Source organism: Xanthobacter dioxanivorans (assembly GCF_016807805.1).
Classification (GTDB): domain Bacteria; phylum Pseudomonadota; class Alphaproteobacteria; order Rhizobiales; family Xanthobacteraceae; genus Xanthobacter; species Xanthobacter dioxanivorans.
The window spans coordinates 3,062,479-3,177,821 of sequence record NZ_CP063362.1 but is presented as its reverse complement, the minus strand read 5'-3'; the positions used below and the strand labels follow the sequence as shown (position 1 = coordinate 3,177,821).

Here is a 115,343-nt window from a genome sequence, read left to right as displayed (position 1 = left end):
TCGAATGCCATCCTGTTCTACCTGGCCGACGGCACGCCCTTCCTGCCCGAAGACCCGTTCGAGCGGGCGGAGACCCTGCGCTGGATGTTCTTCGAGCAGAACAGCCACGAGCCGGGGATCGCCACCGCCCGCTTCTGGCTCCGCCAGGTGCGCGGCGGGCGGGACCTGCGGACCCACGACGTGGACCGCTGGATGGAGGAAGGCTACGCCGCCCTGCGCGTCATGGAGCGGCACCTGGAGGGACGGCGCTTCTTCGTGGGCGACCGCCCGACCATCGCGGACATCGCGCTCTATGCCCATACCCACGTGGCCGAGGAAGGCGACTTCTCCCTCGCGGCCCTGCCCCATGTGCGCGCCTGGCTGGCGCGCGTGGCTGCGGAGCCCGGCCACGTGGACATGGACTGGCGCCCCGCGGCGGCGGCGGCATAGGCCGGGTCTTGCCGACGCGTGCGGCCCGAACGCGCCCCCGGCGGAGCGGAACCGCGGGCAAAACAGCGGGGACGACTCGCATTTCCGTGAGCGGCTGACATCATCTTGCCATCTTCGCCTCGGGCCAAGCCGCTGTCTGGCCACGATTCTTCGGCACGTTTGCGGGCATGGGCGGAACTGATTCGCGCCCCTTGACGTTACGAAGTCACGTTCATCCCGAGCGAGATCATCATGTCCGGACACAGTGCCGTGGAAATGGGACACTTCACCCTGGGCCGCCTGGACGACCCGGGCGCAACGCGCTCCTCCGCCGATCCGGACGTGCTGGCGCGCGCGGTGCGTGCCCACAAGCTCGGCGACGCCGTCGCCCAGGCCGCCCTCACCTTCGCCCTCATGCTCGCCATCGGCGCTGTCGCCTTCGTCCTCAGCGCCGAGCACGCCGCCGCCGCGAGCCAGCTCATCGTCAACGGCGTCATGGACAATTCCGCGGTGCTGCTGGCGCTGGCGGCCATCGGCACGGCCCTGCTCGTTGCCCGGCGGGCGGCCGTGCGCGTGGCCCGGGCCCGCATCGCCCGCGGCGACGCCGCCGGGACTCATGCGACGCGCATCCGGTCCCGCTGAGCCGGCGGCGCGGCTGCGCCCGGTTCCCCTCAATCGCATCGTCCCGCCGGGTGTCGCGTCCGCGCGCATCCGTCGGGACCACAGGACCGCCGCCCCGCCGTCCCGCCTCGGTCGCCGCGCCCGAATCACCACCCTCGCTTTGCTGCTCGCCCTCCTTGCGCTGATCGCCGTCTGGGCCGTTTCCGCAGCGGCGCAGGCGCAGGAAACCCGGAGCTTCGCCGGCGAAACCATCCGCGTGGTGCCGTTTGCTGCCGGGCTGGAGCATCCCTGGAGCCTCGCCTTCCTGCCCGACCGCCGTATCCTCGTGACCGAGCGGGCGGGACGGCTGCGGGTGGTGGACGCGGCCGGCCGTATCGGCCCGCCCGTGGCGGGCGTGCCGCAGGTGGCGGCGCGCGGACAGGGCGGCCTCCTCGACGTGATCCTGGATCCGAATTTCACCACCAACCGCCTCATCTATCTCAGCTTCGCGGAACCGCGCCCGGATGGCGCGGCGACCGCCGTCGCCCGCGCCCGCCTCTCGGAGGACGCCGCGCGCCTCGCCGACCTCACGGTCATCTTCCGCCAGCAGCCGGCCCATTCGGGCGGCAACCATTTCGGCTCACGCCTCGTCTTCGCGCCGGACGGCACGCTGTTCGTCACCCTGGGCGAGCGCTTCGACCTCATGGACAAGGCGCAGGACCTGTCCACCACCCTCGGCAAGGTGGTGCGCATCGCGCCGGATGGTGGCATTCCGGCGGACAACCCCTTCCGCGACCGCCCCGGCGCGCGGCCGGAGATCTTCAGCTATGGCCATCGCAACGTGCAGGCCGCCGTCATCGAGCCCGCCACCGGCCGGCTGTGGACGGTGGAGCACGGCCCGCGCGGCGGCGACGAAGTGAACCGGCCGGAGGCAGGAAAGAACTACGGCTGGCCCGTCATCGGCTACGGCCGGCACTATTCCGGAGCGAAGATCGGTGTGGGACCCAGCAAGGAGGGCATGGAGCAGCCCCTGTTCTACTGGGACCCCTCCATCGCCCCCTCCGGGGCCGCCTTCTATTCGGCCGACCTCCTGCCGGCCTTCAAGGGCCAGCTCTTCGTGGGAGCGCTGGCCGGGCAGGCGCTGCTGGAGGTGAAGGTGCGCGACGGCGCGGTCATCGGCGAGGAACGCCTGCCCCTCGGCAAGCGCATCCGCGACGTGCGGCAGGGGCCTGACGGAGCCCTGTGGCTCGCCACCGACGACACCGGCGAGATCCTGCGCGTGGTGCCGGCCCGCGCCCGGGACTGAGCCTTCCACAAGCGCGCTTTTCTTCGCCGGGCCGCCCCTTAAGATCGCCGGCGGACGCCATGAACCGCAGCCGTGCTGCGGCCGCCCGCCGGAGTTGCCATGCCCGCCACCCTCCTCGCCAGGAATGCCCTCGTGCTCGTCACCATGGACGGGGAGCGGCGGGAGATCCCCGGCGGCGGCCTCTATGCCGAGAACGGGCGGATCGTGGCGGTAGGCCGCGACGCCGAGCTGCCGCAAGGCGCCGACACCGTCATCGACCTGTCGGGCCACGTGGTGCTGCCCGGCCTCGTCAACACCCACCACCACATGGTGCAGAGCCTGACCCGGGCCGTGCCCGCGGCGCAGGACGGGGAGCTCTTCACCTGGCTGCGCACCCTCTACCCGCTGTGGGCCGGCCTGACCCCGGCGATGGTGGAGACCTCCACCCTCACCGCCATGGCCGAGCTGATCCTGTCCGGCTGCACCACCACGTCCGATCACCTCTACATCTATCCGAACGGCTGCCGGCTCGACGATTCGATCCGCGCCGCACGGCAGATCGGCATGCGCTTCCACGCCGCCCGCGGCTCCATGAGCGTCGGCGAGAGCAAGGGCGGCCTGCCACCGGACCGGGTGGTGGAGGACGAGGGCTTCGTGATGCGGGATGCCGAGCGCCTCATCGGCGCCTATCACGACCCCGCCCGCTTCTCCATGCTGCGGATCGTTCTCGCCCCGTGCTCGCCGTTCACCGTGAGCCGGGACCTCATGCGCGAGACCGCGCGCCTCGCCCGCAGCCACGACCTGACGCTGCACACCCATCTCGCCGAGAACGATTCGGACGTCCTGTTCTCCCACCAGACCCTGGGCATGAGCCCGACGGACTACGTGCGGGAGCTCGACTGGGTGGGGCCGGACGTGTGGCACGCCCACTGCGTGAAGCTGGACGAGCCGGGCATCTCCCTGTTCGCCCGCACCGGCACGGGCATCGCCCATTGCCCGTGCTCCAACATGCGCCTTGGCTCCGGCATCGCCCCGGTCCATCGCTTCCGCGCCGAGGGGATCCGGGTCGGCCTCGGCGTGGACGGCTCCGCCTCCAACGACGGGGGCCACCTGCTGGGGGAGGCCCGGCAGGCCATGCTGCTCCAGCGCGTGGCCAACGGGCCCGATGCCATGAGCGCGCGCGGCGCCCTCGAAATGGCCACCCTCGGCGGCGCGCGGGTGTTGCGGCGCGACGACATCGGCGCCCTCGCGCCCGACATGGCGGCGGACTTCGTCGCCTTCGACATGTCCGCCCTGCCCTATGCCGGCGCGCTGCACGACCCGGTGGCGGCGCTGCTGTTCTGCCAGCCGCAGCAGGTGGCCCTGAGCGTCATCAACGGAGAGGTGGTGGTGCGGGACGGCCGGCTTCTGACCATCGATGTTGCCGCGACGGTGGCGCGGCACAACGCCATGGCCGCCGAACTGGCGCGCCAAGCCGGCGCTTGATAAGACACGCCCGCGCGGAACGGTCTGGCTTCCGGCGACCCGGATGCGAGGGGCGCGCCGGAACGGGCGCCGCCGGCACCGCGGGGGCGTAACGGAGTGGACCATGGGTAAACGCATCGTCGCGGTGCGACACAGCCCCGACTGGCTGGCCCTGACCGAGGACGACACCCGGCGCTTCCTCAGGCGCCATGGCATCGACGAAAACCTGCTGGTGGACTTCATTGCCTTGTGGGACCGCGCCTTGAAGGTGGACTACCGCACCTTCCGCCACGAGATCGCCGCGCTCTCCCGTGCCAGCTTCTCCGCCGTGCGCGGCGCCGAAGTGATGTCGCACGTGGCCCTGCGCGCCACGACGCCGGCGAAGGACGACCTCGTCGTCTTCGTGGACGACGACGACTGGCTGGCGCCAAGCCTGTTCGAGGAACTGGCCGCCGCCTGCCCGCGGCCGCTGAACGGCATCTGGTGGGGGTCGATCCTAGTGGGCCCGCAGCTTACCACCTACGAAGCCTCGCAGTACGATCCGATCATCGAGCTGCGCCCGCTCGAGCGTGTGATCTACACCAACAACTACGCCGTGACCGGCCGCGCCCTGAACTGGCACGGCTACGGCCGGCTATTCGAGCACTATCACGCCGACCGGCGCTTCGGGAAATTCTGGTGGCCGCCGAAGAAGGTGCCGAAATATCTCTCGGCCGCCTCCAAGCATCCCTGCTCGACCGTGTCGGTGCAGTTCTTCATGGCGCAGCCGCAGTTCCGCGCCGATCCGCGGCGTCACGTGGGGCGCTTCGCCGAGCAGTTGGCGGAAGCACAGATCCCCGCGGGCTACGACTGGCTGAAGGCGCCGGTGGGCCAGGTGGAGGCGCTGGTGCGCCGGGCGCTCGGGGAATAGACCCTCAGAATTTGTGGAAGATGAAGAAGGCGCCGCCGGCGATGAAGGCGAAGCCCACGAGGTGATTCCAGCCCAGCGGCTCCTTCAGGTAGAGCACGGAGAAACCGGCAAAGACAAGCAGGGTGATGACCTCCTGCATCGTCTTGAGCTGCGCCGTGGAATAGACTTCCGAGCCGAAGCGGTTGGCCGGAACGGCGAGGCAATACTCGAAAAATGCAATGCCCCAGCTTGCCACGATGGCGATGAGCAGTGGTGACGACTTGTGCTTGAGGTGGCCGTACCAGGCGAACGTCATGAAGACGTTCGAGGCGACCAGCATGACGATGGGCAGGATCTGCGGTGGCAGGAGAGACGTCAGGGAGGGCATGGGGCAGCTTCAGGACGATTAACCGGCCTGCATGATGGACCATCAGGGTCGTTGCGACCATGCGGGCCGTCCCTGTTGCTTCTCCCATGCACGCGTTTCCCCGGCGGCGTCCGTGCGGCGATCGCCACTCATGGATGCAAATTTATCACACACAATCAAAGAGGGAGATGAGCCCCCGTCTCGCGTTGACCGTGCGCGCGAATCTGTCACAACTAAAAGTTGAAATCATTGATTGGGGGCAATCATGAATAAATATCCTTTGATGGCGGCTCTTGGACTCGGCTTCGGCCTCGCCGGGTGCGCCGGCGGCGTTCCCTTCGGTGCCCGCGCCGTCTCCCCTCCGGAAACCGGAATTCGGGCCGCCTATCTCTACACGTCCTACGATCGGGCGGGATCGAACGGTCAGGGACCGGTGTCGATCGCGCTCTTGTGCGACATGCCGGCGAGCCTCTTGAAGGGCATTTCGTATCAGGATGAAAGCACCGTCGCCGACATCGACCTGCTCTCGACGTTTTCGGTCAGCGGCGGCGTATCGGGCCTCAAATTGTCGGTGGTGTCGGCGGAATTGCAGGGCTCCCTTTCGGACTATTACGAACTCAAATTGACCCGGGTCGTGAAGCGCTATGTATCTCAGGAACAGGCCAACGCCGTCTTCAGCCAGCTCGTGTCCCGGCGGGGCTGCGCCGCAGCCTATATGAGCGAACGCTCCGCCCGCGCGGTCTACCAGATCCGCGCGGTTTACCTGGGAGACGTGCATTTCGGGGTGAAGCGGGACGCGGGCTTCTCCGCCGACCTTGCGATCAAGCTGAAAGCCCTGGAGCCGAAGATCAAGGCTCAGCTCAAGCGCGCCTACAACCTCTCGTTTGACGGCAAGCAGATGGTCGGCGCCGTGGAAACGATCCCGCGGTAGGTGCACGGCGTTGCGAGCCGGGGTGGCGCGGCCCATATTCCCCCCATGGCCAAAGCATCCCGTCCCGGCAAGCTCGGAGAGCGCTCCCAGCGTCACTTCGAGCCGGCGCCCCAGCAGGCGCTTGATCCCGCGCTCGCCCAGTCCCTCGGGCTCGAGCCGGGAGCGCTCTCGCTCGATTTCGAATCGGCGGGAGCATCCGCCACCGTGCAGGCGCTCTCGCGGCTGATCGAGGAGGGACGGCCCGAGGTCAACGGCCAGACCTGGATGCCCCATCGCCCGCCCCGCCCGGAAAAGTCCGAGGGCGGCGTCCACTTCACCATGAAGAGCGACTTCGAGCCCGCCGGCGACCAGCCCCAGGCCATCGCCGAGCTGTGCGCGCAGGCTGAGGCCGGCGAGCGCGACCAGGTGCTGCTCGGCGTCACCGGCTCGGGCAAGACCTTCACCATGGCCAAGGTGATCGAGCAGCTCCAGCGCCCGGCCATCGTGCTCGCCCCCAACAAGACGCTGGCGGCGCAGCTCTACGGCGAGTTCAAGAGCTTTTTCCCCGACAATGCGGTGGAATATTTCGTCTCCTACTACGACTACTACCAGCCGGAAGCCTACGTTCCGCGCACCGATACCTATATCGAGAAGGAATCTTCCATCAACGAGCAGATCGACCGCATGCGCCATGCGGCCACCCGCTCGCTGCTGGAGCGCGACGACGTGATCATCGTCGCCTCGGTGTCGTGCATCTACGGCATCGGCTCGGTCGAGACCTATTCGGCCATGACCTTCGACATCAAGGTGGGCGAGCGCATCGACCAGCGCGCCCTCCTCGCCGACCTCGTGGCCCTGCAATACAAGCGCATTCAGTCCGATTTCGCCCGCGGCACCTTCCGGGTGCGCGGCGACAGCGTGGAGATCTTCCCCGCCCACTACGAGGACCGCGCCTGGCGCGTCTCCCTGTTCGGCGACGAGGTGGAGAGCATCGCCGAGTTCGATCCACTCACCGGGCACAAGAGCGGCGACATGAAGAGCGTGCGCGTCTACGCCGCCTCCCACTATGTCACCCCGCGCCCGACGCTGATCCAGGCCATTTCCGGCATCAAGGCCGAGCTGAAAATGCGCCTCGACGAGCTCTACAAGATGGGCCGCCTGCTGGAAGCCCAGCGGCTGGAGCAGCGCACCCGCTACGACCTGGAGATGATGGAGGCGACGGGCAGCTGCGCCGGCATCGAGAACTATTCCCGCTGGCTCACCGGCAGGAAGCCCGGCGAGCCGCCGCCCACCCTGTTCGAGTACGTGCCGGACAACGCCCTCGTCTTCATCGACGAGAGCCACGTCACCATCCCGCAGATCGGCGCCATGTATCGCGGCGACTTCCGCCGCAAGGCGACGCTGGCCGAATACGGCTTCCGCCTGCCCAGCTGCATGGACAACCGGCCGCTGCGCTTCGAGGAATGGGAGGCCATGCGGCCGCAGACCGTGCACGTCTCCGCCACCCCCGGCACCTGGGAGATGGAGAAGACCGGTGGCGTGTTCGTGGAGCAGGTCATCCGTCCCACCGGCCTCATCGACCCGCCGGTGGAGGTGCGCCCGGCGCGTACCCAGGTGGACGACCTCCTCGGCGAGGTCCGCGCCGTGGCGGCCAAGGGCTACCGCACGCTGGTCACGGTGCTCACCAAGCGCATGGCCGAGGACCTCACCGAATACCTGCACGAGAACGGCATCCGCGTGCGCTACATGCATTCGGACATCGACACCATCGAGCGCATCGAGATCATCCGCGACCTGCGCCTCGGGGCGTTCGACGTGCTCATCGGCATCAACCTGCTGCGCGAGGGCCTCGACATCCCCGAATGCGGGCTGGTGGCCATCCTCGACGCGGACAAGGAAGGCTTCCTGCGCTCCGAGACCTCGCTGGTGCAGACCATCGGCCGCGCCGCCCGCAACGTGGACGGGCGGGTGATCCTCTATGCCGACCGCGTCACCGGCTCCATGGAGCGGGCCATGGCGGAGACCTCCCGCCGGCGCGAGAAGCAGGTGGCCTACAATACCGAGCACGGCATCACGCCGGAGAGCGTGAAGAAGGCCATCGGCGACATCCTCAACTCGGTCTACGAGCGCGACCACGTGCAGGTGGATGCGGGCCTTGCCGAGGACGGCGCGGCCTTCGGGCACAATCTCAAGGCGGTCATGGCGGACCTGGAGAAGCGCATGCGCGCCGCCGCCGCCGACCTCGACTTCGAGACCGCCGCGCGCCTGCGCGACGAGATCCGCCGGCTGGAGGCCACCGAGCTTGCGGTGGCGGACGATCCCCTCGCCCGGCAGGAAGCGGTGGACGACAAGACCGGGGGCTACAGGGGCGCCCGCAAATACGGCAAGGCAGCCAACCTGCCGCCGAAGGAAGGCGCCGCCGCCCTGTTGCCGCGCGGCCGCGGCGGGGCCAAGGGCAAGTCCCGCGGCTCCGAGCCGGAGGGCATGGGCGAGGCGCAGGCGCCCTATGCGCCGCCCGAGACACGCGCCCACAAGCCCTCCCTCGACGACATGGGCCCCGGCTCCGACCGCGTCGTCCCGCTCGCGGAGGACAGCTTCCGCCCGGGTCCCCGGCCGGATCCCGGAACCAAGGGCTACCGGAAAGGCGGCCGCCGCTCGAAGTGAGGCAGCGGCGTGCGGCGCCTTGTTTCATCGAGGCGGTGAAATCAGCAGCGACCGATCAAAGAGGGCGGCGAGGCGGTGACACCGCTTCGCCGCCGGCGGCCCTTTCCATCCGGCCCACCACCAGTTCGTCGATCTCCAGGCGGACGATGCGTGCCCGTCCGATGCGCAGGCGGCCGATGGCGAGCGCGCCGATCGCCAGGGCGCCGACCGTCAGCGCCCCAACCACCAATGCGCCGACAGCCACCGCTCCGACGGCACCGGCACCGGCCGAGCCGGCGCCGAGCGCTCCCTTGCGCAGGACGACGTGGCGACGCCGTTGCGCCAGCCCGCCTCTTGCGGCCGGCGCGCCTTCGGCCGCGGTTCCGGAAGCATGGGCGCGAGGCTGCGGCTGTCCTGTCATGGCGACGGTCCTCATCTCGGTTGGCAAGGCGTGCCTGGGCGCTCGCGTCCTCCTGCCCATCCTCTCCGCCTGCGGCCGGGCGGGAAAACGCGTGGTGAAGCTTAGCCCCGCGCGCACCGGGCGGAACAGCGGAATCGCGGTTGCCGGGCACGCCGCCGGCGCGGTCCCCTTGCGGTCGCCGCAAAAATGGAGGAATTTGCGCGCCTCACTCGCGGGGAATGCATCAATTCACATGAATTAATCGTTCTACACCTCGCGGATGGGTCGGGTTTGACGACGGCACGCCGCGCGCGAGGATGAGGGCGACGGTTCGCGCCGGGAACAGCGAGACGGACGGGTCGATGAGTTCTGAACGGATGACGCATCTGAAGCGTCTGGAAGCCGAATCCATCTTCATCATGCGCGAGGTGGCGGCGGAGTTCCGCAACCCGGTGATGCTGTATTCCATCGGCAAGGATTCCGCCGTGATGCTGCATCTCGCGGTGAAGGCGTTCTATCCCTCGCGCCCGCCGTTTCCGCTCATGCACATCGACACCACCTGGAAATTCCAGGAGATGATCGCCTTCCGCGACGAGATGGCGAGGCGCCTCGGCTTCGACCTCATCGTCCACAAGAACGAGGACGGCCTCGCCCGGGGCATCAACCCGTTCGACCACGGCTCCTCCCTCTACACCCACGTGATGAAGACCGAGGCGCTCAAGGAGGCGCTGACGTTGCACGGCTTCGACGCGGCCTTCGGCGGCGCCCGCCGCGACGAGGAGAAGAGCCGCGCCAAGGAGCGCATCTTCTCCTTCCGTACCGCCAGTCACGGCTGGGACCCGAAGAACCAGCGGCCCGAGCTGTGGAACCTCTACAACGCCCGCGTCCGGCCGGGGGAGAGCATCCGGGTGTTCCCGCTGTCCAACTGGACCGAGCTCGACATCTGGCAATACATCCTGGCGGAGAACATCCCCATCGTGCCGCTCTATTTTGCCGCCGAGCGGCCGGTGGTGGAGCGCGACGGCCAGCTGATCATGGTGGACGACGAGCGCCTGCCGCTGAAGCCGGGCGAAACCCCCGAGCAGCGCCGGGTGCGCTTCCGCACGCTGGGCTGCTACCCGCTCACCGCCGCCATCGACAGCGACGCGGACACCCTGGAGGCCATCGTGCGGGAGATGCTGCTCGCCCGCACGTCGGAGCGCGCCGGCCGCCTCATCGACCATGACGAGGCCGCCTCCATGGAGAAGAAGAAGCGCGAGGGATATTTCTGATGAACGAGGCCCCCGCGCACAGCGCCTTCGCCGACTACCTCGCCGCCCACGAGCAGAAGAGCCTTTTGCGCTTCCTCACCTGTGGCAGCGTCGACGACGGCAAGTCCACCCTCATCGGCCGCCTGCTCTACGACACCAAGCTGCTGTTCGAGGACCAGCTGGCGACGCTGGCCTCCGATTCCCGCAAGCACGGCACCGCGGGGGAAGACCTCGACTTCGCGCTGCTGGTGGACGGCCTCGCCGCCGAGCGCGAGCAGGGCATCACCATCGACGTCGCCTACCGCTTCTTCGCCACCGACAGGCGCAAGTTCATCGTCGCCGACACCCCCGGCCACGAGCAGTACACGCGCAACATGGCGACGGGCGCCTCCAATTCTGATCTCGCCGTGATCCTGGTGGACGCGCGCAAGGGCATCCTCACCCAGACGCGCCGCCACTCCTTCATCGTCTCCCTGCTCGGGCTGAAGCACGTGGTGCTGGCGGTGAACAAGATCGACCTCGTCGACTATTCGCAGCAGGTGTTCGAGGAGATCGTCGCGGCCTACAGGAACTTCGCCAGCGACTTCGGCTTCGAGACGCTGGTTCCCATCCCGCTGTCGGCCCGCCACGGCGACAACGTGATCGAGAAGAGCACCAACACGGCGTGGTACGAGGGCCCGTCCCTGCTGCAGCACCTCGACACCGTGGAGGTGGAGAGCGAGGCGCGCGCGCGCCCGTTCCGCCTGCCGGTGCAGTGGGTGAACCGGCCGGACCTCAATTTCCGCGGCTTCTCGGGCACCATCGCCTCCGGCGTGGTGCGGGTGGGCGATGCCGTGGTGGTCGCCGGCTCCGGCGCCACGTCCGAGATCGCCTCCATCGTCACGCAGGATGGGCTCCTTGCGGAAGCCGGCGCCGGCGAGGCCGTCACGGTGACGCTGAGGGACGAGATCGACGCCTCCCGCGGCGACGTCATCGCGGCCGCCGACGCGCGTCCGGAGGTGTCGGACCAGTTCGCCGCCCATCTCATCTGGATGCACGAGGAGCCCCTGCTCCCGGGACGGCCCTATCTCATGAAGATCGGCAGCCGCACGGTCGGCGTGTCGGTGACCGAGATCAAGCACCGGGTGGACGTCAACACCTTCCAGAAGCTCGCCGCCAAGACGCTGGCGCTGAACGACGTGGCGGTGGTGAACATCGCCACCCACGATCCCATCGCCTTCGACCCCTATGCGAAGGTGCCGCAGACCGGTGCCTTCATCGTCATCGACCGCATGACCAACCAGACGGTCGGCGCTGGCATGGTGGATTTCGGCCTCAGGCGCGCCACCAACGTGCACTGGCAGGCCCTCGACGTCTCCAAGGACAGCCGCGCGGCGCTGAAGCGCCAGCGCCCGGTGGTGCTGTGGTTCACCGGCCTGTCGGGGGCGGGCAAGTCCACCATCGCCAACCTCCTGGAAAAACGCCTCAACGCGCTGGGCCGGCACACCTATCTGCTGGACGGCGACAATGTGCGGCACGGCCTCAACAAGGACCTCGGCTTCACCGACGCCGACCGGGTGGAGAACATCCGCCGCGTCGCCGAGGTGTCGCGTCTGTTCGTGGATGCCGGGCTGATCGTGCTGGTCTCCTTCATCTCCCCGTTCCGGGCGGAGCGGCAGATGGCGCGCGAGCTGATGGGCGACGGCGAGTTCGTCGAGATCTTCGTCGACACGCCGCTGGAGGTCGCCGAAGGTCGCGACGTCAAGGGCCTCTACAAGCGGGCCCGTGCCGGCCAGATCAAGAACTTCACCGGCATCGACAGTCCCTATGAGGCGCCCCTCGGTGCGGAGATCACCATCGCCGGCGGGGCGCTCTCCCCGGAGGCCGGTGCCGAGGAGGTGCTGGCCTTCCTGCTGGAGCGCGGCTACCTGACCTGACGGCCTGGGGCCGATGCCGGCACGGTGCCACCCCGTTAGGACGCAGGGACGGCTCCCCGCTCAGAGGGGAGGGGCGCCGGCTCGACCGCCTCGAAGTCCTCTGCCTCGCTGTCGGCGATGACGGGCAGATGGGCAAGGACATCCTGCCAGCGCGTGCCCGGCTTCTGTTCGAGATCCCCGAGGAATTGCACGAAGGACCGGACCGCCGGGCGCGGCGACCGGAACCAGGCGGCGCCCAGGTGGCGGGCGCAATGCTCCGAGAAGGCCTGCAGCGCCGCGTCGGGCACGAGGTGTTTCTGGGCGTCGCCGCAGGCGAATACGTCGCGCACGTGGACGAGCAGCGCCCGCAGGTCTTCCGGCGTGAGGCCATCGAGCCGCAGGACGGTGCCGGACAGCTCCGCGATGGGGCTCCCCGGCAGACCCGCGCGCAGCGCCGGGACCCCGGCGAGGCCGCGGTGCGTGTCATAGAAGACTTCCGGCGTTCCGCCAAAGGCGATGCCGAGCCCGATCGCCGGGCGCGTCTGGTGACCCGCGTCTTGATCCGGGCGCATGTCTTCGAGCATGCGCAGGATCTGCCCGTAATTCTCGTCGCGTGCCTGCGCATCCCCCAGACCGTAGAGGCTCTCCATGTCGTCGAAGACGGCGAAAAGCCCGCCATAGCCGGCAAGCCGGACAAACGAGGCCAGGAGCTTCAGGGCGTCGGCGATGCCGCCGTCGTCGACAAGGGTGTGCGCACCCACCGCCTGCCGGGTCTGCGGCCGGGTGGAATAGCCGCCGCGCAGCCAGCGCAGCGCGGCGGCCGTGAGGAGCCCGTTCCCGTCCTCGCTGCCCTGCCAATAGGCCTTGAGGACGACCGCATAGTCATCAATGGCCGCGGGGTCCTCCACCTGTGCCCGCAACGAGGTCAGCCGCTCGTCGATCACGCGGTCCACCGTCCCGCCCTGAGCCTCGGCCTGCCTGACGCAGGCGATGAGGAAACGCTCGACCACGCTCGCAAGGGCCCCGCCCTCCGGCCGGGTGCGTGTCGCCATGTTGCGGACCGCCTGCGCAAAGAAGCGGCGGGCCTGCCCGCCGCCGGGCTGGAGGCGGCGGTCGGGCGCCAGATCGGCGTGGATGGTCACCAACCCGCGTTCTAGGGCGGCGAGACGAACGAGGTTGAGGAGGAAGGTCTTGCCGGCGCCACGTTCACCGACGACGAAGCGCAGCGCCGCGCCGCCGCCGGCGACCCGATCGATATCCGCCAGCACCAGCGATGCCTCGGCGGCGCGCCCCGCCTGAATGTGGCGCAGCCCGAGACGCGGGACCAGGCCCGACGCCAGCGCCCGCAGGATCGCCTCCCGCTCGCGCAGGGTGAGCGGAGGCGACGGGCTCATGCCGCATGCTCCGGAATGTCCAGCTGCATGCGTGCCGGATCGAGCACGCGGATCGGGTCCTCGCCGTCGATGACGGCTTCGCCCAACGCCGCGAGCCCCCACGCGTTGATGATCTCGCAAGCTCCGTCGGGCAGCAGCCGGAGGCTGCGGGCGAGCGCCTCCACGTCCTCGCGGGGCATGCTGCCTTCGGCCAGCAGCGCCGCTAGGAACTGGCCGTGCCGACGGTCGAGCCCGGCATACGGCGGCGCGCCGTCGCCGCCGGGATCGGATGCACAGGATGCCCCGGCCGGGACCGCCTCCGCAGCGAACAGCCCGGCGAGCAGCTGCGACACCTCCACGGCATCCTGGCGGTGGCGCGCGGCGGCCTGCGGATCGTCGCTCCCGCCGGAGCGCGCCTGGGCGGCGCCGGCCATGGTCGAACCGTTCGGTGCCGGGTCTTCCGCAGCGGTGACGCCGGCATACGGGTCGGCGGATGCGCCGACCGGCAGGTGCAGCGCCGCGTGGATCTGCCCGATGAGCATTTCCCCCGCGACTGACGCTTGCCCATTCGGCAGAAGCGCGCCGGTCGCCGAACGGGCCACCTGCAGCCGCAGGTTTTCCGGCAGGCTGGACAGTTTGCTCCTCGCCGCCGCCCAGCGCGGCGCATCGGCGAAAAGAAAGCCGAGATAGACAAGGAGACGCATGCGCTCCGCGGTATCCAGGCCGCTGACGTGCCGCAGCTCCGCGCTGACCGCCGCATAGGCCTCGCCGGCGGGGGGCCGCCGGCCGGCGCGGCGAGCACCACCACCTCGCACATGCATTTCGCCGACCGGTAGGCCGGCTTTTCCCACTCCACCGGCGCCCCGCCTTCGGCCCGAAACAGGAGGACGCGTCCCTCGCCCACCGGCGCGCCGGACCCATAGCGCGGGTCCGGCTCGAAGCCGATGTCGAGGAGATCGAGCAACGTCGAGATCTGGCTGCGCTGCGCGCTCCCCAGCACGCCGTGGCCGGGGACGGGCAGTGCAAGGATGTCGAACAGCTCTGCCACGCCGAGCTGCGCCACCTTGTGCCCGTTCAGCATGACGCCCAGCCGATCCCTCATCGCCCCAACCACGGCATTCCGGTCCGGTCCCGCGAGCTCGGGCGGCAGAAGCACGACGGCCTCCGGCGTGTCACGCAGCGCAGGATTGCGCGCGAGGAGCCGGGCATAGGGCTCGAGGGCTTCGGTGCAGGCGTCGGCCAGATCGCGCAGCCCGCCGAGCGACGCGCGGACGGCCGCAATATCCGGCACCGGCGCGCCATCGACCAGGATGTCGACCTCCCCGCCGAACGCCCCGCTCGCGGCACGATAGGAGAGCTTGAGGGGGATGGGTGGCGCGGAAACCTTCAGTCCGGCGGGATAGCGCTCGGCGAAGCCGAGCGTCCAGAGGGCGACGAACGCATCAAAGCAGCGAGCGATGGACGGGCGCAGGCGCGTGTCGGGCAGCGCCAGATGCCATGTGAGCGCGTCCCCCGCCGCGAGCGGCTCGCCGTGAGCAAGCTTTCGGCCGAGACGCCGCCGGGCGAGCAGGCTGATGTCGTAGCCCGCAGCAGGCTGCGGCGACAGAGCCGGATGCTGGTCGGTTGCGTGCAGGACATCCAGCGCGTCGAGGAAGCGGCGGGCATGCCCCCTAAAGGCGCCGTGCCGCCCGTGGATTTCGAGCAGGCGCCGCACTTCATCGGCGAGCGCCCGGTGCTCCTGCCGCGCGCCTTCGATGAAGTATCTGCGTTCCAGCCCGTAGAAGAAGAGGAAGACGTAGCCGATGCCGATCTCCGGATCGCACCGCCCGCCCGCCAGCCATTCGAGATAGGTCCTGCGCTCCCGCGGCTGGATGCCGCCGTAGGACGGCCAGGGCGGCATGGCGCCGCCGGGCCGGTCGACATTCTCGCCCAGCGGCAATCGCGGATCGACCACGCAATTGTCAGGATCCCCGTGCATGGCCGTGGAGGCGGCGCCGCCCACATAGATCATGCCCGACGTGATGGTGATGCCGCCGATGCTGACCGCCTCACCCGGCGCGATCCACCGGGCGGGCTCCTTCGCGCTCCTCGCTCTCGCGGCGACCGAACTGCGCGGTTGTGCTTCGGAAGCGGGGGCGGAAACCGGCAGCGGGCGCGCAGACGCTCGGCGCGGCCTGCCCAATTTCACCCACCAGAAGATCAGCCCGGCCGCCGCCAGGCACGCCAGCAACCACCACACCGTCAACTCCCGGAACGCGCACGTTCAACCATGAGCATGACAGGAGTTGCAAAGGATGGCCAGCATCGCCCGGCCCTCGGGCGGTGCTGCGGCGGGAACCATCGCCTCATCCGATGAACGCCGTGCGCGCCTTCCGTGCCAACGCCCGGCGACGGCGGGCGACAACCCGTGGCGGCGCCGCGTCGTTGCACATCTTCGTGACCGATCGAGGCGGCGGCGCCCGACAAGACGCCGCTTTCCCCGGCATCCGGCGGGACCGCGAGGCGATCCCGGCCCCGGCGAGCGCCCTTCCCCCGCTGCGCGGGATCACTCCGCCGGCGGCCGGCGCGCGATGGTCTCCTCCAGCGTGCCGTCGGGCGCGAGATACTCGATGAGCCGCAACGTCCGTTCCCCGGTGCCGGCGAGCTTGGCGACAATGCCGCGCAGCATCTTGAAATCATGTGTCGAAAGCGGCTCGAACAGGGTGTCGTTGGCGGGCACCTGGACCCTTGTCATCTCGCCGAGCCGGCGTTCGGCCTCCTCGGTGACGGCCAGCACCACGCGGCGGCGGTCCTCCGGATTTGTGACCTTGGTGACGAGCCCGGCCGCCACCAGCTTGTTCACCTCGATGGTCACGAACGCGCCGGACAGGTGCAGATGCTCGGCAAGCGTGTTCACGCCCAGTTCCGGCGCGCGAGCGCTGAGGCGGGCGATGGAGGTGAGGATCGTATATTGCGTGCCCGACAGGCCGATGAGCCCGCCGAGCCGGTCGCGCACCTCCTCGATGGCGGCGGCAAAGGCCAGCATGTCGTGCACGAGGTCGCGGAACTCGAGGTCTGAACCGTCGACCAGCAGAGCGGGACGAGAAGTGGTCAAGGGCAATGGCCTTCGGGCTTTCCGGATTTCGGCTTGGGCATCGGATCTGCGCTCCCTGACGCGCGGATTCTGAGCGTTGCGTTGCCCACTCTTATCCTCGCACGGGCCTTGACGTCCATCACCTGCCTATAATAGCTTTGTTGCAAAGCTAATTGCCTTCTGGACATCGCCCCATGTCGTCATCACCGGCAGAAGCCTTCGACGTCGATGCCTTCCGGCGGACTCTCGGCGCATTCGCCACCGGCGTGGCCATCGTCGCCGCCGAGGCGGATGACGGCAGCCTCGTCGGCATGACCATGAGTTCGTTCAACTCGGTCTCCCTCGATCCGCCGCTGGTGCTGTTCTCGGTGGCGCGCTCAGCCCTCTGCCTGCCTGCGCTGAAGTCCGCGCGAGCCTTCGGCATCTCCGTGCTGGCGCAGCACCAGCAGGAGCTTTCCACCCGCTTCTCCCGCGCCCGGGGCGAGAAATGGGCGGGGGTCTCCCACCTGCGCGGCGCGCACGGCGCCCCCCTCGTGATGGACGCGGCCGCCCATCTGGAATGCGTGCCCCACGCCCTCCACGACGGGGGCGATCACGAGATCTTTATCGCCCGCGTCCTCGAACACCGGGCGCAGGCGAGCGACCCCCTCATCTTCCACGCCGGCCGCTACCGCAGCCTTTCGGCCGCGCACTGAACATCCGAAAGGACGAGCCATGATCAAGACCGGTGCCGAGCACGTCGTCAGCCTGAGGGACGGCCGCGAGATCTTCCTCGACGGCCAGAAGGTCGCCGACGCCACCACCCATCCCGCCTTCCGCCGCGCGGTGGCCTCGGTGGGCCGCATGTTCGACTTCCACAGCGCGTCGGAAAACCGCGCGCTGATGACCTTCGAGACCGACACCGGAACGCGGGCCAACCGCATCTGGCAGCTGCCGACGAGCTACGAGGAGCTCAAGATCCGCCGCCACGGGCTCGAGGCCTGGACCGAATTGCACGCCGGCTTCCTCGGCCGCGCGCCGGACCATGTCGCCTCCTGCATCTCCGGCATGTATATGGGCCTCGACCAGTTCGAGCTCTACGACCCCGCCCGGGCCCGCGCGCTCGCCGATTACTACCGCTACGCCCGCGACAACGACCTTTACCTTACCTACGTCATCATCAACCCGCAGGCCGACCGCTCGAAGAATGCGGCCGAGCAGGCCGACCCCTTCCTCTCCGCCGCCATCGTGGACGAGGACACCTCCGGCATCACCGTGCGCGGGGCGAAGATGCTGGCCACCGGCGGCATCATGGCCAACGAGGTGTTCGTCACCTGCATCCAGCCCCTGCAGAAGGGGGAGGAGCCCTATGCCCTCTCCTTCGCCATTCCCATGAATGCCAAGGGGTTGAAGATCCTTTCCCGCAAGTCGTACGAGGCGGGCGCGCCCTCGGTGTTCGACAATCCCCTGTCGAGCCGCTTCGACGAGAACGATGCGGTGCTCTATTTCGACGACGTGAAGGTGCCGTGGGACCGCATCTTCGTCGCCGGCGACATCGCCATGACCGGCAAGCAGTTCCATGCCACGCCCGCCCACGTCTACCAGAACTACCAGGCGCAGATCCGCCTCGCGGTGAAGCTGAAATTCCTGCTCGCCATCGCCCGCCGCATCACCGAGGTGAACGGCACCACGGGCTTTCCCCAGGTGCGCGAGATGCTGGGCCAGCTCGCCGCGGAAGCCGCCATGGTGGATGCCTTCGTTGCCGCCATGGAGGCGAAGGGCACCACCTATGGCCCCTATTTCATCCCCGACCGCCACACCCTCTACGCGGCGCAGACGCTGGCCCAGCAGCTCTACGGCAAGTTCATCACCACCCTGCGCGAGCTCGCCGGCGGCGGCATGATCATGCTGCCGTCCTCGGTGCACGATTTTGAGAATCCGGAGCTTGCCAGGCTCATCGGCAAGACCCAGCAGTCCCCAGCCGCCGGCGCGGAAGAAAAGGTGAAGTTCTACAAGCTCGCCTGGGACGCGGTGGGCTCGGAATTCGCCTCGCGCCACACCCAGTATGAGATGTTCTACGCGGGCGCGAGCTTCGTGGTGAAGGGCCATTCCTTCCGCACCTATGACTGGGCGGGGGCCGAGCGGCTGCTCGACGCCATGCTCTCCTCCTATTCCCTCGCCGACGAGGTCGCGCCGGCTTCCGCGGCCCGTGCGGCGGAGTGATGCACAACCACCCGTCATCCCCCGGCTTGTCCGGGGGATCCACCCGGAGGCTCGCCCTGCACCCGGCGGCCTGCGGCGCGGCGGCGGACGAGTGGATGCCCCGGACAAGCCGGAACATGACGGCGAACAAAAGGGACGAGGTCGTGAATTGAAGCCATGACTCACGGAAGCGTCCGGCAAGACGACATCCTTTTTGAAGAAAGGCACAGCAATGCCCATCAACAAGATTCACGACGAGTTCCACACCCTCGACCTCACCACCGGGTGGGAGGTGCCCCCCGGCTATCCGGAAGGCATCAAGCAGAAGATTCTGTCCGGCGCGCTGGATGAGGCGAACAAGGGCGGCTCGCGCTCGCGCCTCCTGAAGTTCGATCCCGGCGTCTTCACGACGGCCCCGTTCGTGCACGAATACTGGGAAGAGGTGTTCCTCGTCTCCGGCGACCTCACCGTGGGCAATGACGAGAAAGGCGAGGGCGGCGAGAGCTTTCCCCCCTTCACCTATGCCGTGCGTCCCCCGGGCGCGTTCCACGGCCCGTTCAAATCGGATAAAGGCTGCATCCTGTTCGAAATCCACTATTTCGACCCGGCCTGATCCCTCCCCGCCTTTCCGGACCTGCCCCATGCCCCATCCGACCCTTGCCGCCCTCGCCGATGACCTCGCCTCCGGGCGCACCACGGCGCGGGCCCTCGTGGAGGCGTGCCTCGCCCGCATCGACGATCCCGCCGGCGAGGGCGGCCGCGCCTTCACCCGCGTCAATCGCGAGGGCGCGCTGAAGGCGGCGGAGGCGCAGGACGCCCTGCGGCTGGCGGGGGCGGCGCCCTCGCCCTTCGCCGGCATTCCGGTCGGCATCAAGGACCTGTTCGACATGGCCGGCGAGGTGACCACCGCCGGCTCCCGGGTGCTGAAGGACAATCCCCCGGCGCGGACGGATGCCCCGGCCGTCGCCCGCCTGAGGCGCGCCGGCTTCGTCGTCATCGGCCGCAACAGCATGACCGAGTTCGCCTATTCCGGCCTCGGCATGAACCCGCACTACGGTGATCCGCGCGCGCCCTTCGAGCGGGCCTCGGCCCCGCGCGTCTCCGGCGGCTCATCGTCCGGCGGAGCGGTGGCGGTGGCGGACGGCATGGCCCACGCGGCGCTGGGCACCGACACCGGTGGCTCCTGCCGCATCCCCGCCGCCTTCTGCGGCCTCGTGGGCTTCAAGCCCACGGCGCACCGCGTGCCGCGGGCCGGCGCCTTCCCGCTCTCCTTCACCCTCGATTCCATCGGCCCCATGGCCCGCTCCGTGGCCTGCTGCGCCGCCCTCGATGCCATCCTTGCGGGGGCCGATGCCGCGCCCCTCGCGCCGCGCCCGGTGGCGGGACTGCGCCTGCTGGTGCCCACCACCGTGGCTCTCGACGGGCTCGACCCCGAGGTGGCGTCCGCCTTCGAGGCCGCGGTGGACCTTCTGGCCAAGGCCGGTGCGCGCATCACCTCCGCGCCCTTTCCGGAGTTCGGCGAAGTGGCGACCATCAATGCCAAGGGCGGCTTCTCGGCGGCGGAGAGCTATGCCGTCCACCGCAAGCTGCTGGCCGAGAAGCCTGAAGCCTATGACCAGCGGGTGTCCGGGCGCATCAAGCGGGGGGCGGAGCAGTCGGCGGCGGACTATGTGGACCTCATCGCCGCCCGCCGCGCCCTGGTGGAGCGGGCGGCATCGCGCCTTGCCCCGTTCGATGCGCTAGCAATGCCCACCGCCGCCATCCTGCCGCCGAAGATCGCCGACCTCGCCACCGACGACGACGCCTATGGCCGCGCCAACCTGCTGGCGCTGCGCAATCCCACCCTCATCAACATGATCGACGGCTGCGCCATCTCCCTGCCGCTCGCGGGCGCGCCGGTGGGGCTGATGCTGGCCGGCGCGCCCGGCAGCGATGCGGCGCTCCTCGCCATCGCCGCGGGAGTGGAGGCGACGCTGTCGGCCTGACCCGCGGCGCGTGGCCTCTTTTCGGGGCTTCGAGGTGTGGTGACGCGCCGCGGCCGGGGGGCTTCGGTATTAAGGTGCGGCTTGCCCCGCATGGAATGCATTTCTGTATTGTGGAAAATGCGGATTGTGCGATGCAGCAATCACGCTATCTTCAGGTCAGCTAAGCGCACCGAGACCTAGGCCGCCGGCCACACGCGTGCGTCACGAGGCTGACATGAAGAACATCCTCAAGATTGCCGGCGTGGCCGGCCTCCTTGCCACGGCCGCTGTGTCCGTGGCCGCCACCTCCTTCGCCGGCGACACGCGCCCCGCCGAGCGTCAGGCCATCCTGACCAACCTCGGCGGCAAGGCCTCCGCGGTGACCTATTGGGTCAAGGATTCCAAGGGTTACGAGGTGATCACCACCCTCGACGCCGCCGCCGAGGACGGTGCCCGCCCGGCCGTGGTGCGCGTCTCCACCGTCCTCCAGCCCGGCCAGCAGCAGGTCATCTCCCTTCCGGCCCCGGTGGGCCAGCAGGCCGCGACCCTGCGCATCAGCCGCGTCGCCGACCGCATCGAGGTGGAGAAGGTCGGCACGCCCACCTACTGAGGCGCGATGCCGCAGCGCAGCAATCAGATTTTTGCAACTCCCATCATGGCCGGCGCGATGCCGGCCATGACCGTTCTTACGGTGTCGCGACATCGATCCGGAAGGGCCCTCAGAAAGCCCCCGTCCCCTTCTCCCTCAGCTTCGGATCGCCATAGCCGCCGCCGGTGGGCGTGACGATGATCACCGCCTCTCCCGCCTCCAGCACTTTCTGGTCGCAGCCGGCGAGCACCTCGGTTGAGCCGTCGCGGCGGCGCACGAAGCCCTCGCCCAGCGCGCCCGCCTCGCCGCCGTCCACGCCGAAGGGATGCACCCGCCGGTGCGAGGAGAGCAGCGCGCAATCCATCCTTTCGAGGAACCGGATGCGCCGGTAGGTGCCCGCGCCCGCCTGCCAGCGCCCCCGCCCGCCGGAGCCGGCGCGGATGTGGAAGTCCTCCAGCAGCACCGGGAAGCGCGTCTCCAGCACCTCCGGATCGGTGAGGCGGGAATTGGTCATGTGCACGTGCACCGCATCGGTCCCGTCGAAGCCGGGGCCGGCGGGGGAGCCGGAGCAGATGGTCTCGTAATACTGGTAGATGTCGTTGCCGAAGGTGAGGTTGTTCATGGTGCCCTGGGAGGCGGCCATGGCGTTCAGCGCGCCGAACAGGCAGTTGGTGACCGCCTGCGAGGTCTCCACGTTGCCCGCCACCACCGCCGCCGGATAGACGGGCGCCAGCATGGACCCCTCCGGAACCGCGATGCGGATGGGCCGCAGGCATCCCGCATTCATGGGGATCTCGTCCTCCACCATCACCCGGAACACGTAGAGCACGGCGGCGCGGGTGACCGGAGCGGGGGCGTTGAAATTGGTGTCCTGCTGCGGCGAGGTGCCGGTGAAGTCCACCGTCGCCTCGCGCTTCTCCTTGTCCACCGAGATCTTCACCTTGATGAGCGTGCCCTGGTCCATCTCGTAGTGGAAGGAACAGTCGTCGAGGCGGTCGAGCACGCGGCGCACGCTTTCGGCGGCATTGTCCTGCACGTGGCCCATATAGGCCTCGACCACATCCAGGCCGAAGGTGTCGATCATCTTGAGGAGTTCACGCACACCCTTCTCGTTGGCGGCGATCTGCGCCTTGAGGTCGGCGATGTTCTGCACCGGGTTGCGCGCCGGGTAGCGGGCCGTGGTGAGGAGCTCCACCAGCTCGCTCTCGCGGAAGCGGCCCTGATCGACGAGCTTGAAGTTGTCGATATAGACGCCCTCCTCCTCGATATGGGTGGCGAGCGGGCTCATGGAGCCGGGGGCGACGCCGCCCACGTCCGCATGATGGCCGCGCGAGGCCACCCAGAACAGGATCCTTCCCCCCGCCCCGTCGAACACCGGCGTCACCACCGTGATGTCCGGCAGGTGCGTGCCGCCGTTATAGGGGGCATTCAGCGCGAACACGTCGCCGGGGCGGATGGCGCCCTCGTTCTCGCGGATCACCGTCTCCACCGAGCGGTCCATGGAGCCCAGATGCACCGGCATGTGCGGGGCATTGGCCACGAGGTCGCCCTCGGCGGAGAAGACGGCGCAGGAAAAATCGAGCCGTTCCTTGATGTTGACCGAATAAGCGGTGTTCTGCAGCGTCACCCCCATCTGCTCGGCGATGGACATGAACAGGTTGTTGAAGACCTCCAGCATCACCGGGTCCGCGTGGGTGCCCACCGCCTCGGCGCGGGCGAGGGCTTCGGTGCGGGCGAGGATCAGGTGGTTCTTCGCGTTCACCTGCGCCTGCCAGCCTTTCTCCACCACCACGGTCTGGTTGGGCTCGATGACGATGGCGGGCCCTCGCAAGAGCATGCCGGGCCTGAAGTTTTCCCGCAGCACCACCGGCGCCTCGTGCCATTCGCCGCGGGCGAAGAAGCGGGTGCGGCGCGTCTCCTGCGGCGCCGCCTCGGACAGGGGCTGGTCCGGCTCCGCGATGCCGGTGCCGCCGCCGGAGGACATCACCTCGATGGCTTCCGCCACGATGGTCTTTTCCGGCGAGACGAAGCCGAACTGGGCCCGGTGCCGGGCCTCGAACTCCGCCGTCATGTCGGCAGTGTCGGCCAGTGTCACCGGCAGTGCCGTGTCGGTTCCGGCATAGCGCAGGTGCACCCTGGCCTCGGTGGTGGCGACATGCGCCGCGATGCCCTGGCCGGCGAGCTCGCCAAGGGTCTCCTGCGCAAGCTCCTCCTTCAGGGCGCCAAGGCTCAAGGGCAGATCCGGCGACAATTCTTCGCCCACCGCCCGCGTGCGCTGGGCCCGCACCGAGGCGAGGCCCATGCCGTAGGCCGAGAGCAGGCCGGAGAAGGGATGGATGAGCACAGTGGTCATGCCCAGCGCATCGGCGACGAGGCAGGCATGCTGCCCGCCGGCGCCGCCGAAGCAGTTGAGGGCGTAGCGCGTCACGTCGTAGCCGCGCTCCACCGAGATCTTCTTGATGGCGTTGGCCATGTTCTCGACCGCGATGGTGACGAAGCCGTCCGCCACCTGCTCCTGGGTGCGGCCGGCGCCGATCTCCTGCGCCAGGGTGGCGAACTTCGCGCGGACCACTTCCGCGTCCAGCGGCGCATCCTGGGCCGGGCCGAAGATCCGCGGGAAGAAGTCGGGGATCAGCTTGCCCAGCATCACATTGGCGTCGGTCACCGCCAGCGGGCCGCCGCGACGGTAGCAGGCGGGGCCGGGGTTGGCGCCGGCGCTGTCCGGCCCCACCCGGAAGCGGGCGCCGTCGAAATGCAGGATGGAGCCGCCGCCGGCCGCCACCGTGTGGATGCGCATCATGGGCGCGCGGATGCGCACACCGGCCACCTCCGTATCGAAGGCGGTCTCCAGCTCTCCGTCATAGTGGCACACGTCGGTGGAGGTGCCGCCCATGTCGAAGCCGATGATGCGCTCGAACCCGGCGAGCGCCCCGGTCTCCGCCGCCCCCACCACGCCGCCGGCCGGGCCGGAGAGCAGGGCGTCCTTGCCCTGGAACAGGTCCGCGGCGGTCAGCCCGCCCGAGGACATCATGAACATGAGGCGGGCGGCCTCGGCCGCCCCGCCGCCCGAGAGCTCCTCGGCGACCTGCCGCACGTAGCGGCGCAGGATGGGGGAGAGATAGGCATCGGCCACCGTGGTGTCGCCGCGCCCCACCAGCTTGATGAGCGGCGAGACCTCGTGGGAGACCGACACCTGCGGGAAGCCGATCTCGCGGGCCAGCGCCGCCACCTGCCGCTCGTGCTCGGGATAGCGGTAGCCGTGCATGAACACGATGGCCACCGCCACGATGCCCTCGGCCTTGGCGGCTTCAAGTTGGGAACGCACGGCATCGAGATCGGGAGCCTGCTCCACCGTGCCGTCCGCCCGCACCCGCTCGTCCACTTCGGCGACGCGCTCGAACAGCATGTCGGGGAGCACGATCTTCTTGGCGAAGATCTTCGGCCGCGCCTGGTAGCCGATCTTCAGCGCGTCCCTGAAGCCGCGCGTGGTGACGAGCAGGGTGCGATCGCCCTTGCGCTCCAGCAGGGCATTGGTGGCGACCGTGGTGCCCATCTTAACGGCAGAGACGAGGCCGGCGGGGATCGCCGCGCCGGCCGGAAGGCCAAGCAGCTCGCGGATGCCGTGCACCGCCGCGTCGCGATAAGCCTCGGGATTTTCCGAGAGCACCTTGTGGGCGACGAGGCCGCCATTGGGCCTCCTGCCGACGATATCGGTGAAGGTGCCGCCGCGGTCGATCCAGAATTCCCAGGCCGCCGCGCCCGCCGGCGCGTTGCGCTGGGTGTCGTCCCGGTCGCCCTCGATACGCGTCATCTCCCGCTCCTCCGGCCCAGTGCGTGCGACGGCGGCATCGCCTGGATGGTGCAGGCGGCGCGCGCTGGCGTGATGCTTGCTTGGAGCAGGGCAAGCTCCCCGCTCCCACCGCCGCGTCGCATCTAGAAAGGCATGTCGGTGTTTTTTCGTCAACGTATCGTTGACAATTTATCGACGTGTCCCAAGAATGCCATAAAACGCCACAGAGCGGGCGGCGCCAGCCGCGAGAGGGGACAGATGGACATGGTCAGACGCTCGCCCGCGACCGGACGCGCACCGTCGCGCCCGCCCCACGCCGCCCCGCCACCCGCCGCTCCGCCGATCGCGCGGATCACGGGGAGGCGGCCGTGATCCGCCGTGGCCTCGACGGCCTCTATCTCGTCGCCGGCTGGGCCGCCGGCCTGTTCCTGCTCGCCATCTTCGTGCTGATGATGCTGCTCTCCGTGGGCCGCATCGTCGGCTTCAACATTCCCGCCGGCGACGATTTCGTCGCCTGGTGCATGGCGGCGAGCGCCTTCCTCGGCCTCGCCCACACCTTCCGCTCCGGGGAGTTGATCCGCGTCGGCCTGGTCACCGACCATCTGCAAGGCCGGGCGAAGCAGGCGGTGGAGTTCCTCTGCCTCGTCATCGGCGTCGTCTCGGTGGGCTTCTTCGCCTGGAACGCGGTCATCCTCACCTGGGATTCCTTCCGCTTCAACGACATCTCCCAGGGCGTGGTCGCGGTGCCCCTGTGGATCCCGCAGCTCGGCTATTCGGGCGGGCTCGTCATCTTGTTCATCGCCTTCGTGGACGAGTTCGTCCACGCCCTGAGGGGCGGCGCGCCGCGCTACGAGAAGCCGCCGCCGTCGAGCGCCGAGGAAGTGGTCGAGCGCGCCATGCAGAGCGGAGTCTAGCCCCATGGAAATGATCGAGATTTCCGGGCTCCTGCTGCTCCTGCTCATGGCGCTGCTGGCCTGCGGCGTGTGGATCGCCATCGCCCTCCTGGTGGTGGGCTACGTGGGCATGCAGTTCGTCGGCGGCGGCATTCCGGCCGGGGCGGTGCTCGCCACCACCATCTGGGGCAATTCCGCCTCCTGGACGCTGGCGGCCTTGCCGCTGTTCGTGTGGATGGGCGAGATCCTGTTCCGCACCCGCCTGTCGGAGGAGATGTTCCGGGGCCTTGCCCCCTGGCTCAACTGGCTGCCCGGCCGGCTGATGCATGTGAACGTCATCGCCTGCGGCCTGTTCGGCTCGGTGTCCGGCTCCTCCGCCGCCACCTGCGCCACGGTGGCCAAGATCGCCCTGCCGGAGCTGAAGAAGCGGGGCTATGACGAGAACGTCAGCCTCGGCTCGCTGGCGGGGGCCGGCACGCTCGGCATCCTCATTCCGCCGTCCATCACCATGGTGGTCTATGCGGTGGCGGCCAACGTCTCCATCATCCAGGTGTTCCTGGCCGGCTTCCTGCCGGGCTTCCTGGTGATGGCGCTCTATAGCGGCTACATCATCGTCTGGTCGCTGCTGAACCCCGGACGCACCCCGCCCGCCGACCCGCCCCTGCCGTGGCGGGAGAAGCTGCGGGAATCGGCCAACCTCATCCCGGTCAGCCTGCTCATCATCTTCGTGTTCGCCGCTCTGCTGTTCGGCTGGGCGACAGCCACCGAATGCGCCGCCTGGGGGGTGGCCGGCTCGCTCGCCATCGCCTGGTGGCAGGGCTCGCTCACCTGGCCGGCCTTCTGGGCCTCGGTGATGGGGGCGACGCGTCTCACCTGCATGATCATGCTGATCCTCGCCGGCGCCTCCTTCATGTCCACCTCCATGGCCTATACCGGAATTCCGGTGGCCCTCGCCCAATGGGTGGACAGCCTGCATTTGTCGCCCTACGCGCTCATCGCCGCCCTAACCGTCATGTACATCGTGCTCGGCACGGCGCTGGACGGCCTGTCCATGATCGTTTTGACCACCTCGGTGGTGATCCCCATGATCAAGACCGCCGGCTTCGATCCGGTCTGGTTCGGCATCTTCCTGGTGCTGGTGGTGGAAATGGCGGAGGTCTCGCCGCCCGTCGGCTTCAACCTGTTCGTGCTGCAGACCATGTCGGGCAAGGATTCGAACACGGTGGCGCTGGCCTCGCTGCCGTTCTTCTTCCTTCTCGTTGCGGCAGTCGCCATCATCACGGTGTTTCCGCAGATCGTGATGGTGCTGCCCGAGCTTGCCTACGGAAACTGACGAGGACGGCCCGGCCGCCGATGGCGCGGGTCCGAACGTGTGATCAACCCGAAGGAGACGACGAATGTCTGGATTGATGCGCATCCTGGGCCCGGCGCTCGCGCCCGGCGCCCTTGTGTTCGCGGCCGTCGCCCTCGCCGGCCCGGCCATGGCGCAGACCAAGTGGAACCTGCCCTCCGCCTACCCGGCCGACAACCTGCACTCCGAGAACCTCGCCCAGTTCGCCAAGGACGTGGAGGCGGCGAGCGGCGGCAAGCTCGCCATCACGCTCCATCCCAACGCCTCCCTGTTCAAGGCGCCGGAGATCAAGCGCGCGGTGCAGACCGGGCAGGCCCAGGCGGGCGAGGTGCTGATCTCCCTGCACGAGAACGAGGACCCCATCTTCGGCATCGACGTCGTGCCCTTCCTCGCCACCTCCTTCGACGCCTCGAAGAAGCTGTGGGCGGCCTCCCGCCCGGCGGTGGAGAAGAAGCTCGCCACCCAGGGCCTCAAGGTGCTCTATGCCATGCCCTGGCCGCCCCAGGGCCTGTTCTCCAAGACGGCGGTGGAGAAGATCGAGGACCTGAAGGGCGCCAAGTGGCGCGCCTATAACGCCGGCACCTCGCGCATCGGCGAGGCGGTGGGCGCGCAGGCGGTCACCGTGCAGCAGGCCGAGCTCGCCCAGGCGCTGGCCACCGGCACCGTCACCGCCCTCATCACCTCCTCCGCCACCGGCACGGACGTGAAGATCTGGGAGAGCATCCCCTATTTCTACGACATCCAGGCCTGGCTGCCGAAGAACGTCGTGTTCGTGAACCAGGCCGCCTTCGACGCCCTCGACAAGTCCACCCAGGAGGCCGTGCTGAAGGCCGCCGCCGCCGCCGAGGAGCGCGGCTGGGCGCTCTCCGAGACCAAGACCAAGGCGTACATGGACCAGCTCGCCGCCAAGGGCATGAAGCTCGCGCCGCCGAGCCCGGCGCTGAAGGCCGGCTTCGAGAAGATCGGCGTCACCCTCACCGACGCCTGGCTCGCCAAGGCGGGCGCCGACGGCAAGGCGGTGATCGACGCCTACAAGAAGTAGGGTCCCGATAGCGGGGGCGGCGGCTGCCGCCGCCCCGTCTTCCCCCATGAGGATGGCGGGGCCGCGGCCCCTCTCCTGCCCGCCACGAGGCCGACGTGACTGCTCGCGACCCCAGGCATGGAACGGACAAGGCGGGGGCGAAGGCCCCGTCCGCCCCCGCCATCGTCTCGTCCGCCCATCTCGCCGACGGCGCCCTGCCGGCCCTGTCGGAGTTCGAGTTCGGCCTCAACATGCTCACCCACGCCTATGGACGCTGGATGGTGCGGTGCATGGCGGCGGCCGGGGTGCCGGACCTTTCCCCCCTCGACGTGCTGGTGCTGCACCACGTGGTCCATCGCGACCGGCCCAAGACCATCGCCGACCTCTGCCTCGTGCTCGACGTGGAGGACACCCACCTCGTCACCTACGCGGCGAAGAAGCTCCAGGCCCTGGGCCTCGTCACCGCCGGCCGGCGGGGCAAGGAAAAGACGCTCTCGGCCAGCGCCAGGGGCCAGGCGGCCTGCACCCGCTACCGCGAGGTGCGCGAGGCGCTGCTCACCAATGCCGTGGCGGCCACCGGCATCGCGCCGGAGAAGCTGAGCGAGATCGCCGCCCTCATGCGCACCCTCTCCGGCCACTACGACCAGGCCGCGCGCGCCGCCGCCTCCCTCTGAGGACGGGCCCCGCCTTCGGGGCATGGTGTTCGGCGCGCCAGAGCGTCTATGATGGCCCATCGCCCCACGGGGCCCGGGTTCCGAGCCGGCCGTCACGGCCTTCCCGGCCAAGCCCTTCCCCGAACCGAGGATGAGAGACCCTTCCTCCGGCCGGACCGCACCGCGGCCGGGTCGGAAGGGGCTCCGAGGACGGACCGGCACAAAACGGGTCCGCCGAGGACGGATCGCTTTCCATGTGGCTCGATGACCTGCGTCCCATGCGTCGACCCACGGAAGACGGGGGCCTGAGCGAGCACGCGTTCCGCCCGTTCGGCATCGGCCGGGCCGACGCCGGGCCGGGCGAGGTGCGCGACGCGGTGGCGGCGCGCCTGCCCTTCGGCCAGCTGCGCACCTTCTCCCGCCTCGACGCCGCATCCGCGCCCGGGCCGGGCCGGCGGGTGCTGGTGGTGGCGCCCATCGCCGGCGGCTTTCCCTTCCTCATGCGCGACCTCGTGGTCGCCCTCCTCGGCATCGCGGATACCGTCGGCGTCACCGAGTGGCCGGACGCCCGCTACGTGCCGCTCGACGCCGGGCGCTTCGGCTTCGCCGAGAACTGCATGGAAACGGCGCAGATGGCCCGCGCCCTCGGCGACGACGGGGACGAGGCCGGGCGTCAGGGTGTCCACATGGTGGGCGTGTGCCAGGGCGCGCTGCCGGCCTTCGCCGCCGCGTGCCTGCTCGCCGAGGCCGGCGAGCCGCCGGCCAGCCTCTCGCTCATGGGCGGCCCCATCGATCCCGCGCGCAACCCCACGCGGCTGTGGCGGGTGCTTCAGGAGCGCTCGCTGGAGGCGCTGGAGGCGCAGGTGATCGAGACCGTCTCGCAGGCGCTTCCCGGAGCCGGCCGGCGGATCTTCCCGGCCTGGCGGCAGGTGGATACCTTCGCCCTCTATCTGTGGCGGCAGGGCCTGTCCGGAGGGGAGCTGCCGCTGCGCCTCGCCTTCGACGACGGCGACGATCCCCTGCGCTTCCCCCTCGCCCGCCTGTGCTGGAACATGATGGACGTGGACGGCGCCTTCTTCATGGAGAACGTCGCCACCATCTTCCGCCAGAACGCCATCGCCCGCGGCACGCTGGAGGTGGGAGGACGGCCGGCGCGCGGCACCGCGCTCACCCGCACCGCCCTGCTCACCGTGGAGGGCGCGGACGACGACATTTCCGCCCCGACCCAGACCGAGGTGGCGCACGCGCTCTGCCCGAACCTGCCCGCCGGCCTGCGGCGCCGCCTCACATTGCCCGGCGCCGGGCATTTCTCCCTCTTCTACGGCCGGAAGATGCGCAGCATCATCATTCCCGCCTTGGCGGAGGTGATGGCCGCCGGCGCAGCGGCCCATGTGGCGGCCCATGCGGCCGGCGATGCGGACGGTGGAGGCCAGCCGGCGGAATAAGGCCTCAGCGGCCCCGGCCGGGGCCCTGCATGGTGAGATGGCGGTGAAGGGTGCTGCGGTGAATGCCGAGGCGGCGGGCCGCCTCGGAGATGTTGCCGCCGCTCGCCGCCAGGGTCGCCTCGATGGCCGCGCGGGTGACGGCGCCAAGGTCCCCCGCGGCCGCCATGGTCGCTCCGCCCGACCACGCCGGCGACGGGGAAGCGCAGGCACCCGCGGCCGGAGCCGGCCGGATGTCGGCGGGCAAAGCGTCAAGGCCCAGTTCCTCCCCCGGCTCGGCCAGGGCGCGCAGCACCCGCAACACCCCCACCAGCTGGCGGAAATTGCCCGGCCAGTCGTGCCGCGCCAGCGCCGCGAGGCAGTCCGGCGAAAGGCTGGGCGCGGTCGCCTCCCCCGCCGGCGCCAGCTCCCGCCAGATGCGCGCCACCAGCGCCTCGCGGTCGGCGAGGGTGCGCAGGGCGGGCAGCGTCACCGTGTACTGGGCGATGCGGAAATAGAGGTCGGCGCGGAAGGCGCCCTGCTCCACCCGCTGCTTGAGGTCGCGGTGGGAGGCGCAGATGAGGGCGAAGTCCACCTTCATCGGCCGTCCGCCGCCCAGCGGCGTCACCTCCCGCTCCTGGAGCACGCGCAGCAGGCGGCTCTGCAGGGAGAGCGGCATGTCGCCGATCTCGTCGAGGAACAACACGCCGCCGTCCGCCTCGCGGAACAGCCCCTTGAAGCCGGCGCGGCGGGCGCCGGTGAAGGCACCTTCCTCGTAGCCGAACAGCTCCGATTCGATCAGGCCCTCGGGCACCGCCGCGCAGTTCACCGCCGCGAACGGCCGCCCGGAGCGGCTGCTCAAAAGGTGCATCTGATGCGCGAACACCTCCTTGCCGGCGCCGGTCTCGCCCTGGATCAGCACCGGCACGCCGGCCTCCAGCAGGCGCACGGCGCGGCCCAGGTCCTTTTCCGTCTGCGCATCGAAGCGCGGGCCGGCGGGCACCGCGGCCACGCTCTCGCGCCGGGCGGGACGCGCGGCGGCCGGCGCTCCCTGCCGCTCGAGGCGCAGGACGACGTCGCCGCGGGCGGTGCGCGCCCGCCGCTCCTCGCCGGCCTTGCCGAGGCTGCCCTCGAACAGGTCGCCGAAGCGATGCGCCTTGAGCGCATCCCAGCCGAGGCCGAGCAGCGCGAGGCCGGGCCGGTTGGCGGCGACGAGACGGTAATCCTCGAACACGAGGATGCCCTCGCGCGCCGTGCCCAGATAGATCGGGTCGCGATGGAAGCGCACCAGGCTGTGCCCGGGGAACGCCCCCTCGAACAGGCGGTGCTCCACCTGGTCGGCAGCGAGCTGCACCAGCGCCAGCGCATGCAGATGCGGCACGCTCGCCGGTCCGGACAGGTCGAGCAAACCGATCAGCTCGCCGAAGGGATCGTGGATGGGCGCGGCGGCGCAGGTGAGGATGCCGTGAGCCTCGGCGTAATGCTCCGCGCCGCGCACCTCCACCGGCCGGCGCTCCACCAAAGCGGTGCCGATGGCGTTGGTGCCGGTCTCGGCCTCGCTCCAGCTGACACCGGGCCGCAGCGCCACCTGGGCGGCCCGATCGGCAAAGCCGGCGGCGCCCACGGTGTCGAGCACCAGCCCGACCGGATCGGTGAGGATGGCGATGCTGTCGGACGCGCTGGCGGCCGCGTGCAGCGCCTCCAGCTCCGGACGGCAGCGGCGGCGCAGCATCTCGTGGCGCTCGCGCCGGACGGCAAGCTCCGCCTCGGTGAGCGGCTCGGCGCGCAACCGGCCGGCCACCGGCATCCCCCGCTCGGCGCAGCGCGTCCACGATCTCAGGATGGGAACCGCGAGCGCGTCCTCGGTAACCGGCGCGCCGGAAAAGAAGCGGCGCCGGGCCGCAAGAACGGCATCCGGCGGTGGTGCGGGGGCGGCGGCAATCGGCATCTCGTCCCTCGGTTCGCTACGCTCCCCGGCGCACCTGTCGCAATTTGCAACAGGTGTCGCAGCTCTTGTTGTTATGGGCGACAGTCTCGCACGAATATTCGCCCGCCGTCCACCCGACCTTCGGGCACGCCTCGGCAGCGGTGAACAAAATCCTTCACCAACAGCATCTTCCCGCACTGCAATAAAGCCGGCCGCGGGGCGCGCGAGATCTGGCACGCGGGCTGCAGACCTGGAGCACATCAGCAACGGGAGGAAAAAATGAACAAACCCGCATTTCTGTCCAGCCAGCACGTCTCGCCCTTCAAGCCGCGCTACGGCAACTATATCGGTGGCGCCTTCGTCGAGCCGGTGAACGGCCGCTATTTCGAGAACATCTCGCCCATCACCGGCAAGGTGATCTGCGAGGTGGCACGCTCCGACGAGCACGACATCGAGCGCGCGCTGGACGCCGCCCACGCGGCCAAGCGCGCCTGGGGCCGCACCTCGGCCGCCGAGCGCGCCCTCGTGCTCAACAGGATCGCCGACCGCATGGCGGAAAACCTCGACCTGATCGCCCGCGCCGAGACCTGGGACAACGGCAAGCCCATCCGCGAGACCACCGCCGCCGACATCCCGCTCGCCATCGACCATTTCCGCTATTTCGCCGCCTGCGTGCGGGCGCAGGAAGGCGCGCTCTCCGAGATCGACCACGACACCGTCGCCTACCATTATCACGAGCCCCTCGGCGTGGTCGGCCAGATCATCCCGTGGAACTTCCCCATCCTGATGGCGGTGTGGAAGCTCGCCCCGGCCCTCGCCGCCGGCAATTGCGTGGTGCTGAAGCCGGCCGAGCAGACCCCCGCCAGCATCCTTCTGGTGGCCGAACTCATCGGAGACCTCCTGCCGCCCGGCGTGCTCAACATCGTCAATGGCTTCGGCCTCGAGGCCGGCAAGCCGCTGGCCTCCTCCACCCGCATCGCCAAGATCGCCTTCACCGGCGAGACCGGCACGGGCCGCCTCATCATGGGCTATGCCAGCCAGAACCTCATTCCGGTGACGCTGGAACTGGGCGGCAAGTCGCCGAACATCTTCTTCGAGGACGTGGCGGCCCACGACGACGACTTCCTCGACAAGGCGGTGGAGGGCTTCGTCATGTTCGCCCTCAACCAGGGCGAGGTGTGCACCTGCCCGAGCCGGGCGCTGGTGCAGGAGAGCATCTTCGACAAGTTCATGGAGAAGGCGCTGGCCCGCGTCGCCGCCATCACCCAGGGCTCGCCGCTCGATCCCGCGACCATGCTCGGCGCGCAGGCCTCGTCCGAGCAGATGCACAAGATCCTGTCCTACATCGACATCGGCAAGGCCGAGGGCGCGCAGGTGCTGGCCGGCGGCGCGCGCAACATGCTTGAGGGCGAGCTTGCGGATGGCTTCTACGTGAAGCCCACCGTCTTCCTCGGCACCAACAACATGCGCATCTTCCAGGAGGAGATCTTCGGACCCGTGGTGTCGGTGGCCACCTTCAAGGACGAGGAAGAGGCTCTGCACATCGCCAACGACACGCTGTTCGGCCTCGGCGCCGGCGTGTGGACCCGCGACGGCTCGCGCGCCTACCGCATGGGCCGCGAGATCGAGGCAGGGCGGGTGTGGACCAACTGCTACCACGCCTATCCGGCCCATGCGGCGTTCGGCGGCTACAAGCAGTCCGGCATCGGGCGCGAGACCCACAAGATGATGCTCGACCACTACCAGCAGACCAAGAACCTCCTGGTCAGCTATAGCCCGAAGAAGCTCGGCTTCTTCTGATCGCGACCCCCTCCCGGGGCCTCCTCCGGGGGTGGCGGGGCCGCTCCGCCCTGCCCCTCCGGCCTTTCTTCATCCCTGCAAGACGGAGGGCCGACCGCATGCGCGCAGACCGGAGATCCGTTTCCCCCGGATCTCCGGCGTCGGATGGCGGCCGGGACGCGCCTTCATTCGCGGCAGCCAACCGTTCCCCGGACCAGCGACGGCGCAGCCGGAGCGCCGATCCGGGGCCCAGGAGAGGAGTCGGCGAAGCGGGCAATACCTTGCCGGCGGTTGGAAAACGAAGCGCCTTCGGCGACTTTTTTGCGCTAGGCCCCGGCTCTCCTTCCGCTGCGCTACGCACCGTTCCAGTCGGCCGGGATGCGACAGGGCGCAAGTCTGCCTTGGGACGTGAAGAACTGCGTCAGCCCTTCCCCGCCTCCACCAGCGCCAGCAGCCCGGTGAGCACGTCCACCGGCGACGGCGGGCAGCCGGGGATGCGCAAGTCCACCGGCACCACCGCGCCCACACCGTCGGCGCAGGCATAGCTCCCGGCGAAGATCCCCCCGTTGATCGCGCAATCGCCGGCCGCCACCACCCATTTCGGGCCGGGCGTCGCGTCATAGGTGCGCTTCAGCGCCTCCGCCATGTTCTTCGATACCGGCCCGGTCACCAGCAGCACGTCGGCATGGCGTGGCGAGGCGACGAAGCGGATGCCGAACCGGTCGAGGTCGTAGAAGGCGTTGCCGAGCGCATGGATCTCCAGCTCGCAGCCGTTGCACGAGCCGGCATCCACCTCGCGGATGGACAGGCTGCGCCCGAGCCGCGCGCGCGCCGCCCCGTCGAGCTCGGCGGCGAGCCGCGCCACCGCGTCGTCCTCGGGAGCGCGTTCCGTGAGGGGGGCCTTAAAGAGGCCCTGGAGCAGAAGCTTGCGCATGGCGCCCCCTAGAGATCCACGCCCGAGTAGGAGCAGTTGAAGGATTTGTTGCACAAGGGGAAGTCGGCGACGATGTTGCCCTCGATGGCGGTCTCCAGCAGCGGCCACTGGAACCAGGACGGATCGCGCAGGTGGGCGCGCCGCACCCGCCCGCCGGCGCCCAGCGCAACGAAGGCCAGCACGTCGCCGCGGAAGCCTTCCACCACCGCGAGGCCCTCCCCTGCCCGCCCCTCTCCCGTGCCGTTCAGCTCGGCCAGGACCGGCCCGGCCGGCAGGGTGTCGAGCAGGCGGACGATGAGGCCGAGGCTCTCCTCCACCTCGCGGATGCGCACCCACACCCGCGCGTTCACGTCGCCCTCCGTGCGCCCCGCCACCTCGAACGGCAGGCGGTCATAGGGCGGATAGGGCAGGCTGCGCCGGGCATCGAAGGCACGGCCCGAGGCCCGGCCCACATAGCCGCCCGCGCCGAACTGGCGGACATGGTCCGGCCGGGTGAAGCCGGTGCCCACGGTGCGGTCCTGCAGCGAGGCGGTGTTGTCGTAGAGCTCCACCAGCGCCGGGAAGGCGGCGCGCACATGCGCCACCAGCGCCCGCAGCGCGGCGACGCCTTCCGGCGCCAGATCGCACGCCACCCCGCCGGGGACCACCTTGTCCATCATCAGCCGATGGCCGAAGCCGCGGGCCGACGCGCGCAGCACCAGCTCGCGCAGCACCCCGCAATGGGCCAGCATGAGGGCGAAGGCGGCGTCGTTGCAGATGCCGCCGATGTCGCCCAGATGGTTGGCGAGGCGCTCCAGCTCCGCCATCACGGCGCGCAGCGCGTGGGCGCGCTCCGGCACCACGATGCCCCGCGCCGCCTCCACCGCGCGGCAGAAGGCGAGGGCATAGGCCACCGTGCTGTCGCCGCTCTGCCGCCCGGCGAGGCGCGCCGCCTGGGCAATGTCGGCGCCGGCCATGAGGCCCTCGATGCCCTTGTGGACGTAGCCGAGCCGCCCTTCCAGCCGCACCACCGTCTCGCCGTAGCAGGAGAAGCGGAAATGGCCGGGCTCGATGATGCCGGCATGCACCGGCCCCACCGGGATCTGGTGCAGCCCCTCCCCTTCCGCCGCGAGGAAAGGATAGGCATCCGCCGCGAGGACGACGTTGGCATCGCCCGCGGGCTCCGCGCGCACGCTCGTTCCGAGCGGATGGCGCACGCCCCAGCGGCCGTGGTCGAGCCAGGGGCGCGGGTCCGGCGCGCCCTCCGCCACCAGGCCGAACAGGTCGCGCACGGTGCGCTCCAGCCGCGCCGCCGGCGCGTGATGGCGCGCCACCGAGGGAAACGTGCCATCCGGGCAGGGGCAGGTGGCGACGGCGAGGCGGCCGCCGCCCTCTTCCCGCAGCGCCATGTGCACCACGCCCGCATCGCCCCACAGGCCCATCAGCACGAGGTCGCCGGCAACGAGATGACCGGTGAGGGCGGTCCATTCGGCCGCGCTCACCTCGACGCGCGGCCAGGGGCGGCAGGGTCCGTTGCGGCCCTTCTCAAAAAGCTGGGTGAAGGCATCCATGGCGCTTCCCTATCCCAACAGCGCGGCCACGTGCCGGAACCATGCCACCAGAGGCGGCGGCAGATAGAGCCCGGCGAGGAGGACCAGGGCGAGATGCACGCCCAGGGGCACATAGCTCGCCTTCACCTTCGCCGTGCCGGGGCTGGGCGCGCCGAAGGCGATGTCGGACAGCTTCAGCATCAGCGCCCCGAAGGCGATCAGCAGCCCCGCCACCAGCAGCAGCGCCAGCAACGGCATCCTGGCGAAGGCGGAGGTGACGAGCAGGAACTCGCTCATGAACACGCCGGCCGGCGGCAGCCCGGCGATGGCGGCCACCGCCACCACCAGGAACCAGCCGAGCGCCGGGTGGGAGGTGGTGAGCCCGCGGATGTCGGCGAGCTTCTGCGTGCCCTTCACCTGGCACACATGGCCGACCGCGAAGAAGATGGCCGACTTGGTAAGGCTGTGCATGGTCATGTGCAGCAGCCCGGCGAAATTGGCGAGCGGCCCGCCGATGCCGAAGGCAAACGCGATGAGGCCCATATGCTCGATGGAGGAATAGGCGAACAGGCGCTTGATGTCGCGCCGCCGGTACAGCATGAAGCCGGCCAGCAGCAGCGAGGCGAGGCCCATGGCCATCAAGAGCGGCCCCGGCGCCAGCGTGCCGGGATGCGACGCCATCAAAAGCTTGAAGCGCAGCACCGCAAACAGCGCCACGTTGAGCAGCAGGCCCGACAGCACCGCGGAGATGGGGGTCGGGCCTTCCGAGTGGGCATCTGGCAGCCAGGCGTGCAGCGGGGCAAGGCCCACCTTGGTGCCGTAGCCGAGCAGCAGGAAGACGAAGGCCACGTTGAGCAGGCCGGGGTCGAAATCCCGCGCGCGCTTCATCAGCACGCTCCAGATCATGCCGTCCGGACCCTCGCCCACCACCGGCTGGGCCACCATGTAGACGAGGATGGTGCCGAACAGCGCCAGCGCGATGCCCACCGAGCCGAGCATGAAATACTTCCACGCCGCCTCGATGGCCGCCTCGGTGCGATAGAGCCCGACCATGAGCACGGTGGTGAGCGTCGCCACCTCGATGGCCACCCACATCACGCCCAGATTGTTGGAGAGCAGCGCCAGCGTCATGGCCGCCAGCAGCACCTGGTACATGGCATGGTAGAAGCGCAGGTGCAGCGGCGTCAGCCGGCCGGTCTCCAGCTCGTGGGCGATGTAGCTCGCGGAAAACACGCTGGTGGTGAAGGCGACGAAGGTGTTCAGCACCACGAACACGATGTTGAGGTCGTCGACGATGAGGAACGGCCCGGCGATGCGCGGCGCCGCCAGCAGCGCCAGCGCGCACAGGAAGGTGAGGCCGCAGGCGGTGACATTGAGCGCCGCCGACACCCGGTAGGACGGCACGAGCGCCAGCAGCAGCGCCGTGACCGCCGGGATGGCGAGGATGACCGGAGCCGGATCGGAAACGAGGCCGCTCAGGAGGCCGGACACAAGGCTCATGGCCGCCCTCCCCGGAAACGGTCGAGGGCGTCCACGTCCACCGTGTCGAACCGCTCGCGGATGCGGAACAGGAAGATGCCGATGACGATGAAGGCGATGAGCACGGAAAAGGCGACGGAAATCTCCACCACCAGCGGCATGCCCTTGGCGCCGGTGGCGGCGAGGATGAGGCCGTTCTCCAGCGACATGAAACCCACCACCTGGCTCACCGCGTTGCGCCGCGTCACCATCATCAAGAGGCCGAGCAGCACCACGGACAGGGCGAAGGCGAGGTCCTCGCGGGCGAGCGCATCGGCATCGCCGCTGGTGGCCTTCAGCATCACCACCATGGACAGGGCGACCAGCGCGATGCCGGCGAGCATGGTGGGGCCGATGGAGACCACCGTCTCCACCTGCCGGTGGATGCCGAGCCGCGCCACCATGCGGTGCAGCGCCACCGGGATGATCAGCGCCTTGAAGGCCAGCGCGATCACCGCCGTCACGTAGAGGTGCGGCGCGTCCTGCGCATAGGCCTGCCACGCCACCGAGAGCGACAGCACCACCGCCTGCAGCGCGAACACGTTGAGCAGCGCATAGAGGCGGTCCTGGTAGAGCATCAGGAAGCTGATGAGCACCAGGGAGCCGGCGAACAGGTGGGCGACGTCGAAGACGAGATTGGCGGAGATCGCGTGTTCCATGATCACAGGATCCCCGACACGAACAGCAGCAGCGTTCCGAGCAAGCCGAGCATGAGCGCCGCGCCGAGGAAGTCCGGCACGCGGAACACCCGCATCTTGGCGATGGAGGTCTCGAACACGGCGAGCAGCACCGCCCCCGCCCCGAGCTTCAGCGCATAGGTCGCCATGCCCAGCGCGAACCCGCCGATGCCCGCTCCCGCCGGCGCGAGTCCCCACGGCAGGAACACGCAGGCGACGAGGGAGAGGAAGAGGAGCAGCTTGAGCTGGGAGGCAAGCTCGATCAGCCCGAGGTGGCGCCCGGAATATTCCAGCACCATGGCCTCGTGCACCATGGTGAGCTCAAGATGGGTCGCCGGATTGTCCACCGGGATGCGCCCATTCTCCGCCACTGCCACCATCAGCAGCGCCACCAGGGCCAGCGCCAGCGACACCCGCAGCCCGACGCCCGCCAGCATCACCTGGGCGATGGTGGAGAGCTGGGTCGAATGGGCCACCAAAGCGAGGGAGAACACGATCATGATCAGCGCCGGCTCGGCAAGAGAGGAGATCATCACCTCCCGGCTCGACCCGATGCCGCCGAAGCTCGTGCCCACGTCCATGCCGGCCAGCGCCAGGAAGAAGCGGGCCGAGGCGAGCAGCGCGGTGATGGCGATGAGGTCCGCCGACCAGGAGAAGATGAGGCCGGTGGCGAAGGTGGGCACCAGCGCCGCCGCCACCCAGGTGGCGGCGAAGACGAGATAGGGCACGCAGCGGAACAGCCACGAGGCGTTCTGCGCCAGCACCGCCTCCTTGTGCATCAGCCGCGCGAGGTCGCGGTAGGGCTGGAGCACCGGGGCGCCGCGCCGGCGGGTGAGCCGCGCCTTCACCTTGCGCACCACCCCGGTGAGGAGGGGCGCCAAAGCGAGCACGAGCAGCATCTGCGTGCCCTGCACCAGGAAGTTGGCGATCAGGTCCATAGGGCGAGCACCAGGAGCAGCAGCACCAGGGCGGAGAAGACGAGGCCCAGATACTGGCGGATGGTGAGGTACTGGAGATGGTTCGCCCGCTCGGCCACCGCCCCCACCGCCTTGGTCAGCGGCACGAACAGGAAGGCCCAGGCGGGGTCGCGCGCGGTTGCGGTGAAGCGCGCCGGGGTAAGCGCGCCCGGCGGCGGCATCTCCACGCGCTCGCGCGCCGCGAACAGGGAGCGGGCGAAGACGCGGCGGATGGGCTGGGCGAAGGAGGCAGCGGAATACTGGGTCAGCGGGCTGGCATCGGGAAAGCCGCAGTCCCAGGGTGGAGCCCGCCGCACCGCGCCGGAGGCCAGATGATGGATCACATAGGCCGCCGCCAGCGCCGAGAAGGCGGTGAAGAGGAACACCAAGAGGCCGTTATAGGAGCTGCGGCTCTCCGCCACCGGGATGATGGAGAGCCACGCCACCGAGCTCTGCTCCGGCATGCGGTGGCCGATGAGGCCTGATACCGCCGGCTGGAGCGCGTCGATGACGAGGCCCGGCAGCAGCCCGGCGGCGACGCAGACGCCGGCCAGCGCGATCATGGCGGCGCGGGAGAAGGCGTCCACCTCCTGCGCCCCGGCGGCGCTCGGGCTGCGCGGGCGGCCGAGGAAGATGATGCCGTAGAAGCGCACGAAGCACGCCGCCGCCAGCGCCGCGGCCAGCGCCAGCAGCGCGCCGATGGCCGGCACCATCAGCCTGAGGCCCCAGGCCGGCAGGTCCGGGCTGAGCAGCACCGCCTGGAAAATCAGCCATTCGGACACGAAGCCGTTGAGCGGCGGCAAAGCCGAGATGGCGGCGCAGCCGATGAGCGCCACCACGCTCGTCACCGGCATGCGATGGATGAGGCCGCCGAGCTGGTCCATCTGCCGCGTCCCGGTGGCGGTGAGCACCGCCCCGGCGCTGAAGAACAAGAGCCCCTTCATCGCCGCGTGGTTGAGCACGTGGAACAGGGCGGCGGTGAGCGCCAGCGCCGCGGCGGCGGCAAATCCGTTGGCGCGGAAGGCGAGCGCCAGGCCGAGGGCGACGAAGACGAAGCCGATATTCTCGATGGTCGAGTAGGCGAGCGCGCGCTTGGCGTCGCTCTGGAGCAGGGCCTGGAGCACCCCGATCACCGCCGCCACCCCGCCCGCCGCCATCACCGGCAGGCCCCACCACCAGGCCGGCGGGCCGGAGAGGTCGAAGACGATGCGGATGAAGCCGTAGACCGCCACCTTGGTCATCACCCCGCTCATGAGGGCGGAGACGTGGCTGGGCGCCGCCGGGTGGGCCAGCGGCAGCCACACATGCAGCGGCACGAGGCCGGCCTTGGAGCCGGCTCCTAGCATGGCCAGCGCCAGCACCACCGCCGCGGCGACGGCGCCGGGCGGGGCGGCGCGCATGGCGTCGAAGGCATAGCCCTCCGGCGTCCCGGCGGCGAGCAGGCCGAAGGCGAGCATCAGCGCCAGCGTGCCGAACGAGGCCATGATGATGTAGACGAGGCCGGCCCGCACGTTGCCCGGCTCCTTGTCGTGCGCCACCACCAGCGCCCAGGAGGCGAGCGACATGAACTCCCAGCTGAGCAGGAAGCTGTAGGCGTCGGCCGCCAGCAGCACCAGGTTCATGCCGGCGAGGAAGGCGGGAAAGAAGGGCAGCACGCGCTGCGGCGCGTGATCGTGCCGGCCATAGCCGATGCCGTAGAGGCTCGCCGCCGCGCCGCCGAGATTGATCACGCACAGGAAGAAGGCGGAGAGCGCATCGATCCTGAGGTGCGCCCCGATCCAGGGCAGGCCGATCGGCAGGACCAGCCCGGCGGGGCGGACGCCAGGGCGGTGAGCGCCGAGAGGCCAGCCACGCCGCTCGCGGCGAGGGCGCCGCCATAGATCAGGATGCGCCCCGCCGGCCGCCCGGCAAGGGCAACGCCCGCCACCGCGAGCAGCAGCAGGACGCCGACGGCGCCGAGCACCACGAAGAGCTGGAACGAGGCGCCGATCATGGCTGCCCCTCCGCGGCCGCGCGCCGGGCAGTTGCCCGCAGCCGCACACCGCGACCGCCGCTTTCGCTGGCCGTTCCCTCGGCGATGAGTTCCACCCCGGCCGCATCGAGCGCGCCGACGAGCTTCATCAGGGAATCCACGTTGCCACGGATGACCCCGTCGCTCGCCTCCATGCGCTGGATGGTGGGCAGGGAGAGCCCGCTCAGGCCGGCAAGGGCGCGCTGGTCAAGGCCGAGAAGGGCTCGGGCGGCGCGGAGCTGGGCGGCTGTGATCATGGCGGGATCGGTAGCGTCTGGTGCGTGATTTCTCCCCTATACTCTCTGCTTTATGAGATTTCAACATGCAATAGTGATGTTTAAAACATCATTTTGGTATGGACGCGGCGCCGACCCGGGGACCGGTCCGGGAAGACGCAGGGACGACAGCGAGAACAGGGGCAGCCCGAAGCCTTGACCGCCGTCATCGTCCGGCGCGTCCGGGCGATCCACGCCGTGGCGAGGCGGATCTCGGGCCGGTCGCAGCGCTCAAGCGGCCCGGTGGATGCCCCGGACCAGCCGGGGCATGACGAGGGACGCAAGGCCCGGCGCGACTGGGCGAGACCGGGGCGGCGACACGCCCCGCCCTTTGTCCCGCGCTCCAGGCGGCAGCACGCGCCCGCCCGGTTCGAGCCCTCGCCGGCCTCTCAATCCGGCCGCGAGAAGGTGAGGATCTCGCGCTTGCCCGCATGGTTGGCGGGGCCGACGATGCCTTCGGTCTCCATGCGCTCCATGAGGCTCGCCGCCTTGTTGTAGCCCACCTGCAGCCGGCGCTGGATGTAGGAGGTGGAGGCCTTCCTGTCGCGCATCACGATGGCGACCGCCTGCTCGTAGAGATCGCCGCCCACCTCGGCCATGCCGGAGCGGTCGAACACCGCGTCGTCCTCGTCGTCCACCTCGGCGGCCTCGTCGAGGATCACCTCGTCGAGATAGTCGGGCTTGCCCTGGGCCTTGAGGAAGGCCACCACCTTCTCCACCTCGCCGTCGGACACGAACGGGCCGTGCACGCGGGTGATGCGCCCGCCGCCGGCCATGAACAGCATGTCGCCCTGCCCCAGCAGCGTCTCCGCCCCCATCTCGCCGAGGATGGTGCGGCTGTCGATCTTGCTCGTCACCTGGAACGAGATGCGGGTGGGGAAATTGGCCTTGATGGTGCCGGTGATGACGTCCACCGAGGGCCGCTGGGTGGCCATCACCAGGTGGATGCCGGCGGCGCGGGCCATCTGGGCGAGGCGCTGGATGGCGCCCTCGATCTCTTTGCCCGCCACCATCATCAGGTCGGCCATCTCGTCGACGATGACGACGATGTAGGGCAGCGGGGTCAGGTCCATCGCCTGTTCCTCGAACAGGGCCTCCCCGCTCTCCTTGTCGAAGCCGACCTGCACCTGGCGGGTGATCACCTCGCCCTTCTCCGCCGCGTCCTTCACCCGGGCGTTGAAGCCGTCGATGTTGCGCACGGCGAGGCGGCTCATCTTCTTGTAGCGCTCCTCCATCTCCTTCACCGCCCACTTGAGCGCGATGATCGCCTTCTTGGGGTCGGTGACGACGGGGGTAAGCAGATGCGGGATGCCCTCGTAGACCGAGAGCTCCAGCATCTTCGGATCGATCATGATCAGCCGGCAGGCTTCCGGCGTGTGCCGGTAGAGCAGGCTCAGGATCATGGTGTTGATGGCCACCGACTTGCCCGAGCCGGTGGTGCCCGCCACCAGCAGATGCGGCATGCGGGCGAGGTCGGCGATGATCGGCACGCCGCCGATGGTCTTGCCGAGGCACAAGCCGAGCTTGGGATGCGTCTCGGAGAACTCCTGGCTGGCCAGGAGCTCGCGCAGCCACACCGTCTCGCGCCGCCGGTTGGGCAGCTCGATGCCGATGACGTTGCGCCCCTCCACCACCGCGACGCGGGTGGACACCGCGCTCATGGAGCGGGCGATGTCCGGCGACAGGCCGATGACGCGGGAGGACTTCACGCCCGGCGCCGGCTCGAACTCGTAGAGCGTCACCACCGGGCCGGGATTGGCGTCGATCACCTCGCCGCGCACGCCGAAGTCGCGCAGCACCTGCTGGAGCATGGTGGAGGACTGGTCGAGGAACTCCTCGGAGAGCTCGAAGTCGGGCTCCACCACCGGCGGCTCGCGCAGGAGGTCGATGGGCGGAAGCTGATAGCCCTCCGGCGCATCGTCCGCACCGTCCGCGTCCGCCGCATCCACGACGCTCTCATCCACGACGCTCGCGGCGGCGACGGGAAGCGGAACGGCCGGGGCGGCGGGGGTGGCGCTTGCGGCAGCGGCGAGCCCCGGCGCCGCGGCAGCACCGAGGAAGCGCGCGGTGATCATCTGCTGGTAAGGGCGCCAGACGGCGGGCCAGGGATCATGCGACGGACCGTCGGCGGTGGCAGGCGCCGCGTCGGAGGGATCCCCGGACGGGGCGGACGACGCAGCAGCGACGGGCTCCGGCTCGTCCACATCGGAGAGCATGATCGCCTCGCCCTCGCCCTCGTCTTCGTCCTCGTCCTCGTCGTCTTCCGCCTCGTCCAGGGCATCGTCGTCCCCGGAAATCTCGTCGTCTCCGGAAGTTTCTTCGTCGTCCGCCGCGACCAGATCGAGGTCGTCCGCCTCGGCCTCGACGTCCTCCTCCGCGAGGTCGTCGCCGGCTTCGTCCTCGAACCCGGCGTGGTCTTCCACAACCTCGGCGCCGAGGTCGCCGACTTCGGCATCGGCGCCCGTTTCGGTCGTCCCGGTGGCATCATCCGCGCTGGCGTCGGGGAGGATGGCACCCGCCGCACCTGCCGACGCTGCGCTCCCGCAGGCTTGCCGATCCTGATCGGCGGCGGCCTCCGGCGGCGCCGCCGCGGCGCCCAGGAGCAGGAGCCGGCCGACCGCGAGGAGGGTCTCCGGCACATGGTCGGCCGCATCCACGGCCGGCGCCTCTTCCAACGGGGCGGCTTCGGCGGCGGCAAGGTCCGCCTGCGCCGTGGCCGTTTCCGGCTCGCCGGGCGTGATCTCGATCTCGATCAAGGCCGGCGCCGCCGGCGCATCCTCTTCGGGGACGGGAGCATCGGAAACCGGCTCCAACGGGGAATCCAGGTCGGACTCAAGGGCGCTCACGAGGGCCGCAGGGGCATCCGCCGGAGCGGCCGCCGCGCCGTCGAAGACGGCTGCCGGCGTCGCGTCCGGCAGGGAGGCGTCCGGCACGGGGACTTCCGGCGCGGGGGCTTCCACCTGCTCCGCCAGGGCCTCGGTCGCCGCGTCGGGCAGAAGGGCGACACTGGTCACCACGGACGCATCGCCGCCCCAGAGCTCAGCCGCCGCCGGCACGTCGGGCCCGGGCCACATGGCGGGCAGATGCGGCGCGCCGGACACGGCCGCGGCGGCTTCCGCCAGCGTCGCCGAATCGGGAAGCTCGATGATCCCGCTCTCGTCCGATACCTGCGGGGACGCGGTGAGGTCGTCGGCCGGATCGAGCACGAACCGCCAGCCGCGATTGGAGATCTCGCAGCTCAGCGCCGCCACCACCACATCGCGCGGCCGCAGGAAGTGGTCGGGCGTCCGGGTGAAGCGGGTATTGGCGTCGAGGGTGAACGGCCTCAGCCAGCTCGGAACGAGGTCGAGGTTGAGCCAGCTGTGGGTGGGCTCGTCCACCTCGGAGGCGGCGGCGGAGCCGGCGGGCTGGTCGTAGCCGGGCCGATCGTAGCCCGGCCAGTCCTGGCCGTACGACGCTTCCGCGTCCGTCTCCTCCGCCATGTCGGGCGGAAATGCGTAGTGTCTCGGGGGACGGGTGTAGGAAGACATGCTGATCCACGGTCCGCAGCATAGACGCCGAGATCAGAGGCTTAGGCCAGGCACGTTAAGGGGAGGTTTGCGCCGCCGCGCATGCCTCATATGATACCTCCATCTGTGGACAATTCCGCCGGAGGCCCCGCACGCGCCGAAGCCCCGGCGGGCTCAGCCCTCCGGGATGGCGCGGCGTGCCAGAAGGCGCCGCCGGGTATCCACCACCGCGGCGAGGGAAAGGACGGCCGCGAGCGCGAACAGGGTGCCGTAGCCCAGACGGTCCGCGATCGCCCCCGCCGCGAACGAGCCCAGCAGGTAGACCACGAGCTGGGCGCAGGCCAGGATGGTGAAATCGGTGCCCGGCTGGTCCTTCGAGGAGGCGGCCATGAACAGGCTGTAGAGGGCGACGATCTCCATGTAGCGGATCAGCGTCTGGAACGCCGCGGCGCCGAACAGGGCCGGCCAGCCGGTGACGAGGTCGAAGGCGTGGAGCGCGAACAGGGCGAAGCAGAGCGTGCGCAGCCCGCCCAGCAGGGTGAGCACCCGCGCGCCGCCCAGCCGCACCATCAGGTAGGCAGCCACCCCCGAGCCGATCAGTCCGGCGGTGGCCGCCGCCCCGCCGGACAAGTAGCCGACGACGTCGAGCGGCACGCCGCGATCCACGAGGTACGGCCCCTCCATGGCCTTCACCAGCCCCTCGCTCGCCCGGTAGATCAGGGCGATGACCAGCACCTCCCGCGCCTCCGGCCGCGCCCAGAAGGCGCTCAGCGAGGCGCGCGGTGCGCTCGGGGACGGCGCGACGTCGTCCTCGCGCATGGCGAAGGCGGACGCGAGCGGCACCAGGGACAGGACCGCCATGGTCCAGATCATCGGCCCCCACCCGAAATGGTGGTAGATGACGAGGCTGCCGGTGCCGCCGATCACCACGCCCAGCGCCACCGCTCCCCCCTGGATGGCGTTGCCGAACGGCCGGTCGGCGGCGGCGAGGCGGCGGGTGGCGTAGCCGTCCGCGGCGATGTCCTGGGTGGAGATCAACAGCGCCAGCGCCATGCCAAGGGCAAAGAAAGCCCACACGTCGGTCGGCGCGATGAGGGAGAAGGCGGCCACCACCAGCACCGTGCCGCTCTGGGTGATGAGTACCCAACCGGCGCGATGCATGCCGGGGATGGGCCGCACCCGGTCCACCCACGGCGCCCACAGGAACTTCAGCACCAGCGGCAGCATCAGTGCCGAGAGCAGGCCGATGGCGGTGCGCGACACCCCGTTCTCGCGCAGGATGGGCGGAATGGCCGCCACAAGAAGGTAGCTGGGGATGGACTGGGCGAGGTAGAGCCCCGCCAGCACCACGAACAGCCGCGCCCGCCCGCCGCGGGCGGGGACGGGGATAGCCTTGGTATCGCCGAGATCGCTCGCGCTCACGGGGTGCCGGCTCCCTGCGGCGGGCCGGCGACGGCATGGCCGGAGAGGAAGGCCCGCGCCTCCCCCTCGTCCGGCGTTGCGATGAGGGGAAAGGACCACAGGCGGCGGAACACGCGGGCCATCTCCTCCCCCGCATTGGGGCGGACGATGGCGCAGGCCCGGCACAGGCGGTCGAGATGGGCGCGCGTCGCCTTGAACCACAGGGCCTGCCGCCGCTCCCCGGCCCGGCTGAGCGCCGGCCCGCCGCCGAACACCGTCATCAGCAGGAAGGGGCGGCGCAGCGCGCCGACCGCCTCCAGAGCGGCGAGGTAGTCCTCCTCGTCCTGCGCGCCGTAGGGCTTGAGGAAACGCAGCACCATCAGCGCCCCCTCCTCCTCGTCGAGCCGCACCATCAGAAGGTCGTCCGGTAGCCGATGGTGACCGTCCGCCCCCAGGCATTCACCGGCAGGTTGCGCGTGGCGGTGGCCGAGGGGTTCTCGTAGTCCGCATCGAGCAGGTTGCTGACGGAGGCATAAGCCTGCCCGCCGCCGAACGGGTGGCTGATGGCGGCGTTGAAGGTGTAGCCGCTCTGGATCTCGTAGATGCCGGTGCCGTCGAACACGTCGCGCCCGGACCACGCCTCGGCCTCCAGCCGCAGGACCGTGCCGACCTCGAAGCGGTACTCGCCCCACAAGGTTCCGCGCACCGGGGTGGCGATGCGGTTGTTGGGCAGGAAGGCGTCGAGCTCCCCGTCCCCGTCGCTGTCCCAGCGGCCCTCCCGGAAGGTGCCGTTGGCGCCCATCTTGAACTGCGCGGTGAACTGGTACTCGGCCGTCGCCTCCACGCCGTAGATCATCTCCTTCTGCTGGGAGACCTGGTTGGTGGAGGCGATGAAGTTGGTCCCCTCCTCGGAGGTGGAGACGAAGCCCGCCAGCGACCCGCGGAACGCGCCGATGCTGCCGCGGATGCCCAGCTCGTAATTGTTGACGATCTGCGCCTCGATGCCGAGGTCGTCATAGGACAGGGTGCGCTGCTTCGGGCAGGTATAGTTGACCGGCGGCAGCGGGCCGGCGCCCAGATAGCAGCCGTAATAGAGGATCTGCGCCGCGCCCGAGGCGCCGGCCCGGCGGGTGAAGGCGCCGATGTCCGGCAGGGCAAAGCCCTGGCTGAAGCCGCCATAGAGCTCGCTCGTCTCGGTGAGCTTGTAGGTGGCGCCGAGATTGAAGGTGGGCGCGGAATACTGGTACTCGCCGCCGGTCACCGGCAGGTCCGGCAGCACCGCATAGCCAAGGCCCGAGAAGCCCACGAACACCGCCGGGCGGATGAAGTCGTCCACGGTGAGGTCGAGCAGCTCGTAGCGGGCGCCGGCGCGCACCACGAGGCGATCGCCGATGGGCACCTGGAGCTGGCCGAAGCCGGCATAGTTCACCTGGGTCAGGGGGGTGAAGATCTCCTGGCCGTTGGTCAGGGTCTGCCAGGTCTTGTCGTGGCCGACGTCGGCGCCCCAGGTGAAGGTCGCGCCCTCGTAGAAGGAGACCGGCGTGTCGATGGTGAGATTAAGGCCGGTGCGCTCGGAATAAAGCTCGCTCTGGTTGAAGAGCGAGGTGGGATGGCCCAGATTGCCGGAATAATAGACAGCACCGTTGTAGTCGATATCGAAGGCGCTGTAGTTGAAGCGTTTCTTCACATCGTTGTAATAGGCGAGCAGCGTCAGGTTGCCGAGGGCGAAGGCGGTGTCGGTGTATTTCGCGGCGTAGGACTTGGTGTCCTCCAGCACCGGCTGGCCGGTGTAGAAATTACCGAAATCGGGACGGGCATAAGGCAGGGCATAGGTGGTCATCCACTGCGGGTTCTGCTGCAGGTAGACCCAGTTGGCGGAGACCTCGAAGCGCTTGGTCGGATCGAAGTTGTAGCCCAGCTTGGCGAAGAAATTGCCGCGCCCGAAGCGGTCGCCGCCGCCCTGCCCCAGCATGCCGTCGGAGGGCAGCTCGTTGCCGGCCCCGTCATAGGTGCGGTCGGCGAAAGTGCCGGTGCCGGTGAACAGGTAGTCGAAGCCGTTCTGCCCGCCGGTGACCGTGGCCGACACCTCCGGCGCCAGCGAATTGCCGGGGTCGGCGGTGAAGAAGCGCAGGGCGGTGTTGACCGAGACGGTGGGCTTGCCGTCCTGCGGCTTCTTCATGATGAAATTGACCGTGCCGCCGGTGGCTCCCGAGCCGTAGAGGCTGGAGGCGCCGGCCACCACCTCGATGCGCTCCACGGCGTTGAGATCCACCAGCGCGAGCAGGCGCGAGACGTTGCGCAGGGGCGTGTTCTGCGGCACGCCGTCGATCATCACCAGGAGGTCGCGGCCGCGGAAATTTTCCGAGGCGCCGGAGATGGTCTGCGTGGAGGGCGAATAGCCGGGAATGAGCTTCGCCAGCACCGCCGCCGCATTGTTGGTGAGTTCGAGCTGCTCCTGGATCTCCGCCTGGTCGATCACGCGCACGGTCTGCGGCACATCGGAAATGGGCCGGTCGGCGCGGGCGGCGGTGACGGTGATGGTGTCGAGGGTAACCTGGCTCTCCTCCTGCGCCACCGCCGGCGCGGCAAACGCCGCGCCGGCCAGGGACACCCCTGCCAGGGCGGCGACGATGGCCCGGTGGCTGGCCCCCCACGAGGCGGCGGAGACGGCGCGGAAGGCAGACGGACGAACCGGTGTCGAGCAAAACATGGAGGGCCCGCAGTTTTAAGTCGTTCTGAAAAGGGAGCCACACCCTTCTTTACGGAAGCAAAGTCGGAATGCGTGCCTGCTACAGCATTCATTCGGCCCTGGCGCACATCTTGTCTTGGACTGACACGAAGGGAAAATTGGACTATAGCGAATGCGTGGCATTCATCACGCTACTGTCACATAAGCGCAACTTGTTAGAAGCATTCTACTATGCGAGATGCTTTCACCCCCGCCTGGTTCGATGCGCAGAGCGCACCCAGCCTCAGGCGGCCGGCCTTGTTCGCCGAGGCGTTCCGGGCGGCGATGGCCGATCTCGACATCGAGGTGCCGCGGGCGCAGGCCTTCCAGGCCCGCATGCTGTGGGTGGCGCTGCCGGGCGCCCGGCTCGCCTCCTGCTTCGCCACCGGCGCCCGCTTCGTGCGGCGCGGCGGCGAGGACACCCCGGCCGGGGACGACGCGCGCGGCCTCATCCTGCTGCGCCCGGTGGGCGGCTCGCTGCCGGTGGAGCAATGCGGGCGCACGGTGCTGCTGAACGACCGGCAGGGCGCGCTGATCTCGCTGGCCCACCCCTTTTCCTACACCGCCGTGGACACGGTGCGGGTGGATCATCTGCTGATGCCGTCGGGCCTCGCCGGGGCGGAGGGCTGGACGCCCGGCCTCCTGCCGCTGCCCGCGACGGACGAGGCGAGCCTGCTTTTGCTGGTGCATTATGCCGGCGCGGTGCTGCAGGGACTCATTCCGCTGCAGAATGCGCAGCACGCGGCGCTGGCCGGCGGCCACATGCGCGACCTGGCGCGGGTGGTGTTCGGCCTCGGCGCCACGCCGGTTGCGGCCACCGCCTCCCCGGCGACGGCGGGATCAGGCCGCCTCGCCGCCCTGAAGGCGGCCATCGCCCCCCATCTCGGCCGGCGCGACCTCGGCCTCGACATGGCGGCGCGGCTCCTGGGCGTGACGCCGCGCACCGTGCAGAAGCTGTTCGAGGCGGACGGCACAACCTTCTCCGCCCACGTGCTGGCCTGCCGGCTGGAAGCCGCGCGCGCCGCCCTCGAGGCCCGCGACGGGCCCGGCGCCGAGCGGCGTGTGGCCGCCATCGCCTATGAGGCGGGCTTCGGCGACCTGTCCTATTTCAACCGCACCTTCCGCGCCCGCTTCGGCCTCACCCCGTCCGCCTGGCGCCGCCGCGCCGGTGGCATGGCCGGCTGAACCGGCCGCGGGTCACGGCTCGATGTCGTAGTCCGCCGGCAGGTTCACCGGGTGATAATTGCCCCCGGCGATGCGGTCGACGACGCTGTGGTGGACCAGCGGGCGCGGGCGGGTGCGGGTCAGGGCGCGCGGCTCGCCGAGGGGGAAATAGAACGGCCCGCGCGGCGTCCGGGTCTCGGCGAAGCGGCTCGCCCGCGGCAGCAGCTCGAAGAGATGGGAGGCGCCCGTTAGCGCATCGTGCAGCGGCCCCAGCGGATCGGGCTTGGCATAGGCCGCCCCGGCCTCCGGCGGCGCGGTGGCGGTGACATAGCGGGCCACGCGGTCGGGATTGACGGCGAGGCCCTGCGCCTGCGCCTCCCGCAGCATCCACAGCAGCGGGATCTTGGCGAGGCCGGCATCGGCTTCCGGATAGCCGCCGCCCACATCCGAATGGTTGCCGGCGAACCACACCTGCTTCACGTCCTGGAGCGGCGGGGCGTCCAGCGGGGCGTAGGGATTGGGCTGGAAGGGCTGCGGCTCCTCCCAGCGGTTCAGGCGGAACATCACGCGCCGCTCGTCGATGGCGCAGGCGTGGCGCACCACCTCGACGCTGGGATTGACCCGCGTGTAGGGCAGCGTGGCAAGGCCGGGGAAGATGCCGTTGCGGCCCGGCAGGATGACGCTCGACACCGTGTCGAACAGGCCGAGGAAGTGGAGGGTGGCGCGCTTTGCCCCGGCGATGCGGCCGAAGGTGTAGACGCGCTCGAAATCCGCCCAGTCGGCCTTGCCGTTGCGCTCGGAGATTTGCTTGAGGTAGCTCAGGGCATAGCCGGCGAGGTTGAGCTGGTCAGGCGGCAGCACCCCCACCATGTGCAGCAGCGAGGCCACGATCCGCACCGAATAGGCGCCACGGCTGAAGCCGAACAGGTACAGCCGGTCGCCGGGCGCGTAGTTGGCGCAGATGTAGCCGTACATGGCGATAATGTCGCGATCGATGGCATACCCCGACGCCTGCTCGAACAGCGCCTTGCCGGCGCGCAGACGGCGCGACCACCACATGTCGCCGCCCACCGTGCCGACGCCGGAATTGTAGAACGCCCGCTGCGCCTCGCCGCGCCTGAGGCAGCGGAACAGGCGCGCCACGTGGCTGAGGTCGCGGCCGAGATGGTTCGCCGTGCCGTCGCACAGCACGACGAGGTTGCGCCCGGCGGATGCGGCGGCCGCGGTTCTGCCGGGAGCGGCTGCCGGCGCGGCTTCGGCGCCGGGCGGCGTGTTGTCCTGCGTCACCTTCCCCTCCCCGTGCGACCGAGCCCGGATCCAGTCTCAGCCAGACGTGCGGGAAAGTCGATGTCGACGCCGGGACGTCAGGCGCCGTCCCGGCGGATGGCGTCGGCAAGGAAGTCCACGAAGGCGCGGATGCGGGCGGCCAGATGCGCATGCCCCACATAGACGGCGTGGATGGGCTCGATGTCGGCGGCGTTGAAGTCTTCCAGCACGCACGTGAGGGTGCCGGCGGCGATGTCGCCGCCCACGTGGTAGCGGCCAAGCCGCGCCAGCCCCACCCCGTCGAGGGCCAGGTAACGCAGGACCACGCCGCTGTTGCCGTAAGCCGACCCCGCCACCGGCAGCGCGAACGGCTCGCCGCTGGCGGGGTCGCGGAACGGCCATTCGCCCGGTGCCCAGGGGAAATTGAAGCGCAGGCAATTGTGGCGCGCGAGGTCCGCCGGGGTCTTCGGCACGCCATGGCGCTCGAGATAAGCCGGGGACCCGACGATGACGCGCGGATTGTCCATGAGCTTGCGCGCCTTCAGGGGCGAATCCCGCAGCACGCCGGTGCGGATGGCGATGTCGGTCCGCTCGTCCACCAGATCGATGACCGTGTCGGTCAGCGACAGATCGAGCTCCACCTGCGGATAGAGCGCGAGGAATTCCGGAACCCTCGGCAACAGGCACACCTCGCCGAAGGCGACGGATGAATTGACCCGCAGGCGGCCCCGCGGCACCACCCCGGCGCCGGTGGAGATGAGGCGCTCGGTGTCGTCGATCTCGGCAAGGATGCGCCGCGCCCGCTCCAGATAGAGGACCCCCTCTGGCGTGAGCTGGAGGGCGCGGGTGGAGCGCTGGAACAGCGGCGTGCCGAGCCGGTCCTCAAGGCGGGTGACGAGCTTGCTCACCGCGGAGGGCGACAGGCCGAGCTTGCGCCCGGCGGCCGAGAATCCCGCCGCCTCCGCCGACGCCACGAACACCCCCATCTCGCCCGCACGGTTGTCCAAGACACCACCTATGAATTCAATTCAAAGACATTGTTACATAATGCCATCTTCAGGCGAAACACCCCCTGCCCCATCTTGGCTGCGAGCGGCACCCCGCCCGGGGCGCCGGTTTTCACGCGTCCCGCCTTCCGCCGACGCTGCTGTTTCGAAGAAAACGGCCGCGCTTCGCGTGAAGGACGTGCGTCCAGACAAGGCGCCGGAGCGTCGGCGGGCTTCACTGAAGCATGCCGCGCGCCTCCCGCCGGACAGGGGAACAGTCCATGCCCATCGCCCTCTACGCCCTCACGATCGCGGCCTATGCGATCGGCACCACCGAGTTCGTCATCGTCGGCCTCCTGCCGACCGTGGCCAAGGACCTCGGCATCACCCTGCCGCTCGCCGGCCTGATCGTCAGCGTCTACGCGCTCGGCGTCACCTTCGGCGCGCCCATCCTCACCGCCCTTACCGGCAAGGTGGCGCGCAAGCCGCTGCTGCTCGGCCTGATGGCCCTGTTCATCGCCGGAAACACGCTGGCGGCGCTGAGCCCCTCTTACGAGATGCTGCTCGGCGCGCGGGTCATCTCCGCCTTCGCCCACGGTGTCTTCTTCTCGGTGGGCTCCACCATCGCCGCCGACCTGGTGCCGGAGAACCGGCGGGCCTCCGCCATCGCCCTGATGTTCATGGGGTTGACGGTGGCCATCGTGACCGGCGTGCCGCTGGGCACCTTCATCGGCCAGACCTTCGGCTGGCGCGCCACCTTCGCCGGCGTCGCGGTGCTCGGTGTGATCGCCTTCATCGCCATCGCCCTGCTGCTGCCGCGCAACATCCCCAAGGCGCCGGCCGCCTCGCTCCTCGACCAGGTGCGGGTGCTGGGCTCCGGCCGTCTGCTCCTCGCCTTCGGCATGACGGCGCTGGGTTATGGCGGCACCTTCGTCGCCTTCACCTATCTGGCCTCCATCCTGGAGACCATCACCGGCTTCGCCGCCTCGCAGGTCAGCCTCATCCTCGTCCTCTACGGCATCGCCATCGCGGCGGGGAACCTCTCCGGCGGCCGCATCGCCGACCGCGATCCGGTGAAGGCGCTGACGCTGCTGTTCGGCGCCCAGGCCGTCGTCCTCGTCGCCTTCGCCTTCACCGCCCCCTCGCCGCTGGCAACGCTGGTGACGCTGGCCGCCCTCGGCTTCCTGTCGTTCGCCAACGTGCCGGGCCTGCAGATCTATGTGGTGGAGCTTGCCAAGGTGTATCGTCCCAGCGCCGTGGACACCGCGTCCGCCCTCAACATCGCCGCCTTCAACCTGGGCATCGCCATCGGCGCATGGATCGGCGGGCTGGTGGTGGCCTCGCCGCTGGGCCTTGGCGCGACCCCCATCGTGGGCGGCATCATGGTGGCCGGCGCCCTCGGGCTCACCGTGTGGAGCGGCGCCCTCGACGGCCGCAAGAAGGCCGTCCTCTGCGAGATCTGAAGAAGGGAAACGTCATGCACACCGTCACCGCCAACGGGGCCGCCATTCCCGCCATCGGCTTCGGCACCTTCCGCGTCTCCCCCGCCGACACGCTGCGCATGGTGCCGCACGCGCTGAAACTCGGCTTCCGCCACGTGGACACGGCGCAGATCTATGGCAACGAGGCCGAGGTGGGCGCGGCGATCGCCGCCTCCGGCGTGCCGCGCGGCGATATCTTCCTCACCACCAAGGTATGGGTGACCAACTATCCCCGCGCCGCCTTCCTCGCCTCCGTGGACGAGAGCCTGAAGAAGCTCAGGACCGATCACGTGGACCTGCTGCTGCTCCACTGGCCCAACGCCGCCGTGCCGCTGGCCGAGCAGATCGGCGCGCTGAACGAGGTGAAGGACGCCGGGAAGGTGCGCCATATCGGCGTCTCCAACTTCACCACGGCGCTGATGGGAGAGGCGGTGAAGCTCTCGCGGGCGCCGCTGGTCACCAACCAGGTGGAGCTGCACCCCTATATCGACCAGTCGAAGGTGGTCGCCGCCGCCCGCGCCGCCGGCCTTTCCGTCACCGCCTATTTCATCATGGCGGACGGCAAGGTCCTGGCCGATCCGGTGCTCAGGGAGATCGCCGCGGCGCACGGCCGCTCGGTGGCGCAGGTGGTGCTGCGCTGGGTGGTGCAGCAGCCGGGCCTCGTCGCCCTGTCCAAGACGGTGAGCGAGGCGCGGGCGGCGGAGAATTTCGCCATCTTCGATTTCGCCCTGTCCGGGCAGGAAATGGCGGCGGTCTCCGCATTGGCCCGGCCGGACGGGCGCCTGGTGAGCCCCGAGGGCCTCGCGCCGGCCTGGGATTGAGATCAGCGGGGGCGGCCGTGCCGCCCCCGCCGTTCGGATGGCGTCAGACCGCCTCCCGCAGGGCCTCCGCCGGCGGCCGGCGCGCGCTCATGGTGAGCAGCTCGTAGCGCGCTACGGTCTCCCCGTTCTGGTTGAACACCTCCGCGTCCCAGCGCACCTCGCCATATTCCGGCTTGCGGCCCGGCTGCTTGTGCTTGACCGTCAGCCGCACCCGGATCGCATCCCCCGGCGACACCGGCTTCAGGAAGCGCAGGGTGTCGAGCCCGTAATTGGCGAGCAGCGGCCCCGGCGCCGGATCCACGAACAGGCCGGCGGCGAACGACAGGATGAGGTAGCCGTGGGCGACCCGGCCGGGGAAGAATGGATTGGCCTTGGCCGCCGCCTCGTCCATGTGGGCATAAAAGGTGTCGCCGGTGAAATGGGCGAAGTGCTCGATGTCCTCCAGCGAGATGGTGCGCGAGCCCGTCTCCACCGTGTCGCCGATGGAAAGCCCCTCATAGTCCCGCTTGAAGGGGTGCTCGGCGGTCACCGGCGCCGGCGCGCCCGACAGCCAGGTTCCGGTGAGGGCCGAGAGCCGCGCCGGGGAGCCCTCGATGGCCGTGCGCTGGAGATAGTGGAACACGCCCCGCAGGCCGCCCATCTCCTCGCCGCCACCGGCCCGCCCGGGCCCGCCGTGCACGAGGCCCGGCATCGGCGAGCCGTGGCCGGTGGATTCCTTGGCGCAGTCCCGGTCCAGCACCAGCAGGCGGCCGTGATAGGCGGCGATGCCGAACACCAGCTCCCGCGCCACCTCGGGATCGTGGGTGCACACCGAGGCGACGAGGCTGCCCTCGCCCTTGGCCACCAGCGCCACCGCCTCGTCGAGCCCGTCATAGGCCATGACAGTGGCCACCGGCCCGAAGGCCTCCACCCCATGGGGAGCCACCGCCGCAAGCGGCGAAGGGCAGCGCAGCAGCACCGGTGCCATGAAGGCGCCCGCCTGCGCATCCGCGCCGAGGGGCGCGACGACCTCGGGATCGCCGAAGACGATCTCCGCTTCCTTCGCGATCCGCGCCACCGCCGCGCGCGCCGCCGCCCGCTGGGCGAGGCTCGCCAGCGGACCCATGCGCACGTCCTCGCGCCGCGGATCGCCCACGCTCACGCCGGCAAGGCCCGCCTTCAGCGCGGCGATCACCGCGCCTTCCTGCGCGCGGGGCACGAGGATGCGGCGGATGGCGGTGCATTTCTGGCCCGCTTTCACCGTCATCTCGCGCACCGCCTCCTTCACGAAGAGGTCGAACTCGGGCGTGCCCTCCACCGCGTCCGGGCCGAGCACGGCGGCGTTGAGCGAATCGCGCTCGGCGATGAAGCGCACCGCGTTGCGCGAGACCGCCGGATGGTCGCGCAGCGCCTGCGAGGTCTCGGCCGAGCCAGTGAAGGAGAGCACGTCCTGCCCGGCCAGATGGTCGAGGAGGTCGCCGGCGGCGCCGCAGACGAACTGCAGCGCGCCCCTTGGCAGGATGCCCGCGTCGACGATGAGCCGCACCACCGCTTCCGCCACGTAGGAGGTGGCGGTCGCCGGCTTGGTGATGACCGGCACGCCGGCGAGAATGGCGGGAGCGAGCTTCTCCAGCATGCCCCAGCAGGGGAAGTTGAAGGCGTTCACATGCACCGCCACCCCCTGGAGCGGGGTGAGGATGTGCAGGCCGATGAAGGTGCCGCCCTTGGAGAGGCCTTCCGGCCCGCCCTCCACCACGAAGCGCTCGCCCGGCAGCTCCCGCCGCCCGCGCGAGGCATAGGCGTAGAGGGTGCCGATGCCGCCGTCGATGTCGAAGAAATTGTCGCGCTTGGTCGCCCCGGTGTCGGCTGCGAGGGCGTAGAGCGCCTCCTTGTGGGCGGAGAGATGCGCCGCGAGCGCCTTCAGCAGGTCGGCGCGCTGGTGGAAGGTGAGCGCCCGCAGCGCGGGGCCGCCCACCGTCCGGGCGTGGTGCACCATGGCGCCGAGATCGAGCCCCTGCGTGGACGTGCGCGCCACGACGCGGCCGTCGATGGCACTGGGAATGTCCACAAGACCGGCAGCCGGCGCGAACCAGCGGTCGAAGGCGTAGCTGTTGAGGATCCGGGTCATTCTTGTTGTCCTCCCTGATGCCATCCGGCGAAGGTGCCGCCGTGCGTTGCCAGTTCCACGAGCAGGGGTGCGGGCTCGGAGCCGGCGCCTGCGGCCGCATGGGCCGATTCCATTTCCCTGAGGACGGCCTTCAGCCCCATCGCATCGGCGGCCCACATGGGCCCGCCCTTGATGCGCGGGAAGCCGTAGCCGTTGACGAAGGCGAGATCGATGTCGGAGGCGCGAAGCGCGATGCCCTCGGCGAGCACCTTCGCCCCCTCGCTGGCCATGACGGCGAGGAGGCGCCGCTGGATTTGCTCGGCGGTGAAGCTGCGGGGGGTGATGCCCTTCGCCGCGCGGGCCTGCTCGATCACCTGCGTGACGAGGGGATCGGGGGCGCGGTTGCCGGCCGCGTCATAGGCGTACCAGCCGGCGCCGGTCTTGCGGCCGAGCCGGCCCGCCTCCACCAGCCGGTCGGCGATGTCGACATAGCGCTCGCCCGGATCGCGCGTCGCCGCCCGGCGCTTCCTCATGGCATAGGCGATGTCGAGGCCGGACATGTCCGAGACCGCGAAGAGGCCCATGGCGAAGCCGTAGGCCTCCAGCGCCGCGTCCACGTCTTGCGGTGAGGCGCCGTCCTCCACCAGAACTTCCGCGTGGCGGCGGTAGAGCGCATAGATGCGGTTGCCGATGAAGCCGTCGCAATTGCCCGCCACGATCGCCTGCTTGCCCATCTTCTTGCCCAGCGCCAGGGCCGTGGCGAGCACGTCCGGCGCGGTGCGGGCCGCCTTCACCACCTCCAGCAGCTTCATGATGTTGGCCGGGGCGAAGAAGTGCAGGCCCACCACGTCCTGCGGCCGGGCGGTGGCGGCGGCGATGGCGTCGAGGTCGAGATAGGAGGTGTTGGTGGCCAGCACCGCGCCGGGCCGGGCGATGGCGTCGAGGCGGCGGAAGATGTCGGTCTTCACCGCCAGGTCCTCGAACGCGGCCTCGATGACGAGGTCCACGGAAGCGAGCCGGCCCCAGTCGGCGGTGGGGGTGACGCGGGCGAGGCGCTCCGCGCCCTGCGCCGCGCTGATGCGCCCGCTCTTCACCTGCCGCTCGTAGACGGCGCGCACCCGGCCGAGGCCGGCCACTGCCGCCTCGTCGTCCCGCTCCACCAGGGTGACCGCGAGCCCGGCATCGGCCAGGGCCACGGCGATGCCCGCCCCCATGGTGCCGGCGCCGATCACCGCGACCGAAGCCACCGGCCGCGCCGCCACCCCTTCCAGCCCCGGCACCTTGCCGGCCTCGCGCTCGGCGAAGAACAGGTGGCGCAGGGCCTTGGCCTCGGCGCTCTCGCGCAAGGCGAGGAAGGCGGCGCGCTCGGCGGCGAGGCCGGCGGCGAAGTCGCCCGCCTCCGCCGCGCGGATGACCCGGATCGCCTCTTCGATGGCCGGCATGCCCTTCGCTCCCTTGCGGGCGCGGGCGATGGCGGCGGCTTCCGCGTCCTTGTCCCCCGGCGGCACCGGCAGCGCCGAGAGCCGGCGCTTGGCGGTTGCCGGCGCGCGCGCGATGGCGGCGGCGAGGACATCGCCCTCCACCGCGTCGACGAGGCCCAGGGCGAGGGCGTCCCTCGCCTTCAGCACCCGGCCCTCGCAGACCAGGGCGATGGCTTCGGCCACCCCTGTGAGGCGGGGCAGACGCTGGGTGCCGCCGGCGCCGGGGATGAGGCCGAGGCGGGTCTCGGTGAGGCCCACCAGCGCCTTCGGCCCGGCGAGCCTGAGGTCGCAGGCCAGCGCGATCTCGCAGCCGCCGCCCAGCGCGGCGCCGTCGAGCGCCGCCACCACCGGCTTGGCGCAGCCATCGATGGCCGCCACCACGTCGGGCAGCAGGGGCGGGCCCGGCGGCAGGCTCATCTCGCGGATGTCGGCGCCGGCGATGAACCGCCCCGCCCCGCCGCTGATGACCAGCGCCGCCACCTGCGGGTCACCATCAAGGACCCGCACCGCATCCAGCAGGCCCTGCCGCACGCCCGTCGACAGCGCGTTCACCGGCGGATGGTCGATGCCGATCACCGCCACCGCGCCATGGCGGGTCACGGTGACCGGAGAGCTCACGGCGTCCATGGATCAAACCTTCTCAACAAGGGCCGCAATGCCCTGGCCGACACCGATGCACATGGTGGCGACCGCCCGCTTGCCCCCGCGCACCTCCAGCGCGCTGACCGCCGTCATGGCGAGGCGGGCGCCGGACATGCCGAGGGGATGGCCCAGCGCGATGGCCCCGCCATGGGGGTTCACATGCTCGGCGTCGTCCGGCAGGCCGAGCTGGCGCAGCACCGCCAGCGCCTGCGAGGCGAAGGCCTCGTTGAGCTCGAAAAGGTCGATGTCGGAGAGGGAAAGCCCGTTCCTCTCCAGCAGCTTGCGGGTGGCCGGCGCGGGGCCGATGCCCATGATGCGCGGCGGCACCCCCGCCTGCACCACCGACACCAGCCGGGCGCGGGGGGTGAGGCCGTATTTCCGCGCCGCCGCCTCGGAGGCGAGGATCAGCGCGCCCGCCCCGTCATTGACCCCGGAGGCGTTGCCGGCGGTGACCGTGCCGCCGGTCTTGCGGAACGGCGTCTTCAGCGCGGCGAGCTGCTCCAGCGTGGTGTCGGCGCGCGGATGCTCGTCCCTGTCCACGACGCTCACCGCGCCCTTCTTCCCCTTCACCTCCACCGGCGCGATCTCGCGGGCGAAGAAGCCGGCCTCCTGCGCCGCCTTGGCGCGCTGCTGCGAGCGCCAGGCGAACAGGTCCTGGTCGGCGCGGGAGATCCGGAAGTCCTCGGCCACGTTCTCGCCGGTCTCCGGCATGGAATCCACGCCGTACTGCGTCTTCATCAGCGGGTTGACGAAGCGCCAGCCGATGGTGGTGTCGAACACCTCCGCCTGGCGGGAGAAGGCCTCTCCCGCCTTGCCCATCACGAAGGGGGCGCGGGTCATGCTCTCCACCCCGCCCGCGATGATGAGGTCGGCATCCCCCGTCATGATCGCCCGGGCGCCGATGCCCACCGCATCGAGACCGGAGCCGCACAGGCGGTTGACGGTGGTCCCCGGCGCGCTCACCGGCAGGCCGGCCAAGAGCGCCGCCATGCGCGCCACGTCGCGATTGTCCTCGCCCGCCTGGTTGGCGCAGCCAAGGATGACGTCGTCCACCGCCTCCCAGTCCACGCCGGCATTGCGCGCCTTCAGCACGCGGATGGGATGGGCGGCGAGGTCGTCCGCCCGCACGTCCTTGAGGGCGCCGGCATAGCGGCCGATGGGTGTACGCGCGAAGTCGCAGATGAAGGCGTCGGCCATGGTAGTCTCCGGAAGGGCTCGGGTTCAGGCGGCGGCGGGACGGCGCACGCACACCACGCGGAAGCGGCCGGCCACGAAGGCCGCGTCCGTCAGGCAGGCATTGCCGGCGGGGTTGGCGCCGGAGACGTGGTAGTCGCTGAACGCGGCGCTCTGGTTCACGTAGATGCCGCCGGTGAGGTTCACCGAGAGAGCGACGCCGGCCCGCGCATAGGCCGGAATGGCCCGCTCGATTTCGGCGGCGTCGGTGCTGTAGAGGGCGGCGGTGATGGCGCCCTTCTCCCGCGCCGCGCGGGTGGCGCGGGCGACGGCGTCCTGCGCATCCTGCACCGCCACCACGAAGGCGATGGGACCGAAGCGCTCCTCCAGCCAGGCCGCCTCGTCCTCGGCGGCCACGGCCAGCAGCAGCGGCGTCGCGGTGCGCGCGCCCTCCACCTGCAGCGCGGCGCTGTCGCGCACGATGCGGCCGAGGCCGCGCGCCGCATCGATGCGGGCGAGGGTCGCCGGGTTCTGGATGGCGCCGAGCACCGCCGCCGCGCGGGCCGGATCCGACAGCAGGACGTCGATGGCGCTGGCGATGCCGGACCCCACCTCGCCGAAGCTCCTGTGGCCTTCGTCGGTGGCGATGCCGGAGGCCGGCACGAAGATCGTCTGCGGCGCCGTGCACATCTGCCCGCTATAGAGCGACAGCGAGAAGGCGATGTTCTGGCACATGGCCGAGAAGGCATCGGTGGAGGCGATGACGATGGTGTTCACCCCCGCCTCCTCGGTGAAGACGAGCTTGTCCCTCACGTTCGCCCTGAGCCAGCCGCCGAAGGCCGAGGAGCCGGTGAAATCGACGATGCCCACACCCCGATGGGTGGCGAGGTCCTTGGCCAGCGGCGCCTCCGCGGTATCGGGGGCGAGTTGCAGGACATCGGGGTCGAAGCCCTGCTCCGCCAGCACCTGCCGTCCGATCCGCACCGTCACGGCGAGCGGCAGGATCGCCGCCGGGTGCGGCTTCACGATCACTGCATTGCCGGTGGCGAGGTCGGCAAAGAGCGCCGGATAGCTGTTCCAGGTGGGAAAGGTGGCGCAGCCGATGACGAGGCCGACGCCCCGTGGCACCACGTGAAAATCCTTGTCGAGGCGGATGGAGGAACGCCCCATGGGCTTCTCCCAGAGCACCGCCCCGGGCACGCGTGACATCTCCGCATAGGCGTAGGCCACCGCCTCCAGCCCGCGATCCTGCGCGTGCGGGCCGCCGGCCTGGAAGGCCATGGCGGGCGCCTGCCCCGTGGTGTGCTCCACCGCCTTGGCGATGAGGAAGCTCTCGCGGTTGAGCCGGACGAGGATTTCGAGCGCGATGCCCACGCGGCGCTCCACCGGAGCGGCGGCCCAGGCCTGAAGCGCCCGTTCCGCGGCGTCGACGAGATCGTCCGCCGGCCGCGCGGGATAGGTGATGCCGAGCGCCGGGCCGAAGGGCGAGACCTCGGACCCCACTTGCCGCGCCGGCACGTCTGCCGTCCCGCCGAGGTCGAAGGGCCGGTTCACCAGCGCCTCGAACGCCGCCGCGCCGGCCGCCGCGGCGCCCTCGGGATAGGCCTTCGGATTTTCGGGAAAGGCGGACCAGAACCCCCGGTCGCGCGCCGCCGCAACGGCCGCATCCAGGAGCGCGGCGTGCGCCCGGAACAGATCATCCATGGCCTTCTCCCCTGATCCCGTTCCGGCAGCGCCGCCCGCCGGCGCATGGAACGGCTTCTTTTCTTGCCCCTGGAACCGGATTCGCCGCCCGGGCCGGGCGCCCTGGCGGATCCGGCCCTGCCGGCGGAGCGCGCGTCGTCGATGTTGACAAGCCCGCCCTGTCCGCTAAAGATTAACCGATCGACCGGTTAATTCAAGAGGCTCTCAAAGAGCCCCGGCAGGGAGGACGAAGTGGAGCCATCGCTTATCGTGGCTGAGCACGACGGCTGGACGGAGCTGACGCTCAACCGTCCCGACCGGCTCAACGCCTTCAACGAAGACCTGCACCGCGCCCTCGCCGCAGCCCTCGACGCCGCGGCGGACGAGGCCTGCCGGGCGGTGCTCCTCACTGGCGCCGGGCGGGGCTTCTGCGCCGGACAGGATCTCGGCGACCGGGCCAGCGCCGACGGCCCGCCCGACCTCGGCGCGACGATCGAGGCGTTCTACAACCCCCTCATCCGCCGCATCCGCGGGCTGCGCAAGCCGGTGGTCTGCGCGGTGAACGGGGTGGCGGCGGGCGCCGGCGCCAACATCGCCTTCGCCTGCGACATCGTGCTGGCGGCGCGCTCCGCCAAGTTCATCCAGGCCTTCGCCAGGATCGGCCTCGTGCCGGATTCCGGCGGCACCTTCTTCCTGCCCCGCCTCGTCGGCGACGCCCGCGCCCGGGCGCTCATGCTGCTCGCGGAGCCGCTGAGCGCGGAGAAGGCCGAAAGCTGGGGGCTCATCTGGAAGGCGGTGGACGATGCCACGCTCATGGACGAGGCCCGCGCCCTCGCCGCGCACCTCGCCACCCAGCCGACACAGGGGCTCGCCTTGACCAAGGCGGCGCTCAATGCCTCCGCCAGCAACGGGCTCGACACCCAGCTCGACCTCGAGCGCGACCTCCAGCGCGAGGCCGGCCGTACGCCGGACTATCGCGAGGGGGTCTCCGCCTTCGTGGAGAAGCGCCCCGCGCGCTTCTCGGGACGGCGCGCATGAGTGCCGCCCCGCCGGTCCGCTCGCCGCAGGAGACGGCACGCCTGTGCGCCGAGACCATGTGGGCCACCGACCAGGCGAGCCAGGGTCTGGGCATGGAGATCCTGGAGGTGGGGCCGGGCACCGCCACCCTTGCTATGACGCTCACCGAGCGCATGTGCAACGGCTTCGGCATGGCCCATGGCGGCTTCATCTTCGCCCTCGCCGACAGCGCCTTCGCCTTCGCCTGCAACACCTATGACGAGCGCACGGTGGCGGCCCACTGCTCGGTCACCTACCTGCGCCCCGGAACGCGCGGCAAGCAGCTGGTGGCGCGGGCGCGCGAGGTGGCGCGCAACGGCCGCTCCGGCATCTACGACGTGGAAGTGAGCGAGGACGCAGTGGTGATCGCCCAGTTTCGCGGGCACTCTCGCAGCATCGGCGGCGCGCTCATCGCGCAGCCGGAGCGCGCGCCGGAGAGCCGCGAGGAAAAAACCACCGCCTGATTGGAGGAGACGATGAACATGGCCCTGCCCGCAGTTTCCTTTGGCCGCTCCTTCGAGGCCGGCCTCGACCCCGCCGAACGCGCCTCGCGGGACGAGATCATGTCACTCCAGCGCGAGCGCCTCGCCTGGTCGCTCCGCCACGCCTACGAGAACGTGCCCTTCTACCGGCAGAAGTTCGACGCGGCGGGGGTGCACCCCTCCGACCTGCGCGAGCTCTCGGACCTTGCCAAATTCCCCTTCACCGTGAAGACCGACCTGCGCGACAATTACCCCTTCGGCCTGTTCGCGGTACCGCGGGAGAAGCTCCTGCGCGTGCACGGCTCCTCCGGCACCACCGGCAAGCCCATCGTGGTGGGCTACACCCGCGCCGACATCGACATGTGGGCGGACGTGATGGCCCGCTCCATCCGCGCGGCGGGCGTGCGGCCGGGCATGATGGTGCACGTGGCCTACGGCTACGGCCTGTTCACCGGCGGCCTCGGCGCGCATTACGGGGTGGAGCGGCTCGGCTGCACGGTGATTCCCATGTCCGGCGGCATGACCGAGCGCCAGGTGCAGCTCATCCAGGACTTCCGCCCCGACGCCATCATGGTGACGCCGAGCTACATGCTCGCGTTGCTCGACGGCTTCAGCAAGGCCGGGCTCGACCCGCGCGCCTCCTCGCTCAAATACGGCATCTTCGGCGCCGAGCCGTGGACCAACGCCATGCGCGAGGAAATCGAGCGCGACTTCGCCCTCGACGCCACCGACATCTACGGCCTCTCCGAAGTCATCGGGCCGGGGGTGGCGCAGGAATGCGTGGAGACCAAGGACGGCCTGCACATCTGGGAGGACCATTTCTACCCGGAGGTGATCAATCCCGACACCGGCGAGGTGCTGCCGGACGGGGAGAAGGGCGAGCTGGTCTTCACCTCCCTCACCAAGGAAGCCTTCCCCATCATCCGCTACCGCACACGGGACCTCACCCGCCTGCTGGCCGGCACGGCGCGGCCCGGCATGCGGCGCATGGAGAAGGTCACCGGCCGCTCGGACGACATGATCATCCTGCGCGGCGTCAACGTCTTCCCGACCCAGATCGAGGAGATCCTCCTCTCGGTGGAGACCTGCTCGGGCCACTACCAGCTGGAGCTCATCCGCGAGGGCCGCATGGACGAGATGACCGTGCACGCCGAGATCCGCGAGGACGCCTACGGCAGCACCGACCTCGACGCCTGCGCCACCCGCATCCTCGCCCGCATCAAGGACACGGTGGGCATCACCACCCGCATCGAGCTGCACGCGCCCGGCGACATCGAGCGCACCGCCGCCGGCAAGGCCAAACGCGTCATCGATCGCCGCCCGAAGGGGTGAGGAGCGCCTGATCCTCCCGGCGGCGGGAACGCCCGCCGCCATCCCCAACTGAAAAGGTCCGGCGCGCGTGCCGGGCTTTTTTTCGCTATGGACGATGGCCGCCGAAGCGCTTGCGAGGCCCGAGCCCGCGCCGCCCCCCTCCCCTTGCGAGAGAGGGGAGACCGGCGGAACAGGTTCCGTAGAATGGGCCAAGCACCGGTGCACCCCCTCTCCCCTCGCGGGAGAAGGTTGGGGTGAGGGGTGGCAGGATCTCTCCACTTCAGACCCCTGTGCCCGGCGGCACCGGCCCCCCTCACCCGTCTCGCGGCGGAGCCGCGATCCACCCTCTCCCGCGAGGGGAGAGGCGGAGAGGGGCCCGGGGGAACAGCTTCCGGGGCGCTCCGCCCTCCTCACACCTGGTCGAAGTCCACCACCACCCGCGCGCTGGTGGGCCTGGCCTGGCAGGTGAGGACGAAGCCGGCCTGAAGCTCCCACGGCTCCAGCGAATAGTTCACCTCCATCTCGGCCGTGCCTTCCACCACCTTCGCCCGGCAGGTGGAGCACATGCCGCCCTTGCAGGCGAAGGGCAGGTCCATGCCGGCCCGCAGCGCCGCGTCGAGGATGGCCTCGCCCTCGGCCACCGGCACGTCGCGCCGCTTGCCATCCACGATGAGGGAAGCCACATGCGCCGGCGGGGCATCGGGCGCCACTGGCGGCTTGGGGCGCGGCTTGCCACCCAGCGCCGAGACGAAGCGCTCCACATGCACCTTTTCCGGCGGCAGGCCGATATCCTTCAGGGTGGCCTCCAGCTCGTCGATCATGGCGGTGGGGCCGCAGACGAAGGCGTGGTCCACCACCTGCGCCGGCACCATGGCGGTGAGCAGCAGGCGCACCTTCTCGCCGTCCAGGTGGCCGTTGAGGATGGCGAGATCCTGCTCTTCCCGCGACAGCACGTGGAACACGCTGAAGCGGCCGAGGAACAGGTCCTTCAGCTCCTCCAGCTCGGTGCGGAACAGGATGTTGTCGGTGGTGCGATTGCCATAGAACAGGAAGAAGCGGCTTGCGGGCTCGCGCGCCAGCACGCCGCGGGCGATGGAGAGCACCGGGGTGATGCCCGAGCCGGCCGCGAACGCCACATGGACGCGCCCGTCGCCCGGCGCCTGCTCCAGGCCGAAGCGGCCGGTGGGGGTCATCACGTCGAGGGCGTCGCCACTTTTCAGGTTGGCATTCACCCAGGACGAGAACAGGCCGTTCTCCACCTGCTTCACCGCGATGCGCAATTCGCCATCGTCCGGGCCCGAGCAGATGGAATAGGAGCGGCGGATCTCCTCGCCGTCCAGCGTCGTCTTCAGGGTCAGGTATTGGCCCGGCGCAAAGGCGAAATCGGCGGCGAGATCCTGCGGTACATCGAAGGTGACGGAGACCGCATCCGGCGTCTCCCGGCGCACGTCGCGCACCGTGAGCCGGTGGAATCTTGGCGTGGCCGAACCCTTCAGCGCCGCACCGGCCAGAAGCGCCGGGCTCGCGCCGGAAGCGGCACTGGTGTCGAGGGCGGTTCCCGTTGCGGATCCCATGGCGTTTCCTTTGGCGTTTCCCGTCAGTGGCATTTGAAATAGTCGAACGGCTCGCGGCAGGCCCTGCACTGCCACAGCGACTTGCACGAGGTGGAGCCGAAGGGCGCGATCTCGACCGTGTCGGACGAACCGCACTGCGGGCATTCCACCACCTCGACGCCGAACAGGGCGCGGCGGCCGGCCGTCTTCGCCGGCGGCGCGATGCCGTAGTCCTTCAGCTTGCGCCGTCCATCCTCGCTCATGAAATCGGTGGTCCATGCGGGCGAGAGCACCGTCTTCACCGACACCGGGCCGAGGCCGGCCTTGTCGAGCGCCAGTTCGATCTCGAGAGCGATCATGTTCATGGCCGGGCAGCCGGAATAGGTGGGGGTGATCACCACCTCCACCCGCCCGTCGGAGATTGTCACGTCGCGCAGCACGCCGAGATCGGCGATGGAGAGCACCGGAATCTCGGGATCTACGACCGCGCCCGCCACGCGCCAGGCCTCCTCGCGCAGCGCCGCCGCGTCGGACAGCGCCGCGCCGGTCACCAGGTGGCTCCCGGGAAGGTGCGCTGGAGATATTGCAGCTCGGTGAGCAGCGGCCCGAGATGCTCGGAATGGCGCCCCTCGCGCCCGCCCTTCTGCATCCAGCCGTTCGGCGGCAGCGCCAGCGTGGCCTCGGCAAGCACCGCCGACACCGTCTGCATCCAGGCGCCGCGCAGGCTTTCAGGATCCGGCACCACACCTTCGGCAACAAGGCCCTTCTCGTCGGCATCCGCCTCGAACAGTTCGCCGGTGAAGGGCCACAGATGATCCACCGCCGCCTGGGCGCGGGCATGGCTTTCGCGCGTGCCGTCGCCGAGGCGGATCAGCCATTCGGCGCAATGGCGCACGTGGTACGCGCTCTCCTTCTCCGCCTTGGCGGCGATGGCGGAAAGGGTCGCGTCGGGCGAGGCCATCAGCGCCCGCCAGTAGGGATGGATGAAGGCGGAATAGACCAGCTGGCGCGCCATGGTGCGGGCGAAGTCGCCGTTGGGCTGCTCCACCAGCAGCAGGTTGCCGTAGGAGCGCTCGCCGCGCAGGTAGGCGAAATCGTCCTCGCAATGGCCTTCCCCCTCCACCTCGGCGGCGTAGGTGTAGAGCGAGCGGGCCTGGCCGATGAGGTCCAGCCCCATGTTGGCGAGGGCCATCTCCTCCTCCATGGTCGGGGCGTGGCCGCACCATTCGGACAGGCGATGGCCGAGGATCAGCGCGTCGTCGGCCCGCCGCAGCAGGTAGCGGACGAGCGGCGTCTCGCGGACGGTGATGGACGTGGTGGCCATGACAAGGTTTCCTCACCTCGGCCCGCCGTGCGGGCGGTTTTCCTCTTGATGGGGGGCGCCGCGCGCCCCGGTCACATGTGGCCGACTTCCTCCGGCACCTCGTAGAAGGTGGGGTGGCGATAGATCTTCGAGGCGGTGGGCTCGAACATCATGCCCTTGTCGGCGGGATCCGAGGCGGTGATGGCGCTGGACGGCACCACCCACAAGGACAGCCCCTCGCCGCGGCGGGTGTAGAGGTCGCGGGCGGCCTGGAGCGCCAGCGTCGCGTCAGCGGCATGCAGCGAGCCCGCATGCTTGTGGGCAAGGCCGTTGCGGCTGCGGATGAACACTTCCCAGAGCGGGGTGGCGGCGTCGACCATGGTGCGTTTCCTCTGTTCTTCGATTTCAGTTCAGGCCGCAGCGGCGGTCTTGGCGGCGGCGCGCTTCTCGGCGAAGGCGCGGGCAGCCTCGCGCACCCAGGCGCCGTCCTCATGCGCCTTGCGGCGGGTGGCCAGGCGATCGCGGTTGCACGGGCCGTTGCCGGCCACCACCTGCTTGAACTCCTCCCAGTCGATGGTGCCATAGCGCCAATGGCCCGCCGCCTCGTCGAAGACGAGGTCCGGGTCCGGCAGGGTGAGGCCGAGGAAATGCGCCTGCGGCACCGTGGCGTCGACGAACTTCTGCCGCAGCTCGTCATTGGAGAAGCGCTTGATCTTCCAGCACATGGAGGTGTCGGAATGGGCGCTGGCCGCATCCGGCGGGCCGAACATCATCAGGCTCGGCCACCACCAGCGGTTCAGCGCGTCCTGCGCCATCTCCTTCTGCTCCGCCGAGCCCCGCGCCAGGGTGAGCATGATCTCGTAGCCCTGGCGCTGGTGGAAGGATTCCTCCTTGCAAACCCGGATCATGGCCCGCGCATAGGGACCGTAGGAGCAGCGGCAGAGCGGGATCTGGTTCATGATCGCCGCCCCGTCCACCAGCCAGCCGATGGCGCCGATGTCGGCCCAGGTCTGCGTCGGATAGTTGAAGATGGACGAATACTTGGCCTTGCCGGAGAGGAGCTGGTCCACCAGTTCCTCCCGCGACGTGCCCAGGGTCTCGGCGGCGGCATAGAGATAGAGGCCGTGGCCGCACTCGTCCTGCACCTTGGCGAGCAGCGCCGCCTTGCGCCGCAGCGAGGGCGCGCGGGTGATCCAGTTGCCCTCCGGCTGCATGCCGATGATCTCGGAATGGGCGTGCTGGGAGATCTGCCGCGTCAGCGTGCGGCGGTAGGCGGCGGGCATGAAGTCATTGGGCTCGATGCGCGCTTCGTCCGCCACGCGCGCCTCGAAGCGGGCGAGCAGCGCGGCGTCCTCAAGCTGGGGGGCGTCGGCATCCGGATTGGCGTTGAGGGCCTGCGTGTACATGCGGTTTCCTCCCTGGTCCGGATTTTATATATTACAAAAAATAGACATTCAATGTTTTTTCGTAACATATTGCGGCGCGCCACATCCCGGACGCACCGCACGCGACCCCGGACGCACGTGCTTACGCCTTGAAACGCCGCCTGATTTTCACATCCGCCGGCAGCGCGGCCCCGTCCTCGCCCACGGCATTTTCATCGAGCCAGCGCTCGGAAGCGTCGATGAGACGGGCATAGATGCCGGCGCACAGGGCGCGGGCGGCGGCGCCGGGCCAGTCGGCGGGCAGGATGGCGGCGGGCAGGATCGGATCACGCAGCACGATGCGGCGGTATTCGTGGATCAGCAGCACCCGCGCCACCATGGCCTCGAGGTCGGACAGGGCCTCCTCCGTGCCCAGGGCCGCGTCGAGGGGATCGAACACGGCGATGAAGCTGCGGTAGGCGTCCGCCGTCTCCTCCAGCCGCCACGCGCGGGCGGCCAGGGCCTGCTGGGCCTCCTGCGCGCCGGAAACATCGAGCCGCAGGCCGGCCCCCGCCTCCTCGGGCACCGCCGTGCCGGCCGGCGCGATGAACACGCCCGGCAGCGGCACGCCAAAGCCTGCCGCCTCGAGCGCCGCGCGCAAGCCTTCCCGCGCGGAGGGCTCGACGAGCAGCATCTCGAAATGCCCGCGCCATTCCGGCGGCCGGTGGCTGTAGATGTGCTCGGTGGCCCGCGCGAACGTCTCGCGGCCCTTGTCGGCGAGCCGGTAGAAGCTGTTGCGACCGACGCGCGTGCGCGTCAGCCAGCCATCGGCGGCCAGGCGCGACATGGCGGTGCGCACCACGCCGTCGGCGATGTCCAGCCCCCGGAAGAAGGCGAGCAGCGTGCCGAGCCACACCGAGCCGCCGCGCGGCACGATGGCGTCACCATAGATGGTGACGATGATGGACCAGGTGCGCGAGGGCTCGGCGCGGACATGGTCGAGAATGAGATCGAGGGCGCGGCGCGGCATGGCCGTTCCATAGCCGAGACGGGCGGATGCGCAAGCCTTCCTCTGTTCCGCCTTCCGCTGTTCCGCCTTCCGCTCTTCCGCCGCCGGCTAATCCGTCGTCCGCTGTTCCGCCTTGCGGCGCCCGCCTTTCCCGACCGGGGTCGCCTCGTCCCGCTCCGGCTTGGCCGGCGGCGCCTTGGCCCGCCGGCGCGGCGCGGCCGCCGGCGCGACGGCGCGGATGCGGGGCTCCGGCCGCGCCTCGGCCGCGGGTGCCGTCGCGGCGGCCGCGGCTCCGGCGATGATCAGCTGGGAGACGAGACGGGCATATTCCGCGCGGGTCAGGCCCCGCCCCTCGCGAAACCAAAGGTAATGCCAGTTGAGCATGCCGAAGGCGGACATGGTGACCGGCTTGAGCAGCGGCCCCCGGCCGATCTGCGGCACCTGCGCCGCGATGGCCTCCGACATCAGCACCACGAGGCGCCGCTCCATGGCCCGCAGCGCGTCCTGCTGCTCGGCGGACAGCAGTTTCAGGTTGGCGATCTGCACCTGGTGCTCGGCATCGGCGTCGCGATACGATTCCAGCAACGCGGAGGCGATGGCGTAGACACGATCATCCGCCGGCGCCGCCTCCAGGGCTGCCTCCACCGCCTGGATGAGCTGCTCCAGGTGGGTCGACAAGATGTCGAAAAGCACCGCGCCCTTGTCGGGATAATAGTGGTAGAGCAAGGCTTTGGAGGCGCCGCAGGCCTCGGCGATCATGGTGATCGAAGTGCCGGAATAGCCGAACTGCGCGAACAGCTCCGCCGACTTGTGAAGGATCGCCTGTCGTTTGACGTCGTAGTCCTGAGCGCGTGTCCGAGCCATCTTGCCCCATCCATGCGGGCCGCCGCGCCCTTCCCTTCCGGTGAGGCCGCGCGCCCGCCACCATCCGCCACGGCGGAAGGCTCCGCATAACAAATATTGTCCGGCTGGTCGATCAATGGCCCAGCGCGGCGCCCTCGCAGGCCACCTCATCTTATATTGACCATCCGGTCGGTCAATTATATAGTTCCCCTTCCGTCGGGCCAGGGCCTGCCGGTGGGCGGCGGGATTTCTGGTCCGCCGCCAGTTTCAAGAACGGAGGCCGCCCCTCCGGCCGGCCCGCCATGCGGGACGCCGAGGGCGGGCTCCGGGGGCGGGTCAACCCGCTCCTCGGCCCGAAATGGACCTTTTGGAGGAACGCTACATGGAAACGTCCGCACGCCTGCGGCCGATGCTGCGCGCTGCCGCCTTCGCCCTCTCCGCCTTCGGCGCCGCCGCCACCTTCGGCACCACCGCCCGCGCCGCCGATCCGATCAAGATCGGCTCGGTGGTCTCCGCCACCGGCCCCTCCGCGTTCCTCGGCGACCCCGAGGCGAGAACGCTCAAGCTCTATGTGGAAGAGCTGAACAAGAAGGGCGGGCTGCTCGGCCGGCCGGTGGAGCTCGTGCTCTACGACGACGGCGGCGACGCCAACAAGGCCCGCACCTTCGCCACCCGCCTGGTGGAGGACGACAAGGTGGTCGCCATGGTCGGCGGCACCTCCACCGGCGCCACCATGGCCATGATCCCGGTGTTCGAGGAAGCCGGCATTCCCTTCGTGTCGCTGGCCGGCGGCATCGAGATCGTCGAGCCGGTGCGCGCCTTCGTCTTCAAGACGCCCCACACCGACAAGACCGCCTGCCAGAAGATCTTCGAGGACATGAAGGCGCGCGGCATCACCAAGATCGGCATGATCTCGGGCACGGATGGTTTCGGCAAGTCCATGCGCAACCAGTGCCTCAAGGTGATTTCGGACTACGCCATCACCGTCGTCGCCGACGAAACCTACGGCGCCACCGATTCCGACATGACGCCCCAGCTCAACAAGATCAAGAACACGGCGGGCATCCAGGCGGTGCTCAATCCCGGCTTCGGCCAGGGCCCGGCCATCGTGACCCGCAACTTCGCCCAGCTCGGCATCGGCCTGCCGCTCTACCAGAGCCACGGCGTCGCCTCGAAGAGCTTCATCGACCTCGCCGGCCCGGCCGCCGACGGCGTGCGCCTGCCGGCCCCCGCCATCCTGGTGGGCGACAAGCTCGCCGCCAGTGACAAGCAGAAGCCGGTGGTGGCCGAGTACAAGGCCTCCTACGAGAAGGCCACCGGCCAGCCCGTCTCCACCTTCGGCGGCTATGGCTTCGACGGCATCCAGCTCGTCACCAAGGCCATCGAGAAGGCGAAGTCCGCCGACCCGAAGAAGATCCGCGACGCGCTGGAAGGCACCAAGGATTATGTGGGCGTCACCGGCGTCTACACCTTCACGCCCACCGACCATCTGGGCCTCGGCACGGATTCCTTCCGCATGCTGGAGATCCGCAAGGGCGACTGGGTGCTGGAAGCTCCCACGCGCTGAGCCGATCTTTCGGCCCCGCGCGTCCACGTTCCGCGCAAACGTATTGAGCCCGGAGGCGGGTTCACCGGTCAGCCAGCGCCAACCTGACCGGGATCCGCCTTCAGGCCGCTCCCTCCACCCTGCCCCTGCCCCGGCGGCGTGCGCGCCGCCGGACATCCGGTGCGAGAGACCATGTCCGAATTTCTCCAGCTCGTGTTCTCAGGCCTCACGGTGGGCGCGATCTACGCGCTCATCGCCTTGGGCTTCACCCTCATCTACAACGCCTCCGACGTGATCAACTTCGCCCAGGGCGATTTCGTCATGATCGGCGGCATGGGCACCGTCTTCCTGATGGCCTCCGGCCTCTCCCTGCCGCTGGCCGCGCTCATCGCGGTGGTGGCGGCGGTCGGCGTGGGGCTGCTGCTCCACCGCCTCGCCATCGAGCCGGCGCGCGGCGCCTCGCCGGTGACGCTGATCATGATCACCATCGGCGCGTCCATCTTCATCAAGGGCGTGGCGCAGATCGTCTTCGACAAGCAGTTCCATTCCCTGCCCGCCTTCTCGGGCGATGCGCCCATTCCCATCGGCGGCGCCACCCTCCTGCCGCAGAGCCTGTGGGTGCTCGGCACCGCCATCGGCCTCGTGGTCGCGCTCTACCTGTTCCTGGAACACACCCTCGTCGGCAAGGGCCTGCTCGCCACCGCCGCCAACCGGCTGGCCGCGAAGCTGGTGGGCATCAACGTCACGCTGATCCTCGCCATGGCCTTCGGCCTCTCGGCCGCCATCGGCGCGCTCGCCGGCGTGGTGGCGACGCCGATCACCCTCACCCGCTACGACATCGGCACCCTGTTCGCGCTGAAGGGCTTCGCCGCCGCCATGCTGGGCGGCATGGGCAACCCCCTGGGGGCGGTGGTGGGCGGCCTGCTCATCGGCCTGCTGGAGACCTTCGGCGCCGGCTATGTCTCCTCCACCTACAAGGATGCGGTGGCCTTCCTGATGATCCTCTTCGTCCTGTTCTTCCTGCCGCGCGGCCTGTTCGGCGGCCGCAGCGTGGAGCGCGTGTGATGCTCGGCAAGGCGCTCAGGGCCCGCTACACCCCCCTCCTCGTCCTCGCCGCGCTGATGGTGCTGGTGCCGCTCGTCTCCACCTCCTCCTTCCATCTGCGGGTGGCGGCGCTGGTGTGGATATTCGCCCTCGCCGCCCTCGGCCTCACCATTCTCATGGGCTATGCGGGACAGGTGAGCCTGGGCCACGCCGGCTTCCTCGGCATCGGCGCCTATACGGTGGCCATCAGCCCGGTGCGGCTGGGGCTCGATCCGCTGCTCTGCCTGGTGCTGGGCGCGGCGGTCGCCGGCCTCGTCGCCTATGCGGTCGGCCGGCCGATCCTGCGGCTGAAGGGCTATTACCTCGCCATCGCAACCCTGGGCTTCGGCGTCATCGTCGCCTTGGTGCTGCACAGCGAGGCGGAGATCACCGGCGGGCCGGACGGCATGGCCGTGTCGCGCCTCTCGCTGTTCGGCTGGCGCGTGGCCGGGGCGACAAGCTGGTACTGGGTGACGGCCGGCGCGCTCCTCGTGGGCGCCCTCCTCGCCCTCAACATCGCTGCCAGCCCCACCGGGCGGGCGCTGCGCGCGCTGCACGACAGCGAGGTGGCCGCCGCCGGCACCGGCATCGACGTGGCGTCGAAGAAGCTCGCGGCCTTCGTGGTGGCGGCGGTTTATGCGGCGGTGGCCGGCGGGCTGCTCGCCGCCATGAACGGCCTCATCACCCCCGAGGCGGCGAGCTTCTCCCACTCCATCGAGCTCGTCGCCATGGTGATCATCGGCGGCCTCGGCTCGGTGTTCGGCACCGTGGTGGGCGCCGCCTTCCTGGTGGTGCTGCCGCAGATGCTCACCGCGCTGCAGGAATACGAGCAGGCGGTGCTGGGCCTGCTGATCATGGTGTTCATGATCTTCCTGCCGCAGGGCATCGTGCCGTCCATCCGCGCCTACCTGATGGAGCGGCTGCCATGAACGGGGGACCCACGAGCCTGCTCGATGTCAGCGACATCGGCATCGCCTTCGGCGGCCTCAAGGCGGTGGACCGCGTCTCGTTCAAGGTGGAGGCGGGGCAGGTCTTCTCCATCATCGGGCCGAACGGCGACGGCAAGACCACCCTGTTCAACCTCGTCACCGGCATCTACCGCGCCTCGCAGGGCAAGGTGCGGCTCGCCGGCGAGGACATCACCGGCCTTGCCCCGCACCTGCTGGTGCGCCGGGGCATGGCGCGCACCTTCCAGAACCTTCAGGTGTTCTTCCGCATGAGCGCGGTGGAGAACGTGATGGTCGGCTGCCACCTGTCGGAGCGCACCTCCTTCCTCGCCGACCTCCTCGGCCTGCCCGCCGTCGGGCGGCAGAACCGGGTGACGCGGGAGCGCGCCATGGAACTGCTCGACAAGGTGGGCCTCGCCCCGCTCGCCGACGCCTCCGCCGGCGCCCTGCCCTACGGCGCGCTGAAGCGGCTGGAGATCGCCCGGGCGCTGGCGGCCAGCCCGAAGATCCTGCTCCTCGACGAGCCCGCCGCCGGCTGCAACCCGGTGGAGACCGAGGCCATGGACCACCTCATCGCCGACATCGCCAGAAGCGGCGTCGCGGTGGTGCTCATCGAGCACGACATGAAGCTGGTGATGAAGATTTCCGACCGGGTTCTGGTGCTGGCCCAGGGCCGGCCGCTGGCGGAAGGCCCGCCACGGGCGGTGCGCGACAACCCCGATGTCATCGCCGCCTATCTCGGTGACCACGGCGCACGGGAGGCCGATCGTGCTCACGGTTGAGGGTGTCAGCTCGGCCTATGGCCGCATCAGCGTGCTGCACGAGGTGTGGCTTCAGGTGAAGGCCGGCGAGATCGTCGCGCTGGTGGGCTCCAACGGCGCCGGCAAGACCACGCTTTTGCGCACCCTCTCCGGCGTGCAGCCGGCGCGCGCCGGGCGCATCCTGTTCGAGGGCGAGCCCATCGAGCGGCTGGAACCGCACAAGCGCGTCATGCGCGGCATCTCCCAGTCGCCGGAAGGCCGGCAGGTGTTCGGCCCGCTGACGGTGGAGGACAATCTGCGCCTCGGCGCCTACCGCCGGCAGGATGCCGGCACGCGCGGCCGGCTCGACCATGTCTACGGCCTGTTCCCGGTGCTCGCCGAGAAGCGGAAGATCGCGGCCATGAGCCTGTCCGGCGGGCAGCAGCAGATGCTGGCCATCGGCCGCGCGCTCATGGCGGCGCCGAAGCTGCTGCTGCTCGATGAGCCCTCCCTCGGCCTCGCCCCGCTGCTGGTGGACCAGATTCTCGCCGCGGTGCGCGCACTGCGGGCGGAGGGCCTCACCGTGCTGCTGGTGGAGCAGAACGCCTCGGCGGCGCTGGCCATCGCCGATCGCGGCTACGTGCTGGAGACCGGGCGCGTGGTGATGGAAGGCACGGGCGCCGCCCTGCTGGTGGATCCGAAGGTGCGCGCGGCCTATCTGGGGCTGTGAGGCCGCGCGCCGCAGGGCCACCCCATCGGCAGGACGACCTCGCCGTCCCATCCCGGATCGGGCCGCACCCAGGCGATTGAGAAGGTGGGCCCGGCCCGCGGTCTTTATGAGATTCCTATATCCGCGCCGGGGCACCCGTCTCGACTCTTTATCCGCATCGCGCCAGCTTTAGGCACGAGCGGTCGGGCTGCTTCCTGTTCCGGGAAGCGGCCCGCCGCCCGTACCGCCGCTGATACGGATCGGAACGCCACGATGCTGGACATTCTCATGCTCGCGCTGGGCCTTGCCCTGTTCGCGCTGGCCATCGGCTACGGCCACGTCTGCGAACGGCTCTGACGCCGCGCCGATCGGCCCGCATCGCGACAGGCGCATGCGGGCCCCTCACGCACCCGAACCTGCATTCCGTCTTGAAAGCGGGCGCGGTCGCATGCCTGCGGCCACCGCCCCGAGGAGACATCCCATGATGCTTGATTACGCGCTCGGCGGGCTCGTCACCGCCGGCCTGCTCTTCTACCTCACCTTCGCCCTGCTCAGGCCCGAACGGTTCTGAGGAGAACCCCAATGACCCTCAACGGCTTCATCCAGATCGCGCTGTTCTGCCTCGTCGTCCTCCTGCTGACGCGGCCCCTCGGCGCCTACATGACCCGCGTGTTCGCGGGCGAACGCACCTTCCTGTCGCCCGTGCTGCGGCCGGTGGAAAGCGTCATCTATCGCCTCGGCGGCGTCGATGCGGCGCGCGAGCAGCACTGGCTCACCTACACCATCGCCATGCTCCTGTTCCACCTGGGCGGCTTCGCCATCCTCTACGCGCTCATGCGCCTTCAGGACCTGCTGCCGTTCAACCCGCAGGGCATGTCGGCGGTGGCGCCGGACCTCGCCTTCAACACGGCGGTGAGCTTCATCACCAACACCAACTGGCAGAACTACGGCGGCGAAAGCACGATGAGCTATCTCGTGCAGATGCTCGGCCTGACCCACCAGAACTTCCTCTCCGCCGCCACCGGCATCGTGCTGGCGCTGGCGCTGATCCGCGGCTTCTCCCGCGCCTCGGCGCAGACGGTGGGCAACTTCTGGGTGGATATCACCCGCTGCACCCTCTACGTGCTCCTGCCCGTCTGCATCGTCTTCACCCTGTTCCTGGTGTGGCAGGGCATCCCGCAGACCCTCGGCGCCTACGTGGACGCCACCACCCTCGAAGGCGGCAAGCAGACCCTCGCGGTCGGGCCCGTGGCCTCGCAGGTGGCCATCAAGATGCTGGGCACCAATGGCGGCGGCTTCTTCAACGCCAATGCCGCGCACCCGTTCGAGAACCCCACCGCGCTCTCCAACTTCGTGCAGATGGTGTCCATCTTCGCCCTGGGCGCCGCCCTCACCAACGTGTTCGGCCGCATGGTGGGCGACGAGCGGCAGGGCTGGGCGATCCTTTCCGCCATGGGCGTGCTGTTCCTCGCCGGCGTCGCGGTGGCCTACTGGGCGGAGGCCTCCGGCACGCCGGCCCTCGACGCCCTCGGGCTCACCGGCGGAAACATGGAAGGCAAGGAGCTGCGCTTCGGCATCGTCGCCTCGGCCCTGTTCGCGGTGATCACCACGGCCGCCTCCTGCGGCGCGGTGAACGCCATGCATGACAGCTTCACCGCGCTCGGCGGCATGATCCCGCTCATCAACATGGAGCTGGGCGAGATCATCGTCGGCGGCGTGGGCGCCGGCATGTACGGCATGCTGCTGTTCGTGGTCGTGGCCATGTTCGTGGCCGGCCTCATGGTGGGCCGCACGCCGGAATACGTGGGCAAGAAGATCGAGGCGAAGGAAGTGAAGATGGCCATGCTCGCCATCCTCATCCTGCCCTTGATGATGCTCGGCTGGACGGCGGTGGCGAGCGTCCTGCCCTCGGCGGTGGCCTCCATCGCCAATCCGGGGCCGCACGGCTTCTCGGAAATCCTCTACGCCTACACGTCGGCCACCGCCAACAACGGCTCGGCCTTCGGCGGACTGACCGGGAACACCTTCTTCTACAACCTGACCCTGGCCTCCTCCATGTTCGTCGGCCGGTTCCTGATGATCGTGCCGGCCATGGCGCTGGCCGGATCCATGGCGGCGAAGAAGACGGTACCGGCCTCGGCGGGCACCTTCCCCACCGGCGGCGGGCTGTTCGTCGGCCTCCTGGTGGGGGTGATCCTGATCGTCGGCGGGCTCACCTTCTTCCCGGCTTTGTCTCTCGGTCCCATCGTCGAGCACCTCGCGGGGGCGGCCGGCCAGAGCTTCGGCGCAGGAGGCTGAGATGCGCCAAAGCCGGATGAGCGAGACCCCCGCGCCCAAGCCCCTCGCCAACGGCCAGGACACCGCCCCCGCCCGGCCTCGCGCCGGGCGGGACGGAAGGCCCGGCCTGCCCCTCCAGACCTCGGAGATCGTCCTCATCGTGAGCGTGGCCTGCCTCGTGGCCGCGGCCGCCATCCAGGCGGCGATCACCCTCGTGCTCCAGATCTCCGCGAAGTGACCCCTCTTTTCCCGGGAGTGCCTCCCATGGCCAAATCCCATTCGAAGTCCCATTCGTCCAGCCTGCTCGACCCGTCCATCCTGGTGCCCGCCATCGGCGCCTCCTTCACCAAGCTCGACCCGCGGGCGATGGTGAAGAATCCGGTGATGTTCGTGGTGGAGGTGGTGGCGCTGCTCACCACCGTCCTCTTCCTGCGCGACCTCCTCATGGGCGGTTCCAGCCTCGGCTTCTCGTTCCAGATCATCCTCTGGCTCTGGTTCACCGTGCTGTTCGCCAACTTCGCCGAGGCGGTGGCCGAAGGCCGCGGCAAGGCGCAGGCGGCCTCGCTCCGCCGCACCCGTGCGGAAACCCAGGCCAAGCTCCTCACCGGCGAGGGCAACGCCTTCCGTTCCGTGCCGGGGACCGGCCTCAAGGTGGGTGACGTGGTGCTGGTGGAGGCCGGCGACGTCATTCCCTCCGACGGCGAGGTGGTGGAAGGCGTGGCCTCGGTGAACGAGGCGGCGATCACCGGCGAGAGCGCCCCCGTCATCCGCGAGAGCGGCGGCGACCGCTCGGCGGTCACCGGCGGCACGACGGTGGTGTCCGACTGGCTCAAGGTGCGCATCACCGCGGCGGCGGGCTCCACCTTCCTCGACCGCATGATCGCCCTGGTGGAGGGCGCCGAGCGGCAGAAGACGCCCAACGAGATCGCCCTCAACATCCTGCTGGCGGGGATGACCATCATCTTCATCTTCGCCACCGCCTCCATCCCGAGCTTCGCCGCCTATGCGGGCGGGAGCATCTCGGTGGTGGTGCTGGTGGCGCTGTTCGTCACCCTCATCCCCACCACCATCGGCGCCCTGCTCTCGGCCATCGGCATCGCCGGCATGGATCGCCTGGTGCGCTTCAACGTGCTGGCCATGTCCGGCCGCGCGGTGGAGGCGGCGGGCGACGTGGACACGCTGCTCCTCGACAAAACCGGCACCATCACGCTGGGCAACCGGCAGGCCGCCGACTTCCGCCCCGTGCGCGGCGTGGCCGAGCGCGAGCTGGCGGATGCCGCCCAACTCGCCTCGCTCGCCGACGAGACCCCGGAAGGCCGCTCCATCGTGGTGCTGGCGAAGGAGAAATACGGCCTGCGCGGCCGCGACATGGGAAGCCTCAACGCCCATTTCGTGCCCTTCACCGCCCAGACCCGCATGAGCGGCGTGGACGTGGACGGCTCGTCCCTGCGCAAGGGGGCGGTGGATGCGATCCTCGCTTATGTCCAGTCGGGCAGCGGCGCGGTGACCGCCTCCGGCGCGGTGCAGAACGTGCGCCCCCTCGTCAGCCCCGAGGCGGTCCGCGAGGTCAACGCCATCGCCGAGGAGATCGCCAAGGCCGGCGGCACGCCGCTGGCCGTGGCGCGGGACGGGCGCCTGCTGGGCGTCGTCCACCTGAAGGACATCGTGAAGGGCGGCATCCGCGAGCGCTTCGCGGAACTGCGGCGCATGGGCATCCGCACGGTCATGATCACCGGCGACAACCCGCTCACCGCCGCCGCCATCGCCGCCGAGGCGGGGGTGGACGACTTCCTGGCCCAGGCCACGCCCGAGGCCAAGCTCCGTCTCATCCGCGACGAGCAGGCCAAGGGCAAGCTCGTCGCCATGTGCGGCGACGGCACCAACGACGCCCCGGCGCTGGCCCAGGCGGACGTGGGGGTGGCCATGAACACCGGCACGGTGGCGGCCCGCGAGGCCGGCAACATGGTGGACCTCGACAGCGACCCGACCAAGCTCATCGAGATCGTGGAGATCGGCAAGGCGCTGCTGATGACGCGCGGCTCGCTCACCACCTTCTCCATCGCCAACGACGTGGCGAAGTATTTCGCCATCATCCCGGCCATGTTCGTGGCCTTCTACCCGCAGCTCGGCGCGCTGAACGTGATGGGGCTGGCCTCGCCGCAGAGCGCCATCCTCTCCGCCATCATCTTCAACGCGCTCATCATCATCGCGCTCATCCCGCTGGCGTTGCGCGGCGTCGCGTTCCGGCCCATCGGCGCGGCCGCCTTGCTCAAGCGCAACCTGCTCATCTATGGCCTCGGCGGCATCCTGGTGCCCTTCGCCGGCATCAAGGCGATCGACCTCGCCATCACCACCCTTCACCTCGTCTGAGGAGAACCCATCATGCTCAAGGAACTTCGCCCCGCTTTGGTCGTGCTCGTGCTGCTCACCGCGCTCACCGGCCTCGCCTATCCACTGGCCATGACCGGCGCGGCCCAGGCCCTCTTCCCGCGCCAGGCCAACGGCAGCCTGATCGAGCGGAACGGCACCGTCGTCGGCTCGGCCCTCATCGGCCAGAGCTTCACCTCGGACCGCACCTTCCACGGCCGCCCCTCCGCCACCACCGGCGCCGATCCCGCCGACCCGACGAAGAGCGTCGCCCAGCCTTACAATGCGGCAAACTCCATGGGCTCGAACCTCGGCCCCACCAACCCGGCGCTGGCCGACCGGGTGAAGGGCGACCTTGACGCGCTGAAGGCGGAAAACCCCGGCGCCGCCGTGCCGGTGGACCTTGTGACCGCCTCCGGTAGCGGGCTCGACCCGCACATCTCGCCCGAGGCCGCGCTGTTCCAGGTGCCCCGCGTCGCCAAGGCGCGCGGCCTGCCGGAGGATCAGGTGCGCCGTCTGGTCGCCGCCAGCGTCGAGGACCGCACCCTCGGCCTCCTCGGCGAGCCCAAGGTGAACGTGCTCGCCCTCAATCTCGCCCTCGACAAGATCCGCGGCGAGTGACACACCGTTGAGGCAACGGACCCGGCGGCGCGCCCGCCGGGCATCCGGAGGAGGCCATGCCCGAAGACCGAGCCGCGGACCTGCGGCCCTCGCCCGAAGCCCTGCTCGCGGCGGCCGAGCAGGAGACGCGCGGCCGCCTGAAGATCTTCCTCGGGGCCGCGCCGGGCGTCGGCAAGACCTACGAGATGCTCGCCTCCGGCCATGCCCGCCTGAAGGAAGGCGCCGACGTGGTGGTGGGCGTGGTGGAGACCCACGGCCGGCAGGAGACCGAGGCGCTGGTCGCCGGGCTGGAGGTGATCCCCCGCCGGCGCGTGCCCTACAAGGGGCGCGAGCTGGACGAGATGGACCTCGACGCCATCCTCGCCCGCCGACCGGCCCTCGTCCTCGTGGACGAGCTCGCCCACACCAATGCGCCGGAGAGCCGCCACGCCAAGCGCTACATGGACGTGGAGGAACTGCTCGCGGCCGGCATCGACGTCTACACCACGCTGAACATCCAGCACGTGGAAAGCCTCAACGACGTGGTGGCGCAGATCACCCGCGTCAGGGTACGCGAGACGGTGCCCGACGCCATCATTGACCGCGCCGACGACATCGAGATCATCGACATCACGCCCGGCGACCTCATCCAGCGCCTCAAGGAGGGCAAGGTCTACGTGCCGCAGACGGCGCGGCGGGCGGTGGAGAACTATTTCTCCCCCGGCAACCTCACCGCCCTGCGCGAGCTCGCCTTGCGCCGCACCGCCCAGCGGGTGGACGAGCAATTGCTCACCCACATGCGCGCCCACGCCATTTCGGGGCCGTGGGCGGCGGGGGAGCGGGTGCTGGTCTGCCTCAGCGAGGATCCGCGCGCGGCCGCCCTGGTGCGCTACGCCAAGCGCCTCGCCGACCGGCTGCGGGCGCCATGGGTGGCGCTCTACGTGGAAACCGGTCGCGCGCTGCGGCTCGGCCCCGCCGAGCGCGACCGCATCGCCGATTTCCTGCGCCTCGCCGAGCGCCTGGGCGGGGAGGCGGTGACCATCCCCGGCGGCACCCGCATCGCCGACGACGTGCTGGGCTATGCCCGCTCCGCCAACGTTACCCACATCGTCATCGGCAAGTCCGACCGCGCCCGGTGGTTCGAGATCGTCTACGGCTCGGTGGTGCATGATCTGGTGCGCCGCTCGGGCAACATCTCGGTCCACGTGATCGCCGGCGAGCCGGAGCCGGGACCGCCGGCGAACCGGTCCGCATCCGGGGCCCCCGCGCGCCGGCTCGACGCGCCGCCCTATCTCGCCAGCCTCGGCATCGTGGCGCTGGCGACCCTCGTCGGCTTCGGCCTGCAACGCATTCTCGCCTTGCAGAACATCGCCCTCGTCTTCCTTACCGCGGTGCTGGTGAGCGCGGTGCGCTTCGGCCTCGCGCCGGCGCTGCTGGCATCGGTCGCCGGCATGCTGGCGTTCAATTTCTTCTTCATCCCGCCGCTCTACACCTTCACCATCACCGACCCGGAGAACGTGGTCGCGCTGTTCTTCTTCCTCGTCGTCGCCGTCATCGCCTCGAACCTCACGGCGCGGGTGCGCGCCCAGGCGCTGGCGGCGCGGGCGCGGGCGAAGACCACCGAGGACCTCTACCTGTTCTCGAAGAAGCTCGCGGGCGCCGGGACGCTGGACGACCTGCTGTGGGCCACGGCCTTCCAGATCGCCTCCATGCTCAAGGTCCGCGTCGTGCTCCTGCTGGCGGAGGAAGGGGCCCTGGCGGTGAAGGCCGCCTATCCGCCCGAGGACGTGCTCGACGCCGCCGACCTCGCCGCGGCCAAATGGGCGTTCGAGAACAGCCGGGTCGCCGGGCGCGGCGCCGATACCCTGCCGGGCGCCAAGCGGCTGTTCCTGCCCATGCAGACCGGGCGCGGCACGGTGGGCGTGATCGGAATCGACCGCGACAAGGAGGGGCCGCTGCTGACGCCGGAGCAGCGCCGGCTTCTCGATGCCCTGGCCGATCAGGCGGCGCTCGCGGTGGAGCGGGTCAACCTCGTGGCCGACGTGGAGAAGGCGCGCCTGGACGCAGAGACCGACCGCCTGCGCTCGGCGCTGCTCACCTCCATCTCCCACGACCTGAAGACACCGCTCGCCTCGATCATGGGCGCGGCCGGCACCCTCCGGGATTTCTCCGCCTCCATCGCGCCGGAGGCCCGCGCCGACCTGCTCTCCACCATCGAGGAGGAGGGCGAGCGGCTCAACCGCTTCATCGCCAACCTCCTGGACATGACCCGGCTGGAATCCGGCGCGGTGGCCCCCAACGCCGCCTTGTACGACGTGGGCGAGATCGTCGGCAGCGCCATGCGACGGGCCCAGGCGATCCTGCGCCACCACAAGGTGGAGATCGAGCTGGCCGCCGACCTGCCCATGCTGCTGGTCGATCCGGTGCTGTTCGAGCAGGCGCTGTTCAACCTCCTCGACAATGCCGCCAAGTACGCGCCCGAAGGCTCGCGCGTGCGCCTGGAGGGCTGGTCGGACGGCGACCAGGTGACGCTGCGCCTGCTGGACGAGGGGCCGGGCATCCCCGAAGGCGACGTGGAGCGGGTGTTCGACAAGTTCTACCGGGTCCGCAAAGGCGACCAGGTGCGGGCCGGCACCGGCCTCGGCCTCGCCATCGCCCGCGGCTTCCTCGAGGCCATGGGCGGCACCATCACCGTCTCGCGGCGGCCCGAGCGGAGCGGCGCTGTCTTCACCATCCGCATGCCGGTGCCGGTGGGCGCACCGCAGCTCGAGGCATTGTCGTGAGTGTTCCCGTGAAGGTTCTGGTGGTCGACGACGAACCGGCCATCCGCAGGCTGCTGAACACCGGGCTGGCGACCCAGGGCTACGATGTGGCGAGCGCGGGGAGCGCCGCCGAGGCCATCGAGCGCGCCGGCCGTACGCCGCCGGACCTCGTCATCCTCGATCTGGGCCTGCCGGACATGTCCGGCCGCGACCTGCTCGCGCGCTGGCGGGCGGAAGGCTTCGGCGCGCCGGTGGTGATCCTGTCCAGCCGGACCGACGAGGCGGGGATCGTCGAGGCCCTCGAATGCGGCGCCGACGACTATGTGACGAAGCCGTTCGGCATGAACGAGCTCATCGCCCGCATCCGCGTGGCGCTGCGCCACCGCCTGCAGCAGGAGGGGGCCAAGCCCCTGTTCCAGGTGGGCGACCTCTCGGTCGACCTGGTGCGCCGCATCGTGCGGGTGAAGGGGCAGGAGGTGAAGCTCTCGCCCAAGGAATACGACATCCTGCGCCTGCTGGTGCAGCACGCCGGCAAGGTGCTGACCCACCAGTTCATCCTTCAGCGCGTCTGGGGCAACGCCTATGACGTCCAGTATGTGCGGGTCTATGTCCGCCAGCTGCGGCAGAAGCTGGAGGACAACCCGGAGCAGCCCCGCTACATCCGCACCGAGACCGGCGTCGGCTATCGCCTCAGCGAGCCCGACTGACGCAGGGCCGATCGCTCAGCGCAGGCCGAAGCCCAGCGCCGTGAGCGCCTCGCGCATGCGATCGCGGCCGCTCAGCGCTTCCGGTCCGCGCACGCGGTTGAGCGCCGTGCCGGCCCAGCCCACGACGGGCATCTCCTGCCCCCGCTGGAAGGCCTTCAGGGCCGCCTCGTACTGGTCCAGCGGCGGCTGCGGCAGGCCCGCGTCGTAGCGCTCGCGGTGCAGCACCAGCTTTTGGGAGAGGCGCGGCTTCACGTCCGCCGGCCGGGCGGCGGGGTCGGCATAACCGACGCACAAGCCGAACACGCCGACCACGTTGGGCGGCAGGCCGAGCAGCTCGGCCACCTCCTGCGGGCGGTTGCGCAGGGCGCCGATATAGACCGAGCCGAGCCCGAGGCTCTCCAGCGCCACCACCGCATTCTGCGCCGCCAGCGCGGCATCGATGATGCCGATGAACAGGGTTTCGAGGAATGCGAGCCCGCCGGTGGGCGCGCCGGCGCGGCGGCCGATCTCCTCCAGCCGGGCAAGGTCCGCGAGCCAGACGAGGACGAGGGGCGCCTCGACGATATGCTTCTGCCCGCCCGCCACCTGGGCGAGGCGCGCCTTGGTGGCGGGGTTCTCCACCGCCACCACCGAGAAGGTCTGGAGGTTGGAGGAGGACGAGGCCGACTGCGCCGCCGCCACCAGCGTCTCGATCAACCCTTCCGGCAGCGCGCGATCGGAAAAGGCGCGCACCGAGCGGTGGGCGAGCAGCCCGGCGATGGTGTCGTTGAGGAGCAGGCCCTGGGGCGCCTCGGCGGCGCCGTAGCGGGCTTCGAGCAGCGCGCGCGCATCTTGTGTCGCGGCGGCGGGGCGGGATTGCGCAAGGGGAGCGGACGTGGAAGCGGACACGGAGGAGGCGGGGGCGGAGGCGGAGGCGGAGGCGGACATGGGCGCGTGCACTTTCCAGGGGCTGGGGAGGGACCGTCGGGCGTCGCCGGGCATCCGGATCGGGTTCAGGCTCCGGCCACCCGCACGGCTCCCTGCCGCCGCCGTCCCGGCCGCGCGGAAGGCGGCGGGGTGGCGGGCGTGGAGACGGGCTCCGCGGCCGGGAAGGAGCGTCCCGCGCAGCCTACCTGCTCCACAAGACGTCTTGTAGCCCCCCGCGCCATAGCTTCGGCGCCACCCGCTCGACCAAGGCGGAAAACGCCTCATGGCAGATGAGGCGGCCGGAGAGCGGAGCGAGCACGGGCATCCGCGGGGCGCAGGGCTCCACGATCGGGAGCTTCTTCGGGTTCTTCCCCTCGTCTCGTACGCTGGCCGCGAGGCCCGCGCCGGGTTTCAGCCTGATGGGCCCCGCCTTCCGGAACGGGAGCAGCGCACGGATGGCCATGGCGGCGCGGGATGGTCGCGCCTCATTCTCCCGCCGGGTGGCGAAAGATCCGCACGATCTGCCGGCCGATATCCTCGGGAGTCAGCCGGCCCTCGCGGTACCACAGGCTGGCGTTGTTGAGCAGCGTCAGCAGCAGCAGCCGGTAGGCGCCGCGGTCGATCTCGGGGTCGAGCGGCAGCTCGGCCACCAGGGCAACGAAGATCTTCTCGAATTCGTCGCGCTTGGCGATCAGCCGCTCGCGCACCTCCGGCGGCACCGCCTGCAGGTCGTTCATCAGCGGCATGGTGATGGACTGGGGGTCGAGCTGGATCTCCAGCATGGTGATGCAGGCCACCTGCAGGCGCTCCCAGGGATCCGTCCGGGCATCCACGGCGGCGCGGATATGGTCCTGCACCCCCTGGAGCGCCAGATCGTGAATCCTGATGAACAGCGCTTCCTTCGACTTGATGTAGTGGTAGAGCGACCCGCCCAGCAGCCCCACCCGCTCGCCGATATCGCGCACCGACGTAGCCGCATAGCCGCGCTCGGCGAACAGCGCCGCCGCACCCTCAAGGATCTCCCGGTGGCGCGCGCTCAACTCGCCCTGGAAGAGCGTGCGGGCGACCTTGCCCCTCCCCTCGCCTTTCACGGCGGTCTTCTCCGGCATTGCCCTGTCCTGCTCGGCCCCGCCCGCGCCCTGCCGGAGAGCCGGTCGTCGACGGGAGCCCGTGACCCGCGCGATGGCACGCGCGCTCGCCTCCTTCCCTTAGAACGCGATCGGTTCGGAGGAAAGCACGGCGCACCACACCGCCGGGATGCGGCCGGACCGGCAAGACGGGCTTGCAAACTGTATCGATCGTTTGGTACACACACGGCGCGACCAGTCAAGAAGCCAGCCTGAGATCGGCGGCGGGCGCCTGCGCCGGGCACCGCGGATTGCGATCCGCTCCCCGGGCCGCCAGCCAAATCCGCTGAAGGCGACGATCAGGGAACCCGTGCGATGTCCACCTATGCTCCTCCCGTCGACGACATGGCGTTCCTGCTCACCCGTGTGCTCGACTTCGACCGGGCCATGACCGCCTTGCCCGGCTTCGAGGAGGTGAACGCCGAGCTGGCGGTGAGCGTGCTGGAGGAGGCGGGCAAGTTCGCCGCCGGGGTGCTGGAGCCGCTCAACCGCCCGGGCGACGAGGAGGGCTGCACCCTCGCCGATGGCCGGGTGACCACCCCGAAAGGGGTCGCCGAGGCCTACCGCGCCTTCGCCGAGGCCGGCTGGTGCGGCCTGTCCGGCGATCCCGAATATGGCGGGCAGGGCCTGCCCCGCGTCCTGCAGATCCTGCTCGACGAGATGATTTCCTCCGCCAACCTCTCCTTCGGCCTGTTCCCCGGCCTCACCCGCGGCGCGGTGGAGGCCATCGGCCACCATGCCGGCGCCGACCTGAAGGCCGCCTACCTGCCGAAGATGATCTCCGGCGAATGGACCGGCGCCATGGCGCTCACGGAGGCCTCGGCGGGCACCGACCTCGGCCTCCTCTCCACCCGCGCCGTGCCGAATGGCGACGGCAGCTACGCCATCACCGGAACCAAGATCTTCATCTCCTCGGGCGACCACGACTTCGGCGGCAACATCATCCACCTCGTGCTCGCCCGCCTGCCGGACGCCCCCAGGGGAGTGAAGGGCATCAGCCTGTTCCTGGCGCCGAAGTTCCTGGTGGCGGCAGATGGCGGCCTCGGCGCTCGCAACGCCATGTCGGTGGGTGCGCTGGAGCACAAGATGGGCATCCACGCGCAGCCCACGTGCGTCATGAACTACGAGGGCGCCACCGGCTGGCTGGTGGGCGAGCCGGGCCGCGGCCTCAATGCCATGTTCACCATGATGAATGCCGAGCGGCTGTTCGTGGGCATCCAGGGCCTCGGCATCGCCGAGGCGGCCAACCAGAAGGCGGTCGCCTACGCCAGGGAGCGCCTCCAGGGCAACGGCCCCGACGGCACGCCCGGACCGGTGCCCATCATCGCCCATCCCGACGTGCGCAAGATGCTGCTGTCCGGCCGCGCCTTCGCCGATGCCGCGCGGGCGCTCGCGGTATGGACCGCGCTGCAGATGGATATGGCCGCCCACCATCCCGATGCCGCCGTCCGCGCCGGCGCGGACGGTCTCGTCGCCCTCATGACACCGGTGGTGAAGGCCGCCTTCACCGATTTCGGCTTCGAGACCGCCGTCGCCTCCCAGCAGGTGCTCGGCGGCCACGGCTACATCCGCGAATGGGGCATGGAGCAGTTCGTCCGCGACGCCCGCATCGCCCAGATCTACGAAGGCACCAACGGTGTCCAGGCCATGGACCTCGTCGGCCGCAAGCTCGGCATGGAAGGCGGGACCCTGCCGGCGCGCTTCTTCGCCCTCATCAAGGCGGATCTGGATGCCGCGGCGCCGGTGGCCGGCGCCGCCCTGGTGACGCCTGTCGCCGAGGCGCTGGCCCGGCTGGAGCGGGCGACGGCGCGGCTTGCCGCCCATGGCGGGGCGGTGGAGGCGGGCGCCGCCGCCACCGATTACCTGCGCCTGTTCGCGCTGGTGGCGTTCGGCTGGATGTGGGTGCGCATGTCCGCCGCCGCCCTCGCCCTCGGCGCGGACGCTCCCCCGGCCCTGCGCCGCAAGCCGAAGATCGCGCGGTTCTTCGTGGAGCGCATGCTGCCGGCGACCCTCGCTTTGGACGCCGCCCTGGCCCATGGCGCGCCGGCGCTGATGGCGCTGGAGGCGGAGACCTTCTGATCCCGCCGGGCGGGCGCGGCCGGCGCCCGCCCGGCATTTCGGCCGGGACGCGGGTAAGCTAGGCTGTCGCGTGATTCCCCGCGCGGAGACTGTCTTGCGACGCCGTATCTGGATCGCCGTCCTCCTTGTTCTGGCCGTGGCGTTGCTCGCGCGGCTGGCCGTCGTCGCCGGCGATCTTCCCGCCGTCGCCACGGCGGCGCAGTTCGAGAGCCTGCGCGCCGACCACCCCCGGCTGCGGGCCTTCCTCCATCGCATGCCGAAGGGTGGCGACCTGCACACCCACCTGTCGGGCGCCGTCTATGCGGAGCGCTTCGTCGCCTGGGCGGTCCGCGACGGCCTCTGCCTGCGCCGCGCCGACATGGCCATCCTGCCCCGACCGGAGGGTGGCACCACCGAGCAGCCGTGCGGCCCCGACCCCGCCATCAGCCCCATCGCCGAAGCGGTCTCCGGTGGGCGGGGGCAGACCACCTATGACCTTCTGATCGACGCGCTCTCCATGCGCTGGTTCCTGCCGACGCCGGCCGTTCCCTCCGGCCACGACCAGTTCTTCGGCACCTTCGCAAAGTTCAATGCCGCCACCGGCGGGTCCGACTGGGAGCGCACCGCGCAGGCCATCGCCGAGATGACCGTTGACCAGCTGAGGCTGTACGACGCCGATGCCGTCCAGTACGTGGAATTCATGGTCACCCTGTTCGAGGGGGAGGATCGCCGCCGGCTGGCGCAGGCCATCGGGAGCGAGAGCGAGCCCGCCGCCATGCTCGCGGCGCTGGAGCGCGCGGGCCTCGCCGAGGCGGTCGCGACCAAGGCGCAGCAGCTCACCGCCCTCGTCGCGCGCATCGAGGCGCTGCTGGCCTGCGGCGGCGACCGGAGCAAGCCGGGCTGCGGCGTGACCTTCCGCTTCATCGCCCAGGTCAACCGCAACAGCGCGCCCGCCGAGGTCTTCGCCCAGACCGCCCATGCCGCGGCCCTGGTGCGCAAGGCGCCGGGGATCGTGGTGGGCCTCAATTATGTGGGGCCCGAGGACTATCGCATCTCCCTGCGCGACTATCGCACCCACATGAAATGGATCGCCTTCCTCGCGGGCGCCGACGTGCCGGTGGCGCTGCACGCCGGCGAGCTGTGGCTCGGCCTGGTGCCGCCCGGCGACCTCGATTTCCACATTCGCGAGGCGGTGGAGACCGCCGGCGCGCGCCGCATCGGCCATGGCACCGCGGTGGGCTTCGAGCATGACATGGGCAGCCTGCTCGCCGAGATGCGCCGGCGGGGCGTGACCATCGAGATCGCCCTCACCTCCTCCGATGTCATCCTCGGCGTGCGCGGCCAGGAGCACCCGATCTCGACCTATCTCGCCGCCGGCGTGCCGGTGACGCTGGCGACCGACGATGCCGGCGTGTCCCGCATCGATCTCAGCAACGAATATTATCGCGCGGCGCGTGATCACGGGCTCGGCTACCGCAGGCTGAAGGCGATCGCCCACACCGCCCTCAGCCACTCCTTTCTCGCCGACGGCGAGAAGCAGCGCGAGCTCGCCCGGCTCGACGATGCCTTCACCGCCTTCGAGCGTTCCATCGCGGACGAGCAGCCTGCGTTGTCCCGCTTCGGTGCGTTGATCCGCGCCCTCGTCCCCACCGCGCGGTGAATCCCACCGAAGAGGAAGGCCACCCCACGGCGCCGGACCCGATCCGGCTGACGTGTGCCTGACCGGTTCGTCCGCGCCTTGCTTGGGCCGGCGTCAATCCCTACCGCGACGTGGCGATCGACCCGCAGTTCAAGGCCGGCGCGACGCTGGTGATCTGCACCGCCGCCATGTGCCATGCTTGCGGACGACAGATACGCCGCGCCGCCCGCAAGGACCGGGCGTGCCGGCGCAGCACGAAGGCTCGAAAGGAAGCGGTGTGAAGATCGGCATTCTCCAGACAGGGCGCGCGCCCACGGATCTGCAGGCGACGCACGGAGACTATGACGACATGTTCAAGCGCCTGCTGGCCGGGCGCGGGTTCGAATTCCGGACCTACCCGGTCCTCGACGGCATCTTTCCCGAGAGCGTCCGGGACGCCGCCGGCTGGCTGGTCACGGGCTCGCGCTTCGGCGTGTACGAGCCGCACGCGTGGATTGCGCCGCTGGAGGACTTCCTGCGCGGCGCCTATGCCGCCGGCGTGCCCATCGTCGGCATCTGCTTCGGCCACCAGATCCTGGCGCAGGCACTCGGCGGGAAGGTGGAGAAATTCTCCGGCGGCTGGTCCGTCGGGCTCGAGCGCTACACCCTCAAGGGCCGGCCGGGCGAAACCCGCGTTGTCGCCTGGCACCAGGACCAGGTCGTCGAGAAGCCGGCCGATGCGGAGGTGATCGGCTCCTCGCCCTTCTGTCGCTATGCGGCCCTGGCCTATGGGGACAAGGCCCTGTCCTTCCAGCCCCACCCCGAATTCACCACGGCTTTCGGCACCGACCTCCTGACGGCGCGCGGCGCCGTCCTTCCCGAAGGTATCGCCGCACAGGCGGCAACGGGACTGGGCGGGGAGACGGATTCAGCTGAAATCGCCGACACGATCGCGGACTTCTTCCTCTCAAGCCGGCAAGCCCAGCCGCGCTGAAGCGGTTTCCAGCAAGGCGAATTCCGGTTCGTATCAAGAACGCGCGCCGAGACAGGGAGCTCCCGCGCGGCATCCCCGGGGATCGCCGTCGCGGCCTCGCCACGAGGGGCCGTCCTCGGTCCAGGCCCCGTCACATGGCCGTCGGCGACCGGTTGGGGATCGCGCGCCCCGCGTGCCCGGCAATTCCGAAGCGCAATTCCGAAGCGGACGAACCGATCGGGAAGGTCTACACCGTGCTCGACCTGCCGCACGAGGCCGTGCGGCAGGGGGCTGACGCCGTAGAGCTCGGCCGTGACCAGAACACAGGATCCAAGATGGGCATCCACTCCCCCAGCGGCTCGGATTTGAGCGAGGCTCAGACCTTCCTGGACCGGTATCCGGACCTGCAGGCCATCGATATCGTGCTGACGGATTGTCACGGCATCGGCCGCGGCAAAACGATCCGCCGACACGAGTTGAAGAGCCTCTACGCCTACGGCCGGGGGATGCCGCCGTCCCTGTTCGGGCAGGACGTGGCCGGCGAGGACGTGGAGGGCACCGGCCTGGTGCTCACCGACGGCGGCGGCGACATGCGCTGCTGGCCGGTGGCCGGAACGCTCGGCCGGGTGCCGAGCACGAACCGCGGCCAGGTGCTCATCAGCATGTTCAACGCCGATGGCCTGCCTTTGGAGGTCGAACCGCGCCACGCGCTGGCCCGGCAGATGGCGCATGCCCGGGCGGCGGGCTTCGCCCCCCTGGGCGCGCTCGAGCTTGAATTCTACCTGGTGGACGGCGAGCGCGGGGCACGAGGCCGGGTGATGCCGGCGCGCTATGCGCTCACCGGTCGCCGCTCGCTGTGCGCCAATACCATGTCCGTGGACGAGCTGGACCAGATGTCCCCCCTGTTCGACGCGATCTATGCCGGTGCGGAAGAAGTGGGCGTGCCGCTGGAATCGCTCATCTCGGAATATGCCCCGGGGCAATACGAATTTACCATCCGCTACCGGGACCTGCTGCGGGCAGCCGATGATGTGATCATCGCCAAGCGGTTGATTCGCGCCACCGCGCGCCGGTTCGGCATGGAAGCCTGCTTCATGGCCAAGCCCTTCGGCCATCATTCGGGCTCGGGGATGCACCTTCATCTCTCGCTGGCCGGGCCCGATGGCGCCAACCGGTTCGCCGATACGCCCGCCGGGGAGCTCAACCCCCTGATGCTGCAAGCGATCGGTGGCATTCGCGCCACCATCGCCGACACCATGCTGGTGCTGGCGCCATTCTTGAATTCCTGGCGCCGCTTTGCAGCCGGAGTGTATTCGCCGGTGTCCGACACCTGGGGCATCGAGAACCGGACGGTCGCGCTGCGGGTGCCCTCGGGCAGCCCGGCGACCCGGCATTTCGAGCACCGCGTCGCCGGCGTCGATGCCAATCCCTATCTGGTGGCCGCCGTCACGCTGGCCGGCGCGCTCGACGGCATGGCGCACGCGCGCGATCCAGGTCCCCCGACCGTCGGCAACAGCTATGCGTCCGGGGCGGCGCACGATCTGCCGCGCAGCTGGCTCGACGCCATCGACCGTTTCGAGCAGTCCGCCTTCTCGCGGGAGGTGCTCGGGGCCCCGTTCCATACGGGCTTCGTCGCGATCAAGCGGGCGGAGTGGCTGCGCATGGCGCTGGAGGTGTCGGAGGCGGAGTGGGATCTCTACGGTTTCACCGTCTGAGAACCGCGCCGGGCCGCTTCCTGGCAGGATGTAAGTCGAGCGGCATGTCCCGCCGGTCTCCCGCGCGCCGGCTTGCGCACTGCGAAGGCCACTCCGCCTCGGCTATTGCCTTCTGGGCACGACAAGCCTGGCGGTGAGCACCTGGACGATCTCACCGTTCTGGTTCTTCGTCTCGCTGCGCAGGCGCACCATGCCCCGGTCGGGCTTCGAGCGGGACGGGGTGATTTCCAGCACCTCGCTCTCCACGTGGAGCACGTCGCCCGGACGGGTGGGCCGCGGCCACGCGATCTCGCCGCCCGCACCGATGATCCCGCCTGCGAGCGGCGCCCCGCCCCCCACCAGCAGCCGCATCGTCAGCGCCGCCGTGTGCCAGCCGCTCGCGGCAAGGCCGGCGAACAGGGTGGCGCGGGCGGCATCGTCGTCGAGGTGAAAGGGCTGCGGATCGAAACTGGCGGCGAACGCCTTGATCTCGTCCGCCGTCAGCGCGTGCTGCGCGCTTGCGAATTTCTGCCCGACGACGAGATCGTCGAGAAAGAGCCCCTCGGGCTGTCCGGCCTGAGACATGATGGGTCCGCGCCCCTCTTCGCGTTGTTACTTGCATAATGATAGTAACTCATAGAAGGTCACGCCCGCCCCTTCAACAGGATCATCGCCGATGAAGCGCACCAGCTTCCGGGCCATGGAATGCCCCATCGCCCGGGGACTAGACCGGGTCGGCGAATGGTGGAGCATCCTGATCCTCCGGGATGCCTTCAACGGCCGCACGCGCTTCGATGAATTTCAGGAGAGTCTCGGCATCGCGCCGAACATGCTCGCCCGCCGGCTGAAGGCGCTGGTGGAGGCGGGCTTGCTCGAAAAGCGGCGCTACAGCGAACGCCCCGCCCGCCACGAATATGTGCTGACCGATCGCGGACGCGATTTCCGCCCGGTGCTCGTCATGCTCCAGGCATGGGGCAACGCCCATTTCGCTCCCGAAGGCAGGAGCGTCCTCACCATCAACACGCTCACCGGCCTCGAAGCGGCGCCGGTCGTCATCGACTCGGTGACCGGCCTGCCGATCACCGACAGCGCCTTCCGCACCGTGGCCGGGCCCGCCGCGAGCGAGCGCACGCGGCGGCGCTACGACACCGCCCGGCCCAAGGCGCGGGATGATGAATCATGACCGATGTCGCGGACACCCTCGCCCCTCCCGCCGCCGCGCGGCCGCCCGCCATCGACGGGCGCACGCGCCGCCTGCTGGAGGCTCCGGTCCTGTCCCTGCTGCTGCGCATGACATGGCCCAACATGCTGATCATGGTGGCGCAGGCATCCACCGGGCTCATCGAAACCTGGTGGGTCTCCAAGCTCGGTACCGATGCCCTGGCCGGCATGGCCCTCGTCTTCCCGCCCGTCATGCTCATGACGATGATTTCGGCCGGCGCCGTGGGCGGCGGCATCTCGTCCGCGGTGGCGCGCGCCCTCGGTGCCGGACGACATGCGGAGGCGGACGCGCTGGTGCTGCACCAGGCGGTGATCAACCTCGTCGCCGGCATCGGCTTTTCGGCCCTGTTCCTGCTGTTCGGCACGCCGATCTACAGGCTGATGGGCGGCCAGGGCGGCGAGCTTCACGCCGCCCTCGCCTACTCGAACACGGTGTTCGCCGGCAATGCGCTGATCTGGCTCATGAACGGGCTGGCGAGCGTCATCCGGGGCACCGGGAACATGCTGTTCCCGGCGATCGTCATCTGCTTCGGCGTCGCGTTTCTGGTGCCGATCTCCCCGCTCCTCATCTTCGGCTTCGGGCCGATTGCGGGGCTCGGCATCATCGGCGGAGGCGTGGCCCTCCTCCTCTTCTATGCCGCCGGCACGGTGGTGATGGCCTGGTACATCCTTGCCGGCCGCACCCCGCTGCGGTTCCGCTGGGTGCGGCTCAGGTGGAGCCTGTTCAAGGGAATCCTGCGGGTGGGCGCGGTATCGGCCCTCACCTCGATCCAGACCAACATGACCCTTGCCGGCGCCACCGCCATGGTCGCATCCGTGGCGGGTGTTGATGCGGTGGCCGGCTTCGGCACGGGCGCTCGCCTGGAATTTCTGCTCATCCCCCAGTCCTTCGGCGTCGGCGCGCCGCTCGTCGCGCTCGTGGGCACCAATATCGGCGCGGGACAGGGCGCCCGCGCGCTCAAGATCGCCCTGGCCGGCGGGGCCATCGCCTTCGCCGTCACCGAGGTGATCGGGGTCACGGCGGCGCTCTTCCCGCAGGCCTGGCTGTCCCTGTTCAGCGCCGAACCGGCGATGATCGAGGCCGGCAGCGGCTATCTGCGGATCGTCGGGCCGTTCTACGGCTTCTTCGGGCTCGGCATGGCGCTCTATTTCGCCTCGCAGGGCGCCGGCCGTCTGTTCTGGCCGCTCGCCAGCGGCTTCCTGCGCGTGGTCATCGCCCTGGGGGGCGGCTATCTCGCGCTGCGGCTCACCGGATCCCTCACGGCCCTGTTCGTCGCGCTCGCGGTGGCGCTCGCCGCCTTCGGAATGACGATCCTCGTGGCCGTGCGATCCGGCGCCTGGTTCAGGACGAACGTGTGACGCGCCGGCGGCCCCTCGACCTGCCGGCGAAGAAAAGGCGTCGGACATGCGGGTCCTGAACGGCGCATGAGCGTCCATTCCGAACCTCCCGCATGCCGGGCGGCGCACCTCCGCCAGATCTTCCTCGCCGAGGATGGCCCGAGCCGTGGCGACCTTTGGTTCGTGACCGGCGCGCGCCGCATCCCCGGGCTCATGGCGGAGCGCCACGGCGTACCTTTCCCGCATTGACGCCGGCCCCGGACGGGTTTTTGCTCGCAGCCCCTCATTCTGCCGCCTCCCCGGAGCAGCCCGCCTTCATGTTGGAATATCGCCCCCTCGGGCGCACCGGCCTTTCGGTGTCGTCCCTTGCGCTCGGAACCATGACCTTCGGCCAGCAGAACAGCGAAGCCGAAGGCCACGCCCAGCTGGACATCGCCCGCGATCGCGGCATCAACCTGATCGACACGGCGGAGACCTATTCGATCCCGCCCCGGCCCGAGACCCAGGGCTCGACCGAGCGAATCATCGGGTCCTGGCTCAAGGCCCGGGGCGGGCGCGACCGCATCGTCCTCGCCACCAAGGTGGTCGGGCGCTCCGACCAGACGTGGCTGCGCGCCGACGGGGCCAGGACGCGGCTTGACGCGAAGAACATCAATGAGGCGATCGAAGGCTCGCTGCGGCGGCTCGGGACCGACCATGTCGACCTCTACCAGCTGCATTGGCCCGACCGCGCCGTGCCCCTGTTCGGCCAGCGGGCCGACACCCGGGCCAGGGGCCATGGCGATGGCCTGGAAGTCCCCATTGAGGAGACCCTCGGCGCCCTCGCCGAACTGGTAAGCGCGGGCAAGGTCCGGCACATCGGCCTGTCCAACGAAACCGCGTGGGGCGTCCACCGCTTCCTGTTGGCAGCCGCGACCTCGGGCGGGCCGCGCGTCGCCTCGGTGCAGAACGCCTACAACCTCCTGAACCGCACCTACGAGACTGGCCTTGCCGAGTTCGCCGGGCGCGAGGACGTGGGCCTGCTCGCCTATTCGCCGCTCGCCCAGGGCTACCTCACCGGCAAGTATCTCGACGGCGCACGCCCGCCGGGCGCCCGCTCCACCCTGTTCAACCGCGGCCAGCGCTACGAGAAGCCCGGCACGGAAGAGGCGGTCCGCGCCTATCTCAAGCTGGCGGCGGAGGTGGGCCTCACGCCCGTGCAGCTGGCGCAGGCCTGGGTGACGAGCCGGCCGTTCGTCACATCCAACATCATCGGCGCCACCTCCGTCGCGCAGCTGGAGGAAACGCTGGCGACCCTCGACGTGACTCTCACCGAGGAGATCGAGCAGAAGGTCGACGCCATCTTCCAGCTGCATGGAAGCCCGGCACCGTAAAAGCTGAAACATCTTTCATTTCAGCTGACAGCCACCGAGCGCCTGCCGGCGCTCGTCTCCGGCGGCACCGTGGGGAAGCCCTCCCACGAGAAGCCGCCGGGAGGAAGCTTCCGCCACGCCTATCCCAGATAGCTTTCGATCACCGCTCGGTCGCGGCGCAGGTCGCGGGCCGGGCCGCTCAGCGCAACGTGGCCACGCTGGAGCACGTGAGCCTCGTCGGCGGTGTCGAGGGCGAGCAAGGCGAGCTGCTCCACCAGCAGCACCGCGAGCCCCTCGTCGGCGAGCTGGCGCAACGCCTTGAGGATGGTCCGCACCACCTGGGGCGCGAGCCCGAGGGAGGGCTCGTCGAGAAGAAGCGCCTTCGGCCGCATCATCAGGGCGCGGCTCACCGCCAGCATCTGCTGCTCGCCGCCGGAGAGGTTGCCGCCGAGGATGTGCTGACGCTCCTTCAGCACCGGGAAGCGGGCGAACTCGCGCTCCAGGCCCTGGGCGATGGCGTCTGCATCGAGGCCGGCCACCCGGTCGGCCCCGATCACGAGATTGTCGCGCACGGTCAGGTTGGGGACGATCTGCCGCCCCTGCGGCACGTGCACCAGCCCGGCCCGCGCCAGCCGGTGCGGGTCCATGCCGGAGGTGGGACGCCCCTCGAAGCGGATCGCGCCGCTGCGCGGGCGCACGAGATTGGACAGGGTGCGCAGCAGCGTGGTCTTGCCAGCGCCGTTGGCGCCGATGACCGTGACGAGCCGCCCGGGCGCGACGCGCAGGGACACGTCGTGGAGGATGGAGACCGGCCCGATGGCGACGTGGATGTTCTCGACCTCGATCATGCCGCCTCCTCCTCCGTGCCGAGATAGGCCCGGATGACGTTGGGGTCCTTCTGCACGGCCGCCGGCGTGCCGCAGGCGATCCTGTTGCCGAAGTCCAGGACCGTCACGCGGTCGGCGAGCCCCATCACGAACTCCATGTTGTGCTCCACCAGGAGCACGCTGACCCCGGCCTCGCGCAGCTTGTGGACGATGCGCGCGACCTCCCGCGCCTCCTGCGGGTTCACGCCGGCCACCGGCTCGTCGAGCAGCAGGATCGCCGGCCTCTGGGCGATGGCCCGCGCCAGCTCCACGAGCTTGCGGTGCCCGTAGGAGAGGTCCTTGGGGCTGAGGTCGGCGAGATGGCCGATCCCGAGGAAGGCGAGGATGGAGGCGGCCTGCGCCCGTTCGCCCGCCTCGTGCCGCGCGCCGGCCAGGAAATCGAGGATATCGCCGGCGAGCGACCTCCTGCGCTCCATGCCCAGCATCACGTTTTCCAGCACGCTCACGCCCTGGATGAGCTGGAGGTTCTGGAAGGTGCGCACGAGCCCGAGGCGGGCGCGGCGATGGGCCGAGACGGCGGTCACGTCGGTCCCATCGATGCGGATCCGGCCGGCGGTCGGCGCATAGAGCCCGGCCACCACGTTGATAAAGGTGGACTTGCCGGCGCCGTTCGGCCCGATGAGCGCGTGGACGGTGCCCGGCTCCACAGTGAGGGTGACATCGCGCAGGGCCACGACGCCCGCATAGCTCTTGGTGACGGCCTCCACCTCCAGCCGTCCGCCGGCGCGGTTGCGGTTGTGCCGCGGGTCGAAGGCCGACTCGTCCCGCGGCGCCGCCGACGCCGGCGGCTTGCGTCCGAACCGTCCGAAGACGCCGATGGCGCCCTCCGGAAACACCAGCAGCACGACGAGCAGGATGCCGCCATAGAGCATCAGCCCGATGTCGTGCACCGCCGCGATCGCCTCGGCGATGGCGATGAGGATCGCGGTGCCGAGGAGGGGCCCGGCGGAGCGGCCGAGGCCGCCAATGACCGTGGCGATGAGCAAGGATATGGTCAGGCGGATGTTGAAGGCGTCGGAGGAAACGAAGCCGCTCTGGTGGGCGAAGAGCGTGCCGGCGAGGCCGGCCAGCGCCGCGCTCGCCGCGAACACGCCGATGCGCCACGCCGGCACGTCGAGGCCGACGGTGGCGGCGAAGGACTCGCTTTCCTTCACCGCATTGAGCCGCCGGCCCACCGACGAGGCGAAGATGTAGTCACTCGCGATCTGGACGATGAGCAGGGTGCCGGCGGCGAACCAGAAGAAATAGGTGGGCCCGTTCCGGAAGTTGCCGAAGTCGATCTGCGGCACCCCCATCAGGCCCATGGTGCCGCCGGTGACGGAGACCCAGCGCTGGGCCACGATCTCCGCGATGAAGCCGAAGGCGAGCGTCGCCATGGCGAGATAGAGCCCGCGCGTGCGCAGGGCCACCGCGCCCACCAGAAACCCGGCGAGGAGGCTCGCGCCCAGCGCCGTCGCCATGGACAGGGTGAGCGGCCAACCGAACGTCGTGGCGAGGATCGCCGAGACATAGGCGCCCACCGCGTAGAAGCCGCCATGGCCCAGCGACATCTGGCCGGAAAGGCCGAGCAGGATGTTGAGGCCGATCACCGCGATGGCGGTGTAGGCGAAGGTCTGGCCCACATGGACGAAGAAGGGATTGGGCGCCAGGAGCGGGAAGGCGACGATGGCGATCGCCGCCAGCAGGTAGGTGAGAAGGCGCGGGAAGCGGGACATCTTCAGCCTCCTTCAGCGCACGTCGGCGCGGCGTTCGCCGAACAGCCCCGAGGGGCGCACCGCGAGCAGGGCCAGCACGAACAGGAGTGGATAGAGATCGCCGAAGGCGCTGTCCCAATAGTTGGAGAAGGCTTCCGCGACGCCGAACATGAGCCCGCCGGCGAGGATGCCGATGGGATTGGTGAAGCCGCCCACGGCCGCCACCGCCAGCGCCTTGATGGTGAAGATGAGCCCCATGTGTGGATGGACCGACACCAGCGGCCCGACCAGGACGCCGGAGATCCCGGCCATCAGCGCGGCGAGGACGAACACCAGCACCACCACGCCGCGCACGTCGATGCCGAACAGCGCCGCCGCCTCGGGATTGAACGCCACCGCATAGACCGCCTTGCCCCAGCGCGAGCCGAACAGGAACCAGTAGAAGGCGCCCACCACCACGAAGGCGGTGACGATGATGGCCGCCTCCTCGAAGAAGATGCCGATGCCGAGGATGTTGATGACGTTGTCGCGCGTCTTGGAGAACAGCGGCGGGGCGTATTGCGCCGACTTGCCCCAGATGAGCTCGACCACGTTCTGCAGGATCAGCGCCACCCCCGCCGTGGTGAGCACCCAGGAATAGGCGCCGGCGCGGTCGCCGAGGCGGTCCAGGGGGCGGATGGCGAGGCGTTCCAGCAGATAGCCGAGCACGCCCATGAGCACCAGCACGCCAATCACGGCGAGCGGCGCGGGCACGCCGGCGGCGAGCATGCCGATGGACGCGAAGGCGCCGACCATGAGGAAGTCGCCCTGGCCGAAGTTCAGCCGGTGGGTGGCCAGGTGGGTGATGAACAGGCCCTTGGCCGTCAGCGTGTAGATCGCGCCCATGGTGATGCCGCTCACCAGCAGCTGGAAGATGTTGACGAGGGTCACAGCCCGCCTCCCCTTCGACGGGCGCCGGATGGGGGCGGGACGGCTGGCGGCGATGTGGTCGGCATGGGGGTCCTCCGCTGGTCGGCGTTCCGGCCGGTCTGGCGCCGGCCTCATATTCTTGCGGGTTTCAGCTTCTTGCGGGTTTCAGCGACGCCCGGGGTCGGGCGCGAAGAAGGCGATCCCGTCCGTGCCGCCGGCAAAGCGCATGCGCCCGCCGAGCCGAGGCGCATCGGCCTCGTCCTGCGGCACCTCGGCGAGCCGGCCAGTGAAGCGCACGCCGCAGTCGAGGTCCACCACCGCCACCGCATAGGGCCCGTGGGACTTGAAGCGCGTGGGCGGGCGCCGCACCAGGGTCCAGGAGACGAGCACGCCGTCCCCCGAGACGGCGCAGGGCACCATGTTCGAGCTGTGGCATGCGGGGCAGAGCTCCCGCGGGCCGGGATCGAAGCGGCCGCAATCGGCGCAGCGCAGGATTTCCACGGCGGGCGGAGGTGAGGCGTTGGACGACATGAGGGTGCGCATCCTGGTCGGCGGGCGGCTCAGCGGCCCTTGAAATCGGCCTCGCGCTTCTCGCGAAAGGCCGTGGTGCCTTCCACGATGTCCTCGGTCTGGCCGAGATCGTAGAAGGAGCGCGACTCGAGGCGCAGCGCCTCGGCCAGTGGCAGGCCCACCGCCCGGCGCATCACCTCCTTGGCGAAGCGGTGGGAGAGGGGCGAGCGCTTCGCCAGCATCTGCGCATAGTCGAGCGTGACCGCGACGAGATCCTCCGCCGGCACGATGCGGTTGACGAGGCCGATCCGCAGCGCGTGCTCGGCATTGACGCGCTCACCCGAGAGGATGATCTCCATGGCGTGGCCGAGGCCGACGATCTGCGGCAGGCGGATGAGGCCGCCGTCGCAGGCGTGGAAGCCCCATTTGGCGTCCTGCAGGGCGAATTCCGCGTTCGGCGCGCAGAAGCGGATGTCGCAGGCGAGCGCCAGCTCGAAGCCGCCGGAAATGGCGAAGCCGTTCACCGCGGCGAGGATCGGCTTGTCCATCTCCATGTTGCGGGTGATGCCGCCGAAGCCCGGCCCGTTGGTGTAGCGGGTGCGAAACTCCGGCGCCGGCGAGCGGGCGAAGTTCACCGTGTAGGTCTTCAGGTCCGCGCCGGCGCAGAACGCCCTGTCCCCCGCGCCGGTGACGACCGCCACGTGGGCGTCGTCGTCGCGCTCATAGGCGCGCCAGACCTCCACCAGCTCATCGTTGGCGGCGAAGTCGAGGGAGTTCATGTGGGCCGGCCGGTCGATGGTGATCAGCCAGACCTTGCCGTGGCGGTCGCAGCGAATGTCGCCCATGGGTGTTTCCGATGCTGGAGAAGGAAACCGCGCGGTGTCGTGCCGCGCCGGTCAAGCATCCGTGGCGCGCAGGATGTTCACGGTGCAGGCGACGCCGGTTCCGCCGAGATTGTGGGTGAGGCCGATGGTGGCGCCCTTCACCTGGTTGGGGTGGGTGCCGCGCAGTTGCAGCACGCTCTCGTAGATCTGCCCGAGCCCCGTCGCGCCCACCGGATGGCCCTTGGCGAGGAGCCCGCCGCTGGCGTTGATCGGCCGGTCGCCGCGCACCGCGGTGCGCCCTTCGGCGGCGTAGGCGGCGCCCTGGCCGCGCGGGATGAGCCCGAGGTCCTCGCTGTCGATGATCTCGGCGATGGAGAAGCAGTCGTGCAGTTCCACGAAGCTCACCTCGGCGGGGTCGATGCCGGCCTGGCGGTAGGCACCCTGCGCCGCGGCGACCGTCGCCTCGAAGGTGCACAGGTCCGGATGCCCGGCGATGCGCGCGCTGCCGCGGGCCTGGGCCGAGGCGATCACCTCCACCGGCTGCGGGACCACGTCGGCGAGCCGATCGGCGGCCACCAGCAGCACCGCGGCGGCCCCGTCGCTCGCCGGGCAGCAGTCATAGAGGCGCAGGGGATCGCAGATGAGCCGCGCCTCGCCGATCTCCGCCCGGCTCAGGTCCGCCCCCATCTGGGCGAGGGGATTGCGCAGGCCGTTGCCCTTGTTCTTCCGCACCACCTCGGAGATCTGGTCGCGCGTCGCGCCGTAGCGCTCCTCGTAGAGGCGCCAGGCGAGGCCGAACAGGCCGGGGAAGGTGAGCCCGCTCACCCCGTCGCTGCGGAAGTCCATGGCGCAGTTGAGCGCCGAGGTGACGGCCGCGGTGTCGGCATGGGTCATCTTTTCCGCGCCGACCGCGAGGGCCACGTCGCACATTCCGGTGGCGACGGCGAGATAGGCGTGGCGGAAGGCGATGCCGCCGGAGGCGCACGCCCCCTCCACCTTGGTGCAGGGGATCTGCGGCAGGCCGAGGCCGTCCGCCACCAGCCCCGCCAGCACTTCCTGGCCAAGCAGGGGGCCGGCGACGAAGTTGCCCAGATAGAGCGCCCCGACCTCGGCCCGGTCCAGCCCGGATTCGCGGATCGCCGCGTCCGCCGCGCGCACGGCGAGGGCCTCGATGGCGATGTCCGGATGGCGCCCGAAGGCGGTGGAGCCGACGCCGGCGACGAATACGGACCTCATGACACGCCTCCTGCTTCATCCGCGAGGCGGCGGCGCAGCTCGGTCTTGAGGATCTTCCCGTAGTTGTTCTTCGGCAGGACATCCTCGAACCGGTAGCGCTTGGGCCGCTTGAAGCGGGCGATGTTGTCGAGGCACAGCTGGTCGAGGGCGCCGGCGTCGACGCGCGCGCCCGGACGGCTCACCACGAAGGCGACCACCTCCTCGCCCCAGTCGGGGTGAGGCGCGCCGATGACCGAGACTTCCAGCACCCCCTCGTGGCGCAGCAGCACCTCCTCCACCTCGCGCGGATAGATGTTGCTGCCGCCGGAGATGATGAGGTCCTTGGAGCGGTCGCGCAGGACCAGGTAGCCACGCGCATCGAGGCTGCCCACGTCGCCGGTATAGAGCCAGCCGCCGCGCAGCGCCGCGGCGGTGCCCGCGGAGTTGTTCCAGTAGCCGCCCATCACGCAATCGCCGCGGGTGATGACCTCGCCCACCTCGCCGGGGGGAAGGTCGCGGCCCTCCTGATCCACCACGCGCACCTCCTGGCCCGAGCGCGGGAAGCCGCAGGACGCCAGGACCTCCTCGGCGGCCGGGTGGCCGGCGGCGTCCACGTGGAGGCCCTTGGGCAGGGCGGTGATGGTCATGGGGGATTCTCCCTGGCCGTAGATCTGGCAGAGCTTCGGCCCCAGCATGCGCAGGGCCTGCTTGAGGTCGGCGACGTACATGGGCGCGCCGCCGTAATAGATGGTCTTCAGGTTGGCGAGGTCCGCGGTCAGCGTGGCCGGGTGGTTGATGAGGCGCGTCAGCATGGTCGGGGCGGCGAACAGGCTCACGTTCTCGTAGCGCGTGAGCGCATCCAGCACGTCTTCCACATCGAAGCCGGGCAGGACGATCTGGTGTCCGCCCTTGAGCAGGAAGGGCAGCGCATACAGCCCTGCGCCGTGGGACACCGGGGCGCAGGCGATATGGGTGTCGCGCTCATCGACCGGGTCGATGTCGGCATAATAAGCGAGCGACATGGCGAGGAGGTTGCGATGGCTGAGCATCGCGCCCTTCGGCTTGCCGGTGGTTCCGGAAGTATAGAAAAGCCAGGCCAGCGTATCGGGCGCCGCGTCGGGCGGGTCGATGGGATCGGCCGCCGCGAGGCGCGCATAACCGGCCGTGCCGGCGCAGACCATCTCGCGCAGGCCGGCCACGCCCTGCGCTTCCGCCGCCATGGCATCGGCGAGGCCGGGCGTGGTGAAAAGGAGTTCCGCGCCCGCGTCGGCGGCGATGCCCGCGACCTCGCGCGGATGAAGCTTGGCGTTGACCGGCACGGCGCAGAGGCCGGCGATCCAGCAGGCGAGGAGGCTCTCGAAGAAGGCGCCCGTATTCTCCATGTAGAGCACCACCCGCCCGCCGGGCGGGATGCCCCGCGCCCGCAACCCGCCAGCCATGCGGGCGGCGCGGTCGGCGAAGGTCGCATAGGTGGTGGTACCGTGCACATCGGTCACGGCCGGGTTGTCCGGCAGGCGTCGCGCGGCCTGCAGGATGAGCGTGGCGATGCTCATCGTTCCTCCCTACTTTTGAGTAGATTTTTTTACTTCAAAGTCAGACTAGCTGTTTTTTGAGTTTGATGCAAGCATGCCTACATGTCTCACAACACGGTGCCCGCAGCAGGAATCCCGAGTTCATGAATGACACTTCCACCGGCGCCTCGTCCCGCGCCCCATCGTCGGGGCGGGCGGCCTTCGACCGCGACGAGCAGCGCCGCCGCAAGCGCGAGGCGGTGCTGCGCGTCGCTGCGTCCGCGTTCAACCGCCGCGGCTTCGCCAACACCTCGATGGACGATGTGGCGTCCGTGCTGGGCGTGTCGAAGCCCACGCTCTACCAGTATTTCAAGAGCAAGCAGGAACTGCTCTACGCCTGCCACCAGGTGGCCATGGACAACGGCGAGGCCGGGCTCGCGCTCGCCGCCGTCCACCGGGGAACGGGCCTTGAGAAGCTGATCATCTACCTGCGCCGCTACATGGAGGGCATCTTCGGCGACCTCGGCAACTGTCCGGTGCTCACCGACGTCGATTCGCTCACTCCGGACGATCGCGCGACGGTGGTCGCCCGGCGCAAGCGCATCAGCCATGCCACCAAGGACCTGATCGCGCTCGGCGTGGCGGACGGCTCCATCACGCCGTGCGATCCCAAGCTCGCCAGCCTCTTCGCCCTCGGCGTGGTGAACTGGATCCCGGCCTGGTACCGCGACACGGGCCCCAACGCGCCGGAGGAGATCATGGAGAGCTTCGCCGCCCTGCTCACGTCCGGCCTCGCCGCCCGCCCGGCGACGCGGCGCAAGCGCCCGAATGGGCCGCATGCGCCCGAAGGCCGCGACGCCAAGGTCCGGGGTGGAGCAAGGCCTCCCCGGACCTGAGTGCGCAGGCCGCTACTTGGGCGCAGGCACCACCGTGTCGCCCTTCCAGATGCCGAGGAAGATGTCGTCCTGGCCGAGGCACTCGTGGTCGTTGGCGCCGAAGGGCTTTGGCGGCGTGGCCGAGACCGCGACGATGCCGTCGATATTCTCGATGGCCTCGCGCAGCTTCGCCGGATCGGACTTGCCCACCTGGTCCACCGCCTTGAACATGATCTGCCCGGCGTCATAGCCGAGCGCGGCGACCACCGGCCAGCGATACTCCTTGCCGTACTTCTCGGTCATGCGGGTGTTGAACGCCTTCGCCTTGGGGTTGGACAGGTCCAGCGCCTGGCCCATGGCCGTGCCCTGGATCGCGTCCACGCCGACGATGTCCTTCACCTTGAGCGAGGACAGGCCCCAATTGCCTGCGAAAGTCGGCTTGTAGTCGAGACGCGGCAGCGGCCGGTACGGAAGCTCGAAGGATTCGTGGAAGTGCAGGATGAGATCCACGCCGGCATCGCGCATCTTGATCATCTGCGGCGTGAGGTCGTTCACGCCGGGCGCGGCGGCTTCCACCGCCGCGAGTTCGACGCCCCGCGCCTTCAGGCCGGCGGTCGCCTCCTGGGCGGCGAAATTGCCATAGCCCGTGGTGGAGTGCAGGAGGCCGATCTTCTTGAAGTTCTTCACCGCCCAGTTGATGATGGCGTCGATCTGATACTTTTCAATCATCGAACAGCGGAAGATGTAGCTCGGCTTCTGGTCGATGAACTTGGCGGTGATGTCGGTCGCCGCGGAAGGTCCGGCGATGAGCGGCACCCCGGCGCGCTGGAGCAGGGGCGCAAAAGCCATCACATTGCCGGAGGAAACGGTACCGATCACCCCGACGACGCCGTCGTTCTGGATGAGGCGCTGCACCACCGAGACCGCGCGCTGGGGATTGGCCTCGTCGTCATAGATCACGAGCTCGATGGGGGTCTTGCCGCCATTCGCCTTGTAGTCCTCCAGGGCGAGCTTGATGCCCTGCAGGTAGCTCTCGCCGAAGTCCACGATCGCCGGCGGGCCGCTGAGGCCCTCCACCACGCCGACCTTGACCGGCGCCTGTGCGTGCGCCGCGCCCCCGAGCGCAAGCGACGCCGCGAACGCCGTGCCCGCACACGCGAGCCATCCCTTCCGTGCCATCTGTCGTTCCTCCCTACCCGTTGTTGCCCATCGGTGTCGCCCGCCGCGCCGGAAAGGCGCCGCGGGTATAAAAACTGATGAGTAGCTTTTTTATGCTACTTGGTAGGCGTAGCGGATCGCCTTCACCTCCGCAAGAGGCGTGCACCCGCCGCGCGGCGCCGGGAAGCGGCATCCAAGAGCGCATCCCGGTCCTTGTCCGGCATGCGGCACGAGATGCTCCGTGGTGCTGATCGGGAAATCCAGATGTGGCATGAACGGCGGCGCGAAGACGAAGTCGCCGGCCTCTCCGGGGCGACATGGTCTTTGTCGTCCGCTCCGAAATCGCTCCGGCCTCGCCATGGCGGGGGGAGCGAGCGGAATCCGGGCGCGTTGCCCACCATTCCAGACCCGGGGGCGGGCCGCGGGCCGGCGCGGGAGATACGCACGGCGCCGGCAGGCTGCCCGGTGCCGCGGTCTTCCTCCCCCTCGCGGGCGACGGCGCGCCTGAGCTGTTCCGACTTGCGACCGCCTCTTGTTCAGAGGTGCGCGTGCGCCCGGGCGCACCGCCGCCGGCGCGGCATCGGGGTGCGGGTCAGGTCGAGGCGCCCAGCACCGATCCGGGCAGCGGGGAAAACGCCGTCGGAATGAGGATCCGGTTCTCCATGGTCATGATCATGGGGCGGATCTTCAGCAGGCAGGACTGCCATGCCGGCTGCTCGGCGAGCTTTTCCCGCCGCTTGCGGCGCTCCTCCAGGTCATCGTAGGCCCAGAGGTGGACCAGCTGGTTCTGCACGCCGATCTCGGTGGTGAAATAGCCGAGAAAACCGCCGAGGATCTCCTTCTGCACCGGCAACCCCTCGGTGGAATAGATATTGAGGTATTCCTTCATGCTGGCGTGTGTATGCAGGACGTAGATACGTTCCTCGACGATCATTGCATGGCCTCTTTGCTCTTCAATTGACGGGGCGCCGCCGCCTCTTCGCTCGCCACGACGTTGCGCAGCACGCCGATGCCCTCGATCTCGATCTCGCAGACGTCGCCCGGCGCCATGAAGGCCGGCGGCGTGCGCGCGAAGCCGACCCCCGCCGGCGTGCCGGTGGCGATCACGTCGCCGGGCTCCAGGGTCATCACCTCGCTGACGATCTCGATCAGCTCCGGAACGCTGAAGATCATGTCGCGGGTGCGACCGTCCTGGAGCGTGCGGCCATTGAGGCGGGCAGTGATCCGCAGGTCGCCGACCCCCTCGGGCAGTTCGTCCGGGGTCACGAGGTCCGGCCCGAGGGCGCCGGAGCGGTCGAAGTTCTTGCCCATGGTCCACTGCCCCGATTTGCGCTGGTAGTCGCGCAGGGAGCCGTCATTGAAGCAGGTGTACCCAGCCACGCAGGACAGGGCGTCGCCCGCGCGCACGCGATGCGCCCGCCGCCCAACGACCAGGGCGAGCTCGGCCTCGTAGTCGAACTGTTGCGAGACCGGCGGGCATACCAGGGGCTGGCCGTGGCCGGTGATGGAGGTGGCGGTGCGCAGGAACACCGCCGGATAGGTCGGCAGAGGGTGCCCGCCCTCCCTGGCGTGGTCGGCGTAGTTCAGCCCGATACAGACGATCTTGCCGGGCCGCGGCACCGGCGGCAGCACGCGCGCCTCCCCGTCCGGGATGACCGGGCCGGTGACCGGCAGCGGCTCCCGGGAGGCCAGCGCGCGGGCGAGGACGTCCCAGGAGACCGATGCGGGCCCCTGGAAGGTCCGCAGGCCCTCCGGCGTCCGCGACCCGAACAGCTGGCGGCCACCATGCTCGAAATGAACGATGCGCATGCAGGAGTGCCCTTGCCTGGGTGCAGCCTCAAATGAGGGAGCCGGCGGCTACTTCAGCTCCTGCCCGGCCAGATCGCCGTCAAGGAACTTGTTGGGCCGCAGGAACATGGAGATCACCAGCGCTCCGTTTGGCGAGCGGGCGACGTGCTGGTTGCCCGGCGGCCGCCAGACATAGTTGCCCGCCAGCGCCTCGCCCTCGGCGTCGACGATGCTGCCCTCGAGCACGAACGTCTGCTCCACCTCCACGTGCTCGTGGCGTGGCAGGACGGTGCCGGGCTCCCAGCGGAAGAGCGCGGTCATCAGGCCCGTCTCCTCGTCGATCAGGAGGATCTTCATGTCGATCCCCTTGGTCGGGGTTGGCTTCCAGGGCAGGCTTTCCACGTTCACATAGCGGGATTCCATGGGGCCGAGCTTGTCCTCGCCCTCCAGGAAAGGGGTCGTCGCAACCATCCTTCGCTCCTCACGTTCGTTGCGGGGCTCGTTTCTCGGGGGGCGGAGGCGCCGGGCAGTCGCGCCAGACCGGCGCGCCGAAGCCCGCCGCCTCAGTTCTGCGGCACGAGGCTGCAACCGCCGCCATTGAGCGGCTTGAAGGCCTGGTCCCCGGGGGTTTCCCCCTTCTTCTCATAGAGATCCCACGTGCCCTTGGACTGGCCCGGCGCCTTGACGCGGAACAGGTACATGGGATGGATCTTGCGGCCGTCGACCCGCACATAGCCCTTGCCGAAGGCGAGGTCGTCGGTCGGCAGCTCCTTCATCTTGGCGACGATGGCGCGCCCGTCGGCATCCCCGCCCACCGCGGCGACGGCCTTGAGATAATGCAGGACGCCGGAATAGACCCCGGCCTGAAAGGAGGTCGGCATGGCGCCCCCGTGGCGCTCGCCGAACGCCTTGGCGAACGCGCGGGTGTCATCGTTGAGGTCCCAGTAGAAGGGCTCGCTCAGATAGATCCCCTGCCCGCTGGAAAGACCGAGGGAGCGCACGTCGGTCAGGTAGACCGCGAGCCCGGCGATCCGCTGCCCGCTTTGGGTGATTCCGAATTCGGCCGCCTGCTTCATCGCATTGGTGAAATCGCTTCCGGCATTGGCGAGGCCGATGACCTTCGCGCCCGAGCCCTGGGCCTGCACCAGGAAGGAGGAGAGGTCGGACGTGCTGAGAGGGTGCCTCACGGAGCCGACCACGGTGCCGCCGGCATCCTTCACGATCTGCCCGGCCTCGCGCTCCATATCGTGCCCGAAGGCGTAGTCGGCGGTGATGAAGAACCAGCTCGTTCCTCCCGATTTCACCACCTCGGTGCCCGTGCTCTTGGCCAGGCTGTAATTGTCCAGCGTCCAGTGCACGTGGTTGGGCGAGCAGGAATCGCCGGTCAGGCGGTTGCTGTTCGAGGTGGTGATGACCGCGACCTTGTTCTTCTCCTTCACCAGGCCCGAGAGGGCGAGGGCGATGGAGGAATTGGGAATGTCCGCGATCATGTCGACGCCGCCGACATCGAGCCATTGCCGCGCGATGTTCAGGCCCACGTCCGGCTTGTTCTGGTGATCGCCGGTGACGATCTCGATCGGCACATTGCCGATCTTGCCGCCGAACTGCTCCACCGCGATCTTCGCGGCCACCACCGAGCCCGGCCCCGCCATGTCGGCGTAGATGCCCGACTGATCGTTGAGCACACCGATGCGCAGCACGCCTCCGGTGAACTCGGCCGATGCGGGGCCCGCCATCAACGACAAGCAGCCTGCGGCCAGCGCGATCCATCTGTGATGCATGGTCGACCTTCCTCCCTCCCGTGGCATGTCTGCGCATGCCCTTGGCGCCGGCGATGCGCCGGGGACCCGAACCATCGGGACCACGACCAGCTCGACTCATTAACTTTTCTCAATTTGTGAGATAAGTGTCAATACTCAAGCCAGGCCGATGCAGCCCTGGGGAGGCACGATCCGGGCGCGGCGCGGCGGACCTTCAATGGATATGCAGCCCGCCATTCACATCTATGGCGGCGCCGGTGATGTAGGCCGACAGGTCGGACGCCAGGAACAGGCACGCGGACGCCACGTCGCCCGGCGTGCCGAAGCGGCCGAGCGGAATGGTGGCGACCACCTTCTCGCGCAGCGCGTCGTCGTAGCCGCCGGCGGTCATGCCGGTCATGATGACGCCGGGATTGACCGCATTGACGCGGACGCCCGCCGGCCCGAACTCGCGGGCCATGGACTTCACCAGCGCCAGGATGGCGCCTTTCGATGCCGCATAATGCGGCCCGCCCATCAGCCCCCCGCCCCGCTGGGCCGCGACGGAGGCGATGCACACGACCGCGCTCCCCCGGCTCATCAGGGGCAGCACCTGCTGCGACATCTGCAGCGTGCCCCTCAGGTTCACGTCCAGGACGAAGTCATAATCCGCGCGGGAAATCTCCAGCGTGCGCCGGGCCTGCACCACGCCGGCATTGTTGAGCAGCACGTCCACCCTGCCCCATCGCTCCCGCACCGCAGCGACCGCCGCCGCGCACGCGGCTTCCGAGCGCACGTCGGCGACCAACGGCAGCGCCGCTTCCCCGATCGCGGCGGCCGCGGCCGTCACCGCGTCCGCATCGCGATCCACGAGGGCCACCTGCGCGCCGTGCCGCGCGAACAGCTGCGCCGCGGCATGGCCGATGCCATCGAGGCTCCCGGCTCCGGTCACGATGGCGATCTTGCCCGTCAGAAACATGGTCCCCTCACCCAATGCCTGAGCCTCAACCCATATAGGCGCCGCCGTTGACGTCCAGGATCGCGCCGCACATGAAACTTGCTCCCGGCGAGCAGAGAAAGGCGAGCGGCCAGGCGATCTCCTCCGGCTTGCCGAAGCGGGGCACCGGCATGGACTTGAGGGCTTCGGGATTGGCGGTGGCCACCATCCGCGTCAGCGTGGAGCCGGGCGCCACGGCGTTCACCAGCACCTCGGGCGCGGCGCGGCGCGCCAGCCAGCGCACGAAAGTGTGGATCGCCCCCTTGGACGCCGCATAGCACATGGGGGAATGGGCGTAGGTGCCGCCGGTGTGGGCGGCCACCGAGCCGAGCAGGACGATCCGGCCCGCGCCGTGCGCCTTCATCGCCGGCAGCAGCGCCCGGGCGAAATGGGCCGGCCCGGCGACATTGACCGCCATCACCTCGGCGAACATGCCGTCCCAGTCGTCGGCCAGCCACTCCTCCTTGGGAAAGATGCCGGCGTTCAGGATCGCCGCCTGGATCGGCAGGTTGCGGGCACAGAAGGCCTCCACCTGAGCCCGGACCCGGACGTCGCAGGTCTCGTAGACGTGCGTGCGGCCGCCGTCGCGCGGCAGCTCCTCCAGCAGGCCCGGATCAGCACAGACGTCGGTGAGCACCATCTCGGCGCCGAGGGAGGCGCACAGCCGGGCGGTGGCGGCGCCGATCCCGCCGGCGGCGCCGGTCAGGAGGATGCGCATGCCGGACAGGTCGTAGGGAGCGATCATGGAGATATCCGCATGAGGACGCGAGGGGACGATGGGCGGACGCGCGATGGCGCACGCTCCGGGCGGGAACGTCGGGGATAGGGAAGGAGCGCGCGGGGCGGCCCGGTTTCAGCGGACCGGCAGCGACCGCCGGCCCGTTCCCCGCCGCCGGCCCGGGGGAAAGGCGGGGCCGCCGGCACGCGGCTGGACGGACCGGGATCGGTCGGCGCGGCGCATGGTGGTTCCTTCCCCGTGGACGCCGACCGCCAAACGTGGCGGACGCCTAATGTGACATTATTATTATATTGTGAGATTAATTATGATAGCGGAACCCGTCAATCCCGTTCGCCACTCCAAGTTCGCGCTCCCAAGCTCGCTACTCCAAGCTCGCCACTCCAAGGGCGATATGGCGCGAGGCGCGCGGTGGCACGGCGCAATCCGCTCCGGCGACACCCGTCGGCGGCGGCCCCGGCGCACCCTGCACCCGTCTCAACCTGCGCCCGTCTTGGAAACGCTCGATTCGCGCATTGTGACACTCGTGGTAAATTTCAATGATGGCCGGCGCGGCCTATACTGCTGGGAAAAGCGCCCGTTCCCAGCCCCGGATTGCGGCGGAGCGGGCGTGGCGCACCGACCGACGTCGACTGGAACCCCGTCCATGAGCAGCCTCGACAAGATGTTGAAGATCCTGGATCTCTTCGACGAGGGGCAGATGAGCATCCAGCTCGACCACGCGGTCCAGGCCACCGGAGCGTCCCGGGCGACCGCGTATCGCTACATCCAGTCCCTGTGCGGCTGCGGCCTGCTCGCGCCCGCCGTCGGCGGCAGCTACGTCCTCGGTCCGCGGGTGATCGAGCTCGACCGGCTGGTGCGCCGCGCCGATCCGTTGCTGACCGGCGCGAGCAGCCTGATCCGGGACGTCAGCGCCCGCCTCGCCATCAACATCATGCTGTGCAGCTATTACGGCGACAAGGTCATGTGCGCCGACCTCGTCTGGCCCGACCGCTCCATTCCCGAGATCTACGAACGCGGCCGGCCGATGCCCATGTTCCGCGGCGCCATGGCGAAGACCATCCTCGCCCATCTCACCCCCTACCAGTTGCGCAACATGATGCTCTGGCACGGCGACAAGATCCGGGAAGCCGGGCTCGGCGACACCTGGGACCAGTTCCGCTCGCGCATGGCCCGGCTGCGCAAGGACGGCTACTGCGTCACCCGCGCCGAGGTGGTACCCGGCCTCGTGGGTATCGGTGCCCCGGTCTTCGACGCCGACGACAGGATCCTGGGCAGCGTGGTGTTCGCCGTGTCCGAGGCCCGCTTCGACGCGTCGCTCACGCAGGGGTTCGTCACCGAGATCGTGGACCTCGCGTCCCGAATCACCCGGGCGATCGCGGGAAGCGCCGCCGGTAGCGGAACGGGCTCCAAGCGCACGCCCCGCCCGCGCAAGATTCGCGCCGGATCGGACGCGGGCTTCGACGTCACGTCCACCGGATAGGCGCCCGCCTTCCCGGCCCGGCGGCTCACCCCGCGGCCAGGAAGCCGCCGTCGATGGTCAGCACGCGGCCGTTGACGAACGCCGCCGCGGGGGACGCCAGGTAGAGCACCGCGGGGGCGAGATCCTCCGGCTGCCCCCATCGCCCGCCCGGCACGCGGTCGAGCATCCGGCGGGTGAAGGCCTCGTCGTCCTGCAGCGCGCGGGTGAACTCGGTGGCGATGAAGCCGGGGGCGATGGCGTTGCAGGTGATCCCGTGCGGCCCGAGCTCCACCGCCAGCGCCCGCACCAGCGATGTCACCCCGCCCTTGGCCGCGGCATAGGCGGCGAGCGCCGGCTTGGGCTGCCGGGCGGCGATGGAACCGAGCATGACGATGCGGCCATACCGGCGCTCCATCATCCGCGGCACCACCGCGCGGGTGACCAGGAAGGCCCCGTTGAGATGGGTGTCGACCACCGCCCGCCACTCGTCATAGGTGAATTCGTGGAACATCTTGCGGCGCTGGACCCCGGCATTGTTGACCAGGATGTCCACTGCCCCGAGCCGCGCCAGGACCTCCTCCATCGCCGCGCCGACCGCGGCCTCGCAGGTCACGTTGAAGGCGGCGCCCGAGGCGCCGTGGCCTCGGGCGGAGAGCTCGGCCACCCGCGCCGCCACCGGGCCGGGTTCAAGATCGTTCAGCACCACGTGCGCTCCCGCGGCCGCAGCGGCCTGGGCGATGCTCCAGCCGATGCCGCGTGCGGCGCCGGTGACGAGGGCCACGCGTCCGGCCAGGGAAAGCGGGGCCCGCTCAATCGAGGAACTGGTCATCGGCTGTTCCTTTCCAGCCGGCGCGCCCGCAGGCCGGCCCGGCCGGTCCCGTTCAGGAGATCGAGAGGCCGCTGTCGACGGGGAAGACATGCCCGGTGGTCCGGGCCGCCGCGTCCGAGGCGAGAAACAGGGCGGCTTCGGCCACGTGGAGCGGCTCCACCATGCCGAGGAGATGCGCCGCCGTGAGCTTCTGCGTGACCTCCAGCTTCTCCAGCTGCGCGACGACGCGCGGGGTGCGGGTGGTGCCCGGCGCCACGGCGTTCACCCGCACGTTGTGCGGGGCGAATTCCACCGCCATGGAACGGGTCAGCGCCACGATGCCGCCCTTCGCCGCGGTATAGGCGTCCTTCCCCGGCCAGCCCATGAGCGCAACCACCGATGCGGCGTTGATCACCGCGCCACCCCCGGCCCTGATGAGCTCGGGTATGCCGTAGTGGCAGACGAGCCAGGTGCCGAACAGGTCGAGCTTGATGGCCCGCCAGAATTCGTCGGCGTCCGCGCGCGTCACGTCGTCGTCGCGCGTCGTCGAGCCGCCGGCGTTGTTGTAGAGGACATGCAGCCGGCCATAGGTGGCGACCGCGAGATCGACCGCCTTCTTCACGCTTTCCGCATCGGTCACATCAGTGTGGGCGAACACCGCCTCGCCGCCCGCGGCCCGGATCTGCGCCACGGCCTGCCGGCCCTGCTCCTCGTTCAGCTCCGCGACCACCACGCACGCGCCGTTGCGGGCGAACAGCTCGGCCGCGCACTGGCCGATGCCCGCGCCCGCACCGGTAATGAGGGCGGTCTTGCCTTCCAGGAGCTTCATCTTTCCTC

General features: G+C 69.9%; 97 protein-coding genes and 2 pseudogenes (1 of these 99 running past the window's edge). 48 read left to right on the top strand and 51 right to left on the bottom strand.

Translation table 11 applies throughout. From position 1 onward, the window contains the following. From EZH22_RS14825 to EZH22_RS14805, 5 genes are all read left to right on the top strand, one after another. Positions 1-429, top strand: partial view of a glutathione S-transferase family protein gene (locus EZH22_RS14825; RefSeq protein WP_408647602.1) — the 3' portion only. The gene continues 228 nt to the left of window position 1, outside the view; only the last 429 of its 657 coding nucleotides appear in the window; the start codon falls outside the window, past its left edge; the stop codon is at positions 427-429. Positions 430-660: 231 nt separating this feature from the next. Next, a complete protein-coding gene (locus EZH22_RS14820) occupies positions 661-1,050 on the top strand; it encodes a hypothetical protein (RefSeq protein WP_203191351.1) in 390 nt (129 codons plus the stop codon). Then, the gene (locus tag EZH22_RS14815) at positions 1,025-2,314 is read left to right on the top strand and encodes a PQQ-dependent sugar dehydrogenase (protein ID WP_231710968.1); all 1,290 of its coding nucleotides are present in this window, start codon (positions 1,025-1,027) and stop codon (positions 2,312-2,314) included. Before EZH22_RS14820 ends, EZH22_RS14815 begins: the two co-directional genes overlap by 26 nt. Positions 2,315-2,413: 99 nt before the next feature. Next, positions 2,414-3,778, top strand: coding sequence for an 8-oxoguanine deaminase (locus tag EZH22_RS14810; RefSeq protein ID WP_203191350.1), 1,365 nt, complete (start codon positions 2,414-2,416; stop codon positions 3,776-3,778). 103 nt (positions 3,779-3,881) lie between these two features. Further along, positions 3,882-4,667, top strand: coding sequence for a hypothetical protein (locus tag EZH22_RS14805; RefSeq protein WP_203191349.1), 786 nt, complete (start codon positions 3,882-3,884; stop codon positions 4,665-4,667). 4 nt (positions 4,668-4,671) lie between these two features. On the opposite strand, the gene EZH22_RS14800 is transcribed toward EZH22_RS14805, so the two are convergent. Continuing rightward, a complete protein-coding gene (locus tag EZH22_RS14800; protein ID WP_203191348.1) occupies positions 4,672-5,034 on the bottom strand; it encodes a DMT family protein in 363 nt (120 codons plus the stop codon). Between the two features lie 232 nt (positions 5,035-5,266). On the opposite strand from EZH22_RS14800, the gene EZH22_RS14795 reads away from it, so the two are divergent. Next, positions 5,267-5,944 carry a hypothetical protein gene (locus EZH22_RS14795; RefSeq protein WP_203191347.1) on the top strand — a complete coding sequence of 226 codons (678 nt, stop codon included), beginning with the start codon at positions 5,267-5,269 and terminating at the stop codon, positions 5,942-5,944. 45 nt (positions 5,945-5,989) lie between these two features. Continuing rightward, entirely contained in the window at positions 5,990-8,587 is a 2,598-nt protein-coding gene (uvrB, locus tag EZH22_RS14790) for an excinuclease ABC subunit UvrB (protein WP_203191346.1), read from the top strand. Positions 8,588-8,642: 55 nt separating this feature from the next. Here the strand turns inward: uvrB and EZH22_RS14785 are convergent, their stop codons facing one another. Continuing rightward, a complete protein-coding gene (locus EZH22_RS14785; protein WP_203191345.1) occupies positions 8,643-8,987 on the bottom strand; it encodes a hypothetical protein in 345 nt (114 codons plus the stop codon). Between the two features lie 341 nt (positions 8,988-9,328). Between EZH22_RS14785 and cysD the strand changes: the two genes are divergently transcribed. After that, a complete protein-coding gene (gene cysD / locus EZH22_RS14780) occupies positions 9,329-10,237 on the top strand; it encodes a sulfate adenylyltransferase subunit CysD (protein WP_231710967.1) in 909 nt (302 codons plus the stop codon). After that, positions 10,237-12,132: a sulfate adenylyltransferase subunit CysN gene (gene cysN, locus EZH22_RS14775; RefSeq protein ID WP_203191343.1), complete on the top strand. Its 1,896-nt coding sequence runs from the start codon at positions 10,237-10,239 to the stop codon at positions 12,130-12,132. The genes cysD and cysN overlap by 1 nt, the downstream gene beginning before the upstream one ends. 35 nt (positions 12,133-12,167) lie before the next feature. On the opposite strand, the gene EZH22_RS14770 is transcribed toward cysN, so the two are convergent. The 4 genes and pseudogenes from EZH22_RS14770 to EZH22_RS14755 all read right to left on the bottom strand — a co-directional run bounded on the left by EZH22_RS14770 (position 12,168) and on the right by EZH22_RS14755 (position 16,578). Continuing rightward, complete coding sequence (locus EZH22_RS14770; protein ID WP_203191342.1) at positions 12,168-13,505, bottom strand: BREX system ATP-binding domain-containing protein; 1,338 nt, start codon at positions 13,503-13,505, stop codon at positions 12,168-12,170. Then, entirely contained in the window at positions 13,502-13,918 is a 417-nt protein-coding gene (locus tag EZH22_RS31830; protein WP_231710966.1) for a tellurite resistance TerB C-terminal domain-containing protein, read from the bottom strand. The genes EZH22_RS14770 and EZH22_RS31830 overlap by 4 nt, the downstream gene beginning before the upstream one ends. Positions 13,919-15,009: 1,091 nt before the next feature. Next, a pseudogene (locus tag EZH22_RS31825) lies at positions 15,010-15,495 on the bottom strand (TerB N-terminal domain-containing protein); the annotation flags it as partial. A 534-nt stretch (positions 15,496-16,029) separates the two neighbouring features. Next, a complete protein-coding gene (locus EZH22_RS14755) occupies positions 16,030-16,578 on the bottom strand; it encodes a MarR family winged helix-turn-helix transcriptional regulator (RefSeq protein ID WP_231710965.1) in 549 nt (182 codons plus the stop codon). Between the two features lie 173 nt (positions 16,579-16,751). On the opposite strand from EZH22_RS14755, the gene EZH22_RS14750 reads away from it, so the two are divergent. The 5 genes from EZH22_RS14750 to EZH22_RS14730 all read left to right on the top strand — a co-directional run bounded on the left by EZH22_RS14750 (position 16,752) and on the right by EZH22_RS14730 (position 21,312). Continuing rightward, on the top strand, positions 16,752-17,252 hold the full coding sequence (locus tag EZH22_RS14750) for a flavin reductase family protein (protein ID WP_203191340.1): 501 nt from the start codon (positions 16,752-16,754) through the stop codon (positions 17,250-17,252). Positions 17,253-17,271: 19 nt separating this feature from the next. Next, positions 17,272-18,759, top strand: a complete 1,488-nt coding sequence (locus tag EZH22_RS14745; protein ID WP_203191339.1) for a 4-hydroxyphenylacetate 3-hydroxylase family protein — start codon at positions 17,272-17,274, stop codon at positions 18,757-18,759. A gap of 211 nt (positions 18,760-18,970) precedes the next feature. After that, entirely contained in the window at positions 18,971-19,351 is a 381-nt protein-coding gene (locus EZH22_RS14740; protein ID WP_203191338.1) for a cupin domain-containing protein, read from the top strand. 28 nt (positions 19,352-19,379) lie between these two features. After that, positions 19,380-20,723, top strand: coding sequence for an amidase (locus EZH22_RS14735; RefSeq protein WP_203191337.1), 1,344 nt, complete (start codon positions 19,380-19,382; stop codon positions 20,721-20,723). 214 nt (positions 20,724-20,937) lie between these two features. Next, positions 20,938-21,312: a hypothetical protein gene (locus EZH22_RS14730; RefSeq protein WP_203191336.1), complete on the top strand. Its 375-nt coding sequence runs from the start codon at positions 20,938-20,940 to the stop codon at positions 21,310-21,312. 109 nt (positions 21,313-21,421) lie between these two features. On the opposite strand, the gene EZH22_RS14725 is transcribed toward EZH22_RS14730, so the two are convergent. Further along, positions 21,422-25,102 carry a hydantoinase B/oxoprolinase family protein gene (locus EZH22_RS14725; RefSeq protein WP_203191335.1) on the bottom strand — a complete coding sequence of 1,227 codons (3,681 nt, stop codon included), beginning with the start codon at positions 25,100-25,102 and terminating at the stop codon, positions 21,422-21,424. A gap of 347 nt (positions 25,103-25,449) precedes the next feature. On the opposite strand from EZH22_RS14725, the gene EZH22_RS14720 reads away from it, so the two are divergent. The 5 genes from EZH22_RS14720 to EZH22_RS14700 all read left to right on the top strand — a co-directional run bounded on the left by EZH22_RS14720 (position 25,450) and on the right by EZH22_RS14700 (position 30,444). Then, complete coding sequence (locus EZH22_RS14720) at positions 25,450-25,995, top strand: TRAP transporter small permease (protein ID WP_231710964.1); 546 nt, start codon at positions 25,450-25,452, stop codon at positions 25,993-25,995. A gap of 4 nt (positions 25,996-25,999) precedes the next feature. After that, positions 26,000-27,307, top strand: coding sequence for a TRAP transporter large permease (locus EZH22_RS14715; protein ID WP_203191334.1), 1,308 nt, complete (start codon positions 26,000-26,002; stop codon positions 27,305-27,307). 64 nt (positions 27,308-27,371) lie between these two features. Then, positions 27,372-28,367, top strand: coding sequence for a TRAP transporter substrate-binding protein (locus EZH22_RS14710; RefSeq protein ID WP_231710963.1), 996 nt, complete (start codon positions 27,372-27,374; stop codon positions 28,365-28,367). A gap of 95 nt (positions 28,368-28,462) precedes the next feature. Then, positions 28,463-29,020, top strand: coding sequence for a winged helix DNA-binding protein (locus EZH22_RS14705; protein ID WP_231710962.1), 558 nt, complete (start codon positions 28,463-28,465; stop codon positions 29,018-29,020). A 233-nt stretch (positions 29,021-29,253) separates the two neighbouring features. Continuing rightward, entirely contained in the window at positions 29,254-30,444 is a 1,191-nt protein-coding gene (locus EZH22_RS14700) for an alpha/beta hydrolase family protein (RefSeq protein WP_203191333.1), read from the top strand. A gap of 4 nt (positions 30,445-30,448) precedes the next feature. Here EZH22_RS14700 and EZH22_RS14695 read toward each other — a convergent pair whose 3' ends face one another. Next, on the bottom strand, positions 30,449-32,368 hold the full coding sequence (locus tag EZH22_RS14695) for a sigma-54-dependent Fis family transcriptional regulator (RefSeq protein ID WP_203191332.1): 1,920 nt from the start codon (positions 32,366-32,368) through the stop codon (positions 30,449-30,451). A gap of 258 nt (positions 32,369-32,626) precedes the next feature. Between EZH22_RS14695 and adh the strand changes: the two genes are divergently transcribed. Then, a complete protein-coding gene (adh, locus tag EZH22_RS14690; RefSeq protein WP_203191331.1) occupies positions 32,627-34,147 on the top strand; it encodes an aldehyde dehydrogenase in 1,521 nt (506 codons plus the stop codon). A 400-nt stretch (positions 34,148-34,547) separates the two neighbouring features. Here adh and EZH22_RS14685 read toward each other — a convergent pair whose 3' ends face one another. The 11 genes and pseudogenes from EZH22_RS14685 to EZH22_RS14635 form a co-directional block, all read right to left on the bottom strand. After that, complete coding sequence (locus tag EZH22_RS14685; RefSeq protein WP_203191330.1) at positions 34,548-35,060, bottom strand: NADH-quinone oxidoreductase subunit B family protein; 513 nt, start codon at positions 35,058-35,060, stop codon at positions 34,548-34,550. An 8-nt stretch (positions 35,061-35,068) separates the two neighbouring features. After that, entirely contained in the window at positions 35,069-36,610 is a 1,542-nt protein-coding gene (locus tag EZH22_RS14680) for a hydrogenase large subunit (RefSeq protein ID WP_203191329.1), read from the bottom strand. A gap of 9 nt (positions 36,611-36,619) precedes the next feature. Further along, a complete protein-coding gene (locus EZH22_RS14675; RefSeq protein WP_203191328.1) occupies positions 36,620-38,089 on the bottom strand; it encodes a hydrogenase 4 subunit F in 1,470 nt (489 codons plus the stop codon). After that, a complete protein-coding gene (locus tag EZH22_RS14670; RefSeq protein ID WP_203191327.1) occupies positions 38,086-38,766 on the bottom strand; it encodes a hydrogenase-4 component E in 681 nt (226 codons plus the stop codon). The genes EZH22_RS14675 and EZH22_RS14670 overlap by 4 nt, the downstream gene beginning before the upstream one ends. 2 nt (positions 38,767-38,768) lie before the next feature. Continuing rightward, positions 38,769-39,722: a respiratory chain complex I subunit 1 family protein gene (locus tag EZH22_RS14665; protein WP_203196296.1), complete on the bottom strand. Its 954-nt coding sequence runs from the start codon at positions 39,720-39,722 to the stop codon at positions 38,769-38,771. Further along, positions 39,713-41,733, bottom strand: a pseudogene (gene hyfB, locus EZH22_RS14660) (hydrogenase 4 subunit B). The gene EZH22_RS14665 and the pseudogene hyfB overlap by 10 nt, the downstream one beginning before the upstream one ends. Further along, a complete protein-coding gene (locus EZH22_RS14655; RefSeq protein WP_203196295.1) occupies positions 41,730-42,008 on the bottom strand; it encodes a helix-turn-helix domain-containing protein in 279 nt (92 codons plus the stop codon). Before EZH22_RS14655 ends, hyfB begins: the two are co-directional and overlap by 4 nt. Positions 42,009-42,415: 407 nt before the next feature. Then, a complete protein-coding gene (locus EZH22_RS31820) occupies positions 42,416-45,556 on the bottom strand; it encodes a DNA translocase FtsK (RefSeq protein ID WP_231711480.1) in 3,141 nt (1,046 codons plus the stop codon). 153 nt (positions 45,557-45,709) lie between these two features. Continuing rightward, positions 45,710-46,957 (bottom strand): MFS transporter, encoded by a 1,248-nt coding sequence (locus EZH22_RS14645; protein ID WP_231711479.1) that lies wholly within the window; start codon positions 46,955-46,957, stop codon positions 45,710-45,712. After that, complete coding sequence (locus EZH22_RS14640; RefSeq protein ID WP_203196294.1) at positions 46,954-47,349, bottom strand: hypothetical protein; 396 nt, start codon at positions 47,347-47,349, stop codon at positions 46,954-46,956. Before EZH22_RS14640 ends, EZH22_RS14645 begins: the two co-directional genes overlap by 4 nt. Continuing rightward, entirely contained in the window at positions 47,349-49,646 is a 2,298-nt protein-coding gene (locus tag EZH22_RS14635) for a TonB-dependent receptor (protein ID WP_203196293.1), read from the bottom strand. The genes EZH22_RS14640 and EZH22_RS14635 overlap by 1 nt, the downstream gene beginning before the upstream one ends. A 210-nt stretch (positions 49,647-49,856) precedes the next feature. Between EZH22_RS14635 and EZH22_RS14630 the strand changes: the two genes are divergently transcribed. Next, on the top strand, positions 49,857-50,849 hold the full coding sequence (locus EZH22_RS14630) for an AraC family transcriptional regulator (protein WP_203196292.1): 993 nt from the start codon (positions 49,857-49,859) through the stop codon (positions 50,847-50,849). A gap of 12 nt (positions 50,850-50,861) precedes the next feature. Here the strand turns inward: EZH22_RS14630 and EZH22_RS14625 are convergent, their stop codons facing one another. Together EZH22_RS14625 and EZH22_RS14620 are read right to left on the bottom strand one after the other, a co-directional pair. After that, the gene (locus tag EZH22_RS14625; protein ID WP_203196291.1) at positions 50,862-52,115 is read right to left on the bottom strand and encodes a T6SS phospholipase effector Tle1-like catalytic domain-containing protein; all 1,254 of its coding nucleotides are present in this window, start codon (positions 52,113-52,115) and stop codon (positions 50,862-50,864) included. Positions 52,116-52,192: 77 nt separating this feature from the next. Next, positions 52,193-53,101, bottom strand: coding sequence for a LysR family transcriptional regulator (locus EZH22_RS14620; protein ID WP_203196290.1), 909 nt, complete (start codon positions 53,099-53,101; stop codon positions 52,193-52,195). Positions 53,102-53,361: 260 nt separating this feature from the next. On the opposite strand from EZH22_RS14620, the gene EZH22_RS14615 reads away from it, so the two are divergent. Together EZH22_RS14615 and EZH22_RS14610 are read left to right on the top strand one after the other, a co-directional pair. Beyond that, on the top strand, positions 53,362-54,543 hold the full coding sequence (locus EZH22_RS14615; protein WP_203196289.1) for an MFS transporter: 1,182 nt from the start codon (positions 53,362-53,364) through the stop codon (positions 54,541-54,543). Between the two features lie 14 nt (positions 54,544-54,557). Beyond that, positions 54,558-55,382: an aldo/keto reductase gene (locus EZH22_RS14610; protein WP_203196288.1), complete on the top strand. Its 825-nt coding sequence runs from the start codon at positions 54,558-54,560 to the stop codon at positions 55,380-55,382. A 43-nt stretch (positions 55,383-55,425) separates the two neighbouring features. Here the strand turns inward: EZH22_RS14610 and paaZ are convergent, their stop codons facing one another. From paaZ to paaN, 4 genes are read right to left on the bottom strand one after another with little or no spacing between them, the layout of a single operon-like run. After that, positions 55,426-57,489 carry a phenylacetic acid degradation bifunctional protein PaaZ gene (gene paaZ / locus EZH22_RS14605; RefSeq protein ID WP_203196287.1) on the bottom strand — a complete coding sequence of 688 codons (2,064 nt, stop codon included), beginning with the start codon at positions 57,487-57,489 and terminating at the stop codon, positions 55,426-55,428. Beyond that, positions 57,486-59,576, bottom strand: a complete 2,091-nt coding sequence (locus EZH22_RS14600) for an FAD-dependent oxidoreductase (RefSeq protein WP_203196286.1) — start codon at positions 59,574-59,576, stop codon at positions 57,486-57,488. The genes paaZ and EZH22_RS14600 overlap by 4 nt, the downstream gene beginning before the upstream one ends. Positions 59,577-59,579: 3 nt before the next feature. Continuing rightward, positions 59,580-60,788 (bottom strand): 3-oxoadipyl-CoA thiolase, encoded by a 1,209-nt coding sequence (pcaF, locus tag EZH22_RS14595; RefSeq protein ID WP_203196285.1) that lies wholly within the window; start codon positions 60,786-60,788, stop codon positions 59,580-59,582. A gap of 24 nt (positions 60,789-60,812) precedes the next feature. Then, positions 60,813-62,468, bottom strand: coding sequence for a phenylacetic acid degradation protein PaaN (gene paaN / locus EZH22_RS14590; protein WP_203196284.1), 1,656 nt, complete (start codon positions 62,466-62,468; stop codon positions 60,813-60,815). Between the two features lie 231 nt (positions 62,469-62,699). Between paaN and paaG the strand changes: the two genes are divergently transcribed. The 3 genes from paaG to paaK are packed head-to-tail and all read left to right on the top strand — an operon-like array spanning position 62,700 to position 65,317. Then, positions 62,700-63,485, top strand: coding sequence for a 2-(1,2-epoxy-1,2-dihydrophenyl)acetyl-CoA isomerase PaaG (gene paaG / locus EZH22_RS14585; protein WP_203196283.1), 786 nt, complete (start codon positions 62,700-62,702; stop codon positions 63,483-63,485). Next, entirely contained in the window at positions 63,482-63,967 is a 486-nt protein-coding gene (paaI, locus tag EZH22_RS14580) for a hydroxyphenylacetyl-CoA thioesterase PaaI (RefSeq protein ID WP_203196282.1), read from the top strand. The genes paaG and paaI overlap by 4 nt, the downstream gene beginning before the upstream one ends. A gap of 12 nt (positions 63,968-63,979) precedes the next feature. Beyond that, a complete protein-coding gene (gene paaK / locus EZH22_RS14575; protein ID WP_408647714.1) occupies positions 63,980-65,317 on the top strand; it encodes a phenylacetate--CoA ligase PaaK in 1,338 nt (445 codons plus the stop codon). A 389-nt stretch (positions 65,318-65,706) separates the two neighbouring features. Here paaK and paaE read toward each other — a convergent pair whose 3' ends face one another. From paaE to EZH22_RS14540, 7 genes are all read right to left on the bottom strand, one after another. Next, complete coding sequence (gene paaE / locus EZH22_RS14570) at positions 65,707-66,870, bottom strand: 1,2-phenylacetyl-CoA epoxidase subunit PaaE (protein WP_408647713.1); 1,164 nt, start codon at positions 66,868-66,870, stop codon at positions 65,707-65,709. A gap of 23 nt (positions 66,871-66,893) precedes the next feature. Then, positions 66,894-67,403, bottom strand: a complete 510-nt coding sequence (paaD, locus tag EZH22_RS14565; RefSeq protein WP_203196545.1) for a 1,2-phenylacetyl-CoA epoxidase subunit PaaD — start codon at positions 67,401-67,403, stop codon at positions 66,894-66,896. Next, a complete protein-coding gene (gene paaC, locus EZH22_RS14560; protein WP_203196279.1) occupies positions 67,397-68,173 on the bottom strand; it encodes a 1,2-phenylacetyl-CoA epoxidase subunit PaaC in 777 nt (258 codons plus the stop codon). Before paaC ends, paaD begins: the two co-directional genes overlap by 7 nt. Positions 68,174-68,244: 71 nt before the next feature. Next, positions 68,245-68,532, bottom strand: coding sequence for a 1,2-phenylacetyl-CoA epoxidase subunit PaaB (gene paaB, locus EZH22_RS14555; protein WP_138398204.1), 288 nt, complete (start codon positions 68,530-68,532; stop codon positions 68,245-68,247). Between the two features lie 30 nt (positions 68,533-68,562). Continuing rightward, positions 68,563-69,558, bottom strand: a complete 996-nt coding sequence (gene paaA / locus EZH22_RS14550) for a 1,2-phenylacetyl-CoA epoxidase subunit PaaA (protein WP_203196278.1) — start codon at positions 69,556-69,558, stop codon at positions 68,563-68,565. A gap of 121 nt (positions 69,559-69,679) precedes the next feature. Continuing rightward, complete coding sequence (paaX, locus tag EZH22_RS14545) at positions 69,680-70,546, bottom strand: phenylacetic acid degradation operon negative regulatory protein PaaX (RefSeq protein WP_203196277.1); 867 nt, start codon at positions 70,544-70,546, stop codon at positions 69,680-69,682. A gap of 87 nt (positions 70,547-70,633) precedes the next feature. After that, positions 70,634-71,389 carry a TetR/AcrR family transcriptional regulator gene (locus EZH22_RS14540; RefSeq protein ID WP_203196276.1) on the bottom strand — a complete coding sequence of 252 codons (756 nt, stop codon included), beginning with the start codon at positions 71,387-71,389 and terminating at the stop codon, positions 70,634-70,636. Between the two features lie 361 nt (positions 71,390-71,750). On the opposite strand from EZH22_RS14540, the gene EZH22_RS14535 reads away from it, so the two are divergent. The 12 genes from EZH22_RS14535 (at position 71,751) to EZH22_RS14480 (ending at position 85,106) form a co-directional block, all read left to right on the top strand. Beyond that, positions 71,751-72,935, top strand: a complete 1,185-nt coding sequence (locus EZH22_RS14535; RefSeq protein WP_203196275.1) for an ABC transporter substrate-binding protein — start codon at positions 71,751-71,753, stop codon at positions 72,933-72,935. 171 nt (positions 72,936-73,106) lie between these two features. After that, positions 73,107-73,979, top strand: a complete 873-nt coding sequence (locus EZH22_RS14530; protein WP_203196274.1) for a branched-chain amino acid ABC transporter permease — start codon at positions 73,107-73,109, stop codon at positions 73,977-73,979. Continuing rightward, positions 73,979-74,926, top strand: a complete 948-nt coding sequence (locus tag EZH22_RS14525; protein ID WP_203196273.1) for a branched-chain amino acid ABC transporter permease — start codon at positions 73,979-73,981, stop codon at positions 74,924-74,926. The genes EZH22_RS14530 and EZH22_RS14525 overlap by 1 nt, the downstream gene beginning before the upstream one ends. Then, entirely contained in the window at positions 74,923-75,726 is an 804-nt protein-coding gene (locus EZH22_RS14520; protein ID WP_203196272.1) for an ABC transporter ATP-binding protein, read from the top strand. The genes EZH22_RS14525 and EZH22_RS14520 overlap by 4 nt, the downstream gene beginning before the upstream one ends. Beyond that, entirely contained in the window at positions 75,713-76,414 is a 702-nt protein-coding gene (locus EZH22_RS14515; protein WP_203196271.1) for an ABC transporter ATP-binding protein, read from the top strand. The genes EZH22_RS14520 and EZH22_RS14515 overlap by 14 nt, the downstream gene beginning before the upstream one ends. 460 nt (positions 76,415-76,874) lie before the next feature. After that, the gene (locus EZH22_RS14510; protein WP_203196270.1) at positions 76,875-76,964 is read left to right on the top strand and encodes a K(+)-transporting ATPase subunit F; all 90 of its coding nucleotides are present in this window, start codon (positions 76,875-76,877) and stop codon (positions 76,962-76,964) included. Between the two features lie 11 nt (positions 76,965-76,975). Beyond that, positions 76,976-78,691, top strand: coding sequence for a potassium-transporting ATPase subunit KdpA (gene kdpA, locus EZH22_RS14505; RefSeq protein ID WP_203196269.1), 1,716 nt, complete (start codon positions 76,976-76,978; stop codon positions 78,689-78,691). 1 nt (position 78,692) lies between these two features. Then, complete coding sequence (locus EZH22_RS14500; protein ID WP_203196268.1) at positions 78,693-78,908, top strand: hypothetical protein; 216 nt, start codon at positions 78,693-78,695, stop codon at positions 78,906-78,908. Positions 78,909-78,934: 26 nt separating this feature from the next. Then, positions 78,935-81,040 carry a potassium-transporting ATPase subunit KdpB gene (gene kdpB / locus EZH22_RS14495; RefSeq protein WP_203196267.1) on the top strand — a complete coding sequence of 702 codons (2,106 nt, stop codon included), beginning with the start codon at positions 78,935-78,937 and terminating at the stop codon, positions 81,038-81,040. A 12-nt stretch (positions 81,041-81,052) separates the two neighbouring features. Next, the gene (locus EZH22_RS14490) at positions 81,053-81,658 is read left to right on the top strand and encodes a K(+)-transporting ATPase subunit C (protein WP_203196266.1); all 606 of its coding nucleotides are present in this window, start codon (positions 81,053-81,055) and stop codon (positions 81,656-81,658) included. A 56-nt stretch (positions 81,659-81,714) separates the two neighbouring features. Then, positions 81,715-84,420, top strand: a complete 2,706-nt coding sequence (locus EZH22_RS14485; protein WP_203196265.1) for a sensor histidine kinase — start codon at positions 81,715-81,717, stop codon at positions 84,418-84,420. Continuing rightward, positions 84,417-85,106, top strand: a complete 690-nt coding sequence (locus tag EZH22_RS14480) for a response regulator transcription factor (RefSeq protein ID WP_408647712.1) — start codon at positions 84,417-84,419, stop codon at positions 85,104-85,106. The genes EZH22_RS14485 and EZH22_RS14480 overlap by 4 nt, the downstream gene beginning before the upstream one ends. 15 nt (positions 85,107-85,121) lie before the next feature. Here EZH22_RS14480 and EZH22_RS14475 read toward each other — a convergent pair whose 3' ends face one another. Next, a complete protein-coding gene (locus EZH22_RS14475; protein ID WP_203196264.1) occupies positions 85,122-86,033 on the bottom strand; it encodes an NADPH-dependent oxidoreductase in 912 nt (303 codons plus the stop codon). A gap of 464 nt (positions 86,034-86,497) precedes the next feature. Next, complete coding sequence (locus EZH22_RS14470; RefSeq protein ID WP_203196263.1) at positions 86,498-87,121, bottom strand: TetR/AcrR family transcriptional regulator; 624 nt, start codon at positions 87,119-87,121, stop codon at positions 86,498-86,500. Positions 87,122-87,454: 333 nt separating this feature from the next. Between EZH22_RS14470 and EZH22_RS14465 the strand changes: the two genes are divergently transcribed. The 5 genes from EZH22_RS14465 to EZH22_RS14445 all read left to right on the top strand — a co-directional run bounded on the left by EZH22_RS14465 (position 87,455) and on the right by EZH22_RS14445 (position 93,503). After that, positions 87,455-89,218, top strand: a complete 1,764-nt coding sequence (locus EZH22_RS14465) for an acyl-CoA dehydrogenase (RefSeq protein ID WP_203196262.1) — start codon at positions 87,455-87,457, stop codon at positions 89,216-89,218. Between the two features lie 94 nt (positions 89,219-89,312). Continuing rightward, positions 89,313-90,857 carry an adenosine deaminase family protein gene (locus tag EZH22_RS14460; RefSeq protein ID WP_203196261.1) on the top strand — a complete coding sequence of 515 codons (1,545 nt, stop codon included), beginning with the start codon at positions 89,313-89,315 and terminating at the stop codon, positions 90,855-90,857. A gap of 110 nt (positions 90,858-90,967) precedes the next feature. Further along, the gene (locus EZH22_RS14455) at positions 90,968-91,117 is read left to right on the top strand and encodes a hypothetical protein (protein WP_203196260.1); all 150 of its coding nucleotides are present in this window, start codon (positions 90,968-90,970) and stop codon (positions 91,115-91,117) included. Next, a complete protein-coding gene (locus EZH22_RS14450) occupies positions 91,114-91,809 on the top strand; it encodes a type 1 glutamine amidotransferase (RefSeq protein WP_231711478.1) in 696 nt (231 codons plus the stop codon). Before EZH22_RS14455 ends, EZH22_RS14450 begins: the two co-directional genes overlap by 4 nt. A gap of 314 nt (positions 91,810-92,123) precedes the next feature. Beyond that, entirely contained in the window at positions 92,124-93,503 is a 1,380-nt protein-coding gene (locus EZH22_RS14445; protein ID WP_203196542.1) for a glutamine synthetase family protein, read from the top strand. Between the two features lie 102 nt (positions 93,504-93,605). Here EZH22_RS14445 and EZH22_RS14440 read toward each other — a convergent pair whose 3' ends face one another. After that, the gene (locus EZH22_RS14440; RefSeq protein WP_203196259.1) at positions 93,606-94,067 is read right to left on the bottom strand and encodes a MaoC family dehydratase; all 462 of its coding nucleotides are present in this window, start codon (positions 94,065-94,067) and stop codon (positions 93,606-93,608) included. 91 nt (positions 94,068-94,158) lie between these two features. Here EZH22_RS14440 and EZH22_RS14435 point away from each other — a divergent pair, with 91 nt between their 5' ends. The 3 genes from EZH22_RS14435 to EZH22_RS14425 all read left to right on the top strand — a co-directional run bounded on the left by EZH22_RS14435 (position 94,159) and on the right by EZH22_RS14425 (position 97,414). Next, on the top strand, positions 94,159-94,665 hold the full coding sequence (locus EZH22_RS14435; RefSeq protein WP_203196258.1) for a winged helix-turn-helix transcriptional regulator: 507 nt from the start codon (positions 94,159-94,161) through the stop codon (positions 94,663-94,665). Then, positions 94,662-96,062, top strand: coding sequence for an MATE family efflux transporter (locus EZH22_RS14430; protein WP_203196257.1), 1,401 nt, complete (start codon positions 94,662-94,664; stop codon positions 96,060-96,062). Before EZH22_RS14435 ends, EZH22_RS14430 begins: the two co-directional genes overlap by 4 nt. Positions 96,063-96,361: 299 nt before the next feature. Beyond that, complete coding sequence (locus EZH22_RS14425; protein WP_203196541.1) at positions 96,362-97,414, top strand: aldo/keto reductase; 1,053 nt, start codon at positions 96,362-96,364, stop codon at positions 97,412-97,414. Positions 97,415-97,533: 119 nt separating this feature from the next. Here the strand turns inward: EZH22_RS14425 and EZH22_RS14420 are convergent, their stop codons facing one another. The 7 genes from EZH22_RS14420 to EZH22_RS14390 form a co-directional block, all read right to left on the bottom strand. Next, positions 97,534-98,241 (bottom strand): ABC transporter ATP-binding protein, encoded by a 708-nt coding sequence (locus EZH22_RS14420; protein WP_203196256.1) that lies wholly within the window; start codon positions 98,239-98,241, stop codon positions 97,534-97,536. After that, positions 98,238-99,995: a branched-chain amino acid ABC transporter ATP-binding protein/permease gene (locus tag EZH22_RS14415; protein ID WP_203196255.1), complete on the bottom strand. Its 1,758-nt coding sequence runs from the start codon at positions 99,993-99,995 to the stop codon at positions 98,238-98,240. Before EZH22_RS14415 ends, EZH22_RS14420 begins: the two co-directional genes overlap by 4 nt. Before the next feature lie 12 nt (positions 99,996-100,007). Next, the gene (locus tag EZH22_RS14410) at positions 100,008-100,904 is read right to left on the bottom strand and encodes a branched-chain amino acid ABC transporter permease (protein WP_203196254.1); all 897 of its coding nucleotides are present in this window, start codon (positions 100,902-100,904) and stop codon (positions 100,008-100,010) included. A 144-nt stretch (positions 100,905-101,048) separates the two neighbouring features. After that, complete coding sequence (locus tag EZH22_RS14405; RefSeq protein WP_203196253.1) at positions 101,049-101,414, bottom strand: Zn-ribbon domain-containing OB-fold protein; 366 nt, start codon at positions 101,412-101,414, stop codon at positions 101,049-101,051. Positions 101,415-101,443: 29 nt separating this feature from the next. After that, the gene (locus EZH22_RS14400; RefSeq protein WP_203196252.1) at positions 101,444-102,238 is read right to left on the bottom strand and encodes an enoyl-CoA hydratase/isomerase family protein; all 795 of its coding nucleotides are present in this window, start codon (positions 102,236-102,238) and stop codon (positions 101,444-101,446) included. Between the two features lie 51 nt (positions 102,239-102,289). After that, positions 102,290-103,453, bottom strand: a complete 1,164-nt coding sequence (locus tag EZH22_RS14395; protein WP_203196251.1) for a thiolase C-terminal domain-containing protein — start codon at positions 103,451-103,453, stop codon at positions 102,290-102,292. Further along, positions 103,450-104,985: an AMP-binding protein gene (locus tag EZH22_RS14390; RefSeq protein ID WP_203196250.1), complete on the bottom strand. Its 1,536-nt coding sequence runs from the start codon at positions 104,983-104,985 to the stop codon at positions 103,450-103,452. Before EZH22_RS14390 ends, EZH22_RS14395 begins: the two co-directional genes overlap by 4 nt. A gap of 122 nt (positions 104,986-105,107) precedes the next feature. Here EZH22_RS14390 and EZH22_RS14385 point away from each other — a divergent pair, with 122 nt between their 5' ends. Continuing rightward, complete coding sequence (locus tag EZH22_RS14385) at positions 105,108-105,839, top strand: TetR/AcrR family transcriptional regulator (RefSeq protein ID WP_203196249.1); 732 nt, start codon at positions 105,108-105,110, stop codon at positions 105,837-105,839. A 12-nt stretch (positions 105,840-105,851) separates the two neighbouring features. On the opposite strand, the gene EZH22_RS14380 is transcribed toward EZH22_RS14385, so the two are convergent. The 7 genes from EZH22_RS14380 to EZH22_RS14350 all read right to left on the bottom strand — a co-directional run bounded on the left by EZH22_RS14380 (position 105,852) and on the right by EZH22_RS14350 (position 112,245). Next, positions 105,852-106,997, bottom strand: a complete 1,146-nt coding sequence (locus EZH22_RS14380; RefSeq protein WP_203196248.1) for an ABC transporter substrate-binding protein — start codon at positions 106,995-106,997, stop codon at positions 105,852-105,854. Positions 106,998-107,568: 571 nt separating this feature from the next. Continuing rightward, positions 107,569-107,910, bottom strand: a complete 342-nt coding sequence (locus EZH22_RS14375) for an NIPSNAP family protein (RefSeq protein ID WP_203196247.1) — start codon at positions 107,908-107,910, stop codon at positions 107,569-107,571. Continuing rightward, entirely contained in the window at positions 107,907-108,785 is an 879-nt protein-coding gene (locus EZH22_RS14370) for a fumarylacetoacetate hydrolase family protein (RefSeq protein WP_203196246.1), read from the bottom strand. The genes EZH22_RS14375 and EZH22_RS14370 overlap by 4 nt, the downstream gene beginning before the upstream one ends. 48 nt (positions 108,786-108,833) lie before the next feature. Further along, positions 108,834-109,235 carry a cupin domain-containing protein gene (locus tag EZH22_RS14365; protein ID WP_231711477.1) on the bottom strand — a complete coding sequence of 134 codons (402 nt, stop codon included), beginning with the start codon at positions 109,233-109,235 and terminating at the stop codon, positions 108,834-108,836. A gap of 92 nt (positions 109,236-109,327) precedes the next feature. Next, the gene (locus EZH22_RS14360; protein WP_203196245.1) at positions 109,328-110,545 is read right to left on the bottom strand and encodes an ABC transporter substrate-binding protein; all 1,218 of its coding nucleotides are present in this window, start codon (positions 110,543-110,545) and stop codon (positions 109,328-109,330) included. Positions 110,546-110,738: 193 nt separating this feature from the next. Next, positions 110,739-111,482, bottom strand: a complete 744-nt coding sequence (locus tag EZH22_RS14355; RefSeq protein WP_203196244.1) for an SDR family NAD(P)-dependent oxidoreductase — start codon at positions 111,480-111,482, stop codon at positions 110,739-110,741. Between the two features lie 25 nt (positions 111,483-111,507). Further along, on the bottom strand, positions 111,508-112,245 hold the full coding sequence (locus EZH22_RS14350; RefSeq protein WP_203196243.1) for an SDR family NAD(P)-dependent oxidoreductase: 738 nt from the start codon (positions 112,243-112,245) through the stop codon (positions 111,508-111,510). Positions 112,246-112,882: 637 nt separating this feature from the next. Between EZH22_RS14350 and EZH22_RS14345 the strand changes: the two genes are divergently transcribed. Further along, the gene (locus tag EZH22_RS14345; protein WP_203196242.1) at positions 112,883-113,719 is read left to right on the top strand and encodes an IclR family transcriptional regulator; all 837 of its coding nucleotides are present in this window, start codon (positions 112,883-112,885) and stop codon (positions 113,717-113,719) included. A 25-nt stretch (positions 113,720-113,744) separates the two neighbouring features. Here EZH22_RS14345 and EZH22_RS14340 read toward each other — a convergent pair whose 3' ends face one another. After that, entirely contained in the window at positions 113,745-114,527 is a 783-nt protein-coding gene (locus EZH22_RS14340) for an SDR family NAD(P)-dependent oxidoreductase (protein ID WP_203196241.1), read from the bottom strand. A 52-nt stretch (positions 114,528-114,579) separates the two neighbouring features. Further along, complete coding sequence (locus EZH22_RS14335; RefSeq protein WP_203196240.1) at positions 114,580-115,335, bottom strand: SDR family NAD(P)-dependent oxidoreductase; 756 nt, start codon at positions 115,333-115,335, stop codon at positions 114,580-114,582. Between the last annotated feature and the right edge of the window lie 8 nt (positions 115,336-115,343).

Coding starts and splice junctions, on each gene's coding strand:
- EZH22_RS31820 (WP_231711480.1), bottom strand. CDS start 45,556: ATGTCTTCCTACACCCGTCCCCCGAGACACTACGCATTTCCGCCCGAC.
- EZH22_RS14350 (WP_203196243.1), bottom strand. CDS start 112,245: ATGATCGCTCCCTACGACCTGTCCGGCATGCGCATCCTCCTGACCGGC.
- EZH22_RS14490 (WP_203196266.1), top strand. CDS start 81,053: ATGCTCAAGGAACTTCGCCCCGCTTTGGTCGTGCTCGTGCTGCTCACC.
- paaB (WP_138398204.1), bottom strand. CDS start 68,532: ATGGTCGACGCCGCCACCCCGCTCTGGGAAGTGTTCATCCGCAGCCGC.
- EZH22_RS14435 (WP_203196258.1), top strand. CDS start 94,159: ATGAAGCGCACCAGCTTCCGGGCCATGGAATGCCCCATCGCCCGGGGA.
- EZH22_RS14665 (WP_203196296.1), bottom strand. CDS start 39,722: ATGGACCTGATCGCCAACTTCCTGGTGCAGGGCACGCAGATGCTGCTC.
- EZH22_RS14670 (WP_203191327.1), bottom strand. CDS start 38,766: ATGGAACACGCGATCTCCGCCAATCTCGTCTTCGACGTCGCCCACCTG.
- EZH22_RS14400 (WP_203196252.1), bottom strand. CDS start 102,238: ATGGGCGACATTCGCTGCGACCGCCACGGCAAGGTCTGGCTGATCACC.
- EZH22_RS14785 (WP_203191345.1), bottom strand. CDS start 8,987: ATGACAGGACAGCCGCAGCCTCGCGCCCATGCTTCCGGAACCGCGGCC.
- EZH22_RS14485 (WP_203196265.1), top strand. CDS start 81,715: ATGCCCGAAGACCGAGCCGCGGACCTGCGGCCCTCGCCCGAAGCCCTG.
- EZH22_RS14375 (WP_203196247.1), bottom strand. CDS start 107,910: ATGATCGTCGAGGAACGTATCTACGTCCTGCATACACACGCCAGCATG.
- EZH22_RS14700 (WP_203191333.1), top strand. CDS start 29,254: ATGTGGCTCGATGACCTGCGTCCCATGCGTCGACCCACGGAAGACGGG.
- paaA (WP_203196278.1), bottom strand. CDS start 69,558: ATGTACACGCAGGCCCTCAACGCCAATCCGGATGCCGACGCCCCCCAG.
- EZH22_RS14465 (WP_203196262.1), top strand. CDS start 87,455: ATGTCCACCTATGCTCCTCCCGTCGACGACATGGCGTTCCTGCTCACC.
- EZH22_RS14725 (WP_203191335.1), bottom strand. CDS start 25,102: ATGACGCGTATCGAGGGCGACCGGGACGACACCCAGCGCAACGCGCCG.
- EZH22_RS14370 (WP_203196246.1), bottom strand. CDS start 108,785: ATGCGCATCGTTCATTTCGAGCATGGTGGCCGCCAGCTGTTCGGGTCG.
- EZH22_RS14820 (WP_203191351.1), top strand. CDS start 661: ATGTCCGGACACAGTGCCGTGGAAATGGGACACTTCACCCTGGGCCGC.
- EZH22_RS14535 (WP_203196275.1), top strand. CDS start 71,751: ATGGAAACGTCCGCACGCCTGCGGCCGATGCTGCGCGCTGCCGCCTTC.
- EZH22_RS14735 (WP_203191337.1), top strand. CDS start 19,380: ATGCCCCATCCGACCCTTGCCGCCCTCGCCGATGACCTCGCCTCCGGG.
- EZH22_RS14390 (WP_203196250.1), bottom strand. CDS start 104,985: ATGAGCATCGCCACGCTCATCCTGCAGGCCGCGCGACGCCTGCCGGAC.
- EZH22_RS14415 (WP_203196255.1), bottom strand. CDS start 99,995: ATGTCCCGCTTCCCGCGCCTTCTCACCTACCTGCTGGCGGCGATCGCC.
- EZH22_RS31830 (WP_231710966.1), bottom strand. CDS start 13,918: ATGGCCGGCGCCGCCCAGGCGCGCTCCGGCGGGAGCGACGATCCGCAG.
- pcaF (WP_203196285.1), bottom strand. CDS start 60,788: ATGGCCGACGCCTTCATCTGCGACTTCGCGCGTACACCCATCGGCCGC.
- EZH22_RS14630 (WP_203196292.1), top strand. CDS start 49,857: ATGCGAGATGCTTTCACCCCCGCCTGGTTCGATGCGCAGAGCGCACCC.
- paaN (WP_203196284.1), bottom strand. CDS start 62,468: ATGGATGATCTGTTCCGGGCGCACGCCGCGCTCCTGGATGCGGCCGTT.
- EZH22_RS14640 (WP_203196294.1), bottom strand. CDS start 47,349: ATGGTGCGGCTCGACGAGGAGGAGGGGGCGCTGATGGTGCTGCGTTTC.
- EZH22_RS14655 (WP_203196295.1), bottom strand. CDS start 42,008: ATGATCACAGCCGCCCAGCTCCGCGCCGCCCGAGCCCTTCTCGGCCTT.
- cysN (WP_203191343.1), top strand. CDS start 10,237: ATGAACGAGGCCCCCGCGCACAGCGCCTTCGCCGACTACCTCGCCGCC.
- kdpB (WP_203196267.1), top strand. CDS start 78,935: ATGGCCAAATCCCATTCGAAGTCCCATTCGTCCAGCCTGCTCGACCCG.
- EZH22_RS14540 (WP_203196276.1), bottom strand. CDS start 71,389: ATGGCTCGGACACGCGCTCAGGACTACGACGTCAAACGACAGGCGATC.
- EZH22_RS14695 (WP_203191332.1), bottom strand. CDS start 32,368: ATGCCGATTGCCGCCGCCCCCGCACCACCGCCGGATGCCGTTCTTGCG.
- EZH22_RS14600 (WP_203196286.1), bottom strand. CDS start 59,576: ATGGACGCCGTGAGCTCTCCGGTCACCGTGACCCGCCATGGCGCGGTG.
- paaE (WP_408647713.1), bottom strand. CDS start 66,870: ATGGGATCCGCAACGGGAACCGCCCTCGACACCAGTGCCGCTTCCGGC.
- cysD (WP_231710967.1), top strand. CDS start 9,329: ATGAGTTCTGAACGGATGACGCATCTGAAGCGTCTGGAAGCCGAATCC.
- EZH22_RS14610 (WP_203196288.1), top strand. CDS start 54,558: ATGCACACCGTCACCGCCAACGGGGCCGCCATTCCCGCCATCGGCTTC.
- kdpA (WP_203196269.1), top strand. CDS start 76,976: ATGACCCTCAACGGCTTCATCCAGATCGCGCTGTTCTGCCTCGTCGTC.
- EZH22_RS14805 (WP_203191349.1), top strand. CDS start 3,882: ATGGGTAAACGCATCGTCGCGGTGCGACACAGCCCCGACTGGCTGGCC.
- EZH22_RS14520 (WP_203196272.1), top strand. CDS start 74,923: ATGAACGGGGGACCCACGAGCCTGCTCGATGTCAGCGACATCGGCATC.
- EZH22_RS14750 (WP_203191340.1), top strand. CDS start 16,752: ATGTCGTCATCACCGGCAGAAGCCTTCGACGTCGATGCCTTCCGGCGG.
- adh (WP_203191331.1), top strand. CDS start 32,627: ATGAACAAACCCGCATTTCTGTCCAGCCAGCACGTCTCGCCCTTCAAG.
- EZH22_RS14635 (WP_203196293.1), bottom strand. CDS start 49,646: ATGTTTTGCTCGACACCGGTTCGTCCGTCTGCCTTCCGCGCCGTCTCC.
- EZH22_RS14335 (WP_203196240.1), bottom strand. CDS start 115,335: ATGAAGCTCCTGGAAGGCAAGACCGCCCTCATTACCGGTGCGGGCGCG.
- EZH22_RS14380 (WP_203196248.1), bottom strand. CDS start 106,997: ATGGCACGGAAGGGATGGCTCGCGTGTGCGGGCACGGCGTTCGCGGCG.
- EZH22_RS14510 (WP_203196270.1), top strand. CDS start 76,875: ATGATGCTTGATTACGCGCTCGGCGGGCTCGTCACCGCCGGCCTGCTC.
- EZH22_RS14445 (WP_203196542.1), top strand. CDS start 92,124: ATGGGCATCCACTCCCCCAGCGGCTCGGATTTGAGCGAGGCTCAGACC.
- EZH22_RS14405 (WP_203196253.1), bottom strand. CDS start 101,414: ATGTCGTCCAACGCCTCACCTCCGCCCGCCGTGGAAATCCTGCGCTGC.
- EZH22_RS14730 (WP_203191336.1), top strand. CDS start 20,938: ATGAAGAACATCCTCAAGATTGCCGGCGTGGCCGGCCTCCTTGCCACG.
- EZH22_RS14770 (WP_203191342.1), bottom strand. CDS start 13,505: ATGAGCCCGTCGCCTCCGCTCACCCTGCGCGAGCGGGAGGCGATCCTG.
- EZH22_RS14355 (WP_203196244.1), bottom strand. CDS start 111,482: ATGTTTCTGACGGGCAAGATCGCCATCGTGACCGGAGCCGGGAGCCTC.
- EZH22_RS14440 (WP_203196259.1), bottom strand. CDS start 94,067: ATGTCTCAGGCCGGACAGCCCGAGGGGCTCTTTCTCGACGATCTCGTC.
- EZH22_RS14680 (WP_203191329.1), bottom strand. CDS start 36,610: ATGGATGCCTTCACCCAGCTTTTTGAGAAGGGCCGCAACGGACCCTGC.
- paaX (WP_203196277.1), bottom strand. CDS start 70,546: ATGCCGCGCCGCGCCCTCGATCTCATTCTCGACCATGTCCGCGCCGAG.
- EZH22_RS14345 (WP_203196242.1), top strand. CDS start 112,883: ATGAGCAGCCTCGACAAGATGTTGAAGATCCTGGATCTCTTCGACGAG.
- uvrB (WP_203191346.1), top strand. CDS start 5,990: ATGGCCAAAGCATCCCGTCCCGGCAAGCTCGGAGAGCGCTCCCAGCGT.
- EZH22_RS14710 (WP_231710963.1), top strand. CDS start 27,372: ATGTCTGGATTGATGCGCATCCTGGGCCCGGCGCTCGCGCCCGGCGCC.
- EZH22_RS14530 (WP_203196274.1), top strand. CDS start 73,107: ATGTCCGAATTTCTCCAGCTCGTGTTCTCAGGCCTCACGGTGGGCGCG.
- EZH22_RS14525 (WP_203196273.1), top strand. CDS start 73,979: ATGCTCGGCAAGGCGCTCAGGGCCCGCTACACCCCCCTCCTCGTCCTC.
- EZH22_RS14365 (WP_231711477.1), bottom strand. CDS start 109,235: ATGGTTGCGACGACCCCTTTCCTGGAGGGCGAGGACAAGCTCGGCCCC.
- EZH22_RS14500 (WP_203196268.1), top strand. CDS start 78,693: ATGCGCCAAAGCCGGATGAGCGAGACCCCCGCGCCCAAGCCCCTCGCC.
- EZH22_RS14800 (WP_203191348.1), bottom strand. CDS start 5,034: ATGCCCTCCCTGACGTCTCTCCTGCCACCGCAGATCCTGCCCATCGTC.
- paaK (WP_408647714.1), top strand. CDS start 63,980: ATGAACATGGCCCTGCCCGCAGTTTCCTTTGGCCGCTCCTTCGAGGCC.
- EZH22_RS14745 (WP_203191339.1), top strand. CDS start 17,272: ATGATCAAGACCGGTGCCGAGCACGTCGTCAGCCTGAGGGACGGCCGC.
- paaI (WP_203196282.1), top strand. CDS start 63,482: ATGAGTGCCGCCCCGCCGGTCCGCTCGCCGCAGGAGACGGCACGCCTG.
- EZH22_RS14675 (WP_203191328.1), bottom strand. CDS start 38,089: ATGAGCCTTGTGTCCGGCCTCCTGAGCGGCCTCGTTTCCGATCCGGCT.
- EZH22_RS14810 (WP_203191350.1), top strand. CDS start 2,414: ATGCCCGCCACCCTCCTCGCCAGGAATGCCCTCGTGCTCGTCACCATG.
- EZH22_RS14470 (WP_203196263.1), bottom strand. CDS start 87,121: ATGCCGGAGAAGACCGCCGTGAAAGGCGAGGGGAGGGGCAAGGTCGCC.
- EZH22_RS14395 (WP_203196251.1), bottom strand. CDS start 103,453: ATGAGGTCCGTATTCGTCGCCGGCGTCGGCTCCACCGCCTTCGGGCGC.
- EZH22_RS14340 (WP_203196241.1), bottom strand. CDS start 114,527: ATGACCAGTTCCTCGATTGAGCGGGCCCCGCTTTCCCTGGCCGGACGC.
- EZH22_RS14815 (WP_231710968.1), top strand. CDS start 1,025: ATGCGACGCGCATCCGGTCCCGCTGAGCCGGCGGCGCGGCTGCGCCCG.
- EZH22_RS14615 (WP_203196289.1), top strand. CDS start 53,362: ATGCCCATCGCCCTCTACGCCCTCACGATCGCGGCCTATGCGATCGGC.
- EZH22_RS14475 (WP_203196264.1), bottom strand. CDS start 86,033: ATGTCCGCCTCCGCCTCCGCCTCCGCCCCCGCCTCCTCCGTGTCCGCT.
- EZH22_RS14740 (WP_203191338.1), top strand. CDS start 18,971: ATGCCCATCAACAAGATTCACGACGAGTTCCACACCCTCGACCTCACC.
- EZH22_RS14430 (WP_203196257.1), top strand. CDS start 94,662: ATGACCGATGTCGCGGACACCCTCGCCCCTCCCGCCGCCGCGCGGCCG.
- EZH22_RS14420 (WP_203196256.1), bottom strand. CDS start 98,241: ATGATCGAGGTCGAGAACATCCACGTCGCCATCGGGCCGGTCTCCATC.
- EZH22_RS14715 (WP_203191334.1), top strand. CDS start 26,000: ATGGAAATGATCGAGATTTCCGGGCTCCTGCTGCTCCTGCTCATGGCG.
- EZH22_RS14685 (WP_203191330.1), bottom strand. CDS start 35,060: ATGCGCAAGCTTCTGCTCCAGGGCCTCTTTAAGGCCCCCCTCACGGAA.
- EZH22_RS14385 (WP_203196249.1), top strand. CDS start 105,108: ATGAATGACACTTCCACCGGCGCCTCGTCCCGCGCCCCATCGTCGGGG.
- EZH22_RS14360 (WP_203196245.1), bottom strand. CDS start 110,545: ATGCATCACAGATGGATCGCGCTGGCCGCAGGCTGCTTGTCGTTGATG.
- paaZ (WP_203196287.1), bottom strand. CDS start 57,489: ATGACCCGGATCCTCAACAGCTACGCCTTCGACCGCTGGTTCGCGCCG.
- paaC (WP_203196279.1), bottom strand. CDS start 68,173: ATGGCCACCACGTCCATCACCGTCCGCGAGACGCCGCTCGTCCGCTAC.